This is a genomic window from Halobaculum sp. MBLA0143 (genome assembly GCF_041361465.1).
Lineage (GTDB): Archaea > Halobacteriota > Halobacteria > Halobacteriales > Haloferacaceae > JAHENP01.
Genome location: NZ_JBGKAC010000001.1, coordinates 676,765 through 790,232 on the forward strand (window position 1 = coordinate 676,765; position 113,468 = coordinate 790,232).

Annotated in this window: 115 protein-coding genes and 2 tRNA genes (2 of these 117 only partly in view); 51 read left to right on the forward strand and 66 right to left on the reverse strand. The window is 68.2% G+C overall.

Features of this window, described 5'->3' with window-relative positions:
- Positions 1–565, forward strand: partial view of a CARDB domain-containing protein gene (locus tag RYH79_RS03525; protein WP_370896289.1) — the final stretch only. It extends 1,688 nt beyond the left edge of the window; the window shows 565 of its 2,253 coding nt (coding positions 1,689–2,253); its start codon lies off the left edge, out of view; its stop codon occupies positions 563–565.
- An 11-nt stretch (positions 566–576) separates the two neighbouring features.
- On the opposite strand, the gene RYH79_RS03530 is transcribed toward RYH79_RS03525, so the two are convergent.
- The 8 genes from RYH79_RS03530 to larC form a co-directional block, all read right to left on the reverse strand.
- On the reverse strand, positions 577–942 hold the full coding sequence (locus tag RYH79_RS03530; RefSeq protein WP_370896291.1) for a rhodanese-like domain-containing protein: 366 nt from the start codon (positions 940–942) through the stop codon (positions 577–579).
- Between the two features lie 77 nt (positions 943–1,019).
- Positions 1,020–1,625 (reverse strand): NUDIX hydrolase, encoded by a 606-nt coding sequence (locus tag RYH79_RS03535; RefSeq protein WP_370896293.1) that lies wholly within the window; start codon positions 1,623–1,625, stop codon positions 1,020–1,022.
- A gap of 40 nt (positions 1,626–1,665) precedes the next feature.
- Positions 1,666–2,946, reverse strand: coding sequence for an MFS transporter (locus tag RYH79_RS03540; protein WP_370896295.1), 1,281 nt, complete (start codon positions 2,944–2,946; stop codon positions 1,666–1,668).
- Positions 2,947–3,150: 204 nt separating this feature from the next.
- Complete coding sequence (locus RYH79_RS03545) at positions 3,151–3,564, reverse strand: hypothetical protein (RefSeq protein WP_370896298.1); 414 nt, start codon at positions 3,562–3,564, stop codon at positions 3,151–3,153.
- A 31-nt stretch (positions 3,565–3,595) separates the two neighbouring features.
- Positions 3,596–4,156: a DUF5809 family protein gene (locus RYH79_RS03550; RefSeq protein WP_370896300.1), complete on the reverse strand. Its 561-nt coding sequence runs from the start codon at positions 4,154–4,156 to the stop codon at positions 3,596–3,598.
- A gap of 41 nt (positions 4,157–4,197) precedes the next feature.
- Positions 4,198–4,650 (reverse strand): hypothetical protein, encoded by a 453-nt coding sequence (locus tag RYH79_RS03555; protein WP_370900754.1) that lies wholly within the window; start codon positions 4,648–4,650, stop codon positions 4,198–4,200.
- 57 nt (positions 4,651–4,707) lie between these two features.
- Positions 4,708–4,878, reverse strand: a complete 171-nt coding sequence (locus RYH79_RS03560; protein ID WP_370896302.1) for a hypothetical protein — start codon at positions 4,876–4,878, stop codon at positions 4,708–4,710.
- A gap of 25 nt (positions 4,879–4,903) precedes the next feature.
- Positions 4,904–6,316: a nickel pincer cofactor biosynthesis protein LarC gene (gene larC, locus RYH79_RS03565; protein ID WP_370896305.1), complete on the reverse strand. Its 1,413-nt coding sequence runs from the start codon at positions 6,314–6,316 to the stop codon at positions 4,904–4,906.
- A gap of 145 nt (positions 6,317–6,461) precedes the next feature.
- Between larC and gfo6 the strand changes: the two genes are divergently transcribed.
- Positions 6,462–7,550: a D-xylose 1-dehydrogenase Gfo6 gene (gene gfo6, locus RYH79_RS03570; protein WP_370896307.1), complete on the forward strand. Its 1,089-nt coding sequence runs from the start codon at positions 6,462–6,464 to the stop codon at positions 7,548–7,550.
- A 69-nt stretch (positions 7,551–7,619) separates the two neighbouring features.
- Here the strand turns inward: gfo6 and RYH79_RS03575 are convergent, their stop codons facing one another.
- Positions 7,620–8,861 carry an ABC transporter permease gene (locus RYH79_RS03575; RefSeq protein WP_370896309.1) on the reverse strand — a complete coding sequence of 414 codons (1,242 nt, stop codon included), beginning with the start codon at positions 8,859–8,861 and terminating at the stop codon, positions 7,620–7,622.
- Positions 8,861–9,640, reverse strand: a complete 780-nt coding sequence (locus RYH79_RS03580) for an ABC transporter ATP-binding protein (protein ID WP_370896311.1) — start codon at positions 9,638–9,640, stop codon at positions 8,861–8,863. Before RYH79_RS03580 ends, RYH79_RS03575 begins: the two co-directional genes overlap by 1 nt.
- A gap of 159 nt (positions 9,641–9,799) precedes the next feature.
- Between RYH79_RS03580 and RYH79_RS03585 the strand changes: the two genes are divergently transcribed.
- The 4 genes from RYH79_RS03585 (at position 9,800) to RYH79_RS03600 (ending at position 13,325) form a co-directional block, all read left to right on the forward strand.
- On the forward strand, positions 9,800–10,591 hold the full coding sequence (locus RYH79_RS03585; RefSeq protein ID WP_370896313.1) for a hypothetical protein: 792 nt from the start codon (positions 9,800–9,802) through the stop codon (positions 10,589–10,591).
- Positions 10,592–10,638: 47 nt separating this feature from the next.
- On the forward strand, positions 10,639–11,541 hold the full coding sequence (gene rocF / locus RYH79_RS03590) for an arginase (RefSeq protein ID WP_370896315.1): 903 nt from the start codon (positions 10,639–10,641) through the stop codon (positions 11,539–11,541).
- Positions 11,542–11,586: 45 nt separating this feature from the next.
- Positions 11,587–12,087 carry a YbaK/EbsC family protein gene (locus RYH79_RS03595; RefSeq protein WP_370896317.1) on the forward strand — a complete coding sequence of 167 codons (501 nt, stop codon included), beginning with the start codon at positions 11,587–11,589 and terminating at the stop codon, positions 12,085–12,087.
- A gap of 158 nt (positions 12,088–12,245) precedes the next feature.
- On the forward strand, positions 12,246–13,325 hold the full coding sequence (locus RYH79_RS03600) for a DNA-methyltransferase (protein WP_370896319.1): 1,080 nt from the start codon (positions 12,246–12,248) through the stop codon (positions 13,323–13,325).
- Positions 13,326–13,403: 78 nt separating this feature from the next.
- Here RYH79_RS03600 and RYH79_RS03605 read toward each other — a convergent pair whose 3' ends face one another.
- The 3 genes from RYH79_RS03605 to RYH79_RS03615 all read right to left on the reverse strand — a co-directional run bounded on the left by RYH79_RS03605 (position 13,404) and on the right by RYH79_RS03615 (position 16,529).
- Entirely contained in the window at positions 13,404–14,021 is a 618-nt protein-coding gene (locus RYH79_RS03605; RefSeq protein ID WP_370896321.1) for a YqaA family protein, read from the reverse strand.
- Positions 14,022–14,236: 215 nt separating this feature from the next.
- Complete coding sequence (gene mfnA, locus RYH79_RS03610) at positions 14,237–15,388, reverse strand: tyrosine decarboxylase MfnA (RefSeq protein WP_370896323.1); 1,152 nt, start codon at positions 15,386–15,388, stop codon at positions 14,237–14,239.
- Positions 15,389–15,761: 373 nt separating this feature from the next.
- Positions 15,762–16,529 (reverse strand): YkgJ family cysteine cluster protein, encoded by a 768-nt coding sequence (locus RYH79_RS03615; RefSeq protein ID WP_370896325.1) that lies wholly within the window; start codon positions 16,527–16,529, stop codon positions 15,762–15,764.
- Positions 16,530–16,612: 83 nt separating this feature from the next.
- Here RYH79_RS03615 and thyA point away from each other — a divergent pair, with 83 nt between their 5' ends.
- From thyA to mce, 5 genes are all read left to right on the forward strand, one after another.
- Positions 16,613–17,641 (forward strand): thymidylate synthase, encoded by a 1,029-nt coding sequence (gene thyA / locus RYH79_RS03620; RefSeq protein ID WP_370896327.1) that lies wholly within the window; start codon positions 16,613–16,615, stop codon positions 17,639–17,641.
- A gap of 7 nt (positions 17,642–17,648) precedes the next feature.
- Positions 17,649–18,197, forward strand: coding sequence for a dihydrofolate reductase (locus RYH79_RS03625; protein WP_370896329.1), 549 nt, complete (start codon positions 17,649–17,651; stop codon positions 18,195–18,197).
- Between the two features lie 117 nt (positions 18,198–18,314).
- Entirely contained in the window at positions 18,315–19,994 is a 1,680-nt protein-coding gene (locus tag RYH79_RS03630) for an acyl-CoA mutase large subunit family protein (protein ID WP_370896331.1), read from the forward strand.
- A 168-nt stretch (positions 19,995–20,162) separates the two neighbouring features.
- Positions 20,163–21,308 carry a DUF6498-containing protein gene (locus tag RYH79_RS03635; protein WP_370896333.1) on the forward strand — a complete coding sequence of 382 codons (1,146 nt, stop codon included), beginning with the start codon at positions 20,163–20,165 and terminating at the stop codon, positions 21,306–21,308.
- Positions 21,309–21,646: 338 nt separating this feature from the next.
- A complete protein-coding gene (mce, locus tag RYH79_RS03640; RefSeq protein ID WP_370896335.1) occupies positions 21,647–22,087 on the forward strand; it encodes a methylmalonyl-CoA epimerase in 441 nt (146 codons plus the stop codon).
- Here the strand turns inward: mce and RYH79_RS03645 are convergent.
- Both RYH79_RS03645 and RYH79_RS03650 read right to left on the reverse strand, forming a co-directional pair.
- Positions 22,084–22,518 carry a type II toxin-antitoxin system VapC family toxin gene (locus RYH79_RS03645; RefSeq protein ID WP_370896337.1) on the reverse strand — a complete coding sequence of 145 codons (435 nt, stop codon included), beginning with the start codon at positions 22,516–22,518 and terminating at the stop codon, positions 22,084–22,086. The genes mce and RYH79_RS03645 overlap by 4 nt on opposite strands.
- Positions 22,515–22,757, reverse strand: coding sequence for an AbrB/MazE/SpoVT family DNA-binding domain-containing protein (locus RYH79_RS03650; RefSeq protein WP_370896339.1), 243 nt, complete (start codon positions 22,755–22,757; stop codon positions 22,515–22,517). The genes RYH79_RS03645 and RYH79_RS03650 overlap by 4 nt, the downstream gene beginning before the upstream one ends.
- An 85-nt stretch (positions 22,758–22,842) precedes the next feature.
- Between RYH79_RS03650 and RYH79_RS03655 the strand changes: the two genes are divergently transcribed.
- Positions 22,843–24,846, forward strand: coding sequence for a class I adenylate-forming enzyme family protein (locus RYH79_RS03655; RefSeq protein WP_370896341.1), 2,004 nt, complete (start codon positions 22,843–22,845; stop codon positions 24,844–24,846).
- Between the two features lie 30 nt (positions 24,847–24,876).
- On the opposite strand, the gene RYH79_RS03660 is transcribed toward RYH79_RS03655, so the two are convergent.
- From RYH79_RS03660 to RYH79_RS03695, 8 genes are all read right to left on the reverse strand, one after another.
- Positions 24,877–25,521 carry an adenylate kinase gene (locus RYH79_RS03660; RefSeq protein ID WP_370896343.1) on the reverse strand — a complete coding sequence of 215 codons (645 nt, stop codon included), beginning with the start codon at positions 25,519–25,521 and terminating at the stop codon, positions 24,877–24,879.
- A 51-nt stretch (positions 25,522–25,572) separates the two neighbouring features.
- Positions 25,573–26,436: a CheF family chemotaxis protein gene (locus RYH79_RS03665; RefSeq protein WP_370896345.1), complete on the reverse strand. Its 864-nt coding sequence runs from the start codon at positions 26,434–26,436 to the stop codon at positions 25,573–25,575.
- Between the two features lie 62 nt (positions 26,437–26,498).
- Positions 26,499–27,083, reverse strand: a complete 585-nt coding sequence (locus RYH79_RS03670) for a dolichol kinase (protein WP_370896347.1) — start codon at positions 27,081–27,083, stop codon at positions 26,499–26,501.
- Entirely contained in the window at positions 27,080–28,888 is a 1,809-nt protein-coding gene (gene glyS, locus RYH79_RS03675) for a glycine--tRNA ligase (protein ID WP_370896349.1), read from the reverse strand. The genes RYH79_RS03670 and glyS overlap by 4 nt, the downstream gene beginning before the upstream one ends.
- Positions 28,889–29,746 (reverse strand): CBS domain-containing protein, encoded by an 858-nt coding sequence (locus tag RYH79_RS03680; protein ID WP_370896351.1) that lies wholly within the window; start codon positions 29,744–29,746, stop codon positions 28,889–28,891.
- A gap of 63 nt (positions 29,747–29,809) precedes the next feature.
- Positions 29,810–30,238 (reverse strand): hypothetical protein, encoded by a 429-nt coding sequence (locus RYH79_RS03685; RefSeq protein WP_370896353.1) that lies wholly within the window; start codon positions 30,236–30,238, stop codon positions 29,810–29,812.
- A complete protein-coding gene (locus RYH79_RS03690) occupies positions 30,235–30,585 on the reverse strand; it encodes a hypothetical protein (protein WP_370896355.1) in 351 nt (116 codons plus the stop codon). The genes RYH79_RS03685 and RYH79_RS03690 overlap by 4 nt, the downstream gene beginning before the upstream one ends.
- Complete coding sequence (locus RYH79_RS03695; protein ID WP_370896357.1) at positions 30,582–30,932, reverse strand: helix-turn-helix domain-containing protein; 351 nt, start codon at positions 30,930–30,932, stop codon at positions 30,582–30,584. Before RYH79_RS03695 ends, RYH79_RS03690 begins: the two co-directional genes overlap by 4 nt.
- Before the next feature lie 127 nt (positions 30,933–31,059).
- Between RYH79_RS03695 and RYH79_RS03700 the strand changes: the two genes are divergently transcribed.
- From RYH79_RS03700 to RYH79_RS03710, 3 genes are all read left to right on the forward strand, one after another.
- Positions 31,060–31,299 carry a hypothetical protein gene (locus RYH79_RS03700; protein ID WP_370896359.1) on the forward strand — a complete coding sequence of 80 codons (240 nt, stop codon included), beginning with the start codon at positions 31,060–31,062 and terminating at the stop codon, positions 31,297–31,299.
- A gap of 233 nt (positions 31,300–31,532) precedes the next feature.
- Positions 31,533–32,222: a hypothetical protein gene (locus RYH79_RS03705; RefSeq protein WP_370896361.1), complete on the forward strand. Its 690-nt coding sequence runs from the start codon at positions 31,533–31,535 to the stop codon at positions 32,220–32,222.
- Between the two features lie 111 nt (positions 32,223–32,333).
- Entirely contained in the window at positions 32,334–33,950 is a 1,617-nt protein-coding gene (locus tag RYH79_RS03710; RefSeq protein WP_489753360.1) for an RtcB family protein, read from the forward strand.
- Between the two features lies 1 nt (position 33,951).
- Here RYH79_RS03710 and RYH79_RS03715 read toward each other — a convergent pair whose 3' ends face one another.
- The 4 genes from RYH79_RS03715 to RYH79_RS03730 all read right to left on the reverse strand — a co-directional run bounded on the left by RYH79_RS03715 (position 33,952) and on the right by RYH79_RS03730 (position 38,669).
- Complete coding sequence (locus RYH79_RS03715; RefSeq protein WP_370896365.1) at positions 33,952–35,502, reverse strand: TrkH family potassium uptake protein; 1,551 nt, start codon at positions 35,500–35,502, stop codon at positions 33,952–33,954.
- 120 nt (positions 35,503–35,622) lie between these two features.
- Entirely contained in the window at positions 35,623–36,966 is a 1,344-nt protein-coding gene (trkA, locus tag RYH79_RS03720; protein ID WP_370896367.1) for a Trk system potassium transporter TrkA, read from the reverse strand.
- A gap of 48 nt (positions 36,967–37,014) precedes the next feature.
- A complete protein-coding gene (paaK, locus tag RYH79_RS03725; RefSeq protein ID WP_370896369.1) occupies positions 37,015–38,301 on the reverse strand; it encodes a phenylacetate--CoA ligase PaaK in 1,287 nt (428 codons plus the stop codon).
- Positions 38,302–38,489: 188 nt separating this feature from the next.
- Complete coding sequence (locus RYH79_RS03730) at positions 38,490–38,669, reverse strand: hypothetical protein (RefSeq protein WP_370896371.1); 180 nt, start codon at positions 38,667–38,669, stop codon at positions 38,490–38,492.
- 83 nt (positions 38,670–38,752) lie between these two features.
- Here RYH79_RS03730 and RYH79_RS03735 point away from each other — a divergent pair, with 83 nt between their 5' ends.
- Positions 38,753–39,139 (forward strand): universal stress protein, encoded by a 387-nt coding sequence (locus RYH79_RS03735; RefSeq protein WP_370896373.1) that lies wholly within the window; start codon positions 38,753–38,755, stop codon positions 39,137–39,139.
- On the opposite strand, the gene RYH79_RS03740 is transcribed toward RYH79_RS03735, so the two are convergent.
- From RYH79_RS03740 to RYH79_RS03755, 4 genes are all read right to left on the reverse strand, one after another.
- Positions 39,136–40,089: a phytoene/squalene synthase family protein gene (locus RYH79_RS03740; protein ID WP_370896375.1), complete on the reverse strand. Its 954-nt coding sequence runs from the start codon at positions 40,087–40,089 to the stop codon at positions 39,136–39,138. The two genes, RYH79_RS03735 and RYH79_RS03740, sit on opposite strands and share 4 nt — an antisense overlap.
- 166 nt (positions 40,090–40,255) lie before the next feature.
- The gene (locus tag RYH79_RS03745; protein WP_370896377.1) at positions 40,256–40,405 is read right to left on the reverse strand and encodes an HVO_2523 family zinc finger protein; all 150 of its coding nucleotides are present in this window, start codon (positions 40,403–40,405) and stop codon (positions 40,256–40,258) included.
- Positions 40,406–40,448: 43 nt separating this feature from the next.
- A complete protein-coding gene (locus tag RYH79_RS03750; RefSeq protein WP_370896379.1) occupies positions 40,449–41,114 on the reverse strand; it encodes a DUF2238 domain-containing protein in 666 nt (221 codons plus the stop codon).
- Positions 41,111–41,749, reverse strand: coding sequence for a hypothetical protein (locus tag RYH79_RS03755; RefSeq protein ID WP_370896381.1), 639 nt, complete (start codon positions 41,747–41,749; stop codon positions 41,111–41,113). Before RYH79_RS03755 ends, RYH79_RS03750 begins: the two co-directional genes overlap by 4 nt.
- A 139-nt stretch (positions 41,750–41,888) precedes the next feature.
- Here RYH79_RS03755 and RYH79_RS03760 point away from each other — a divergent pair, with 139 nt between their 5' ends.
- On the forward strand, positions 41,889–42,770 hold the full coding sequence (locus RYH79_RS03760) for a hypothetical protein (RefSeq protein ID WP_370896383.1): 882 nt from the start codon (positions 41,889–41,891) through the stop codon (positions 42,768–42,770).
- A 31-nt stretch (positions 42,771–42,801) separates the two neighbouring features.
- Here the strand turns inward: RYH79_RS03760 and RYH79_RS03765 are convergent, their stop codons facing one another.
- Positions 42,802–44,100, reverse strand: coding sequence for an amidohydrolase (locus RYH79_RS03765; protein ID WP_370896385.1), 1,299 nt, complete (start codon positions 44,098–44,100; stop codon positions 42,802–42,804).
- Positions 44,101–44,288: 188 nt separating this feature from the next.
- Between RYH79_RS03765 and RYH79_RS03770 the strand changes: the two genes are divergently transcribed.
- A complete protein-coding gene (locus RYH79_RS03770) occupies positions 44,289–45,035 on the forward strand; it encodes a DUF120 domain-containing protein (protein ID WP_370896387.1) in 747 nt (248 codons plus the stop codon).
- A complete protein-coding gene (gene ribB, locus RYH79_RS03775) occupies positions 45,032–45,706 on the forward strand; it encodes a 3,4-dihydroxy-2-butanone-4-phosphate synthase (RefSeq protein WP_370896389.1) in 675 nt (224 codons plus the stop codon). Before RYH79_RS03770 ends, ribB begins: the two co-directional genes overlap by 4 nt.
- Positions 45,707–45,712: 6 nt before the next feature.
- On the opposite strand, the gene RYH79_RS03780 is transcribed toward ribB, so the two are convergent.
- Positions 45,713–47,809, reverse strand: a complete 2,097-nt coding sequence (locus tag RYH79_RS03780; RefSeq protein WP_370896391.1) for a hypothetical protein — start codon at positions 47,807–47,809, stop codon at positions 45,713–45,715.
- A gap of 161 nt (positions 47,810–47,970) precedes the next feature.
- On the opposite strand from RYH79_RS03780, the gene RYH79_RS03785 reads away from it, so the two are divergent.
- Positions 47,971–49,050 (forward strand): phytoene/squalene synthase family protein, encoded by a 1,080-nt coding sequence (locus tag RYH79_RS03785; protein WP_370896393.1) that lies wholly within the window; start codon positions 47,971–47,973, stop codon positions 49,048–49,050.
- A gap of 5 nt (positions 49,051–49,055) precedes the next feature.
- On the opposite strand, the gene RYH79_RS03790 is transcribed toward RYH79_RS03785, so the two are convergent.
- Positions 49,056–49,904 (reverse strand): hypothetical protein, encoded by an 849-nt coding sequence (locus tag RYH79_RS03790; RefSeq protein WP_370896395.1) that lies wholly within the window; start codon positions 49,902–49,904, stop codon positions 49,056–49,058.
- Positions 49,905–50,002: 98 nt separating this feature from the next.
- Between RYH79_RS03790 and RYH79_RS03795 the strand changes: the two genes are divergently transcribed.
- A complete protein-coding gene (locus tag RYH79_RS03795) occupies positions 50,003–50,887 on the forward strand; it encodes an AMP-binding protein (RefSeq protein ID WP_370896397.1) in 885 nt (294 codons plus the stop codon).
- A 19-nt stretch (positions 50,888–50,906) separates the two neighbouring features.
- Here RYH79_RS03795 and RYH79_RS03800 read toward each other — a convergent pair whose 3' ends face one another.
- Complete coding sequence (locus RYH79_RS03800; protein WP_370896399.1) at positions 50,907–51,701, reverse strand: hypothetical protein; 795 nt, start codon at positions 51,699–51,701, stop codon at positions 50,907–50,909.
- 95 nt (positions 51,702–51,796) lie between these two features.
- On the opposite strand from RYH79_RS03800, the gene RYH79_RS03805 reads away from it, so the two are divergent.
- A complete protein-coding gene (locus RYH79_RS03805) occupies positions 51,797–52,021 on the forward strand; it encodes a hypothetical protein (RefSeq protein WP_370896401.1) in 225 nt (74 codons plus the stop codon).
- Here the strand turns inward: RYH79_RS03805 and RYH79_RS03810 are convergent, their stop codons facing one another.
- The 4 genes from RYH79_RS03810 to glnA all read right to left on the reverse strand — a co-directional run bounded on the left by RYH79_RS03810 (position 52,022) and on the right by glnA (position 55,263).
- On the reverse strand, positions 52,022–52,657 hold the full coding sequence (locus tag RYH79_RS03810) for a uracil-DNA glycosylase (RefSeq protein WP_370896403.1): 636 nt from the start codon (positions 52,655–52,657) through the stop codon (positions 52,022–52,024).
- Between the two features lie 23 nt (positions 52,658–52,680).
- Positions 52,681–53,115 (reverse strand): DUF4440 domain-containing protein, encoded by a 435-nt coding sequence (locus tag RYH79_RS03815; protein WP_370896405.1) that lies wholly within the window; start codon positions 53,113–53,115, stop codon positions 52,681–52,683.
- 343 nt (positions 53,116–53,458) lie between these two features.
- Positions 53,459–53,827, reverse strand: coding sequence for a 2Fe-2S iron-sulfur cluster-binding protein (locus RYH79_RS03820; RefSeq protein WP_370896407.1), 369 nt, complete (start codon positions 53,825–53,827; stop codon positions 53,459–53,461).
- Between the two features lie 65 nt (positions 53,828–53,892).
- Positions 53,893–55,263, reverse strand: coding sequence for a type I glutamate--ammonia ligase (gene glnA, locus RYH79_RS03825; RefSeq protein WP_370896409.1), 1,371 nt, complete (start codon positions 55,261–55,263; stop codon positions 53,893–53,895).
- A 127-nt stretch (positions 55,264–55,390) separates the two neighbouring features.
- On the opposite strand from glnA, the gene lrp reads away from it, so the two are divergent.
- Positions 55,391–55,849 (forward strand): HTH-type transcriptional regulator Lrp, encoded by a 459-nt coding sequence (gene lrp / locus RYH79_RS03830; RefSeq protein WP_370896411.1) that lies wholly within the window; start codon positions 55,391–55,393, stop codon positions 55,847–55,849.
- Between the two features lie 282 nt (positions 55,850–56,131).
- Here the strand turns inward: lrp and RYH79_RS03835 are convergent, their stop codons facing one another.
- Positions 56,132–56,467, reverse strand: a complete 336-nt coding sequence (locus RYH79_RS03835) for a hypothetical protein (RefSeq protein WP_370896413.1) — start codon at positions 56,465–56,467, stop codon at positions 56,132–56,134.
- A 98-nt stretch (positions 56,468–56,565) separates the two neighbouring features.
- On the opposite strand from RYH79_RS03835, the gene RYH79_RS03840 reads away from it, so the two are divergent.
- The 3 genes from RYH79_RS03840 (at position 56,566) to RYH79_RS03850 (ending at position 59,642) form a co-directional block, all read left to right on the forward strand.
- Positions 56,566–57,045 (forward strand): hypothetical protein, encoded by a 480-nt coding sequence (locus RYH79_RS03840; protein WP_370896415.1) that lies wholly within the window; start codon positions 56,566–56,568, stop codon positions 57,043–57,045.
- The gene (locus RYH79_RS03845; protein ID WP_370896417.1) at positions 57,046–57,693 is read left to right on the forward strand and encodes a hypothetical protein; all 648 of its coding nucleotides are present in this window, start codon (positions 57,046–57,048) and stop codon (positions 57,691–57,693) included.
- 104 nt (positions 57,694–57,797) lie between these two features.
- A complete protein-coding gene (locus RYH79_RS03850; protein ID WP_370896419.1) occupies positions 57,798–59,642 on the forward strand; it encodes an FAD-binding protein in 1,845 nt (614 codons plus the stop codon).
- A gap of 258 nt (positions 59,643–59,900) precedes the next feature.
- Here RYH79_RS03850 and RYH79_RS03855 read toward each other — a convergent pair whose 3' ends face one another.
- Both RYH79_RS03855 and RYH79_RS03860 read right to left on the reverse strand, forming a co-directional pair.
- On the reverse strand, positions 59,901–60,626 hold the full coding sequence (locus tag RYH79_RS03855) for an archaeal proteasome endopeptidase complex subunit alpha (protein WP_370896421.1): 726 nt from the start codon (positions 60,624–60,626) through the stop codon (positions 59,901–59,903).
- Between the two features lie 189 nt (positions 60,627–60,815).
- Positions 60,816–62,831 carry an AMP-binding protein gene (locus RYH79_RS03860; protein ID WP_370896423.1) on the reverse strand — a complete coding sequence of 672 codons (2,016 nt, stop codon included), beginning with the start codon at positions 62,829–62,831 and terminating at the stop codon, positions 60,816–60,818.
- A gap of 151 nt (positions 62,832–62,982) precedes the next feature.
- On the opposite strand from RYH79_RS03860, the gene RYH79_RS03865 reads away from it, so the two are divergent.
- Positions 62,983–63,576, forward strand: coding sequence for a GNAT family N-acetyltransferase (locus tag RYH79_RS03865; RefSeq protein ID WP_370896425.1), 594 nt, complete (start codon positions 62,983–62,985; stop codon positions 63,574–63,576).
- A gap of 92 nt (positions 63,577–63,668) precedes the next feature.
- Here RYH79_RS03865 and RYH79_RS03870 read toward each other — a convergent pair whose 3' ends face one another.
- The 5 genes from RYH79_RS03870 to RYH79_RS03890 form a co-directional block, all read right to left on the reverse strand.
- A complete protein-coding gene (locus RYH79_RS03870) occupies positions 63,669–64,460 on the reverse strand; it encodes a YihY/virulence factor BrkB family protein (protein ID WP_370896427.1) in 792 nt (263 codons plus the stop codon).
- Between the two features lie 7 nt (positions 64,461–64,467).
- Entirely contained in the window at positions 64,468–65,649 is a 1,182-nt protein-coding gene (locus tag RYH79_RS03875; RefSeq protein ID WP_370896429.1) for an NAD(P)/FAD-dependent oxidoreductase, read from the reverse strand.
- A gap of 343 nt (positions 65,650–65,992) precedes the next feature.
- Positions 65,993–66,505: a hypothetical protein gene (locus RYH79_RS03880; protein ID WP_370896431.1), complete on the reverse strand. Its 513-nt coding sequence runs from the start codon at positions 66,503–66,505 to the stop codon at positions 65,993–65,995.
- Positions 66,506–66,680: 175 nt separating this feature from the next.
- Positions 66,681–67,619, reverse strand: coding sequence for a thiamine pyrophosphate-dependent enzyme (locus RYH79_RS03885; protein ID WP_370896433.1), 939 nt, complete (start codon positions 67,617–67,619; stop codon positions 66,681–66,683).
- A gap of 6 nt (positions 67,620–67,625) precedes the next feature.
- Entirely contained in the window at positions 67,626–69,518 is a 1,893-nt protein-coding gene (locus RYH79_RS03890) for a 2-oxoacid:acceptor oxidoreductase subunit alpha (RefSeq protein ID WP_370896435.1), read from the reverse strand.
- 224 nt (positions 69,519–69,742) lie between these two features.
- Here RYH79_RS03890 and RYH79_RS03895 point away from each other — a divergent pair, with 224 nt between their 5' ends.
- The 7 genes from RYH79_RS03895 (at position 69,743) to RYH79_RS03925 (ending at position 76,623) form a co-directional block, all read left to right on the forward strand.
- Positions 69,743–70,870 carry a hypothetical protein gene (locus RYH79_RS03895; protein ID WP_370896437.1) on the forward strand — a complete coding sequence of 376 codons (1,128 nt, stop codon included), beginning with the start codon at positions 69,743–69,745 and terminating at the stop codon, positions 70,868–70,870.
- 146 nt (positions 70,871–71,016) lie between these two features.
- A complete protein-coding gene (locus tag RYH79_RS03900; RefSeq protein ID WP_370896439.1) occupies positions 71,017–71,694 on the forward strand; it encodes a hypothetical protein in 678 nt (225 codons plus the stop codon).
- 313 nt (positions 71,695–72,007) lie between these two features.
- Entirely contained in the window at positions 72,008–72,712 is a 705-nt protein-coding gene (locus RYH79_RS03905) for a hypothetical protein (RefSeq protein WP_370896441.1), read from the forward strand.
- 560 nt (positions 72,713–73,272) lie between these two features.
- Positions 73,273–73,650: a hypothetical protein gene (locus RYH79_RS03910; RefSeq protein ID WP_370896443.1), complete on the forward strand. Its 378-nt coding sequence runs from the start codon at positions 73,273–73,275 to the stop codon at positions 73,648–73,650.
- A 210-nt stretch (positions 73,651–73,860) separates the two neighbouring features.
- Positions 73,861–74,691 carry a hypothetical protein gene (locus RYH79_RS03915; RefSeq protein WP_370896445.1) on the forward strand — a complete coding sequence of 277 codons (831 nt, stop codon included), beginning with the start codon at positions 73,861–73,863 and terminating at the stop codon, positions 74,689–74,691.
- Between the two features lie 53 nt (positions 74,692–74,744).
- Complete coding sequence (locus RYH79_RS03920) at positions 74,745–75,464, forward strand: PKD domain-containing protein (protein WP_370896447.1); 720 nt, start codon at positions 74,745–74,747, stop codon at positions 75,462–75,464.
- On the forward strand, positions 75,403–76,623 hold the full coding sequence (locus RYH79_RS03925; protein ID WP_370896449.1) for a threonine synthase: 1,221 nt from the start codon (positions 75,403–75,405) through the stop codon (positions 76,621–76,623). The genes RYH79_RS03920 and RYH79_RS03925 overlap by 62 nt, the downstream gene beginning before the upstream one ends.
- A 3-nt stretch (positions 76,624–76,626) precedes the next feature.
- Here the strand turns inward: RYH79_RS03925 and RYH79_RS03930 are convergent, their stop codons facing one another.
- Together RYH79_RS03930 and RYH79_RS03935 are read right to left on the reverse strand one after the other, a co-directional pair.
- Positions 76,627–77,424 (reverse strand): SDR family oxidoreductase, encoded by a 798-nt coding sequence (locus tag RYH79_RS03930; RefSeq protein WP_370896451.1) that lies wholly within the window; start codon positions 77,422–77,424, stop codon positions 76,627–76,629.
- Positions 77,425–77,719: 295 nt separating this feature from the next.
- Complete coding sequence (locus RYH79_RS03935; protein ID WP_370896453.1) at positions 77,720–77,914, reverse strand: cold-shock protein; 195 nt, start codon at positions 77,912–77,914, stop codon at positions 77,720–77,722.
- 451 nt (positions 77,915–78,365) lie between these two features.
- Between RYH79_RS03935 and RYH79_RS03940 the strand changes: the two genes are divergently transcribed.
- Positions 78,366–78,569, forward strand: a complete 204-nt coding sequence (locus RYH79_RS03940; RefSeq protein WP_370896455.1) for a hypothetical protein — start codon at positions 78,366–78,368, stop codon at positions 78,567–78,569.
- A gap of 5 nt (positions 78,570–78,574) precedes the next feature.
- On the opposite strand, the gene RYH79_RS03945 is transcribed toward RYH79_RS03940, so the two are convergent.
- The 4 genes from RYH79_RS03945 to RYH79_RS03960 all read right to left on the reverse strand — a co-directional run bounded on the left by RYH79_RS03945 (position 78,575) and on the right by RYH79_RS03960 (position 85,221).
- The gene (locus RYH79_RS03945; protein WP_370896457.1) at positions 78,575–79,033 is read right to left on the reverse strand and encodes a DUF371 domain-containing protein; all 459 of its coding nucleotides are present in this window, start codon (positions 79,031–79,033) and stop codon (positions 78,575–78,577) included.
- A 50-nt stretch (positions 79,034–79,083) separates the two neighbouring features.
- Positions 79,084–80,097 carry a DUF368 domain-containing protein gene (locus RYH79_RS03950; protein WP_370896459.1) on the reverse strand — a complete coding sequence of 338 codons (1,014 nt, stop codon included), beginning with the start codon at positions 80,095–80,097 and terminating at the stop codon, positions 79,084–79,086.
- Positions 80,097–83,498, reverse strand: coding sequence for an oligosaccharyl transferase, archaeosortase A system-associated (locus RYH79_RS03955; RefSeq protein WP_370896461.1), 3,402 nt, complete (start codon positions 83,496–83,498; stop codon positions 80,097–80,099). Before RYH79_RS03955 ends, RYH79_RS03950 begins: the two co-directional genes overlap by 1 nt.
- Positions 83,499–84,261: 763 nt before the next feature.
- Positions 84,262–85,221 carry a succinylglutamate desuccinylase/aspartoacylase family protein gene (locus RYH79_RS03960; RefSeq protein ID WP_370896463.1) on the reverse strand — a complete coding sequence of 320 codons (960 nt, stop codon included), beginning with the start codon at positions 85,219–85,221 and terminating at the stop codon, positions 84,262–84,264.
- 100 nt (positions 85,222–85,321) lie between these two features.
- On the opposite strand from RYH79_RS03960, the gene RYH79_RS03965 reads away from it, so the two are divergent.
- Positions 85,322–86,704, forward strand: coding sequence for a DUF92 domain-containing protein (locus RYH79_RS03965; protein WP_370896465.1), 1,383 nt, complete (start codon positions 85,322–85,324; stop codon positions 86,702–86,704).
- Positions 86,705–86,725: 21 nt separating this feature from the next.
- Complete coding sequence (locus RYH79_RS03970; RefSeq protein ID WP_370896467.1) at positions 86,726–87,151, forward strand: GNAT family N-acetyltransferase; 426 nt, start codon at positions 86,726–86,728, stop codon at positions 87,149–87,151.
- On the opposite strand, the gene RYH79_RS03975 is transcribed toward RYH79_RS03970, so the two are convergent.
- Together RYH79_RS03975 and RYH79_RS03980 are read right to left on the reverse strand one after the other, a co-directional pair.
- Positions 87,130–87,798, reverse strand: a complete 669-nt coding sequence (locus RYH79_RS03975; RefSeq protein ID WP_370896469.1) for a TVP38/TMEM64 family protein — start codon at positions 87,796–87,798, stop codon at positions 87,130–87,132. The two genes, RYH79_RS03970 and RYH79_RS03975, sit on opposite strands and share 22 nt — an antisense overlap.
- 42 nt (positions 87,799–87,840) lie before the next feature.
- On the reverse strand, positions 87,841–88,710 hold the full coding sequence (locus tag RYH79_RS03980; protein ID WP_370896471.1) for a hypothetical protein: 870 nt from the start codon (positions 88,708–88,710) through the stop codon (positions 87,841–87,843).
- Positions 88,711–88,823: 113 nt separating this feature from the next.
- Here RYH79_RS03980 and RYH79_RS03985 point away from each other — a divergent pair.
- Together RYH79_RS03985 and RYH79_RS03990 are read left to right on the forward strand one after the other, a co-directional pair.
- Positions 88,824–88,897: transfer RNA gene (locus RYH79_RS03985), tRNA-Tyr, on the forward strand.
- Positions 88,898–89,709: 812 nt separating this feature from the next.
- A complete protein-coding gene (locus RYH79_RS03990) occupies positions 89,710–90,153 on the forward strand; it encodes a hypothetical protein (RefSeq protein ID WP_370896473.1) in 444 nt (147 codons plus the stop codon).
- A 610-nt stretch (positions 90,154–90,763) separates the two neighbouring features.
- Here RYH79_RS03990 and RYH79_RS03995 read toward each other — a convergent pair.
- Together RYH79_RS03995 and RYH79_RS04000 are read right to left on the reverse strand one after the other, a co-directional pair.
- Positions 90,764–91,270, reverse strand: coding sequence for a hypothetical protein (locus tag RYH79_RS03995; protein ID WP_370896475.1), 507 nt, complete (start codon positions 91,268–91,270; stop codon positions 90,764–90,766).
- 608 nt (positions 91,271–91,878) lie between these two features.
- Positions 91,879–92,346: a GNAT family N-acetyltransferase gene (locus RYH79_RS04000; RefSeq protein ID WP_370896477.1), complete on the reverse strand. Its 468-nt coding sequence runs from the start codon at positions 92,344–92,346 to the stop codon at positions 91,879–91,881.
- A 403-nt stretch (positions 92,347–92,749) separates the two neighbouring features.
- Between RYH79_RS04000 and RYH79_RS04005 the strand changes: the two genes are divergently transcribed.
- From RYH79_RS04005 to RYH79_RS04025, 5 genes are all read left to right on the forward strand, one after another.
- Positions 92,750–93,178 carry a type IV pilin domain-containing protein gene (locus tag RYH79_RS04005; RefSeq protein WP_370896479.1) on the forward strand — a complete coding sequence of 143 codons (429 nt, stop codon included), beginning with the start codon at positions 92,750–92,752 and terminating at the stop codon, positions 93,176–93,178.
- Positions 93,179–93,223: 45 nt separating this feature from the next.
- Positions 93,224–94,573 (forward strand): sulfatase, encoded by a 1,350-nt coding sequence (locus RYH79_RS04010; protein ID WP_370896481.1) that lies wholly within the window; start codon positions 93,224–93,226, stop codon positions 94,571–94,573.
- A 99-nt stretch (positions 94,574–94,672) separates the two neighbouring features.
- Positions 94,673–95,770: a pyridoxal-phosphate dependent enzyme gene (locus RYH79_RS04015; protein ID WP_370896483.1), complete on the forward strand. Its 1,098-nt coding sequence runs from the start codon at positions 94,673–94,675 to the stop codon at positions 95,768–95,770.
- Between the two features lie 214 nt (positions 95,771–95,984).
- A complete protein-coding gene (locus RYH79_RS04020) occupies positions 95,985–96,251 on the forward strand; it encodes a TrmB family transcriptional regulator (RefSeq protein ID WP_370896484.1) in 267 nt (88 codons plus the stop codon).
- Between the two features lie 194 nt (positions 96,252–96,445).
- Complete coding sequence (locus RYH79_RS04025; RefSeq protein WP_370896485.1) at positions 96,446–97,021, forward strand: NUDIX hydrolase; 576 nt, start codon at positions 96,446–96,448, stop codon at positions 97,019–97,021.
- Positions 97,022–97,031: 10 nt separating this feature from the next.
- On the opposite strand, the gene RYH79_RS04030 is transcribed toward RYH79_RS04025, so the two are convergent.
- Positions 97,032–99,770 carry a glycoside hydrolase family 97 N-terminal domain-containing protein gene (locus RYH79_RS04030; protein WP_370896487.1) on the reverse strand — a complete coding sequence of 913 codons (2,739 nt, stop codon included), beginning with the start codon at positions 99,768–99,770 and terminating at the stop codon, positions 97,032–97,034.
- 186 nt (positions 99,771–99,956) lie between these two features.
- Between RYH79_RS04030 and RYH79_RS04035 the strand changes: the two genes are divergently transcribed.
- On the forward strand, positions 99,957–100,598 hold the full coding sequence (locus RYH79_RS04035; protein ID WP_370896489.1) for a hypothetical protein: 642 nt from the start codon (positions 99,957–99,959) through the stop codon (positions 100,596–100,598).
- 231 nt (positions 100,599–100,829) lie between these two features.
- On the opposite strand, the gene RYH79_RS04040 is transcribed toward RYH79_RS04035, so the two are convergent.
- The 5 genes from RYH79_RS04040 to RYH79_RS04060 all read right to left on the reverse strand — a co-directional run bounded on the left by RYH79_RS04040 (position 100,830) and on the right by RYH79_RS04060 (position 105,774).
- A tRNA-Val gene (locus tag RYH79_RS04040) sits at positions 100,830–100,904 on the reverse strand.
- A gap of 78 nt (positions 100,905–100,982) precedes the next feature.
- A complete protein-coding gene (locus tag RYH79_RS04045; RefSeq protein ID WP_370896491.1) occupies positions 100,983–102,173 on the reverse strand; it encodes a hybrid sensor histidine kinase/response regulator in 1,191 nt (396 codons plus the stop codon).
- Positions 102,174–102,175: 2 nt separating this feature from the next.
- Entirely contained in the window at positions 102,176–102,613 is a 438-nt protein-coding gene (locus RYH79_RS04050) for a response regulator (protein ID WP_370896493.1), read from the reverse strand.
- Complete coding sequence (locus RYH79_RS04055; protein WP_370896495.1) at positions 102,610–104,091, reverse strand: sensor histidine kinase; 1,482 nt, start codon at positions 104,089–104,091, stop codon at positions 102,610–102,612. The genes RYH79_RS04050 and RYH79_RS04055 overlap by 4 nt, the downstream gene beginning before the upstream one ends.
- Positions 104,092–104,184: 93 nt before the next feature.
- Entirely contained in the window at positions 104,185–105,774 is a 1,590-nt protein-coding gene (locus tag RYH79_RS04060) for a methyl-accepting chemotaxis protein (RefSeq protein WP_370896497.1), read from the reverse strand.
- A 129-nt stretch (positions 105,775–105,903) separates the two neighbouring features.
- Between RYH79_RS04060 and RYH79_RS04065 the strand changes: the two genes are divergently transcribed.
- Complete coding sequence (locus RYH79_RS04065; RefSeq protein WP_370896499.1) at positions 105,904–106,194, forward strand: DUF7508 domain-containing protein; 291 nt, start codon at positions 105,904–105,906, stop codon at positions 106,192–106,194.
- A 43-nt stretch (positions 106,195–106,237) separates the two neighbouring features.
- On the opposite strand, the gene RYH79_RS04070 is transcribed toward RYH79_RS04065, so the two are convergent.
- Complete coding sequence (locus RYH79_RS04070; RefSeq protein WP_370896501.1) at positions 106,238–107,374, reverse strand: sensor histidine kinase; 1,137 nt, start codon at positions 107,372–107,374, stop codon at positions 106,238–106,240.
- Positions 107,375–107,505: 131 nt separating this feature from the next.
- Positions 107,506–107,700 (reverse strand): DUF8595 family protein, encoded by a 195-nt coding sequence (locus tag RYH79_RS04075; RefSeq protein ID WP_370896503.1) that lies wholly within the window; start codon positions 107,698–107,700, stop codon positions 107,506–107,508.
- 302 nt (positions 107,701–108,002) lie between these two features.
- Here RYH79_RS04075 and RYH79_RS04080 point away from each other — a divergent pair, with 302 nt between their 5' ends.
- The 5 genes from RYH79_RS04080 (at position 108,003) to RYH79_RS04100 (ending at position 113,241) form a co-directional block, all read left to right on the forward strand.
- Positions 108,003–108,389 carry a DUF8134 family protein gene (locus RYH79_RS04080; protein WP_370896505.1) on the forward strand — a complete coding sequence of 129 codons (387 nt, stop codon included), beginning with the start codon at positions 108,003–108,005 and terminating at the stop codon, positions 108,387–108,389.
- 50 nt (positions 108,390–108,439) lie between these two features.
- Positions 108,440–110,266, forward strand: a complete 1,827-nt coding sequence (locus RYH79_RS04085) for a nitrite/sulfite reductase (protein ID WP_370896507.1) — start codon at positions 108,440–108,442, stop codon at positions 110,264–110,266.
- Position 110,267: 1 nt separating this feature from the next.
- Positions 110,268–110,678: a DUF6360 family protein gene (locus tag RYH79_RS04090; protein ID WP_370896509.1), complete on the forward strand. Its 411-nt coding sequence runs from the start codon at positions 110,268–110,270 to the stop codon at positions 110,676–110,678.
- Positions 110,679–110,930: 252 nt separating this feature from the next.
- Positions 110,931–111,404, forward strand: a complete 474-nt coding sequence (locus tag RYH79_RS04095) for a PH domain-containing protein (RefSeq protein WP_370900756.1) — start codon at positions 110,931–110,933, stop codon at positions 111,402–111,404.
- A 4-nt stretch (positions 111,405–111,408) separates the two neighbouring features.
- Positions 111,409–113,241: a PH domain-containing protein gene (locus tag RYH79_RS04100; protein WP_370896511.1), complete on the forward strand. Its 1,833-nt coding sequence runs from the start codon at positions 111,409–111,411 to the stop codon at positions 113,239–113,241.
- 11 nt (positions 113,242–113,252) lie between these two features.
- Here RYH79_RS04100 and RYH79_RS04105 read toward each other — a convergent pair whose 3' ends face one another.
- On the reverse strand, positions 113,253–113,468 hold the 3' end of the coding sequence (locus RYH79_RS04105; protein ID WP_370896513.1) for a lactate racemase domain-containing protein. The gene runs 1,005 nt beyond the window's last position; only the last 216 of its 1,221 coding nucleotides appear in the window; its start codon lies beyond the right edge, outside the window; it ends in the stop codon at positions 113,253–113,255.

The window sequence follows — 113,468 nt, forward strand, 5'->3', positions numbered from 1 at the left end:
GAACCGGACGTTCGAGACCGCCGGTGACCACACCGTCGTCGTCGGCGACGAACGCGTGACAGTCTCGGTCCGGACGCCGGCGAGCCCCCGCGTCGACGAGCTCACTGTCCCGTCGCAGGTCGCCGTGGGCGACGAGATTCCGGTCCGTGTCGGCGTGTCGAACCCGATGTCGTACCCTGCCGTCGGCAACGTCACCGTCGCCGTCGACGGCCGGGCGACGGCGACCCGCCGGGTGACGCTCCCGCCGAACGGGACGGCGACGCTCTCGGTAGCCGTCGCGGCGCCGGACGGCGGCGACCCGACGATCACCGCCGGCAACCGGACGGCGACCGTGACGGTGACGACACCGACACCGACGAGCTCTCCGACGGCGACGAGGGGAACGCCACGGGCGACCAGAACGCCACAGAGGACACCGACGGCGGAGACGACCGTGCCGGCCGGGACGGCGACCTCGTCGCCGTCGGCCGGCACGACACGCTCTGCGGCGCCCGTGCTCGGTGTGGCCGGGACACTCCTCGCTGTGGCACTGGCGGTCGTGGCGGTGTGGCGCCGCCGAGCGTGAGGTAGCGTCGGCTAGAACGGAGCGTCCTCGGTGCCGTCGGGCGAGGCGGCCGTGTCGGCCTCGGCCAGCGGGCCGTCCCAGGCCTCCAGCCCGCCCGCGAGGCTCTCGACGGTCGCGTCGGCCGACCCCTCGAACGAGCCGATCAGTCGTGCGGCCCGGACGCTCGCCTTCCCGTGTGGACACACCGTGACGACGTGGTCGGCGCCCGCGAGGTCGGCGACGCGATCCGGCAGCGCCTCCAACGGGACGTTCTCTGCGCCGGGGATGTGTCCACGCCGGAACGACCGCGGGTTCCTGATGTCGACGATCCGGCGATCGGTGTCGTCGCCGTCGTCGAGACACTCGGCCAGCTCGCTCGGCTCGATTTCGCCGTCCATACCGGTTGCTGGGACGCCCCCGACAAGAGCCCGTCGTCACGAGGAGGCGGTGCCGTCACCGTCCTCCACTCTCGGAGTCACAACAGTCCCTCGTCGGCCGCGAGCAACACCCCTTCGACGGTGGCGTCGTTCGCCGGCTGCTCGCGGGCCACCGCGACCGCCTCCGACACGGGGACGCTCCGCGGCGTCAGGAACTCGTTGTCGTCGAGTTCCTGGCCGACCGGCTCCAGCCCCTCCGCGAACACGAACCCCCGCTTGTGTCGGAGCAGTCCGGTCGTGCAGTCGACCGCCTGGAGCAGCGAGAGGCCGTCGGCGGCGAAGCCGGTCTCCTCGCGCAGTTCTCGTTCGGCCGCGGCGGTGAACGACTCGCCGGCTTCGACGATTCCCGCCGGCAGTTCCGTCTGTGTCGACCGGATCGTCGGACGGTACTGCTCCACGAACAACAGTTGGTCGTCCGTCCGCGCCAGGACGACGACCGCCGTCGCCAGCTCCGCCCAGTAGTAGCGCTTGCGCGTCCCGTCCGGCTGCTCGACGAGGTCGTAGCCCGCCTGGACCCAGCCCGTCTCGTACTCCGTCTCACTCTCGATCACGGGCCAGTCCGGGTGCGGCTCCCCTCGGGGGTCGTGTCGCCGGCCGTCGTCGAACGCGGGTGTCGTCGCCGGGTCGTCGGTGTCGTCTGTCACGCTCCGTCGGTAGGTCGGGACGGGGCGTCGGGCTTTCGGTTCAGTCGGCCGACTCTGTCGCGGTCCCGAGGCCGATGTTGTCGTGGTCGAGATCCGCGACGCGGGGAAGTGTTCTGATTCGGCCGTTGGCCGCGAAGTACACCGCGAGCACCATGGTGGTGGCCGCTAACAGGTACAGTCCCGCGCCGGGACTGAACACGTCGCCGACGATCCCTCCAATCAGACTCCCGACTGGCAGCGTGACCATCGTGAGACTGGAGAACGCCGAACTGACACGGCCGAGGTACTCCTGTTCGACCGCCGACTGGAGGAGCGACCCGAGGAGTACGTTGAACGCGCCGATGGGGAGGAACGCGACGGCGAGCGCGAGAGGGGTGACGATTGGCCCCTTGAACACGACTGCCACAAGTACTCCGACGGCGGCCAGCCCGTACCCGAAGACGGCGAACAGCCCGTACGGCACGTCTTCGACGAGCCACGAGCCGGCGGAGCCGCCTAGGTTTCCGGCGACGAGCGACGCCATGAGGATCCCGTACATCCCTGCCCCACCGATTGTGTCTGCGAACGCTGGGAAGATCGCAGTGACGACACCCGCCCCGAAGTTGGCGACCATCCCACCGATGCCGATTGGGACGAACAGAGAGCCACGGAGGTAGCTCACGCCACCCTTCAGGTCCGACAGGTACTCGTCGGTGATGTCGCCCGGCTCCGGATCACTGTCCTCGCCGTCGTCCGTCTCTCCATCCGCGTGCGGGAGTTTCAGGCCGAGGAACATCAGGGTCGCAAAGGCGAACGTGATGGCGTCGAACACGAACAGTGCAGTCGTTCCGATTGCGACGATGAGGAACCCCGACGCGGCGTTGAACGCGATGTCGGCGGACCGCCCCGCGAGTTTGAACAGTGAGTTTGCTCGGACGAGCTGCTCGTCCGAGACGATCTGTGGGAGCAGAGCGCTCTGTGCGGGGTACTGGAACCGCGAGACGGTCGCCAGTGTCGGGATCACGGCCAGGAGAACCCAGACACTGAGCCTGTCGAGGAAGCTAGCGACCGGGATCGTCAGGACGAACACGCCCTGTATCACCTGTGTGAGGACCAGCGTCCGCCGTCGGTTCCACCGGTCGACGAGCGGGCCGACGAGAAATTCGATCATCTGTGGGCCGCGCATCAGGAACCCGGCGACACCGGTGAACAACGTCGAACCGGTGAGATCGTGGACCAACCACAGTGCTCCGATGAGATAGAGACTGTCTCCGAGGTTCGTTGCGACTCTCCCGAGGAAGAACCTCACGAAGGGGATGTTTTTGTACAGTTTCTCAGTCACTATTGGCCCGATAGAGAGAACACAGATATGTCTTTTGAACAAGAACAGCATTTAAAAATGAGATGTAGTCGAACACCAACGAGCGTCTACATACCCTCCCCGTCGCCGGCGTCGAGCCACGCGCACCGGTGGGAGAACTACCAGAAGCTGTTCGTCTGTCGAGCACGGACGACGAGGACGACTGAGACGCGCGGTCGAGACGCTCTAGTCGCCCTCGCCCGCCTGCACCACCTGCACTCGGTACCGCTGGCCGTCGAACTCCACGAACACGCTGTCGTCGACGGTGGCGTTCTGCGGGGCGAACGACCGGAACGACTCCATCTCGTCGAACGGGGAGTGGGTGAACGACTCCTTGATCCCGATCGATCCCTCGCGGTACGGCTTCGAGCGGCCGTCCGGAGCGTCGACGGCCGAGAAGAAGAACTGGAACCGTCTGCGCGTGAGATCGTCCGTCCCCTCGGCAGTGAGATTGTACGCCGGTCCCTCTGCCGCCGTCGGCTCGGCGGTCAGGTGGTACGGGTCGCCGCTGCCCAACAGCGACGGGAGAGCGCCCAGCGCCAACAACACGACCACGAGCGCGAGGAGGCCGTAGGCGAACTTCCGCGTGATCGGTCGCACGGTCGCCGTTCGAGCGGCGACGGTTAACCGATTACGACCCGTCGCCGGCCCCGCCGTCGTCTGGGTCCACCTCGTTGCCGTCGCCGTCCGCCGCGTCGCCGACGTCGCCCGTCTCCACGCCGTCGTCTGCTCCGTCATCCTCGTCGACGACCCCCCGGTAGAGCCGTCCGAACGCCTGTCGCCGGAGGGTGCCGACGGCGGCCTCCCGTTCGTCGGCGAACGTCGCCGCGACGACACTGTCGGCGAACCCCGGGGCGTGCCAGACGACCCGCGGGGCGTCGTCGTGCCCGACGAGGACGGTCTCGCGGCCGTCGTCGTCGGCCCACGCCTCGAACGTCTCCCGGTCGGCGACCTGCACCCGCAGCGACGAGGCGAAGACGGCGTCTCTGACCGTGCCGACCACGTCACTCGTCACGCGGCGCTCGTACTCCTCGCGGTCGAACGACATCGCCTTGGTCGCCTCGCGGGTCGCGGTCTTCGCCGTCGGCACGGCCTCGGCGTAGCGTTCGCGGGCCGCGGCGACGGTCGCCGGCGCGAGGTAGCCTTCCGTCTCGATATCGCCGTCTGCGTTCGTACCCGTGTCAGTCTCCATACCGTCGTATCGGGCCGCCGGGGTGTCGTGTGTTGCGGTCCTCAGACCAGTCCGGAGCCGACGGCGACGACCGGGACCAAGACGGCGACGTAGACGGCCGCGGAGACGGCCCAGTCGCGGCCGACCCGGCTGCGTCGGTCCGGACTCAGCCCGTCGGGGCGGGGTAACACGACGACCACGAAGAAGGCGACCATCACGACGAACAGGACGGCCCCCGCGGCCGCGGTCGCGGCCACGCCGTCGAGCACGGACTCGGCGACGTACAGCGTGTAGACGAACAGGGGGCCGGTGAGCAGCCCGGCGAGGTAGTGGACGACGGACGCCAGCCGCGCCGGCGCCCGGTCCGGGTGGCTCCGGGTCAACACCCCGGCCGCGACCGTCGGCGGGGTCTCACCCTCTGGCAGTCTGGCCATCACGCGATCCATCACGAGCGTGGCGAGGACGGCGGCGGCCAGCCCCAACGGGAACCGGACCGCCGGCGAGACGATCTCCATCGGTGTCACACCGAGGGGTAGAGCCGAGCGCCCGTCAACCGTTCGAAGCGCCGGCGATCACGTGGCCCGTCGGTAGCCGTCCGCGACGAAGGCGACGACGACGGCAGCCGCCGCGGTGAAGAACAGGTCGAGACCGAACGCCCGGTGGCCGACGCTCGCAACCACGACACCGAGCAACACCGCCGCCAACACTTCGAGGAAGCCGGGGCCGGGGGCCGTGTCGAACACGGTGGTCCGTCTCCTGCCGTCTCTCTCACTCTTCGGGTGTGTCTCGCCGGCTGCGAACGGCAGTCTCTGCCCGGCGACACACCTCCCGCACCGGGAGCCCGGTCGCGTCCGCGACCGCGAGCGCCTCGTCGTACTCCGCGCTCTCGTCGTACGGCACTCCGTCCCCGGTCGTCGCCACCTTCACCGCGACGGTGTGTTCCTCGCCGTCGACGGACAGCGTCGCCTCCTCGAACCGGCGGTCGGCGATCCAGCGGTGGGTCGCGCCGGCCTGTCGGACGCCGAGCGTGCCGGTCTCGTGCGCGAGCAGTTCGGCGAGCCGGCCGGCGTCGTCCGGGTCACACAACACCTTCACGAGGTGGCCGGGGCGGGACTTCTTGGCGGCCGTCGGCACCACCGTCACGTCGTACGCCCCGGCGGCCGGCAGCGTCTCCTGGAGGCTACCCAACACCTCCGGGGTGGCGTCGTCCAGGTTCGTCTCCAAGACGGCCACATCGTCGTAGTGGAGGCCGTGCGAGTGACCGTCGTCGTGGTCGTGTCTACGGTCGTCGTCGTGGTCGTGTCCACGGCCGTCGTCGTGGTCGTGTTCGTGACCGCTGGCCGCCTCGCCGTCGTCGGCCGTCGTCTCGCCGACCGTCGCCCGCAGAACGTTCGGTCGCTCGTCCAGGTCGTACGCGCCGGCGCCGTAGCCGCTCGTGTCGACGGCCATCGACGGGAGTGTGTCGACGCCGTCCGCGACGGCAGCGAGAATCGCGGCGCCGGTCGGCGTCAACAGCTCCCGCGCGACCGGTCCACCCTCCAGCCGCCAGTCGGCAACGGCGGCGATCTCCGTCACCGCCGGGGTCGGCACCGGGTAGGTGCCGTGGCTGAACGTCGCCTCCCCGCCGCCGGCCGCGACGGGTGTCGTCACGACCCGGTCGGGCGCCAGGTCTGCCAACAGGAGACACGCGCCGACCACGTCCGCGATCGCGTCGTCCGTCCCCACCTCGTGGAACGTCGTCTCCCCCAGATCCGTGCCGTGGACGGCCGCCTCTGCCTCGCCCAACAGCCGGAAGGCCCGCTCCGCGTCTGCTCGCGCCCGCTCCGGGAGCGTCATCCCGGCGAGCACGTCTAACACGTCGTCGTACGTCCGTTCCGGGCCGGCACCTTCCGCGTCGACGTGGCCGTCGTCGCCGTGGTCGTGGGTGTGCGCGTGATCGTCGTGGTCACCGTCGTGGGTGTCGTCGTGACCCGGTCCGTCGCTCCTCTCGTCCCGCGTCGACACCACCCGGGCGCGCGTCGCGGCGACGCCGCGTTCTTCGACGGACTCGAAGGCGTACTCGACGGGCAGTGCCTCGGTGACGGGAGCGAGCACGGCCGGATCCGCGCCGGCGGCGACGAGTGTGCCCAGGATCACGTCGCCGGCGGCGCCGGTCCGGCCGTCGAAGGCGAGTGTTCGCACGTCTCTCTGGAGACGGCGGGGGTACAAGTGTGACGCGACCGCCCGGTGTCCGGTCGCCGGTGGCTCACAGCCGGACGAGGCGAGAGCCGACCCCTTTGGCGTGGATAGTTGACGTTTCAAGTTCCCCCACCGACACTGTTCACTCGTGAGTGAGTACGATCTGACACAGGTGACGGCGGGGCTCTCGCGGCGAGACTGGGACGACAGTCACGACGGGACACTGCGATTCGCGCTCGTCGGACTGGGGTGGTGGACCCAGGAGTACGTCCAACCGGTGCTGTCGGAGTTGGACGCAGTGACGGTGACGGTGGCCGTCAGTGGGACGCCGGAGAAGCTGGCGACCGCCCGCGAGGAGTGGCCGGCCATCGAGGCGGCGGTCTCCTACGAGGCGTTCCAGGCGGGCGAGGCGACCGACCACTACGACGCGGTGTACGTCTGCACGCCGAACGCGACCCACTTGGAGCACGCCGAGGCGGCCGCCGACCACGGGAAGGCGGTCCTGTGTGAGAAGCCGATGGAGGCGACGACGGAACGGGCGGCCGCGATGGTGGACGCCTGCGAGACGGCGGGCGTCCCGTTGCTCGTCGGCTACCGGATGCAGACGGACCCGGCCGTCCGAACCGTTCGAGACGCGATCGCCGACGGGTTCCTCGGCGAACCCGTCCACGTCCAGGGCCACATGTCACAACGGATCGGCGACCTGTTCCCGGAGGGGAACTGGCGACTCGACCCGGAACTGGCCGGTGACGGCGCGTCCGTGACGGACCTGGGGATCTACCCACTCAACACGACACGGTTCCTGTTGGACGCGGAGCCGGTGTCTGTCCGTGCGACCGCGACGAGCGAGACGGAGCGGTTCGACGACGTGCCGGACGAGCACGCGACCTTCGAGGTGACGTTCGACGACGGGACGGTCGCCCACTGTGCGGCCTCACAGAACGCCGCCTTCACCGCCGGGTTGGAGATCGTCGGCACCCGCGGCTCCGTCCGGCTGGCCCCCGGCTTCTTCGACAACGAGACTCAGCGGCTCAGCCTCGTCCGCGACGGGGAACACCACGAGGTGACGTACGATCCGGTCGACCAGATGCGCGAGGAGTTCGCGTACGTCGCCCACCACCTCCTAGACGACGGCGACCCGGAGCCGACGGGCGAGCACGGGCTCGTCGACGTGGCGACCATCGAGGCGGTGTACGAGGCCGCCGAGACCGACGAGCGCGTCGACGTGGAGTGGTAGACGAACGGGGGGCGTCGACGTGGTGCGGTAGACGGACAGACAGACGGGGCGTGTCGCCGCCGCAGTCGATTACTCGTAGCGCAGTGCCTCGATGGGGTCCACCTTCGAGGCGCGCCAGGCGGGGTACAGTCCGGCGACGACGCCGGTCGTCACTCCCATCACCACGGAGAAGCCGATCCAGTTCCACGGCAGCGTGAACGCCACGTCGGCGTACTCGGCGGCGCCGAACCCCACGAGCAGCCCCAGTGGGACGCCGACGGCGGCGCCCAGGCCACCCAGTAACACTGCCTCCGTCAGGAACAACTGCATCGTGTCGCGGTTGGTCGCCCCGACGGCTTTCATGATACCGATCTCTTTGGTGCGTTCCGTGACGGACACGAGCGTGATGTTGGCGATCCCGATGGCGCCGACGACGAGCGCGATCACGGCGATCCCGGTGACGAACCGGGTGATCCGGTCGATCACGTCTTGGATCTCCTCGATCACGTCCCCGCTGGTCTGGACCGACACCTCGAACCCGGTCGGCAGCAGCCGGACGGCGTCGGAGGTCGGGACGTACGCGGCCACCCGGTCGCGGGCCGTCGTCGCCGCCGCCGGCTCCGTCACGACCGTCACCTGCGGGTAGGCCCTCTGGTCGACGCCCAGCGTCGGGCTCTCCGTCGTCGTCCGGTAGTACGGCTCCGTCGGGACGTAGTACCGGGACTGTGCGCTCCCGAAGGAGGTGAGGAAGCCGCCGCGGGTGCCGGAGACGATCCCGACGACGGTGAGGTTCGCCGGCTCGCCGGAGGTGAATCGGACCGTCACCTCGTCGCCGACGGTGAGGTTGCCCGGGAACGACGCGGCCGCCCGTTCGTTCAACACCACTTCCGCAGCCCCCCGTTGGAACCCACGCCCGGCGACGACCGACTCAGCCCGGAAGGTGTTGGGCGTCGTCGCCGTCACCTGGCGCTGGGCGACCGTTCGCCCGTCGTGTTCGACCGACGATACCTGGACGATCCCGCGGGGGATCACCGTCCGGACGCCCTCCAGTTCGGACAGTTCCCGCACGTCGCGCTCGGTGAACACGGGCTGTGCGAATCCGGCGCCGCCAGGGGGCCCCTCGTCGTCCGTCTCCGCCGGCAGGAGGTAGACGTTGTTGGCGTTCGTCCCCCCGATCTGACCGACGACGGACGCCTCGACGCTCGCGCCGAAGCTGGCGAACACGACGACGGAGGCGATCCCGATGACGATGCCGATCACCGTCAGTGTCGACCGGAGTCGGTGCGCTCGGATCGACCGGCCGGCGATTCGGAGCGTCTCTCTGGGGTCCATCAGGCGTCGCCTCCGGTGGCGTCGGCCTCCTCGGCTCCTCCCGTCACTTCGGTCGCTTCGAGTCGTTCGAGTTCCTCGATCTCGCCGTCGCGGAGGTGGACGATCTGTTCGGCGTGTTCGGCGATCCGGCGCGAGTGGCTCACGAGCAGGATGGAGTTGCCGCGGTCGTTGATCTCCGCCAGCAGCCGCATGATCCCGGCGCCGGTCTCCGTGTCGACGTTGCCGGTCGGCTCGTCCGCGAGGAGGATCGACGGGTCCGGCGCGAGCGCCCGGGCGATGGCGACCCGTTGGCGCTGGCCGCCGCTCAGCTGGGCCGGCTCGTGGTCGTACCGGTCGGACAGCCCGACCTGGTCCAACACCTCTCGGGCACGCGTCAGCCGTTCCTCGCGGTCCCAGCCGTCGAACACGAGCGGCAAGGCGACGTTCTCGACGGCCGTCAGCCGCGGCATCAGGTTGAACGTCTGGAACACGAACCCGATCTCCGTCCCGCGGACGCCCGCCCGTTCCTGCTCGGTGGCCGCCCCCAGGTTCCGGCCGCCGACTCGGACGTCACCCGCGTCCGGCGTGTCGAGCCCGCCGATCAGGTTGAGCAGCGTGCTCTTCCCGGAGCCGCTGGGCCCCATCACCGCCGTGTACGAGCCGTCCGGAAACGCGAGTGAGACGTGATCCAGCGCCGTCACCGTCCCGCCGAGTTCGTACGTCTTCACCACGTCGTCCAAGGCGACGACAGGCTCCGTGTCGCTCTGGTCTGCGGACGCTCTCGTCGTGGACTCTGTCACTGACCGCACTAAGCGGTGCGGCTGTATCAACGTAGTGGGAGGCGTCTGGCTGCGATATCCCCAGTTCGCCTCCGTCTGGCACGCTCACGGCAAGCGACAGCGTCGTCGTACACGACGGGCAGAGCTAGCGATTTTTGTATCGGTACCCGAACTGTTTCAGTGGAGACAACGCCGAACATGGACGTAGTTATCGCAGCGTATCTCGGTTTCGGCCTGTTTCTCGTCCAGGCGTCACACACAGTTCACGCCGCACAGACGTACTTCCAGAAACAGGTCCGGCTGTTGGAGGGTGTGTTCGGGTGGTTCGAGCGGACCGACCCACGGAGTCTCGACCGCGTCTGGCTCTCGTGGCTACCGACGCTGTCGTCGGACAGTCCCCAGCGACGGCTCGACGAGTTCCACGGCGACGCCCAGGGGGAAGCGCGGTTCCCGTGGGAACTCGACCCGGTCCAGCAGAACCCTGATGCGCTCCCGGGGCCACTTGCCGAGCTGTTCGCGCTGCTGGGACTCCACGCGACGAACCTCTACTACTGTCTCGCCATGTCCGTCGTGTACGGGGCGCTGGGGTACGCAGCCGTCCGGTGGTTCCCGCCGCTGGGGCCGGTGACGCTGTCGGCGGTGGTCGTCATCCTGTCGGGGTTCACAGTCCTCCACCTGTTTTCGTGGTACGCGGTCGGATCGAGCATCGTCTTGACCCTGCTCGAAGGGAATCTTCTGTTCAACGTGCTCGTGTTGTCGGCGATCAATCGGGGCACAGTCGAGTTGGGTGACGCCGTCGGACTGCTCCAGTTCGGTGCCGCGCTCGTCGTCGCACCGCTCGTGTTCTGGCTCCAGTTCCAACGCCAGGAGGGCAACATCAACTACGGCCAGTTCGTCTCCTTCTACAACGTTATGGTTCCGATCCTGTACGCGGAGTTCTTCGTCCTCGTGTTGAGCCTCCACTTCAAGTGAGCCACCGAACCAGGTGGATTGAAATCCTCGGGTCGGCCCCTTTCGGTATGGACGCCCGCATCATCGGTGCGCCGAGCGACTACGGCCAGGACAGACGTGGTGTCGACATGGGGCCGTCGGCGATCCGGTACGCCGGTCTCGCCGCCCAACTGGAGGCGGCCGGCGTCGACACGGAGGACGCCGGCGACCTCCCGGTCCCGCGCGCGGAGGAGCGCGACCCGGACTACCGGGAGCCGAGTGAGGGACGCGCGAAGTTCCTCCGCGAGACGGAAGACGTGGCCGACGGGCTCGCCGACGAGGTGGCGGCGGCGCTGGAGGCGGACCAGACCCCGCTGACGCTGGGCGGCGACCACTCCGTCGCCATCGGCACGCTGCGGGGTGCCGCCCGGGACGCGGAGATCGGCGCCGTCTGGTTCGACGCCCACGGGGACTTCAACACTCCGAGCACCTCACCCTCCGGCAACGTCCACGGGATGCCGTTGGCGGCGACGCTGGGGATCGGAGAGTTCGAGGGTGTCGAGTGGGCCAACGCCCCCAAGCTCCGAGAGGAGAACGTCGTGATCGTCGGCCTGCGGTCCGTCGACGACGCCGAACGCGACCTGATCGCCGACTCCGACGTGACCGCGTTCACGATGTCCGACGTGGACGAACGCGGGATCAGAGCGGTCGTGGACGACGCACTCCAGATCGCCGGCCACGGCGTCGACGGCGTCCACGCGAGTCTCGACTTGGACTGGCTCGACCCCAACGAGGCGCCGGGGGTCGGGACCCCCGTCCGCGGGGGTGTCACCTACCGCGAGGCCCACCTGGCGATGGAGCTGTTGGCCGACACCGAGCTGCTCCGGTCGATGGAGTTGGTCGAGGTGAACCCAACGCTGGACGACTCCAACGAGACTGCGGGGCTGGCGACGGAGTTGGCCGCGAGCGCGTTCGGCAAGACCGTGTTGTGAGCCGACGGCCGCACAGTTCTTTGCGACTCGGTCTCACACGACAGTGTGCACGAGACGGCAGCCCAGTTCCAGACGGCGGCGCGCGAGCGGTACGACTTCGACCCCGACGTGCGGGAGTTCCAGGCGGGAACCCGGACGGCGGCGGACGCGGCCGACGCGGTCGGCTGCGAGGTCGCACAGATCGTCAAGAGCCTCGTGTTCGTAGTGGAGGGACGGGAACCCCCGGCGGGCACTCCAGACGTGGTGGTGGTCCTGACCGCGGGCGACCACCGGGTCGACACGGACGCGCTCGCCGACCACCTCGGCGCGACGCGGGTGACCCCGGCGGACCCCGAGGTCGTCCGGGCGACGACTGGCTGGAGTATCGGCGGCGTCCCGCCGTTCTGTCACGACACCGACCTCCCGGTGTACCTGGACGAGCGGCTCCGAGACCGGTCGCTGTGGGCGGCCGCCGGCACGCCCGACGCCGTGTTCTCCGTGACGGCCGACCGACTGATCGAATTCGTCGATCCGGAGTCGGTGGCGACGTTCACGGACACGGCGTGAGCCGCCGTGGTCGCCACGGTCGACCTGGCCGTTGTCTCGTCGTGCCGCTGCCCCGTTCGAAGTGACTAGAGTGTCGTCTCGCAGATTCCTGGCGCCGTCTAGATCATTTCTAGGCCGAAACAGAGGATATATCCCTGCCGGGGCTAGCGCCTAGTCCGATGGGACCCGACCCCGCGTCCCGCGAGACCGCCCACCGGGTGTGCCTCGGCGACGCTCGACAGCTCCCCCTCCCGGACGACAGCGTCGAGCTCGTCGTCACCTCCCCGCCGTACCCGATGATCGAGCAGTGGGACGACCAGTTCGCGGCGATGGACGACGGCGTAGCGGCGGCGCTGTCGAACGGCGACGGCCAGACGGCGTTCGACCGGATGCACGCGGTGTTGCGCGAGGCGTGGGCCGAACTCGCTCGCGTCGTCGTCGACGGCGGTGTCGTCTGTGTCAACGTCGGCGACGCAACCCGGACGGTCGCGGGTGAGTTCCGACTGTACCCCAACCACGCTCGGATCACCGAACAGCTCACGAACCTGGGGTTCCGCCAGCTCCCGGGCGTGTTGTGGCGCAAGCCGACGAACGCGCCGACGAAGTTCATGGGTTCGGGAACGCTTCCGCCGAACGCCTACGTCACCCTAGAACACGAGCACGTCCTCGTGTTCCGTAACGGCTCTCGGCGCTCGTTCGAGGCTCGCGCGGACCGCCGCTACGAGGCGTCGTACTTCCACGAGGAACGCAACCGGTGGTTCTCCGACCTGTGGGACCTGAGCGGTGACTCCCAGGGCACGGCCGACGACACCCCGAGAGACCGCCGGGCGGCGTTTCCCACGGAGCTGCCGTACCGACTGATCTCGATGTACTCCGTCTACGGCGACACCGTGTTGGACCCGTTCTGGGGCACCGGCACGACCACGTTCGCGGCGATGGCGGCCGCCCGTGACTCCGTCGGTGTCGAGTCCGTCCCCGGTCTCCCGGCGCAGTTCGACGACCGTGTCGACTCAGTTCGGTCGTGGTCCCAGGAGCGAGCCCAGCGCCGGCTGGCCGCCCACCGCGAGGCAGTCGCCGACCAAGAGGACACCTACGAGGCGACCAACTACGACTTCGAGGTGGTGTCGAACCAGGAGCGCCGCGTCCAACTGTACGCCGTCACGGCGACCGAGCGCCGTTCGGGCGGTTACTACGCCCACCACGACCCCGTCACCGACGACGGTGAGTCCACCGACGCAGTCACCGGCGACGGTGAGTGAACCGAGCCGGTACCGCCGACGCGCGTGGCGTCTACAGGTAGACGAGGCGAGTGCCCCGGGGCTCGACTCCGAGGTACTTCACACTCCGAGCGTCGCGCTCCCAGCCTGGAAGAACAACAGCGTGACGACCAGCCGGCCGACGCTGCCGGCGAACGTCGCGGCCGCGAACTTCCAGTAGTCTTCCTCCAACACTGCGAACGCGTAGATCGACAGCGTGTCCGGGAAGAAAGGGACCGACAGCGCGGCCGCGAGCCCGGCGTAGCCGTACTTCTGTGCGATGTCGACAGTGCGGCGCTCCGACCAGCTGACCACGTCGAACCGAGAGTTCCGCAGGAATCGTATCACCGGGCCGGCCTGCTTCACCTCCTGACCGATGTGGAACGCGAACACGGAGCCGGCGGCCTTCCCTACCGCCGAGACGAGGACGATGACGGTGAGTCGGCCGAAGTTGCCGAGCCCCAGGTCCAACGGAGCGAACAACACCACCTCGCTCACGCCCGGCAGCGCGAACGCGATCAGGAACGAGTAGACGAACACGATCGCCAGGCCGGCCGGACCGGTCGCCGTCTCTACGAGTCGCTCCAGCCAGCCGAACTCCGTCAGGCTCACGCCGAGGGCCGTCTCCGCCGCCAGCGTCGACCCGTCGAGCGCGGGCGACACCAGCAACGAGAGACTGTCCGCGAGGGGGACGCTCACGGTCGTGTGGGGAGGCTGCGTGAAGTAAACTCCAGCGGTTCCGAGTGCAAACCATCGGGCGACTGTCACTACGGGCGCACTCTGGCTCGGGTCGTCAGCGCGGTTACACTCTGGCTCGGGTCGTCAGCGCGGTTACACTCTGGCTCGGGTCGTCAGCGCGGTTACACTCTGGCTCGGGTCGTCACACGACCGCTCGCGCCGGCGGCCGGGTGACGCTACCGCAGCCGGTCGAGATCCGTCAGGAACGCCTCCAACGCCGACCGATCGACGTGTGGCATACAGACGACTCTGGCCTCGCCGGCCGCGGTCGGCGACAGCTTCCAGCCCGCCTCCCGCAGCGCCGCGAGCAACGACTCCGGGAGCGCGACCGCGACGATCGGCAGATCTCGCGGGCGGACCTCGTACCCCCGCTGCCGGAGTTCCGTGTCGAGCCACGCCGCCAACTCCGTCGCACGCTCGTGTGCCGCCCGGTAGCCGTCCGGGTACAACGCGTCGAACGCCGCCCGCGCCGACGCCACACCCGCCCCGGAGCGCGTCCCCGTCAGCGTCGCCTGGGCGTGTGTCTCCAGGTACGGTGTGTCGACGGCCAGGCTGTCCAGCGTCGCCGGCTCGCGTGCCAGCAGCCCGCCGGCGGGGACGGCTGCCTGCCCCAGCTTGTGTGGGTCGATCGTGATCGTGTCCACCGGCGCGTCCGCGAACGACCAGTCGTGGTCCGTGAACGGGAGCGCGAACCCACCCCAGGCGGCGTCGACGTGGACCGCGGCGTCGACGGTCTGGGCGGCGTCCGCGACCGCCGGTACCGGGTCGACGCGTCCGTACTCCGTCGACCCCGCGACGGCGACGACCGCCGCCGTCTCCTCGTCGACGGCCGCCGTCAGCGCGTCGAGGTCGACGCGCCCCGCCTGCTCCGGGTTGCCGTCGACCGGATGGGTCGGCACCTCGCGGAGCTCCACGTCCAACACCGCTGCCGCCTTCTGGAAGCTGAAGTGTGCCGACGCCGGCACGACCACGTTCGGGTCGTTCGCGTCCGTTTGCTCCCGGGCCGCCCGCACCGCCTGGATGTTCGCCTCCGTCCCGCCGCTCGTGACGTAGCCGTACGCACTCTCGACCGTGTCCGTGTCGTCTGTGACCCTCTCGGTAGGCGCGCCTTCGGCGTCGTCGACGGCCGGGTGCTCGGCCAGCCGGGCGAGGTCCGCCACCACCTCGCGTTCGAGTTCGGCAACCGTCTCGTACGTCGCCGGATCCCCCGGGTTCGTGGCGAGGAACCGCTCTGCCGCCTCGCGGGCGGCCGGGTGCGGCTCCGTGCACATCGACGAGAGCACCCTGTCGAACGACTGTGGTCGACGGTCGGCGACTGGCGACTGCATCGGTGGGCGTTGGCGGTCGAGGTTGTTACTCGGTTCGATTCTGGTCTGGCGTGTCGCTCCGTCTGCTGTGGAGTCGTGGACTGCCCGGGAGCCCTACTCCCGGTCGTCTCCTCGGCCTGGCGCAGGATCACGAACGTCGTTAAATCTCCGCCACCAGTCGTCTCCTCGCACAGACGTGGGGACACCAACGCCCCGAAACTCCGGCGTCCACTTCGCTCTCACCCGGCGCCGCAGCCACAATCCTCCCCAGCCGACTGCGCTGCGTGCGCCCGGGGAGAACGTCGTCGGGAGCGTCGCCGTGTGGAGTTCGTCGGGAGCGTCGTCGTCTGCGAGCACCGACTTCCGGTCTCCACCCGCGAGCACGAGAGCTCACTCACTCGCTCAGTGGCGTCCCGTCCGCCCGCTTCGCTCCCTCGGAGTCGTGGACGACCACGCCGTCGGCGTCGGTCGGTTCGTACTCGTCTCTGACGGCGATGGCCTCCTCGATCTCCCGGACGGTCCGACGCTTGAGCGCCTCGGCCAACTCCCGCGCCTCGGAGTCGGAGATGTCGCGCCCGAGTCCTTCACACTCGTGAGCGCGGACGAGCCCGTCTTCGTCGACGGCTTCCCCCATCGGCTGGCTCGTGCCGCCGAGCGCCACGCTGAACGGGTAGGTCTGACAGACGAGCGGCCGGTCGTCGTGGACAGTACAGGCTCCCGTCCCGTCGGCGGCCTCCTCGTAGAACGTACAGTCCCCGCAGTCGTCCGTCGCCAACGCCCACTCGAACGTCTCGCCGCTTGGCCCGTCTTCTCCCTCGCTGATCCCGTACGGCATCGGCCGCGCCACGTCGCGCCAGTCGTACGACTCTGCGGTGTCGTCTGCGTCGCCCGTGTCGCCTGCGTCGCTCGCGCCATCCGTGTTGCCCGCGTCGTCCGTGCCGTCCGTGTCGCCCGTGCCGTCCGGCGAATCCATCCCCGCAGCGGCGGCCTGGATCTCCCGCACCTCGTCCGGAAACACCGTCGCGGTGTGGGGGTCGTCGGCCTCCGCCTTGCAGCAAGCGCCACAGCGCGTACACTCGAAGCCGATCTCCCGGATCGACGCCGCCAACGCCGCGGTGTCGAGTTCGCGCGCCCGTTCTAACTCCGACTCCAGTGACTCCACGCCGGTTCGTTGCGCGCCGGCAGACAAGAGGGTGGCGTCGTCGTGGCGCGCAATTCAAGTTACACCCCGCCCGCCTGTCGACTGTGCAACAGTATCTCGACACCGTGGGACGTGTCCTCGCCGGCGGCAGTCACGAGCCGAATCGGACGGGCGTGGACACGATTGCGGGCTTCTCCGAGACGTACGAGGTCGACCTCGCGGACGGTTTCCCCCTCCTGACGACGAAGGATCTCTCGGGATTCCGGTGGCACTCCCTGATCCACGAGTTCCTCTGGTACATCTCGGGGGAAGAACACGTCCGGAGTCTGCGCGAGGAGACGAGCATCTGGGACGCCTGGGCCGACGAGGACGGACGGCTCGACACCGCTTACGGTCGGTTCTGGCGACGCTACCCGGTTCCGGACGACACCGACCAGCTCCCGGGAGAGGCGTGGCCCGACGACGGCCACCGCTGGGTGACCGACGAGGAGACGGCCGACGGTGGGACGCGCCGAACGTTCGACCAACTCCAGTACGTCCTCGACACGCTGCGGGAGTCCCCGGAGTCGCGCCGGATCGTGGTGAACGCCTGGCACCCGGCCAACGCCGCCGTCTCCGGGCTCCCCCCGTGTCACTACACGTTCGTGTTCAGCGTCCAGGGCGGTCGCCTCAACCTCCAGCTCACCCAACGCTCCGGCGACCTGGCGCTCGGCGTGCCGTTCAACGTCGCCGCCTACGCGCTCCTCCTGACGGCCGTCGCCCAGCGCACGGGGTTCGAGCCCGGTCGGTTCGCCCACACCGTCGTCGACGCCCACGTCTACTGCGGGACGGGCGAACGCGGGGCGTGGTACGCCGACGCGCTGCCGGACCTCCAGTCCCGACTGGCCGCGGTCGACGACCGGTCCGAGTACACGGCCGTCGCCGACTGGGTGGAGACGACCGCCCCGCCGGAGCCCGAGGGCGACGAGCGCGCCGACCACGTCCCCGGGCTGCTCCGACAGTTGAGCCGCGAGCCACGCGACCGTCCGACGATCCAGGTCGCGGACGCGCCCTTGGACGAACTCACCGCCGACGACGTGACGCTGTCCGACTACGACCCCGCCCCGGGGATCGAGTTCGCCGTCGCGGAGTGACCCACGAATGACGGACACCGAACCCACCGACACCGCAGACGACACGGACCCGACGACGGTCGAGACGGACGCGACGGTGGTCGTCGTCGTCGCGGCGGACCCGGACGGCGTGATCGGCGCGGACGGGGAGATGCCGTGGCACTACCCCGAGGACCTGGCGCACTTCGAGCGGACGACGACCGGCAACCCCGTGATCCTCGGGCGACGGACGTACGACTCCATCGCCGCACAGGTCGACGGGCCCCTGCCGGACCGGACGAACGTCGTGTTGTCGCGCGGTGACCCGGACGTACCCGGGGAAGTGCGGGTCGTCGATTCGCCGGCGACGGCGCTGCGGGTCGCCGACGACGCGCCGACTGCCGACGGCCGGATCTTCGTCGCCGGCGGCGCGACCGTCTACAGACAGCTCCTGCCAGCCGCCGACACCCTCCTCCGGACGGAGATCCACGACCGCTACGAGGGTGACACTTACTTCGAGTGGGAGCCGGACCGCTGGCGAGAGACGGACCGGGAGCCGTACGACGGGTTCGACGTGGTGACGTACACTCGACGGTAACACTCTCGGTACCGAGGGCCAGCGACACGGGACGAGCGTCGACGTGGCTCACTGTCGGCGACCACCACCCACCGGAGACGCGTCACGCTCAAGACCCGAGCGGACCACCGTCGGAGTATGTACGATCCGGACGACCTGGAGGCCATCCGCGAGGGGAAGTCCGAGTGGGAGTCGGAGACGCTCGGCCCCACACTCGACCGATTCGGGGAACGCGAGGAGACGTTCACCACGGACACCGGCGGTCAGGAGGTGAAGCGACTGTACACCCCCGACGACGTGGCGGACCTGGAGTACGACGAGGACGTCGGGTTCCCGGGCGAGGAGCCGTACACGCGCGGAGTGTACTCCACGATGCACCGCGGGCGGCTGTGGACGATGCGGCAGTACGCGGGGATGGGGACGGCCGCGGAGACGAACGAGCGGTTCCAGTACCTGATCGACCAGGGCTCGTCGGGGCTGTCGATGGCGTTCGACCTGCCGACACAGATGGGGTACGACTCCGACGCCGCGATGGCGCAGGGGGAGGTGGGGAAGTCCGGCGTCGCCATCGACTCGCTGGCGGACTTCGAGCGCGTGTTCGACGACATCCCGTTGGACGAGGTGTCCACCTCGATGACGATCAACGCGCCTGCGTCGGTGTTGCTGGCGATGTACGTCGCCGTCGGCGACCGTCAGGGTGTCGACCGCGAGCAGCTCCGCGGGACGATCCAAAACGACATCATGAAAGAGTACATCGCCCGCAACCTCTACATCTACCCGCCGGAGCCGTCGATGCGGCTCATCACGGACATCTTCGAGTTCTGCGCCGAGGAGACGCCCAACTTCAACACCATCTCCATCTCCGGGTACCACATCCGCGAGGCCGGCGCGACCGCCGCCCAGGAGATCGCGTTCACGCTGGGCAACGGGCTGGAGTACGTCCAGGCGGCCGTCGACGCCGGGCTCGACGTCGACAGCTTCGCGCCCCAACTGTCCTTCTTCTTCGCGGCCCACAACAACATCTTCGAGGAGGTGGCGAAGTTCCGCGCGGCCCGTCGGCTGTGGGGTCGGCTGATGGAAGAACGGTTCGACCCGGACGACCCGGCGTCCAAGCAGCTGAAGTTCCACACCCAGACCGCGGGGTCGACGCTGACGGCTCAACAGATCGAGAACAACGTCGTCCGGGTGGGGTACCAGGCGCTGGCGGCCGTGCTCGGCGGTACACAGAGCCTCCACACCAACGGGAAAGACGAGGCGCTGTCGCTGCCGACCGAGGAGTCCGTCCGCACCGCGCTGCGGACCCAACAGATCCTCGCCCACGAGTCCGGTGCGGCAGACACCATCGACCCGTTGGCGGGCAGTTACTACGTGGAGTCGCTCACGGACGACGTGGAACAGGAGGCCCACGACCTGATCGAAGACGTCGACGAGCGCGGGGGGATGCTGGACGCCGTCCAGAGTCAGTACGTCCAACGCGAGATCCAAGACGTGGCGTTCGAACGGCAGGAGGAGATCGAACGCGGCGACCGGGTCATCGTCGGCGTCAACGAGTTCGAGGTCGAAGACGACGAGCCGGAGATGGACCTAGAAGAGGTGAGCGAGGAGGAAGAACAGAACCAGATCGACCGCGTGCAGGAGTTGCGCGAGACGCGCGACCAGGAGGCGACCGACGAAGCACTCGCGGCGCTGCGGGACGCCGCCGCCGGCGACGCCAACGTGATGCCGTACATCGTCGACGCCGTGAAGGCGTACGCGACGGTGGGCGAGATCTGCAACGTGTTCCGCGACGAGTTCGGAGAGTACCAGCCCGGGCGGTGACGACGGCCGCGCCGGAACGGCTCGATTCCAGTCCGAGACCACTCGACCGTGACCCGATCCGACGGCGATGTCGGGGTCGGTCGTTCGCCCCTGTCGAGCCTCGTCGTCGTGTGTCCCGGGAACCGAGCGATCCAAACTGACTTCAGACCAGTCTGTGGACAGAGACCGGTGAGACGGTCCATCGACCGCGGTCGAGCTGTACGCGCTACACTGTCGAACGCCGTCCCTCTCTTCGGTGTCGCCGCGCTCGGCTGGCCCGCCGGCGTCCTCCTCGTCGTCTACTGGATCGAAGGCGGGGTGGCGTTACTCCGCGGGGCCCTCCAGGCGTCGTTCGCACGACAGGAGCCGGAGTACGGGGTCATCCCGGGTGCAGTGCCCGGGAAGGCGTTGGACGACAAACGCGGGGGTGTCTCCGTCGGCCCACTCCCGCCGATCTACCCACGGAACGCCCGAGCGGTGTTCGCTGCGGCCAGTGTCCTCCTGATCTTCTGGCCCGTCGGCGCCGGTGTGGTGGCGGCGGCGACCGTCGACACGACTGTTCCGGTCGGCCCCGTGTCGCTCGCGGTCGTCGGGGTCGTGTTCGGGCACGCGGTCGGGCTCGTGGAGTACCTCCGGAGCGAGCAGTACGCGAGCGTGTCGGTGCGGTCGGCACTGTTCGGTCGGTCCTCCGTGGGCGTGCTCGTGGTCGGTGTCGGCGTCGTCGGGCTCCTGTCGGCCGCCTCCGCGCCGTCGGCGGTGTTGCTCGTCGTCGTGTCGATCAAGTTCGTCGCCGACCTGTCGATCGGGGACCACGAGGAGACGAGCGACGACCCGACCGAGTGGGACGACGACTCCTCCGAGGTCGAGACGCCGGACGGTCCGCCGACCGCGACGTTCCGAGCCGACCGACGGAGTCTGCTCGCCCGCGCCGCCGGGTTCGGGCCGTTGTATCTGCTCGTCCCGCCGTACCTGTTCGGCGCGATCGGTGCCGTCGGTGTCGGGCTGCTCGCCGGTCTCGGGGCCGGACTCCTGGCGCTCGGAGCGGCGGTGGTCGTGACGGCCGTCGCCGTAGCGGTACGGACCGACGTGGAGGTCGGCCACCTGGAGTACCGGGTGTACCGCGACCGGATCGTCGCGTACGACACCTTACTCGACGCGTCACAGTGGGCACTGAAGCGCAGGACGATCGAAGACGCCACGGTCGCGTCGAGCGTGGTCGACTCGATCCGCCCGGGCACACGGACGGTCGTCGTCTCGACGTTCGGCGACGACCGGCGGCTCCGCGCGCTCGAACGACCAGAGGCGTTCGTCGAATCCGTCACTACGGATCGTTGAACTACGGGACTGTGGCGGTGCGAGGAGCCGTGGGTCGTCGAGATCACCCCGTCTGACGGCCCACGCACTCGCTGCGCTCCTCGCCCCGTTCGGTCGCTACGGCGTCGTGCCGGCGACCCGTGAGTCGCCCGCACGGCCGGCGAGACCGAAGTCTTCGCCGTGCTCGCGTCGTCGGACGACTCTGCCGCCCGACTGCAAGCGGAACCTCCGCCCGTTGCTTGCGCCGGCACGAGGCCGGCGCTGCGCGCGCCTCGCGGTGGCCCGGACGACACACCGACCGTTCAGTTCCGCTCTCGACACGACGAGCTATTTGCCCCACGAACGCGAACCGTCGCTCGATGCACCTCGATCACGTCGGCGTCGCAACGGACGACGCCGCCGAGCTCGCGGCACTGTTCGCGGACCTGTTCGACACGGAGATCGCACACGAAGAGCAGTTCGACGGGATGCACGTCGTGTTCTTGGACGTGGGCGGGGGGAGCGACGAGCCGACCGACGACGGAGCGACGGACGCCGAGGAGAGCGACGGTCCGTACCTCGAACTGCTCGAACCGAAGAGCGACGATGGTGCGGTCGCGCGGTTCCTCGACCGCGAGGGGCCGGGACTCCACCACGTCGCGCTCGCGGTCGACGACGTCGCCGACGCGCTGACGACGGCCGAGGGGATGGGCTTGGACACCGTCGACGACGAGCCGCGACCGGGCGCGTGGGGCCACGAAGTGGCGTTTCTCCACCCTGGCTCGACCGGGGGCGTGCTCGTAGAGTTCGTGGCGCACTAACGGCCGAATGGGTTCACCGGAGCGTTCAGACGGCTGACCCCGTCTGGAGCGTCGAAGTCGTCGTCAAACGAGTACAGGTACTCTCTGCCAGTTCGACGAGCGTACGCGACGAGCGTCGCGTCAGCCAACGACAGTCCGGCGTGCCGGCGAAACAGACGGCGTGCGTCAGCGAACTCTTCCCGAGCGGGGTAGTCGATCTCGAACCCTCGACTACGCTGGAGTGCGTCGAGTGTCTCCGTCGCTCTGCCCTGTGAGAATTTCCGGAGGAGAAAATCAAGCGTCTCCTTCAGGACGGGGGCGACAACGATCGCTCGGGGAAGTTCGCCGGTGTCGAGTGCTCGAACGATCTCCCGTCCAGCGGGGAAGTGCTGATCCTCCTCGACCCGACTCCCGACGAGCACGTTCGAGTCGACGAGCGCCTTCTGCGTCACTCTTCTTCGGGTTCGTCGACAGCCTCGACAGAGTCGAACGGCTCGCCGCCCGTCGACAGCGTCTCCAGTCCGGAGAACGATCCAGTCGTCTCGCGGACGATCTCGGCAGACACGGAGCCGTCGTCGCCGACGCGCCAGCGGACGGTGTCGCCCGGCCGCACGTCTGCCGACTCGCGGACAGTCTCGGGCACGGTGACGGTGCCGTCCTCGTCGGCTCGGCTCTCGTCTGTCCGGGTCACGTCCGGTCTTTCGCCGGCCTCGGTCGAGAAGAGTGGCCCGACCGCACCCGGAACCACTACGTCCGTCCGGACCCACCCACGGCGTATGCGCGACTGGCTGGCGCAGCGAGCGGCGTCGACGCCGGACGCAGAGGCGTTGGTCGCGGCCGCCACCGGCACGACCTGGACGTACGCGGAGCTGGACGAGGCCGTCGAGAAGATGGCCGGCAGCCTGGCGGCGTTGGGGCTGTCGACCGGCGACCGGCTCGGCGTGTTCCTCGACACCCGCGTGGAGTACGTCACCCTCGTCCACGCGGCCATGCGGCTGGGGCTCCGGCCGATTCCGGTCTCGGACCGGCTGACGGACGCCGAACTCGCCCCGCGGCTGGAGCGGGCGGACGTGACGGCGGTCCTCTGTGGCGCGGCGACGGAACAGCGCGCCGTCGAGGCGGCGACGACGGACGACGACGGGCTCGCGGTGCCGGTCGTCTCCCTGGACGAGCCGCAGTGGAAGCGTGTCACCCACCTCCGGGCGGTCGAGCAGACCGACTTCGAGCCACACGACTGGGACCGGTCGGAGCCGTTGTTGTCGTTGTTCACCTCCGGCTCCACGGGCGAGCCGAAGCTCGTCGTCCTCCGGGTCGGCAACGTGCTCTCGTCTGCCGTCACCTTGGGGTTCCGGCTGGGCGTCCACCCGGACGACCGCTACCTCCTCACGCTGTCGCCCCACCACACCGGCGGGATCATGCCGCTGTACCGCGCCGTCCTCGCGGGGACGAGCGTCGTGCTCCGGACGGAGTTCGACCCCGGCGCCGCCGCCGACGACCTCCGGACGTACGACGCAACCGGGGTGTCGCTCGTGCCGACGATGCTGGAACGGATGCTGGACGCTCGGGGGACGCTCGCCGACTCGCTGCGGGTGGTGTTGCTCGGCGGCGCGCCCGCCCCGGAGCGACTGATCGAGCGGTGTCGCGACTACTCCGTCCCGGTCCACCCCACCTACGGGATGACGGAGGCGGCCTCCGGCATCACCGTCGCCACGCCCCAGGAGGCGTTCGACCGCCCGAGCACCGTCGGCCGCCCGCTCGTCTGGACGGACGTGAGCGTCCGCGACGACGACGGGGAGGAGCTCCCGCCCGGCGAGGTGGGTGAGCTCGTCGTGGACGGCCCGTCCGTGACGACCGGCTACTACGACGACCCGACGGCGACGGGCGACGCCTTCGGCCCGCACGGCCTCCGCACCGGGGACGTGGGCTACCGCGACGAGGAGGGGTACGTGTACGTCCTCAACCGGAAGGACGACCGGATCGTCACCGGCGGGGAGAACGTCGACCCCGGGGAGGTGTTGGACGTGTTGGGCGACCACCCACACGTCACGGCCGCGTCTGTCGTCGGCGTCCCGGACGACGAGTGGGGCGAACGGGTCGCGGCGTTGGTCGTTCGCTCCGAGCCGTCGATGACCGCGGGCGACCTGGAGACGTTCGCTCGCGAACGGCTCGCCGGGTTCAAGATTCCGAAGACGATCCGGTTCACGGACGCACTCCCGCGGACGGACTCCGGCTCCGTCCGCCGACCGGAGGTCCGGGAGCGGCTCGCGGCCGCCGCCGAGTCGACCATCGGCGACGCAGACACGACGAGCGGCGGGGACGACGACGGTGTGACCACAGACACGACGAGCGACGACGACAGTGCGACTGCCGACAGCGGCGACGACACCCCAGACGGCCGAGCGACCGACGGGGATTCCGGTGGCGACAACCACACCGACGACGCCCCCGCGAACGACACTCCCGACGACGGGTCTGGCACTACCGTCGCCGAGAGCGACGATACGGACGACGACACCACCACCGGCGACACGGACAGCGACACCGTCGGCGACACGGACGACGACACTACCACCGGCGCGGACGACACCACCGCCGGCGCGGACGACACCACCACCGGCGCGGACGACACCACCACCGGCGCGGACGACACCACCACCGGCGCGGACGACACCACCGCCGGCGACACGGACGACCCGGCGGCGTTGGTCGACGGGGACAACGACGACGATCCGACGGATCTCGGGATCGGGGAGAGCGCCGACGCCGACGACGGGGCGTGAGGCGTCGCCGAGAACTGGACCGCGGCGAGTCTACGACTCGATCAGGTCGGTGAGCCGGTCGAACACGTCGTCCGGCGACCCCTCGCCGGACACCTCGGCGAGCGCGCCCGTCTCGCGGTAGTGGTCGACGACCGGCGCGGTCTCCTCCTCGTACACGCGGAGCCGTTCGCGGACGGTCTCTTCGGTGTCGTCCTCGCGCTGGACGATCTCGCCGCCACACTCGTCACACACGCCCGCCTCCGCCGGCGGGTCGAAGTCGACGTGGTACGTCGCCCCGCAGTCGTCACACACCCGACGACCGGTGAGCCGGTCGACGAGGACGGACTCCGGTACGTCTAAGAACACGACGTGGTCCAACGCCGTCTGCTCGGAGAGGTACTCCGCCTGGTCGAGGTTGCGGGGGTAGCCGTCGAGCACGAACCCCTCGGCGCCAGAGAGCGCCGTCACGACGATCTCGTTGACGACCGTGTCCGGCACGAGTTCGCCGGCGTCCATGAACCCACCGGGGGTGTCGTACGCCACGTCCAGCTCGGAGATGTCCATCTCCTTGTTGTTCCGGAGGGCGTCGCCGGTCGTGATCACGTCGAGTCCGTACTCGGCAGCGAGTCGCTTCCCTTGGGTGCCCTTGCCCGCGCCGGGCGGGCCGAGCAACAACACGCGGTGGTCGTCTGTCACGTCTGTCCGGACTGCGGCCAGCGTAAAGTGTCTGCGGAAATCGGCGCGACGCTACGTGTTGACCTGTTCCAGCCGATTGCCGGCGACCACCTTCCCCTTCATCGTCAGGGTGGTCTCCTCCTGGGTGTCGGCGATGAGCCCCTTCTCGCGGAGCCCGCGCAACACCATGGTGAGCCGCTGGGGGTTGAACTCCACCACCTTCGACAGCGACACGCCGGGAGCGGTGTACAGCGCGACCAGGATCTCCTCTTCTTCGTCCGTGATCGTCGTCTCCTCCAGCTCCTCGGCCACGTCGGAGTACCGCATCCGGACGTACCGTCCGAGGAGGTTCGTCTTCCGGGAGGACTCGATTCCGGCTTCCGTCGTCACCGCCTCGCCGTCCGCCAGGTGCCGGAAGTTGACCACCGGGTGTCGACCGTAGCCGAGGTCTCGCTCCGAGCGATCCACCCCGATCACGTCGTCCAGGTCGATCTGGATCACGCCGTCGCTCCGCTTGAACCCGATCTTCTCCCACTTCAGGGCGAGCTTGGACTTCACCGCGTCCACGTCCGTCACGCGGCCGCCCTTCCGGGCGGGGTGGCGAACGAGCGTCGGCGTCCCGTTGAGCAACACCTTGAACAACACCGTAGAGAACCGCTCGATGTGTTTGTCCTCCCCCTCGATGGCGACGACGCGCCGCGCGTCCCCGTCGCGGTAGGCGACGGTGACGGTGTCGTTGAAGTACGTCCGAAGCTCGTCCGGCACGTCACCGACCTTCACGTCGAAGATCTCCGAGAGAGGGATGTTCTCGCGCACGTCGTCGGAGGCGACGACCAACTGTGACTTCCCCAGGATGATACGCCCCTTGGGCGGCTCCCCAGCCACCTGGTGGCTGTAGAACCAGCCGGGAAAATCAGCGACGACCGACTCGCTCATACCACACAGTTCGTGTCCCGCGACTTACCGGTTTCGGGTGTCCTCACCACGCGCCGGGGGTGTCAGGCGGCCTGCGCCAACAGCCACATCGCACCCCCGGCGCTCGGCGGGATGGAGAAGTTGTCGTCGACGACGTAGCCGGCGACGACCGGCTTCACCCCGTCCGCGAACGTCGCGCCCGCGGCGCCGGCGGCGGCGACGGCGGCCCCCGGCAGTTGGCCGAGTGCCCCGACCGCGAACGGCAGCGCCAGGGCGAAACACACCAGGAACATGACCGCCAGCACACCCGCCTCCTTGGCGGCCGTCGCGTCGGCCGACCCGAGCACGCCGGAGATGGGATCACCGACGGACAGCATCAACACCGCCGGCACGCCGATCCACGCCGGGAACAACGTCGCCGCCAGCGTCCCCCCGACGAAGAACAACGCGTACCCCGCGACGTTGTCCGTCTCGTACTCCCGGGTGAGCTCGTCGTAGATCCGGTGTTGGTAGCCGACGACCAACCGGACGAACTCCAGGACCGCCACGACGGCGAGGGCCCCCGCCAGCGCCAGCCGGAACTGAGCGTACGTCACCAGCCCGACGACGTACGCGCCGGGGAACGCCGTCCCGGCGAGGTGGACGGCCCGGCGACGCAGCTCGCTCACGGCTCCGTCGTCCCGGCCGCGACCACCTCGTAGCGGTCCCGCAGCGCTGCGAACGTCGTCTCCCCGTCGACTAACGCCTCGATCTCGTCTGGCACGTCCGTCGTCGGCACCCGCACCTGTGCGGCGGTGTCCCGTTCCCGCACCGTCACCGTGTCCGGCCCGTCGGACTCGATCCCGTCGCGGTCGACGGTGACACAGAACGGCGTCCCCACCTCGTCTTGCCGGCGGTAGCGCCGACCGATAGAGCCGGAGTCGTCTTCCGTCACGGCCAGCCCTCGCTCGCGCAGCCGCCGGGCCAGCGCCGTCGACCCCTCGACGAGCTGGTCGTCGTTCGACACCAACGGGAACACCGCGGCGGTCGTCGGCGCCACCGCCGGGTCCAGCGCCAGGAACGTCCGGGTCTCCCCGTCGACGACGTCCTCGCGGTAGGCGTGGTCGACGAGCGTCAACACCGTCCGGTCGACGCCGAAGGAGGGCTCGATCACGTGCGGGGTGACGTGCTCGCCCGACTCCGTCACGGTCTCCGTGCCGAAGTTGGCCGTCTCCGTGTCGACGGTGTGTGCCGTCCCGTCGACCGTGACGGTGACCGTCTCAGCGTCGAACGCGTCCGGATCGCGCTCGGCCAGGGTCTCCAGCGCGTCGGCCACGCTCCCGGCGTCGGCGCCGAACTTCGGCCCGAGCACGGACATGTCCGGGTCGACGGTCGTCCGCTCGACCGTCTGCGGCTCGTCGTACTCCCGGAACACCGTGTAGCGGTCGTCGGAGTGGTCGGCGTGTTTCGAGAGGTCGTAGTCGCCGCGGTCGGCGAACCCGGCGATCTCCACCCAGTCGCCGCCCTCGCCGTCCGGCCCTACGCCCAGCAGCGCCTCCGCGTCCCAGCAGTCGGAGGCGTAGTGTGCGAGCTCCCCGCTGTTGTGCTGACGGAAGCGGAGCCGGTCGGGGTCGACGCCGACCTGGTCGTACCACCGTCGGGCGACCCCGAGGTAGTAGGCGACCCACTCGGAGGCGACGACCCCCTCCGCGACCGCCTCCGGCGGCGTCAGCTCCCGGATGCCCTCGCCGGCCTCCTGTGCGGCCGCCGAGTACAGCGGGAGCGACACGTCCGCGACCGGCTCCAACGACGGGCCGTCGTCGTCCGGGTGGACGAACTGCTCCAGCTCGGCCATCGTGAACTCCCGGAGCCGGCGGAGCCCACCCCGGGGGCTGATCTCGTTGCGGTAGCCCGGGCCGATCTGTGTCACGCCGAACGGGAGGCTGTTGCGGGCGTACTGCTTCAGCCGGGGGAACTCCACGAAGATCCCCTGAGCCGTCTCCGGCCGGAGGAAGCCGGCGTCGCCCGACCCCGGACCGATCTCCGTCTCGAACATGAGGTTGAACTCCTCGACGGACTGGCCCGCGAGCGGCGTCGCACACGCCGGACAGCCGATCTCGTGGTCGGCGATCAGTGTCTCGACCTCGTCGGTCGGCAGCGACTCCGCCTCCTCGATCGCTGTCGCGTCCTCGATCAGGTGGTCCGCGCGGTGGGCCCCGTCACACTCCGGACACCGGACGAGCATGTCGTCGAAGCCGTCGAGGTGGCCGGAGGCCTCGAACACCGACTCCGGCATCACCGTCGGCGCCTCGATCTCCTGGTTCCCCTCCCGGACGGTGAACCGGTCGCGCCAGGCCGTCTCGACGTTGTCCTTCAGACTCGCCCCGCGTGGGCCGTACGTCTGGAGGCCGGCGACGCCGCCGTAGGCGTCGACGGACCCGAAGAAGAACCCGCGGCGCTTCGCCAGCTCCGCGAGGGTGTCGCCGTCGGCCATCTACACCGCCTCCAGGACGTGAACGTCTCTGAGGATCCCGGCCAGGTCGCCGCCGTCCACGAGCGGGAACTGTTCGACGTCGTTGCGGACCATCGTCTGTGCGGCCTCCGTCACCGTCTGGCCCCCGTAGACGGTCAACACGTCCTCCGTCATCACCCGCGACACCGGGTCCGAGGGGAGTTCCACGTCCCGGGTCGGGAGGTAACGGCTCCCGACCGCCTTCACGCTCTCCCACTTCCAGTCGTCGTCCTGATCGGCGATGGACTCGCCGGTCTCTTCTTCGCCTTCGACGATCCGAGCGACCTCCAACAGGTCCACCTCGGTCAGCATCCCGGCGATCTCGCAGTCGTCGTCGAGACAGACGCCGTACGGCACGTCGGCGTAGGTGAGCTGGCGCTCGGCGACCGTCAGCGGCGTCTCCGTGTGTACTGTGACGACCGTGTCGCCGGCCACCTCGCCACACGTCGCGTCGGCCGCCACGTCGCCGTGGGCGATGGCGTGGATCACGTCCGTCACGGTGACGATTCCGACCAGATCCGTCTCGTCGTCGTCGGCGACGACCGGCACCCGGCGGGCCCCCTCCTCGACGGCGAGCCGGGCGACCGCCCGCACGTTCGCGTCCGGCGTGACCGTCGGCACCTCCCGCATCAGGAGCGCGAGTTGGTCTTCCGTCGGATTTGCGATCAGGTCCTCTCTGGAGACGAGTCCGCGGAACTCCTCGCCGTCGTCCGTCGGCTTGACGACGGGCACAGACGAGAACCGGTTGTCCTGGAGGTACTCCAGCGCGTCCTTTCGACCGCCGGGCAACGGGACCGTCACCAGGTCCGCCCGCGGCGTCATCGCGTCGGCTACGTCCATACCCCTCCGTACCGACCGGTACCCCTTGTATACTGCGAAGCCACGGGCGGCCGTGCCGGGTGACTACTCCAACAACGCGTAGAAGACGGCGACCAGGCCGACGATGTCTAACAGCTCCGCGACCCCGGCGATCACCACACCCAGCGGCACCCCCAGCCCCAGGTCCAGCCCGCCCAGCAACGGCGACACGAGCCCGAAGATGGACTGGAGCGTCAACACGGTCAGTGACAACACCGCCCGCCCGGTCGTCAGGAGGAACAGCCCGCCGCCGAACAGGAGTGTCGACCGCTCCCCGTCCCTGCCGTACGCTTGGAGCGTGTGGTAGGCGACGACCAAGCCGACGACCGCCAACACGACGTTGGCGAGCGCGACCGGCGCCCGTGCGTTCGGCCCCAGTCCGGCGCCGGCCTGGAGCGCGACCGCGCCGGCGGCGAGCCCACCCCGGGCCGCGTAGCTGTGCCCGTCGTCCCTGTCGACCGTGTCGTCTGTCATGGTCCCGAGCCTCCGCGGTCGTAGATCGCCCGCAACACGAGCAACGCTCCGACGATCCGCCAGCCGGTGCTCGCAATCGACGTGACGCCGACACCGACCCCCAACCCCGTGGCCAGGATGATCCGCGTCACCTTCGAGAGGAAGACGATACACAACACTCCGAGTCCGAACAAGAGCAGCGTCCGTTGGCCCCCGCGGCGGTAGCCCCGCAGGACGCGAAAGCCGACGAACAACGACAGCGCCAGCGAGACGAGAAACGCCGCCGCCAGCGCGTACAGGAACGCCCGCTGGGCGATCGTCCCGCCGGACTGGAGCAGTGCTGTCGTGGTGTAGAGTGTGTCTGTCATTTGAGCTGATCCAGCAGGTCGCTGAGGCGGTCGGCCGGGTCCGTCCTGCGTTCGACCTGGACCTCGAACTGGCCCTCCTCCAGCCGCACGGTCAACCCCTCGAACGAGGCGGCGAACGTCTCGTAGTGGTGGCCGTCCGGGTCCAGCTCCTGGTACGACTCCAGGAGGTCCTGTTCGCGCAGACTGTCGATCCGTCTGTAGGCGGTCGCCTTCGAGGTGCCGCACCGCTCGGCGAGGGTCGCTGCCGACAGTCGCTCCAGACTCGTCTCCCGGAGAATCTCCCGGGCGTACTCGTCTTCCAAGAGCCCGGCGACGGTCTCCAGTTCCTCGTCCGCCTCCTCCGCCATCGTCACGCTTCTTCGACTCCCGATATATAAAACGGGGGAGGATCACTCTGTGAGAGAGTGTGCCCCGCCGACGAACAACTTCCGTATCTCCAGTAGTTACTTCAGTTAGATCCGAAACGAGACGACAGTGAGTGAAGCGACACTGACCCCAGACGACCTCGGGACGCTCGTCCCGTCGTTGCTCGTCGTCGTCGGACGGTTCACCAACACCGTCCGCGACGAGACGGGCAATCCGGCGGACGTGGTCGGCAGCCGACCGTTGCTCACGCCGTCGTCGCTGCTGTCCGGCGGAGCGGTGACGCCGGCGACGAGACAGACGGGGACGAAACGGAGGACTCCTGACCGCTCTCTCGTCTCGGCCGACTGAACGTCGTCCACGCGACGAACGTCCCGATGCTCGGGGTGCCCGGGACCGACGACGACGGGGACGGCGACGACAGCGACACGGACCTGCCGGACCCGTCTCTGTCGTACGCCGAGCCGTGAGACGACGCTCGTGCCCCCCTCGCGCCCTCCTCGCGCCCTCCTCGCGCCCTCCTCGCGTGATCCGAGTCACAGACAGACGACAGAGATATACCCAACCCCGCAGACGGGCGGAGTGTGTCACAGTCCGGACTCGACTCGTCTGGGGGTGCGGTCGTGGCGCTGTTGTTGCTGGTGATCGTAGTGTTGCTGTCGCGGACCGCGAGTGCAGACGGCGACGACCCACTGTCGTTCACGGACCCAGAGACGTTGTTCGAGAGTGACGGCCCGGACTGGTGGCCCAGCCTGACGGGGTTCGCGTCGCTCCACTTCGGCAACCTGTGGCTGCTCACCGCCGCGTTCGCGCTCCTGGCAGTCACGGAGGGTCGGGTGGTGCGGCTCACCCTCTCGACGGTCGTCGGGCTCGTCGGGCTCGCCGTCCCGGCGCTGGAGCTCGGCCTGTACGGGACGATCAGACGGACGAACGTCCCGCCGTTGTCGCTCGCGGCCAACGCCGTCACCGTCGTCTCGCTGTCCGTGTCGGTCTGGCACCCCACGTACGGGTTCGTCGAGCCGCTGTGGCTCGTCGCGGGCGGCGCGTCCTGGGAGGCCGTCGTGTCGCTCGGTGCCGTTCGGTGGCTTCCGCGGCTGGGTACACTCGCCGGTGTCGTCGGGTCCGCGGTCGTCACCCTCACCCTGATCGAGTGGGAGCTGGCGGCGACCGTCGGCCGTCTCCACGGGACGCTCGCCGCGCACTCCGAGACGGGGCACGACGGGGAAGGCTGGCTCCACAGACAGTGGCGACGACACGTTCTCTCGAACGAGTGACCACGCCACTCGCTCACACGGCTCGCGGCGACCGTAGCTTGAATACGCCCGGAGCGCCGAGTCTCGGGTGTGCCAATCGAGATCGAGGGGGACGCGACCACCGCCCGCGTGATGGTCGACGACGAGTCGCTGGTCGAGGACAACGCCCTCGAACAGGTGCGGACGCTCGCGGACCACCCGGCGTTCACGGAGCCGATCCGGGTGATGCCGGACACCCACTGGGGGGCCGGTGCGCCCGTCGGGTTCACGATGCCGTTGCCGGACGCGGTCGTGCCGAACGTCGTCGGCGTCGACGTCGGCTGCGGGATGGCGGCGACGAACCTCGGGAGCGAACTGCCGCTGGACGACGCGACCCGCGAGCGACGCGTCCGCGAGGCGGTGCCGATGGGGCGGGCGGTCCACGACTACGACGACGCCGTCCACCTCGTCGACGAGTTCCCGTTCGAGCGAGCCAACGAGGCGTTCGAGCAGTTCGCGGCCCGTTACCGCGACCGATTCGACCGCGAGATCGACCCGGTCGGGTTCGACTTCGACGGCTACGACGGTGAGTACTTCCAGTCGTTGTGTGACCGGGTGCTCGCCGGGCGGTCGAGCGGCACGAGCCACGTGATCCAGTCTGCCGGGACGCTCGGCGGCGGCAACCACTTCCTGGAGTTCGCCCGCGGGCGGGAGTCGGGCGACCACTGGCTCGTCGTCCACAGCGGCTCGCGGTACCTCGGCCTGGCCGTCGCGGAGTACTGGCAGGAACGCGCCACTCGGTACCGCCGGGCCGACGAGATCCGGGAGTCGGTCCCGGAGGAGTACGAACGGTTCCTGAAGTTCGACCTAGAGACCGTCTCCGACGGCGACCTCTTCGAGTGGGTCACCGGCGGCAAAGGCGAGTCGCACATCCGGAAGGAACGCCTGCGGACGGAGTTGGACGGGAGAGCCATCGAACGCGCCTTCGAGACGCTGGGCTCGCTCGCGCCGACGGGTGACGACGCGGACGACACGGACGGCGACGACGCAGACGACACGGACGGCGACGACGCAGACGACACGGACGGTGACGACGCAGACGACACGGACGGCAACGACGCAGACGGCACGGACGGTGACGACGCAGACGACACGGACGGCAACGACGCAGACGGCACGGACGGTGACGACGCAGACGACACGGACGGCGACGACGCAGACGACACGGACGCGTTCGGCGACGACCTCGCGGCGTTGTACGGCCGCGAGGCGCACGGCTACTACGTCGACATGCTGTTCGCCCAACAGTACGCCCGGTGGAACCGGTCGCTGATCTCCGAGGCCGTCTGTACGGTGCTGGGGGTCGAGCCGGTCGAGAGCTTCCAGAGCGTCCACAACTACGTCGACTTCGCGGATCTGACGATCCGGAAGGGCGCGACGCCCGCCCGGGAGGGCCAGCGGCTCGTGATCCCGTTCGACATGTCCGAGGGGTCGGTGATCGCCCGCGGCCGGGGCAACGAGGCGTACAACGAGACGGCGCCCCACGGCGCCGGCCGGCGGATGGGCCGGCGGGAGGCACACGAGACGCTGTCCGTCGACGAGTTCGAGACGGCGATGGAGGGGGTGTACTCCGAGTCCGTCGGCGACGAGACGTTAGACGAGGCACCGATGGCGTACAAGCCCGCGGCGGCGATTCGGGCGGCGTTGACGCCGACCGCCGAGGTGGTCGAACGGCTCGACCCGGTTCACAACCTCAAAGCGACGGAGTGAGCTACGACCGCCAGTAGGCGTCCGTCAGGAGGACGAGCACCGGGATGATCTCCAGCCGGCCGATCCACATGAGAAACACCATCAGCAGCTTCGACGTGGCCGGGAGGGCGAGGTAGCTCCCGAACGGCCCGAGGCTGCCCAGCGCCGGCCCGACGTTTCCCAGCGTCGCCGCGACGCCGGCGGCCCCCTCCGCGACGGTGAGCGCGACGCCGATTCGGTTGGCGTCCACGATCACGACGACGGTCGCAGCCAGGAAGATCACGAAGTACGTCAGTGTGAACCCGGTGATCCCCCGGATCGCCCGTTCGTCGATGACCGTGCCGCCCAGCCGAACCGGCTGGACGGCGTCCGGGTGGATGGTCGTGAACAGCTCCCGACGGACGAGCTTGGCGACGACGAGCCACCGGACGATCTTCACGGCGCCGCCGGTGGAGCCGCCGGAGCCGCCGACGAACATCGCCGCCAGCAGGAGGAACTGACCGCCGGTGTCCCACTCGACGAAGTCGCTGGTCGCGTACCCGGTCGTCGTGACGATCGAGGCGATCTGGAACGCCGCCTGCCGGAGGGAGTTCTCCACGACGCCGGTGGTGGCACCGCCCAACTCCAGCGCCGGCGCCGTCCCGGTGAACAGGAGTCCCGCCAACACCGCCGTCAGGACGGCGACGATTCCGAGGTAGCCCCGGAACTCCGCGTCCTCGAACAGGGTCCGTGGGTCGCCGCTGACGACGTGCCAGAACAACGCGAAGTTCGTCCCGGCGACGACCATGAACGGGATCACGACCCACTGGACGACCGCCGAGAACGCGGCGATACTGTCTGCCTCCGGGGAGAACCCGCCCGTCGGCAGCGTCGTCAGCCCGTGGGCGACGGCGTTGTACAGCCCCATGTTCGGCGCGAGCCCGACCTGGTGGAGTCCGTACAGCAGTCCGATCTCCAGGAGCGTGAACCCCAGGTAGAACAGCCACAGCGCACGGGCGGTCTCGGCGATCCGCGGCGTGAGCTTCTCGATCCCGACGCCCGGCGCCTCCGCGTCGACGAGTTGGGCACCGCCGACGGACAGCTCCGGCAGGATGGCGACCGCCAACACGACGATTCCCATCCCGCCGAGCCACTGGGTGAGCTGACGCCACAGCATGATCGCGTGGGAGTGACGCTCCAACGAGATGGCACCCAACACCGTCGCCCCGGTCGTCGTGAAGCCGCTCATCGACTCGAACAGGGCGTTGACGGGGTTCGCAAGCGTCGACGCCGGCGACGTGGGGGCGACCAGCCCGGGAATCCCGTGGGCGGCCAGGAGATACGGGAGCGTCCCGACCACGGACACCGCCAGCCAGGTCGTGGCGACGATCAGGAACCCCTCTCGGTTGCCGATCTCCGGCTCGTCGTCCGCCAGCGACAGCACCGTCCCGAGGGTCACGGTGGCGAGCGCGGCGACGACGAACGTGACTCTGTCCTCGCCGTAGACGGCCGCGACGGCCAACGGGACGAGCAGGGTCCCGGAGAGGTACTGGAGCACGGTCCCGACGACCGCGATCGAGGCCCGCCAATCCACCCTGAGCCGAGACCCCGACCCACTGCCTCCGCCGATTCGGTTCACGCTTCGGCCCCCAGTGCCATCGTCTATCCGGTGACACTGCCAGCCGTGGCGTAAATGCGTCGTTGTCGACCGACGCTACAGCGTCGCCGCGACGGCGTCCACGTCGCTGGCCTCCACGAACACGACGAGGTGGTCGCCCGCCTCCACGTGACTGTCACCCCGGGGGATGATGAGTTCGCGGCCGCGGGTGATCGAGCCGATGACGACACTCGCGGGCAGTTCCTGCGCGAGATCACGGACGGACTGGCCGACCACGTCGCTGTCGGCGTCCACCTCCAGTTCCAGGATCTCCGCGCGGTCGTCCTCGATGATGGAGACGGTCTCGGCGTAGTTCGTCCGGGTGAACCGGGTGATCTCCTCTGCCGTCACCCGCCGGGGGCTGATCGCAACGTCGACGCCGACCGCCTCGAACAGGTCGGTGAACTCGCCGTTGTCGACGACGGCCGCCGCCCGGTCGGCGCCCAGCCGCTTGGCCAGGAGCGTCGCCAGGAGGTTGCCCTGGTCCGTCTCCAGGGCGGCGATCACGGCGTCCGCGCCGCCGACGTTCTCCCGTTCGAGGAACTCCTGGTCGGTGGCGTCGTGTTGCATGACCGTCACCTCCGGGAGCTGTTCGGCCAACCACCGCGCCCGGTCGGGGTCCTGCTCCACGAGCCGGGGTGAGGTGCCCTGTTCGGCCAACAGCTTCGCGGCCTGGTAGCCGATTTCGCTGCCGCCGAACACGACGACCTCCTCCGGGTTGGTCTGGTCCGGGGCGAGCGCGGCGCCGAACGCCTCCACCTCCTCCGGCTGGCCGATGACGACGAGGTCGTCTTCCGGCCGGAGCCGGGTCTCGCCACGGGGGACGATCACCTCCTCCCCGCGGATGATCGCCGCGAACGTGAGCCCGGGGAACCGGTCGGCCTCGCTGACGGTCTCGCCGGCGACACTGGAGTTGGCGGGAATCTTGAACTCCGCCATCCGGCAGGCGCCGTCGCTGAACGACTTCACGTCCTCTGCGGTGGGGACGCCGATCACCTCCACGATGGTGCGGGCGGCCAACAGGTCCGAACACACCATGAAGTCGACGCCGAACGCCTCGTTGCCTGCGTCGACGGCGTGCTCCCAGGTGGCGAGATACTGCGGTCGTTTCACGCGAGCGATGGTGAACGCCTCCGACTCCACCTTCGCCGTCCCGCAGACGACGACGTTCGTCTCGTCGTCGTCCGTGCTGGCGATCAGGAGATCCGCCCGCCCCACGTCCGCCTCCCGCAGCGTCTCCAGGTCGGCGCCGTCACCCTCGATTGCCAACACGTCGATGTCGTACGTCAACGCGTCGACGCGTTCCCCGTCTGTGTCGATCACGACCACGTCGTGTGTGTCCGCCAGGCTCTCGGCGATGTTGGAGCCGACCTGTCCGGCACCCACCACGATGACGTGCATACCTCTCGTCTCCGCCGGCGGAGGAAAACCTCTTTCCCATCCGTCGAGTCAGCGGTGATCGTACACCCGTTTCACCTTCCCGACCTCCGTGCGGTCGATCTCCCCGTGTTCGACGACCGCGAGTTCGTCCACGGAGACGTTCAGCGCCTCGCTCACCCGGTCGTGGAGCCGGTCGCGCAGCGCCGACAGGTCGCCCGCGAACCCCGGCTGCGTCTCCACAGTCAGCTCGATCCGGTCGAGCCCGTCGTCGCCGCGCCGGAGGTCGATCCGGTAGTGTGGCGCGACGGCGTCGACGGCGACGACCGCCTCCTCGATCCGGCTGGGGTAGACGTTCACCCCGCGGACGATCAGGAGGTCGTCCGTCCGACCGGTGACGTTGTCCATCCGGACGGAGGTCCGCCCACACGCACACTCCTCGTACCGGAGGCTCGTCACGTCGCCGGTGCGGTAACGGACGACCGGCAACGCCTCCTTCGTCAGGGTCGTCAGGACCAGCTCACCCTCCTCGCCCGGCGGCAGTCGCTCGCCCGTCTCCGGGTCGATCACCTCCGGCAGGAAGTGATCCTCCCAGACGTGGAGTCCGTCCTGTGCTTCGGCACACTCGATGGAGACACCCGGACCGATCACCTCCGACAGCCCGTAGATGTCGACGGCAGTCACGTCCAGTCGATCCTCGATCGCCGCCCGCATCGGGTCCGTGAACGGCTCCGCCCCGATCACGACCCGTTCGATCGGGAGGTCCCGCGGGTCGTGGCCGCGTTCCTCGGCCGCCTCCGCGAGGTACAGACAGTACGACGGCGTACAGCAGAGCACGTCCGAGCCCAGATCCCGCATCGTCTCGATCTGGCGGGCGGTGTCGCCGCCGCCGGTCGGGACGACCGCGGCCCCGAGTTCTTCTAACCCGGCGTGGAGCCCGAGCCCGCCGGTGAACAGCCCGTAGCCGTAGGCGTTCTGGACCACGTCCGTCTCGGAGACGCCGGCGGCGACGAGCGACCGTGCGACCACCTCGCCCCACAGGTCTAAGTCCGCGTCCGTGTACGACACCACCTTCGGCTTGCCGCTCGTCCCGGAGGAGGCGTGGACCCTAGCCACGTCGTCCCAGTCGACCGCGAACAGGCCGTCCGGGTACTCCGCCCGGAAGTCCGCTTTCGTCGTGAACGGGAACGCCGTCAGGTCCGACAGCGTCTCTAGGTCGTCGACGCCGACGCCAGCCTCCTCGAACGCCCTGGCGTAGAAGGGCACCTCGCCCGCCCGTTCGAGGGTGTCGCGGAGTCGGTCCAGTTGTCGCTCCGACAGTTCGTCTCGGTCGGCCCGCTCGATTTCACTGTAGGCCATACCAACCGGGCAGGCGGACGGCGTGTAAACTTTCGGGCGTCAGTGGGGGGAAGGTTCTCGGATGTGGTGGCGGGGGTGGGGTGTGAGGATACTGCGTCGGGAGCGAGAGGCCACGTCGGTGGTCGGGGGGCGAGAGACGCGCGAGGCTTCCGAGCGTCGGTCCCGCCGACTCGTCCGAGAGAAGCCACTCACGAGATACTGTCACCGGGCGCGCCGACGACGAACGTGTCCCGGCTGAACGTCTTGATCTCCCGGCCCTTCGAGTCGTACAGCGTGATGAACCCGCCTTCCACCTTCTTCTCGACGGCGTCGGGGAACGTCTGGTTCGTCACCCGGCGACCGTTGTCGTACCGGACAGTGTAGGCCATGCGTCCTCCTACTGGGTCGGTCGACAAAACGATCCGGGTCGCCCTCGGCGGGTTTGAAGTAGTCCGGCGTGGAGGCTGGAGGTATGCGATTCGTCGCAGCCACGGACGGCGACCGGACGAGCGAACTGATCGCAGAGTACCTCCGCGGTCGAGTGACCGACGACGACGAGATCCACGCCGTCAACTCTCAGTTGGGCGGCGACGACACGACGAGCGAGGAGATTCGGCAGGGGGACGAAGCCGTCGAGACGCTGGCAGAGGCGTTGGAGGTGCCGGTCGAGACACACCAGTTCGTCCGCGGCAACCGACCGGAGGAGGACGTGTTGTCGTTCGCGGCGGCGGTCGACGCCGACGAACTGGTGTTCACCGTTCGGGACCGGTCGCCGGCCGGCAAGGCTATCTTCGGGAGCGTCGGCCAGCGGCTCCTCCTGGAGTCGGAGCTGCCGATGCGGGTCGTCCCACGGGACTAGCGGACCGGCATCCGCTCGCCGTGGCCGGTGCCGCTGTGTGCGGTGTCGCCGTACGGGACGGTACTGACGCGCCGAAAGACGGCCTCGGGGTCCTTCGTCCGGAACCACGCCCACCGGGTGCGGGCGAGCAACGACACCTTCCGGGCCGTCGACAGCTCCGGTGTCGCGGTGAGAGTGTCGTAGCCCCGTTCGCGGACGAGCCGGTGGTGGTCGGCGTACAACACGGCCGCCAACAGGACGGCGAACTGGCAGTCCTCCGGCAGGAGCTTGATGCCGGCGACCCCCTCCTTGTACAGCTGTTCCGTCCGACGGAGCTCGTGGCGGACGGCGGCGGCGACGTCGTCGTCGAACTCGAAGTCCATCAGCTGTTGTTCGGTGACGCCGTACGTCGACAGCGTCTCTCGGGGGAGGTAGATCCGATCCCGCTCCACGATGTCCTCGCCAACGTCCCGGATGAAGTTGGTCATCTGGAACGCCTCGCCCAGTTTCGTCGCGTGCGGCAGGGCCGCCTCGGCGTCGTCCGGCTCCATCACGGCCGTCATCATCCGGCCGACCGCCGACGCCGACCCGTCCATGTACGCCTCTAGCTCCTCGTAGCTGTCGTAGCGGTCGCGGTCGATGTCCGTCTCCATCGCGTCGACGAACGTCACCACGTCCTCGTCGGCGATACCGTGGCGGTCACACATCTCCGCGAAGGCAACGAGCACGTCGTCGTCGGTGTCGCGTTCGCCCAGCGCGGCCTCGCGGAGCCGCTCCAGTTCGGCGCGTTGCTCGGCCGGCGGGGCGGTGTCCGCGGCGTCGACGACCTCGTCGGCGACACGGAAGAAGGCGTACAGGACGTACGTGGGGTAGCGGACGCGCTCGGGCAGCAGCCGAGTGGCGAAGTGAAACGTCTTCCCCGTCTGCTGTTGGATACGCTTACTCCGCTCGATCTGGTCGTCCGCTACCATGGGTCGCCGGTCACACCCCACTCGGCTGTGACTCGACTCCCTCCACTCGGTGTCCCACACATATCTAATCTCTGTAGTATCGCCACCCCCATAACAGTTGGCCCACGCTTCCACGAGACGGCGACGACCCGGGCGGCAGAGAGGGGTACTTGAACCCGTCCCGGCGTCAGCCGTAGAACGTGTCCGAACAGTCCATCACGACTCCGTGGTTCGGACAGACGTACTCACAGTGTCGGTGGACCATCGCCGCCCCACAGGCCGGACACGGCCGACCGCGTGTCTCGGTATCGTCCGTGTCGTCGGTCGTGTCGCTCACACGCTCACTCCGGCCGGCTGGGTGAAGTCGTTGTCGCCGTCGGTCACGTCTGGCTGCGCCGGCGGTCCAGCCGCTCGGCGACGTGGCCCGTCAGGTCGGTGAGGTGGGCGGTGCCGTACAGCCCGACGAGGAACCCGCCGACGAGATTGAACGCCATGTCGAGCATCGTGTCGTGGAGACCGAACTGGGTGAGAACCGCCGCACCCCCCAGCGTCGCCGCGGCCCCGCCGAGTGCGAACTCGACCACCTCCCAGAAGACGCCGAAGGCGGCGACGAACACCAGGACGAACAGGAGGGTGAGTCGTGGCGGGAGAGAGATCGCCGCCGAGTGCTCGTCCAGCCCGCGAACGAGCGTGTAGCCCACGGCCGCGACGACGGACGACGACAGCGCGTGAGTCAGGTGGTCCCACCACCACAGCGAGCGGTAGAAGTTCACCCCGGCGCCGGGGAGTCCGACCACGCCGAACGCGTGGAGGAAGACGGCGCCGGTGATCCACAGCGTCAGTCCGGCGTCCATCGGCACCTCGTAGTCACGCTGTAGGATTGCCGGGAGGTAGGTGACGGCCAACGCCACCCCCGCGTTCACGATCACGCCGACACTCCGACGCTCGAGGCCGACGAACACCATCCCGACGAGCGCCAACTGCATCGCCCGCGACAGCTGTCGTTGCCGGGTCCGAGAGACGCCGAGGTACTCGCGCAGTCTCACGACTCGGTCACCTCCGGGGGGAGCCGTTGTCGGCCGGCGGCGCGTCGTCTGAAGTACAGTTCGAACAGGACGCCCGCCAACAACCCGACGAGGGTGGCGGCGACGAAGTCCCACATCAGCGCCGTCTCCACCTCGCGGAGCGGACGGCCGTCGAGCAGGAGCCGGGTACCCAGCAGGCTGTCCGTCGCGTACCGCGCCAGCGCCCAGACGCCGGCAGCGGCGGTCGTCGTGAGCGAGACGAACGCCACCGCGAACGACTCCGTCATGCGGACGGGGGTGAACACGTCCAACTCGACGGCGACGACGAGCGCGACCGCGGCGACGGCGAAGAACGTCACGACCCGCCCGGACAGCGTGACGCCGAACAGCTCTGCGCCGGTCAACAGCGTCCGACCGACGGCCGGCAGCGCCGCCAGCCCCAACACCTCCCACGGCAGCATCGCGGTCGCCCGTCGGGTCACCGCCGGCGGCACGCACGCTACGGCGGCGACGAGCAACACGAACACTCCCCACACCGGGTCGCCGGACAGCGCCGTCCCGACGGCCGCGGCAACGAGGAAGCCGACGACACCCCACGCCAGCCCGGCGTTGACCCGTTGCCGCTCGACCACGTCACGTAGTGTCGACCGAGCCATACCCGGCGTACCGCGCCGGACGTCAAAAACGGTTGCCCACGGGGCCGTCACCCACCGGGGAGAACCCCCGTGACGAGAGGATTCAGACAGTTCACAATAGGTTTTATTTGCTACTGTTCTCAACTAGCTCTCGTCTCCCATGACAGAAGAGACACACACGACGCGACGCGGACTGTTGCGACTGACGGGGGCAGCGGCGGCGACGACGGCACTCTCCGGTGTCGTCGGCGCCTCGCCGGGCGGCGGTGTCGGCCCGGGCTTCCGGGTCCAGGGACGAGAGAGGAAGCAGGTGAAGATCCGACCGGACGCGGTGACGGTCCGGACGCGCAAGACCAGCCCGGCGCTGAAGGAGCGCTACGGCTACGAGAAGGGGACAGTCTCGAAGACGGAGACGTACGAGCGGCCGAAGCCCCAGACGGACGACCTCCCGCAGCGCGACACGCGCACGATCGGCCGGAAGTGGGACACGGAGATCGCCACCGCAGACGAGTGGAAGGCGGCCTTCTCCGGCGGTGCCGGCGCGGCGACGGAAGCGACCGCCTACTCCACCGGCGCCTCCTACCGCGAGAGTGACTACGCCCACGGCGTGTTCGAGTACGAGGAGACGGACGGGCTGTACGAGAAGACGGCGCCGATGAACGTCGTCTCGCCGGAGTCGATGTCCGGTGTCGTCTCCACGCTCACGTCCAACGGTTACACGAACATCGTCGTCCAGTACGACCGCCACGGGTTCAACACGGACACCTGGCAGTTCGAGACCCAGCACGACTCGGCCGCGACCGGCACGTTCGGGTTCCTCGGCCGCCAGCACGCCAAGTTCTGGGAGTTCGGCGGCTACACCTCCTGTTCTGCCCACACGGACAGCTCCGTCCCGCACGAGGCAATCTCCCACGAGGAGGCGGAACAACACATCGAGGGCGTGTTCGACGACGCCTCCGGCTGGTACGGCTGGGACGACTACTACGACCTGAACAACGGGTCGTACCTCGACCACGACGGCTCCGCCACCGGACTGTTCTGAGCCGCCACGGCACGCTCACTCCACGGGGCGCTCAGTCCTCGGCACGCTCCACGGCCGCGGCGGCGCGTTCGGCGGCTCGTTCCTCGACGGCCGCCGTGTCGAACGGGAGCACCTCCCGGTCGCGCATCAACACCTCGCCGTCAGCGATCGTGTGGATCACGTCGCTGCCGCGGGCGGCGTACACCAGCAACGAGACTGGGTCGTGTTCCGGCGTGAGATGTGGCGCGTCCGTGTCGACGACCGCTAAGTCCGCGTTCGCCCCCGGCTCGATCCGTCCGGAGTCGTCGAACCCCAGGAGCCGCGCGCCGCCGGCCGTCGCCATCTCGATCACGGACTCGGCGGACACGGCCGTCGCGTCGCCGTCGGCGAGCTTCCCCACCATCGCGGCGTCGCGCATCTCGTCGAACAGGTCTAGGTCGTCGTTCGAGGCCGGGCCGTCGGTGCCGAGTCCGACCGTCACGCCGGCGTCGAGCAGCCGTTGGACGGGGGCGATCCCGGACGCCAGCTTCGCGTTCGCGGCCGGACAGTGAGCGACCCCGACCTCGCGGTCGGCCAACAGTTCGATCTCCGTCTCGTCGACGTGGACGGCGTGCGCGACGTAGCTGTCCCGCAGGAGCCCCAGGTCGTCGGCGTACGCCAGGGGTCGTCGTCCGTGTTCCTCGACCACCGGCTCCACCTCGCCGGCGGTCTCGTTGGCGTGGAAGTGGAGCGAGTGGCCCGCCTCGCGGGCACGCTCGGCGGCGTCTTCGAGGTACGACGCTCCGACGGAGGTGAGCGAGTGTGGCATCACGGCCGTCCGGATCCGGCCGTCCGCGGCGCCGTCGAACTCGCGGGCGACCCGCAGCGACTCCTCGACGTCCGCCTGTGCGCCCGACTCGTCTTTGGTGACTGTGACGACCCCGAACCCGAGTCTCGCGCGGAGCCCAGCCTGTGCGACCGCGTCCGCGACCGCCCCCGTCTCGAAGTACATGTCCCCGACGGCGGTGACGCCCGACCGGATCAGCTCTACGAGCGCCAACTCCGTCCCGGCGCGCACGTCCTCGGCGTCGAACACCGCCTCGACCGGCCCGACCTCCTCGGTGAGCCACGCCTGGAGCGGCTTCTCGGCGGCGTACCCCCGCAGCAGACTCATCGCCATGTGACAGTGTGCGTTGACGAGCCCCGGGATCACGAGCCCCCCGTCGGCGTCCAGCCGTTCGTCCGCGTCCGCCGCGGCCTCACCCTCGACCGTCAGAATCTCGCCGGCCTCGCGGTCCACGAGCACGTCCGCCCGCCGCACCGCTCCGTCCGGGTTCAGCACGCGACCGCCGACGACTCCGAGTGTGTCCATAGCGCCGTCCAACGCCGGGCGACTACTCAATCCGTCGGATCGCCGTCCCTCGTCTGCCCGAAGCGGTGGCTTTTCACCGTGTCCCCGCTTGAGTACGGTACGGACACGGCCGGCGAAGATCCGTAACGATTCTGGGACGCGTAACGGGAACGGTACGCTTTAGTCCGGCGCGGACGAACGTTCGGGCGATGGCAACGAGCGCATCGACCGTCGGCCACGCGGAGGTCGCCGCGTTGAAGACGGTCGCGCTGAAGGGCGGATTCGCCGAGCCGGTGAAGATCTCCTGTTCCGCGCTGGGCGAGCGCCTGGAGGCGTCGAGTCAGACGGCCTCGCGACGGCTCCAACGGCTGGAGTCCGCGGGGCTCGTCGACCGAGAGGTAGTGAGCGACGGGCAGTGGGTGTCGATCACGACGGACGGCGAACGACGGCTCCGCGGGGAGTACGCGGACTACCGCCGGATCTTCGAGGGCGGAGCCGGTGTCGCCTTGGAGGGGACCGTCACCAGCGGCATGGGCGAGGGGCGCCACTACATCGCGCTCCCGGGGTACATGGAACAGTTCCGCGAACGGCTGAACTACGAGCCGTTCCACGGGACGCTCAACGTCGACCTCACCGAAGAGAGCGTGCGGGCCCGCGCCGGTCTCGACTCCGTCGGGGGGGTCTGGATCGACGGCTGGGAGGGTGACGAACGGACGTACGGCCCGGCGACGTGTTACCGGGCGAGCGTCGAGACGGCCGACGGCGACAGCTTCGACCCGTGTCACGTGATCGTTCCCGAGCGCACCCACCACGACGAACAACAGTTGGAGGTGATCGCGCCCGTGAAGCTCCGCACGGAGTTGGACCTCGCGGACGACGACCACGTCACGGTTCGGATCGTCGAAGCGGGCGGCGGGAGTGACGAACCGGACGACGACAGAGGTGCGTCGGCGTGAGCCACCAGCGTGCCGGGCTGGACGCGGCCGTCGGGGCGTTCCGCGCCGGCGAGCCCGTCCTGATCCACGACTTCGACGACCGAGAGGGGGAGACCGACCTCGTCTACCCCGCCGGCGCGGTGACGGCGGCGGACGTGACGCGGCTCCGCAACGACGCCGGCGGCCTGATCTGTGTCGCGGTGCCGGACGACGCCGCGACGGCGTTCGGGCTCCCGTTCCTGGCCGACCAGCTCGACCACCCCGCAGCGGCCGATCACGACCTCTCGTACGACGACCGGTCGTCGTTCTCGCTGCCGGTGAACCACCGCGAGACGTTCACCGGGATCACGGACGAGGACCGCGCGCTGACGATCGCCGAACTGGCGGCGGCGACCGACATCGCTCGCAGCGACCGAGCGTACGACCCCGAGACGTTCGCCGAGTCGTTCCGCGCGCCGGGTCACGTCCACGTCCTGCGTGGCGCACCGGACGGACTCGCCGACCGAACTGGCCACACGGAACTGGGGCTCGCGCTTGCTGATGCCGCCGGCGTCTCGCCGGCCGTCGTCGTCTGTGAGATGCTGGACGACGAGACCGGTCACGCGCTCTCGCCCGAGGCCGGCCGGGCGTACGCCGACCGCCACGGCTTCCCGTACGTCGAGGGGAGTGAACTCGTCGACCGACTCGTCTGACCGGAGTCAGCCCCCGCGGCCGTCGCCGTTCTCCGATCCGTCTCCGTTCCCGTTCTCTCTCTCCGATCCGTCTCCGTTCCCGTTCTCTCTCTCCGATCCGTCTCCGTTCCCGTCCTCACCACGCTCCCCGTCGTCGCCGTTGTCTCCTCTGTCACCTCCTTCGCCACGGTCGTTCCCCTCGCCGCGGTCGTCTCCGTCGTCGTTCCCGTTGTCGTCGTTCGCGCCGTCGCTGCCCTCACCACGGTCGTTCTCGTCTCTGTCGTCGTCCCGGGCACCGTCGCCTTCGCCGCGGTCGTCTCCGTCGTCGTCTTCCTCACCGTCGTCACGCTCGTCTTCCTCGTCGTCGCCCTCACCGTCGTTGTCTTCGCCACGCTCGTCTTCCTCGTCGTCGACGGCCACCCCATCGACGTCGACAGAGTCGTTCCCGACGGCCAGCGACAGCGTCGCGCGGAACCGCCCCTTCTCCAGCCGGACGGTCACGGATCCGGGGTCGGCGTCGAACGACACCTCGCCGGCGGGGCCGGTGACGCCGACGCGGTCGCCGCCGACGCTGGCCCGCACCCCGGCCGTCGGCGACCCCTCGTAGGTCACTCGAACGGTGACGGTGCCGTCGTCGACGCGCCCGGTCGCGTCGATCCCGTCCGCGACCCGGCCGCGCTCACCCAGCGAGACGGTCAGACTCCCGGCGCTGCCGTTCGCCTCGGCCCGGATCGTCGTCTCCCCGGCGGCGGGGAGCGGCACCGTCGCGGTCCCGGTCGCGTCCGTCGTCGCAACCGCCGCGCCGTCGACGCTGACGGTCGCGTTCGCCACTGGACCACGGTCCAACACCGTCACGCGGACCGTCTCGCCGGCCGTGGGCTGTCCGGCGAGCACTACCGCGAGCCCGGCCGCGGCGCCGGCCTCGCTGCGGTCGTCGTCTGTGTCGTCTGTGTCCTCGTCGTCCCCTTCGTCGCTGCCACCCTGGTCACCCTCGTCCTCCTCGTCACTGTTCTCGTCACCTTCGTCTTCGCCGGTGTCACCCTCGTCACCGTCTTCGTCGTCACCGCCGTCGCCGCGGCCCGGAACGTCGTCGGGGGGGCCACGCTCGGTCTCGATCTCCTCTTCCAACGCGACGACTGCCCCCGTCGAACCGTCCACGGTCACGGACGCCTCTCCGGTCTCGTCGTCTGCGGCGAGTCGGAACTCGAACTCGTAGGTGCCGTCGGCGGCGTCGACGGCGGTCTCGCGGAGCGTCCAGCTGCCGGCCGTCGACAGCGCCCCACGGGCGGTCGCCAGCGCGGTCGCGCCGTCGACGGTCAGCGAACTGTTGCCGTCCGGCGGGCGCTCGAACTCCCGGCTCGCACCGCCGTCGCCGGCGACGGACAGCCCTCGCCCGGCGCCGGCGACGGCGACGCGGGAGTCGCCGCCGCGGGTGAACTGCCGGCGCAGCGCCGTCGCCGCCGGCCCGCTCGCGGACTCGGCAGTCGCCAGTGCCGCCCGCACACGGTCACCGTCGTAGCCGGCAGCGGCCAACTCCAGCCCGGAGACGTTCGTGGCCAGGCTCCGGAGCCGCCGGAGCTCCGCCGCGACCGACTCCGCTCGGACGGTCACGAGCGCGGTCTGGAAGGCGAACTCCGTCGCCGAGAGGTTCCCGGCGCGGTAGGCGGCCGTCAGATTCGCTGCGTCCGCGTCGACGGCCGCTACACGCGCCGTCAACACCGCCGCCCGGTCGGCCAGCAGCCCCGCTCGTACCGTCTCGTTGGCCCGGCGGAACCGTTCGCGGAACGTCGCCCGTGAGACGTTTCCGCGGACGGACTCGCCGGCCGCCGTCAGCGTCGTCGCCAACTGTCGCCCGACGCCGGCGGTAACGTTCTCCCGGTTCGTCTCGTTCGTCTCACTTCCAGCCGTCTCGTTGCCTCCGCCGTCCGTCGTGGTCGTGTCGTCTGTCGTCTCGTTCGCGGTCCCGTTCGTCGGGGCGTCGGTGGCGTCCACCGACGCGACGACGACGCTGTCGAGACCGACGCCCCCGTCGGTCGTGCCGGGCCGCGCGGCGACGACACCGCCCCCAGCTGCCGCCGTCACGAGCAGGACGACCAGTGTCACGACCGTTCGATCCCGGCTCACACTCCGGACGAACACCCCCACGGACCTAAACCCGGTCGACGCTCCCGCTCGCTCGCGTCCGTTCGTGCCCGTTTGCGCCGAGTTGCAGGCCCGAAGCGGGGACGAGGGCCGACCGACCCCGCACGACTTTTGAACCACCCTATCGTAGCGTTCGACAGGAGATGTCTGAGGACGCTGCCCGCCCCGTCGTCGACGACGACGCCGCCGATCTCGACTGGTGTCACGACGCCGTCAGGGGTGTCTCGCGGACGTTCGCCCTGACTGTGGACGTACTAGATGAACCGATGTCGTCGTACGTCTGTCTCGGCTACCTAGTCTGTCGAGTCGCAGACACCGTCGAGGACGCGGAACACGTCCCGCCGGCGGAGCAGGCGGCGTTGCTGGAGACGTACGACGCCGTGTTGGACCCGGAGGACCCGACGACCGCCGCGGAGTTCCGGCGGACCGTCGACGAGTGGCTCCCGCCGGAGTCCGAGCGGTCGGACGACTGGGCGGTGGTGGCCCAGACGGAGCGTGTCGTCGCCACCTTCGACGCGCTGCCGGCGGACGTGCGCGCCGCCGTCGTCCCGCCGGCCCGGGAGCTCGTCTCCGGGATGGCGGAGTTCGTCCGCCGGTACGCCGACGAGGGCGGGCTCCGGATCGACGACCGGGCGGAGCTGGACGAGTACTGCTACTACGCCGCCGGCACGGTCGGCAACCTCGTCACGAACCTCCTCACCCGCGGGAACCTCTCGGAGGAGCGCGTCGAGACGCTGTACGACACCGCAGAGGAGTTCGGCCTCCTGCTCCAGCTCGTCAACGTCGCCAAGGACGTCCACGACGACTTCACCGAGGAGAACAACGTCTACCTCCCGGCCACCTGGCTGGCCGACGAGGGGGTCCCACAGGACGAGGTGATCGCCTCACAGAATCGCACCGCCGTCGGCCGGGTCGTCGACCGGACGGCGTCGTACGCCCAGACGTTCCTGGACGACGCCCAGACGTACCTGGAACACGTCCCGATCGTGGACGGCAACACGCTGGAGGCGTGGGCCGTCCCGTTTCTGCTCGCCGTCGGCACCCTCCGCGAGCTGTCCACGACGCCGGAGCGAGCCGTCGACGGCCGTGGCGTGAAGGTGAGCCGCGAGGAGGTGTTCGCCGTCGTCGCCGCCGCCAGCGAGCGCGACCGCGACTCGCTCCCGGCGCTCCGGGAGGCCATCGCCGCCGAACCACTCCACGGAGCCGGTCTCTCTGCGGACTGAGGGCCTCAGCCCCGCGCTCGCTCCCGTTCTCGCCGTTCGTCGGCCCCGTCGTCCGTGTCGGCGACCCCGTCGCCCGTGTCGGCGATTCGTTCGACCGCTGCCAGGAGTCTGTCGACCGCGTCGTCGTCGAACTGGTCGCGCTCGATCGTCAGGTCCGGCCGGAACCGTGTCCGGGAGACGACGAGCTCGTCGTCCGTGGTCTCGACGTCCGTGATCGTCTCCGGCGCGTACAGACTCCCGTCGGCAACGACGCCGGCGTCCGTCACCGCCACTCGGTCGGGATCGCCGTCGAAGGCCGTGAGGAGCGTCGACAGGCTGCCGAGCGCCGTCACCACGCCGAAGGAGCTGTCGCCGCCGACGAAGGTGAGCAACGCGACGACGATCGCGATCCCGGCGGCGGCGAGGCTGGCGGCGGCGACGCCCTGGCCGACGCCCGAGAACGGACCGTCGCTCGTGTCGTCCGCCTCGGCGGCGGCGTACTCCGTCGCGGCCGCGATCCGGTCGCGGTTCCGACAGTACGTCGCAGTCGCGGCCGCAAACAGTCCGAGTCCGCTCGCGCCGACCCCGACCGCCGACGCGGCGAGCAGGCCGTCCGAGAGAGACTGTGTGAGCGGGAACCACACGAGCGACAACGGCGCCAGCGTCGCGGCGGCGGCGACCCCCGGCGACGCCAGCAGCCGGACGAGCGACGACTGGCGCGCGAGCCCGGCGCCGACGGCGCCGACGACGACCGTCGCGACCGCGATCGTCCCGACGAACGGGACCGTGCCGGCCACGAGCGCCGCGGCCGACACCAGGAACGCGGCCAGGTAGCCCCCGACTGTCACCTCGAACAGTCGTCGTGCGTTCGACATGTTCGAGCGGTCAGTCGTCGATCCAGGTAAATCGCCCGGCGGTGTCCCACGAGAGGAGACCCCGAACGACTCTTGCCCGCGGGCGGCAGAGTGAGGGTGTGACCGACAGCAGACGCCGCGACGGCGACACGGAGCCGTGTCCGAACGCCACCGTCGTCGGCGACCTCGTGGGGCGAGGACGACGCAGCCCGGCACCGGCAGTCCACGCCGCCGCCAGGGACCGCACGTACAGCTACTTCGACCTGTGTAACACGGCCGCGAAGGCCGGCAACGTCCTCAGACACGTCGGCGTCCGGCCGGGCGACACGGTCGCGGTCGAGCCCCGACGCGCGCCGGAGGTCGCTTTCACCGCGCTCGGAGCGTGGCTGATCGGCGCGACCGTCGCGCCGACCGTCGCCCCGGGCGAGGCCGGCGACGCCCGCGCGCTCGTCGTCGCCGCCGCGGCGGAGTCGGCCGTGACCGCCCCGCCGGGGACGAGTCTGGTCGTGTTCGGCGACGCACCGACGACGGACGGCGCCACCCACTGGGAGGCGGAGGTGTGGAGCGAGAACCCCGCCGCCCCGCCGGCGCCGACGACGGCCGACGACACGGCCGTCAGTCTCGTCGACGCGGCCGACACCCCGGACGCGACCCCCGTCTCACACGACCGACTGCTCGGTCTCGCCGGCGCGGCCGTCGACGCCGCCGAGATCGACGCCCGGACGGCGGTCGTCGCCGCCGGCGACCCCGCGAGCCCGCGGGCGATCGCCACCGGGCTCCTCGCGCCGCTCGCGGCCGCCGGGACCACAGTGTCGGTGGACGGCCCGACGCCGTCGGCGTCGGACGCGCCCGCGGCACCCGACAACCGTCCGACGGCAGACGAGACTGCGGTCGGGGAGGCCGTCGCCGCCGCTCGCGAACTGGACGGCGTCGAACGGGTCGTGACCGTCGGTGGAGACGGCGGCGCAGACGCGACGCTGTCTCCGTCGGAACTGTCGCCGTAGCGACGACTCGGCCGCCGTCTCACTCCGTCGCGTCACCGTCTCCGTCGATGGCCACCCTGTCGCCGTCCGTCTCGTCGCGGACGAGCGTCCCGTCGCGGACGCGGAGCCCGTGTTCGTGGACGAACGTCGCCGTCTCGACGGGGACGGCCCGTTCGGCCCGCACCTGTGACCGGACCAACGGAACCACCGACCTGAGGCCGGCGGCACTGTCGACGGCCGGCTGGGAGGGGAGGAAGTCGACGTCGTGGTCGGCGTCGCGGGCGCGGTCGGTCAGCGTCTCGACGGCCGGCGACGACAACGCCTCGTCGAACGCAGGCGGGTCGGTGAAGCCGGCGTACCAGACGCCGCCGCCCGTCGCCGGCCCGAGGACGGTCGCGCTGGATCGGAGCTTCATCGCGGCGCTGTCGACGTTCGACCGTCGGACCAACGGTGCGGTCGGCCAGAGGACGGACACGGAGTCGGCCTCCTCCTCGCGCAGGAGGTGGGTGACGGTGTTGCCGACGCGCGCGGACGGGGACGACCCCACCTGCGGCTCGAACCGGGCGGCGGTCACGTCCGACAACGCCTCGCTGGCCAACGCCCGCACCTCGGCGGCCGGCTCCGTCTCCGTGTGGAACGCCTCCGGAATCGTCTCCGGGCCGCGGTAGTTGACGAGCAGGTCACCGCCGGCCTGCTCTGCGGTCACGAGCGTGTCGGCCAGTGCGGCGGCGTACAGATCGGCCGCCTCGGCCGCCGACAGCGGCGACTCCGACTCCAGCTCCGGACAGACGAGTCCGGAACGCGGCGGCGTGGCGAGGACGACGACGACTGTCATGTCGGGCCGTGGGGTCGCGGTGGGTTTGAACCTTCTACTTCGGGGCGACCGACCGCCGACGGTGGATTGAAGCCCGCCGAGCCTCACTCGCGGCTGTGGACGCAGACCGAACACTCGCCGTCGTCTCCGTCGGCGGCGTCGTGGTGCTCGCCGTCGGCGCGGTGACCGCTGCACTGCTCGGCTGGCCGACGCCGGCCGCCGGGGACGACCCGTCGGTGGCGGGCGTCGCCGCCGTCGCCGGCTTGGTCGTCGTCGCCGTCCTCGCGGCCGTCGTCTGGGGCCGGCGGGGGACGGACAGCCCGGCGCGCAACTACTGGTAGCTACCGTTCCCGCCGCCCCTTCGTCTGGCGGTAGTCCCGCGCCATGACGTTCTCCAGGAGGTGGTCCCGCAGCGCGTCCGTCTCCGCGTCCGTCTGTTCGTCGAACGGCTTCGCCGGCACGAGTTCGAACCCACGACCCCGCACGGTCGTCGCGTGCTCGGCGGCGGCGTCGAAGCTGTCCGGCGACCGTGTGGTGTACTCCACCGCCAGCGCCTCCAACACGCGTTGGCCGACCGGGAGGATGATCTCGGGGTTGATCATCCGCACCTCGGCGTTGAGGAACGGCTCACAGTTGCGGACCTCCTCGTCGGTCGCCGACCGCTCCGGGTGCCGACACCGCGTCAGGTACGTGCAGAAGACGTTCTGGAGGTCCGGCCGGTCGGCGTCCGGCGACGACCGCGACAGCCCGAGATCACCCAGGAGGCCCTGGAGCCGCCGGCCGGCCGCGTCCCCGGTGAACGGCACCCCGTTCGCCTCTGCGCCCGCCGACGGCGCCTCTCCGAGGACGAGAAACTCTCCACCCACGTCGCCGTAGCCGTGGACCACCTGCTCCCGGCAGTCTGCGAGCGCAGGGCAGTTTCGACAGTCCGTGTCCATCCCGTACGGGTTCTCGAAGTCGCGCTGGTCGGCGTCCACGCCCCGTCTGAGGCCGTCCCGGCCTAAACTCCTCCGTCGTCGTCCGGCGGCTCGTCCCCGTCTGTCCGAGTCTCTTGGAGGTCGAGCCAGACGACACCGGTGGGCGCGGACGACTCGCGGGCCAACAACGCGGTCGACCGCCGGCCGTCCCACGCTCCGTCGCGGTGCTGCCACTCCTCGTAGGTGACGAGACAGTGATCGTCGAGTCGCCGGCGCACCCGGAGGTCACGCACGTCGATCCGGAACGACGGCGCCTCCGTCCCGCGGGCCGCCCGGACGCCCTCCAACACCGCCTCGCGGTCCGTCTCCGTCCCGTCCGGGCGAACGAGTCGGAAAGTCGGCGCCAGCGCCCCGGCGACCCGGTCGAAGCGCTCTTGTTCGCGGTCCCCCCGGAACCAGGCCGCGAAGAACTCGTGTAGCTCCCGTACCTCCCGGCGAGTGTCGTCGGCGACTGTCACGGTCGGCGTGGGGGGCGCGAACGGCTTCAGTCCTCGGGGGTGCGGCGTCGCCGTGACCGCCGTTGCGGTCGTCGTCGTCGTGACCGTCGTCACCACCTAGCTCACAAGCGACTCGAACAGGTAGGTTCCCGTGTGTTGGAACTGCTCGACGAACTGACCGTAGACAGCGGGCCGACGACCGAGGACACCACCGACGTCGCCGACCGAGTCGACCCAGCCTCGGAGCCGAGTTCGACCGGAATCGGGAGGCGTGAGACTCGCCGTCGACGCGAACGTGTTCTGCTCGGTCCTCCACGACACCACCGAGAGGCCGCCGGGCAGTTCGACAGGCAGACTCGACGGCTCACTCTCGTCCACCCCACACCCGCTTGTCGTCGACGAGCACCACCTCCAGCCCGTCGGCAACGGGGATCTGACAGGAGAGCCGGGGGTAGCCGAAGCGGTCGGCCAGCCGGTCGTGCCAGTGGCCGGGCGACTCCTCGGAGCGGAGACGGACGCCACAGGTGGCACACAGCCCGCGGCCGCCGCAGTTGGCGCGCTCGGTCAGTCGGGTGTACGGCGACAGGTCGGCGCGCAGGAGGGCGTCTCGGAGCGGCTCGCCCGACGTGGCGGACACTTCCGTCGTCTCGCCGTCCTGGTGGACGGTGACGGTCGTAGGGTCGTCGGTCGCGTCGTCGTCGGTCGTAGGGTCGTCGGTCGCGTCGTCGGTCACGACGGAACGTCGCGCCGGGAACGAAAAGCGGTGTCGCCGGGAGGCGACGACGGCGTCGCTTCAGTTCAGTACTTCGCCAGGTAACGGTCGATCTCCCACTCGGAGACGCTGGCGCGGTACTCGTCGTACTCGGCGGTCTTGGCCTCGACGAACTTCTCGGCGATGTGGTCGCCCAGCGCGTCCGTGACGACCTCGTCGTCTTCCAGCGCCTCGACGGCGGCGCCGAGGTTCGGCGGCAGCGTGTCGATGCCGTACTCCTCGCGGGTGGCCTCGTCGAACTCGTAGATGTTCTCCCGAACGGGGTCGGGGGCCTCCAGGTCGTTCTCGACGCCGTCGAGCCCGGCGTGGATCATCGCCGCCAGCGCCAGGTACGGGTTACACGACGGGTCGGGCGACCGGAGCTCGATCCGGGAGGCCGCGGGGACGCGCGCGGCCGGCTTCCGGATCAGCGCCGAACGGTTCACGTCCGACCAGGCGACGTACACCGGGGCCTCGTAGCCCGGAACGAGCCGCTTGTAGGAGTTCACCGTCGGGTTGCAGACGGCCGTCAGCGCCGGCGCGTGCTCCAGGATCCCGGCGAGGAACGACTTCGCCGTCCCCGAGAGGTTGAACTCGTCGTCCCCGTCGTGGAAGGCGTTCTCACCGTCCTCGAACAGGGAGAGGTGGGTGTGCATGCCGGAGCCGTTGATGCCGGCGATCGGCTTCGGCATGAACGTCGCGTGGGCGTCCGACTGAGCCGTCGTCGCGCGGACGACCGACCGGAAGGTGGCGATGTTGTCGGCCGTGGTGAGGGCGTCGGCGTACTTGAAGTCGATCTCGTGTTGCCCCTCCGCGACCTCGTGGTGGCTCGCCTCCACCTCGAACCCCATCGACTCCAGGTTGTAGATGATCTCCCGCCGGAGGTCGCTGGCGAGGTCCTTCGGCGCGAGGTCGAAGTACCCGCCGGCGTCGTGAGTGTCCGTCGTGGGCGCGCCGTCCGCATCCGTCTCGAACACGAAGAACTCCGGCTCCGGCCCGGCGTTGACCTCGTACCCCAGCTCGGAGGCGCGGTCGATGGCGTCTTTCAGTACGGTCCGCGGGTCGCCGGAGAACGGCTCCCCGGTGGACGTGTCGATCACGTCACACACGAGCCGCGCGGCGCTCCCGTCGCTGTCGGCACGCCACGGTAACACTGCGAACGTCTCCGGATCCGGGTCCAGCCGCATGTCCGACTCCTGGATCCGGACGAACCCTTCGATAGAGGAGCCGTCGAAGTAGATTCCCTCGGTGAACGCCTTCTCGGCCTGTGAGGCCGGGACGGAGACGTTCTTCACCGTCCCCAGAATGTCCGTGAACTGGAGCCGGAGGAAGTCGACCCCCTCCTGCTCGATCTTGTCGATCACGTCCTGCTCTGCTGCGTCGAGCCCGCCGTCGGGCGACGTGTGTTCGCTCGTCATTTTCTGTAGGCGTTCGGTTCGACAACGGCAGAGGAAAAACCTCTTTCGGTCGATGTAAGCTCCCCCGACACCTCGGCAGACTGGACGTTCGTAAAGTTTGTCTGTCCGAGACACGTAGGGGACACCGATGACGTACGAAAACCTCGACGCCAAGTTGATAAACGCCCTTCTGGGCGACGGGCGCGCCAGCCTCCGGAGTCTGGGGGAAGATCTGGACGTCTCCGTCACGACCGTCTCGAACCACCTCCAAGACTTGGAAGAAGACGGCGTGATCCGTGGCTACAGTCCCAGCGTCAACTACGACCGCCTCGGCTACGACGTGACGGCCGTGGTCCAGCTGAAGGTCGAGGGGGAGGCGCTCCCGGAGATCACCGACCGACTCCGCGAGGTCACCGGAATGACCTCCGTCTACGAGGTGACCGGTGACTACGACGTGATCGCGGTCGGGAAGTTCCGCGACACGGACGGCATGAACGACCGGATCAAGGACCTCCTGGCCGACGAGGAGGTACGAGAGACGAACACCTCCGTCGTGTTGAACACGGTCGTCGAGAACGAACAGTTCCGACTGGACGTGTCGGAGTGATCCCTCACCTCTGGACGACGCTGTGACAAGGGGGGTCGGGGAACTAACCCCAGTCTTCGGTCACGTCTTCGAGGTCCGTCTCGCAGAACGGACACCGGTACCGCGTCGAGAAGCCGCCAGACTGTGCCGTCGTCTTCGCTTCGAGCTCGTGCATTCCAATCTGACGACCACAGTCAGTACAGGTTATGTCCGGCACGTACGTCACTTCGATTACACGATCATAAATGCTACGAGATCCGTGTGGAGTGTTGGCACGGATCAGTTGGGTTCAGACACCGTTCGTTACCGCCCCGTCGAGATGATGTCGTATTCGCTACGCAGCTCCGGAGGGGTCAGGTGGTGGAGCATCCCTCCGACGTTGTCGAGAGTGATCTCGGATTCCTCCGTGATGTAGACGAGAAGCGGTTCGGTCTGGTCGTACCAGACGTGATCCGCCCGTGTGTGAACGAAGGTCAGTTCGTCGTCCATCTCTTCGAGCAGTTCGCCCGCCTGATCGAAGTCGAGGCCGTTCGTCAGCAGCCTCTGGACTGCCGCCTTCCGTTCTTTCGCGTCCTCGTGGGCGTGGTTGTAGATCAGCTTCTTGAGCGCGCCGTCGTAGTACGACTCCCACTGAGTCAATTTACGGTAACTGCATTTGGGTTGGTGAAAATCCGATCGGAAATCGGTTTCGCAGCTTCAGAAACTGTTTTCCGGGGGCAGCCAGAACTCTACGCTGAATGGCGCCAGATACCCCGACTTCCGAGGAGATCCGGGAGATGAGTAAGAAAGAGATTAGAAAACAGTTTCCCTCGGGCTGGATGGAGCTGGCGCGGTACGAGACGTTGGTCCTCGCACTCGACGCGCTGCTGGAGGCGCCCGTAGTCAGGGAGTTCACGCTCGAAGAGTTGGCGGAGCAGGCGGGGACGACACCGAAGAGCCTGGGTAACAGGATCGACTCGTTGGTCGACCTGTCGGTAATCGAGCCGGTTGAGCACGACGACGAGGTCCGGTACACACTGAACGGAGACAGTTCGATCGTCGATCAGTTGTACGAATTGAACGTGAGTGTTCAGCGAGTCCGCGACGGGAACGAGAAGCCGGCGACCGGCAGTGACGGCGCCAACAAGAGACTGTCGGCCGCATCGACCGATATCCAGCAGAATAGCCAGATAAACACCGGGGGTAGTCGGTACAGCGTCCCCGAGGGGACTCAGTAGATGCCGCAGTACAGACTTGACGACGCTCTTGACCGGATCGCTACGTACGTCACCGATGTCGGTGACGCCGTAACCGAGACAAACGTTGACGAACTGCTGGGGTTCACCAATGACCACGGCGAGGAGTACATGATGCGTGGCCATCGGTGCACTGCCGAGGAGCATATCTACTTGATAGCTGGGCACCCAGAACTCCGGTTTGTCGTGGTCGCGTATCAGTACGACATCCGTGCCAGTCTCGCGGATGAACTCAACGATACGGCCGTCGAAGCGCTAATCGAGGACTCTGAAAATGACTTCGAAGACGAGCCCGACGCGAATAGACAGATGGCGGCCGTTGAACAGCTGTTCGAGCGTGCCCAGCGTCGGGAACTGTCGGACTTCCACTACCGCCTCGCACGATTGTCCTCCGGGTCGGAGACGACGGTAGATTTCATCGGGCAATCCCTAACAGAGACACGGTACATTGTTATTACTGAAAGGCTGTTTCCGTACGAGCAGCGTTTCTCTATCGAACAATTCGCAGCGTGTCGGTCTAGGGTGGTTTCACTGGGCGACACAGTGCAGTCTGCGGTTGGACGGGCCGTGTCTATTGAACGGGGCGAGGCGGAGGTCCCAAGTCTGAGAATCGACACGGAACGAATCTGATCGGTGGCGTCGCCTCTACCGTCAGGAATCAACCCACTCCCACAACCCACGAAGAGAGTGACCCTCAAGTACCAGCAGTCCATAGCCCCGACAGAGCCAACCACATGTATGAACACGACGTGATCGTTGTCGGTGCGGGCGGCGCGGGACTGCGTGCCGCAATCGCCGCCCAAGAGGAGGGCGCCGACGTGGCGATCGTCTCGAAGCTCCACCCGGTTCGATCGCACACGGGCGCCGCAGAGGGGGGTATCAACGCGGCCCTCCGGGACGCGGACTCCTGGCAGGACCACGCCTACGACACGATGAAGGGGTCGGACTACCTCGGTGACGCCCCGGCCATCGAGACCCTGACCCAGGAGAGTCCCGAGGAGGTCATCCAGTTGGAGCACTGGGGAATGGCCTTCTCTCGGGACGACGACGGCCGAGTGTCTCAGCGTCCGTTCGGCGGACTGTCGTTCCCGCGGACCACCTACGCCGGCGCCGAGACCGGTCACCAGCTGCTCCACACGATGTACGAGCAGCTCGTCAAGCGCGGGATCGAGGTGTACGACGAGTGGTACGTGATGGACATGGCCGTGACGGAGGAGGAACGGCCGGCGGACCGTTCGTGTCACGGCGTCGTCGGCTACGACATCCAGACCGGAGAGATCTCCGGGTTCCGAGCGCGCGACGGCGTGATTCTCGCTACCGGCGGGCTCGGCCAGGTGTACGACCACACCACCAACGCCGTCGCCAACACCGGCGACGGGGTGGCGATGGCGTACCGCGCCGGCGTCCCCATCGAGGACATGGAGTTCATCCAGTTCCACCCGACGACGCTCCCGTCGACGGGTGTGCTCATCACGGAGGGGGTCCGTGGCGAGGGTGGTATCCTCTACAACGCCGACGGGGAGCGGTTCATGTTCGAACACGGCTACGCGAACAACGACGGGGAGCTCGCCTCCCGCGACGTGGTCTCCCGGGCGGAGCTGACGGAGGTCAACGAGGGCCGCGGAATCGAGGACGAGTACGTCCACCTCGACATGCGACACCTCGGGGAAGACCGGATCGTCGACCGGCTGGAGAACATCGTCCACCTCTCGAAGGACTTCGAGGGGGTCGACCCGTTGGACGAGCCGATGCCGGTCAAGCCCGGCCAGCACTACGCGATGGGCGGCATCGAGACGAACGAACACGGGGAGACGTGTGTCGACGGCCTGTACGCCGCCGGCGAGTGTGCGTGTGCGTCCGTCCACGGCTCCAACCGACTCGGCGGCAACGCCCTGCCGGAGCTGATCGTGTTCGGTAAGATGGCGGGCTACCACGCCGCCGGCAAGGACATGGGTGAAGCAGAGATCGACACCGGCCAGCGCGGCGACTACGAACTCGGCGAGGTCGACCCCGGCGTCGACGTCGGCGCCGTGCACCCGGCCGGCGACGCCGTCGCCGACGGTGGTGTCGCGGCCGAACCGGGCACGGGGAGCCCGACGGACGTCGTCGCCCGCGAGGTGGAGCGCCAGGAGGCCCGTGTCGAACGACTGATGACCCGCGAAGACGGGATCAGTCACTCTGCGGTCCGCGACGAGATCCAGGAGACGATGACGGAGTACGTCAACGTCTTCCGGGAGGAGGATGGCCTCCAGCAGGCGCTCGCGGAGATCCGCGAGGCCCGCGAGGCCTACCAGGACGTTGCCGTCTCCGACCCCTCGCGGACGTTCAACACCGACCTGATCCACACCATCGAGACTCGCAACGTGATCGACCTCGCGGAGGCGATCACGCTCGGTGCGCTCGCCCGCGACGAGTTCCGTGGCGCCCACTGGCGCGCAGAACACACGGAACGGAAGGACGACGAGTGGCTCAAGCACACGTTGTTGTCCTGGAACGACGGCGAGCCGGAGCTGTGGTACCGGCCGGTCGTCCTCGAAGGCGAGGACAAGGCGTACGAGCCGAAGGTCCGTTCGTACTGAGCCGCCGGTCCCGTTCTCTCGTCGTCTCCGCGTCGTTCTCGACGCTCTCTCTGTGTCACTCACGACACTCTCTCGACTACTCACGGTATCTCCCTCGGCTACCCACGCACTCTCTCCTCCTCGACCACTGACGACGCTCTCTCGATCGCTCGCGGGCGTCCCCGTTCGATGTCACTGTCTGACGGTGACGCGTCCGGAGACGGGGTGTGAGAAAGTTCCTCCGTCCGGCGGTCCGCTCTCTGCGAGGGGTGGCGCCGGCTACTCCTCGTCGAGGGCGAGCCCGTCGACGCGGGTTGCGACCTCGTCGTCGGTCAGCGTCCGGTAGCCCTCCTCGGTGGAGATGGTGGCGACGGTGAACGCGTCGGACTCCACCTCGTCGCCGACCTCTGCCAGCGCCTCCAAGGCGACGCTGACTCCGTCCTCTAACCCGAGGTCGGCCGTCCAGTTGTCTTCGAGGAACTGCTGGAGGTCACCGCGGGAGCCGCCGATGGCGGTCGCCTTCCACTCTCGCGGGGTGCCGGAGGGGTCGGCACCGAACAGGCGCGGTTCACCGTCCTCCACGCCGCCGATCAGGAGCGCGGCACCGTACGGTCGCGTCCCGCCTCGCTGGGTGTTCTCCTGAATGTGGTCGGTGACGTACTTCGCCACCGTCTCCACGCCGACCGGCTCGCCGTAGCGTAGCCGGTCACCCTGGGCCATCCGCCGAGCGTAGTCGATCAGCTGTCGCGCGTCGGCGACGTGGCCGGCGTTGGTCGTGCCGAGGTGGTCGTCCAGCTTGTGGAGCTTCTCGATGCTCTCGTCGACCATCAGCGGCGAGGACGACTGGGTCTCGGCGGCGAACACGATCCCCTCCTGGGTCCGGACGCCGACGGACGGCGCGCCACGCGACACCGCCTCGCGGGCGTACTCGACCTGGTAGATCCGGCCGTCCGGGGAGAACAACGAGGTTCCACGGTCGTACGCCTGCTGGTCGTTACCTCTCATCGGTCGCCTCCGGTCCGTGTCGTCGTGTGGGCACTCATCGACACACCGTACGTGGCCTGGCCGGAAAAAGGCTCTCGTACGCGGGTTCTCGGCGCGTCCCCGTCTCCCCGGCGCTCGCGGCCTGTCGTCGCCGTTTCTCGGTACTGGCGGTCTCTCCCGCCCGTCGCGTCTGTCGTCGTGGCGTCCGGGTCAGGAGGCGTCGCGGACAGCCTCCAGCGCGGCGGGGTTCTCCATCGACGAGAGGTCGCCGGGGTCCTCGTCGGCGTAGACGGACGCGATCGCCCGACGGATGATCTTCCCGGACTGCGTCTTCGGGAAGGCGTCGACGAACAACACCTCTCGGGGCCGGAACGGCTTGCCGTGTTCCTCCCCGACGAGTGCCGCGAGCTCGTCGCGCAGGTCGTCGTCGCCCGTCACGCCCGGCTCCGTGACGACGTAGGCGACGACGGCGGTGCCGGTGGTGTCGTCCGGGACACCGACGGCCGCAGCGCGGTTCACGTCTGGGTGGTCGATGAGGACGGACTCGATCTCGGCGGGACCGACCTTCCGACCGGCGACGTTGAGTGCGTCGTCGGCACGACCGTGGAGGAACCAGAAGCCGTCGTCGTCTCTCTGGGCCCAGTCCCCGTGGTCCCACAGGTCCGGCCAGGTGGACCAGTACTCCTCCAGATACCGGTCGTCGCCGGCCCACAGCGACTTGGTCGTCGCCGGACAGGAGTCTCGGGCGACGAGGTACCCCCGTTCACCCGTGTCGGCGACCGACTCCCCGTCGGCGTCGACGACGTCGATGTCCATCCCGAGTCCGGGCGTGCCGAGGCTACACGGCTTCAACGGCTGGTCCGGCATCGGCATGAGGAAACAACCGCAGATCTCCGTCCCGCCGGAGATGTTGACGATCGGCAGTTCGCCGCCGCCGACGTTGTCGTAGAACCACCGCCAGGACTCCGGGTCCCACGGCTCTCCGGTGGAGCCGAGGATCCGGAGCGACGAGAGGTCGTGGCCCACCAGTTGGTCGTCCCCGTGTTCTCGCAGCGCCCGGATCGCGGTCGGAGAGATACCGAACTGCGTCAGGTCGTGGCGGTCGATCATCTCCCAGAAGCGATCCGGACCGGGGTAGTCGGGTGCGCCCTCGTACATGAACACCGTGCCGGCGAAGGTGTGGTTGCCGATCAACGTCCACGGCCCCATCATCCAGCCGATGTCCGACACCCAGAAGAAACGGTCGCCCGGCTTCTGGTCGAACCCGAAGTGAATCTCCTTCGCACACTGCACTTGGACGCCGGCGTGGGTGTGGACGATCCCCTTCGGCTCGCCGGTCGTCCCCGAGGAGTACAACAACAGACACTCCTGGTCGGAGGGGAGTGACTTCGGCTCGTAGTCGTCGTCGGCCGTCGCCACCGTCTCGGACCACCAGGCGTCGCGGTCCTCGACCCAGGGAATCTCCGAGTCGTCCGGGTCGTCGGTCGTCGCCTCGCGGCCGAGTCGGTCGTACACGACCGTGTGCTCGACGTGACCGGCCTCCTCGATCGCCTCGTCTGCGGTGCCCTTCAGCGTCACCTCGCTCCCGCGCCGGTAGAAGCCGTCCGCGGTGAACAGGACGGACGCCTCCGAGTCGGCGATGCGCGCGGCCGTCGCCTCTCGGCCGAAGCCGGAGAAGATCGGCACGGCGATCGCTCCGACGGCGAAACAGCCGTACAGGATCGGCAGCACCGCCGGCACCATCGGCATGTACAGCGCCACCGTGTCCCCGGTGTCGACGCCGACAGACTCCAGATAGTTCGCCACCTGGGCAGTGCGGTTCGACAACTCTCGGAACGTCACCTTCCGCTCGTCGCCCGGCTCACCCTCCCAGATACAGGCAACCTGGTTGGCGGTCGCCCCCTCGGCGTGTCGCTCCACGACGTTGTGTGCGACGTTCAGTCGTCCGCCGGGGTACCACCGGGAGAACTGCGGGCCGTCCGTGTCGTCGCGCACCTCGTCGTACGGCTCGTCGAACTCGATGTCGAGGTAGTCGACGATCTCGTCCCAGAACCACTCGACGCCCGACGCCGGCTCTCCCTCGATCGACGTGGTCGTCCGTTCGATCAACGCCTCGTGGCTCTCGATTCCGTACGTCCGCCTGAACTCCCGGACGTTCGTGGCCGCCGCGAACGCCTCGTCCGGCTCGTGGACCACCTCGTCCGTGTCGGTGTCTGTCGATGCCATCTCTGTCGAGCGTTTCGGCCGCCGCTCCAAGTAGCTTTCCGGATCCGCCCGCCCTCCTGCGGTCGTCCGTGAAAATTCACTCGGAGCCGAGTCGTCATCCCGAGCGCCACACCGCCCCAAACGCTATTCCGCTCGTCCACGTACGCTGCGTATGTACGTCCGCGACGCTCGCAACCGAGACGAGGTGTGGTTGCTCGACCGGATGGAGGAACTCGGCCTGGAAGAGGCGTCCTTCCGGTCGCGGGACTACGTTATCGCGGTCGACGAGGAGACAAACGAGCGGGCGGGGTTCGGACGGGTGCGGGCCCACAAGCGGGCGGACGCCCCGGACGTGTGTGAACTGACGAGCATCGGCGTGCTCCCGACCTGGCGCCGCCAGGGTGTCGGCGCACACGTCGTCGAGCGGCTGGTCGACGAGGCCGGCGACGAGTCGTTCGACCGGGTGTACGCCCTGACCGACGAGGCGGCCTACCTCGGACAGTTCGGCTTCGCGGCCGTCGACGACCTGCCGACGCCGTTGGCCGACCGGTTGACGACGCTCCGGGAGGCGACCGACGACCCCGAGGCGATCACGCCGGTCGCCGTCCCCGTCGACGGCTTCGAGATGCCGACTGAACTGCGCGAGCGGTTCAAGGCCGCGACGCCGCGCGAGGGGGACCCCGGCGGCCCGGACCCCGAGGAGATGGCCGAGGAGTTCGGGATCGACACGGACGAGGCGACGTACAAGTACGACACCGGGAACTGACGCCGGTTGCGTCGGCCGACAGTCGTCGGCCGCTTCCAGTTGCGTCGGCCGACAGTCGTCGGATACTCACGACGGCGTGCCGTGGCGACCGCTCACGACGGCGTCACGCGGTCGGCCAGCACGGCGTTCACGACGGCACCGAGCAACACGAGCGCCGCGGCCGCGTAGAACCACGTCACCAGTAAGACGACGCCGCCGAGTGCGCCCGCCAGGCTCCCGCCGACAGTCCTGGCGTAGACGGCGAACCCCACTTGGAGCAGCGTCCACCCCGTGGCGACGACGACGGCACCCGGTAGCGCCTCCCGAGGACGCACCTGCGCGTCCGGGAACACGACGTACGCCGGCAGGAACACGAGCGTGAGTGCCGCCACCGACGCCGGCGGACCGACGAGTCGTGCGGCGAGCCCGCCGAGCCCCGCCGTCACGGCGCCGACGGCCACCGTCGTCGAGAAGCCGACGACGGTGGAGGTCGACACGACAGTTGCGTCCCGCAGCGACGCTGCAAACGACTCCGAGCCGGCCGTGCCGTACAGCCGCGAGAACGCCGCGTCGAGCCCTCGAAACAGCTTCAGCGTCCCCCACAACAGCGCCACGAGTCCGGCGACACCCGCGCCGCCGCGGCCCGCAGGGTCGCCGACCGTCTCCGCGACGACGTCCCGGCCGGCCGGCGAGAGGAACGAGCCGAGCGCCGTCGTCAGCCGTGCCGCGGCCGCCTCGCCGGCGAGCGTCGCCGCGGCCACGGACACCAACAGGAGCGCCGGGACGAGCGAGACGAGCCCGTAGTACGCCAGCGCGGCGGCGAGAAAGGTCAACTCGCGCTCGCGGGCGACGGCGACGACCGTCCGGAGGCGGGCGACCGCCGCCGACCGCGACCACTCGGTCACGCCCGACTCACATGTCCGTCCAGGCGCCGACCGCCCGACCGACGGACGACACCTGTGCGATCCAACGGACGGCGACGAACTTCTTCAGGAACACTGCGGGCAGCCCGCCGAACGTGGAGATGGGCATCCCCACGACGTCGTGTGCGACCGCCCGCTCGCCGACGGAGATCAGCGTCCCCTTGTCGTCGTGGGTCCAGGACTTCAGCGGCGCCCCCCGGACCTGACGCGCGAGGTTCTCGCCGGCCACCTCCGCGGCCTGCCAGGCGGCCTGTGCCGTCGGCGGCGCCACATTGTCCTCACCCTGCTCCACGAGCGCGGTGTCGCCGATAGCGAACACGCGCTCGTCGCTCGTCTGGAAGGTGGCGTCGGCGTGGACACGGTTCGACCGCTCGTCTTTCTCCACGTCCGCGCCGGCGAACTCGTCGCGACCGGTGATCCCGCCGGTCCAGATCAACACGTCGTACTCCATCTCCGTGGGCGGTTCGTCCTCGCCACCGCCGACGTACACCGTCTCGGCGTCCACCTCGGAGATGAACTCCCCGGTCTCGATCTCGACGTCCGCGTTCTCCAGGTACTTCCGGAGCTTCCCTTGGATCTCCGGGTCGTTGCCGGGGAAGATCTCGTCTAACCCCTCGACCAAGGTGACGTTCAGGTTCGCCCCGCGTTCGTCCCGCAGCTCGGCGATCTCGCCGGCCGTCTGGATCCCCGACAGCCCGGCGCCACCGACGACCACCTCCGCGGCGTCGTCGGCCGTCGCGGCGTCGGCCGCCTCCGACACCGTGCGGTTGATCTCGCGGGCGTCTTCGAGGCTCTTGAGCGTGAGCGAGTGTTCCTGGAGCCCGTCGATCCCGTAGAACGCCGTTCGCGTCCCGACGGCGAGCAGGCAGTAGTCGTACGGCACGGTCTCGCCGTCGTCCAACTCCAGCTCCCGAGCGTCGGCGTCCAGCCCGGTGACACGCGCCTCCCGGAACTCCGTCCGGGAGTCTTTGATCTCCTCGACCGGGATCGTGATCTTCGACTCCACCGTCGGGTCCCGGACACACCGGTGTGCCTCGTGGAGCACGAGGTGGTAGTCCGTGTCCGAGATCCAGGTCAACTCCGCTTCTCCCGGCTGTACTGCCTCTTCGAACGCCTTCACCGCACCGGCACCGGCGTACCCCGAGCCGACGACGACGACGTTGTCTGTCATGGGTGTGTCTACCGGTAGCCCCCGTAAATCGGTGTTGGAACGTCGCGCGGTGGGAACCGTGTTGGACGGTGACGCGTCACTGCTGTGGAGTGTCGAACGGTCGGTGTGAGCGACCCGAGTGACGAGACCGCGCGCGTCGAACGTCGCGCCTGACGGATCCAACTACCACGTCTGACACCACCGACGATCCTACTCGCCCGGGGTCCCCGTCGGCGAGATCGCCACGGAAGACGCAACTGGGACACCGGAAGCCAGAACTCCGGTCGGACTGGTTCGACACCGACGAGAAGAGAAACAGCTCAGAGTTAACGCGGGAAGCGAGCCGGCTCGACGCCGACGCCGGTCACGGGACGATCTCCGATACGTCGGTGTGGCGGTACCGCTCTCTCTCTGATGGGTCGATCCCGAGTAGCTCCAGCGACTCGCCGGCGAGTGTCGATCCCGTCTCGTCTCCGAACTGTTCGACGACTTCCTCGAAGTCGTCCGTCTCGAACTGTGACCCAGTGTCCATGTCGCCGTTCTGTTCGATCACCTTGCCACGTCGACCGTTGATATACTCGTCAGACTCCGACACGACGCCGTCTGATTTCAGTTCGTCGAAGGCGTCCATCACGTCCCCGCTGAACGGACCGTAATCGTAGATGTGGAAGTCGTCGAACACACCGAACCGTGGCTCGGAGACCAAGCTCCCCGTCGCCGGATCGAAGTGTTCGAGCACGAACACCAACTTCATGAACTTCGTTCGCCCAGACACCTCGCCGTCGCACGCCGCCAGCAGTGTGTCGAGGAACGACTGCTGCCGCTCGGTGGAGCGTGGGCCGAGGTCGAAGTCGTAGTGGTCGGTGTCCATCGTCACAGTAGGCTATCGGCTCTCGTGGAGTGTGAAGTTTGTTATCGTTGCGAAGTGAAATCATCGACGAACTTCGAACGTCCGATCAGATCGGCCACGAGACTGTTCTGTCCCCAGTTGCTACTGTCTACCCCGGCTTGGAGAAGACGAGGTGTCGTCCGACCTCTCGGTCAGACGCCCGTCACTTGTGCTTGTCGAGGAACAGGTCGGCCGAGCGCTCCCACTCGTAGTCGTCGTCGAAGTAGCGTTCCGCCAACGGCTCGTCCGGGAGTTCGCCGATGTTCTGCTTCTCCTGCTGGTAGGAGGGACGGTCGTCGTCGCGGTAGTAGACGCCCGTCAGCACCTCCCCGTCGTACAGCTTCTCCTCGGTCTCGCGCATCATCTCCTGGGCCTCCGCCCGGTCCGTCGGGTCGAAGTCGAACTCGTCGTCCTCGTTCACGTCCTTGTACGGGACGTACTGCTTGGCGTCCTTGTTCCAAGTCGGACACTGGGTGAGGAAGTCGATGTGGGCGAACCCGTCGTGTTCCATCGCCTCCACCAGGATGTCGCGCGCCTGGTTGGGGTTGACCGCCGCCGTCCGGGCGACGAAGGAGGCGCCGGAGGTGAGCGCCAGCGACAACGGCCGGATCGGGTCCTTCGCGGACCCGGACGGCTGGGTCTTGGACTTGTGACCCTTCGGACTCGTCGGGGAGGTCTGCCCCTTCGTCAGCCCGAAGATCTCGTTGTTGAACACGATGTACGTCATGTCGTGGTTCTCCCGGGCGGTGTGCATGAAGTGGTTGCCACCGATCCCGTAGCCGTCGCCGTCACCGCCGGCGGCCACCACCTCTAGCTCCGGGTTCGTCACCGCCGCCGCCCGAGCGACGGGCAGCGACCGACCGTGGATGGTGTGGAACCCGTAGCTGTCGAAGTAGCTGTTGAGCTTCCCGGAACACCCGATCCCGGTCACGAGGAGTGCCTCCTCGGGTGTGCGGCCGACCTCCGGCATCGCACCCTTGAGGGCCTTCAGCACGCCGAAGTCACCACAGCCCGGACACCACGTCGGCTGAGGCTCGACCCCTGGCGTGTACTCTTCCTGCTCGATCTCGCGGTCGTCGTCGAATGCACTGAACGCGCTCATTGTAGATCAGTCCCCTGCAGCGGGAACGAACTTCGTCTCGTGGCCGGGGAGCTCCCCGTCCTCGACGATGCTTGTCTCGAACCCTTCGACGATCTCTGCCGGCTCGAACGGGTTGCCGTTGTACTTCAACAGCGAGTGGAGCTTCTCTCCGAACCGCCCCAGCTCCTTCTGGGTGAGCCCCCGGAACTGTGCGGAGGCGTTCATCTCGACGACCATCGCGTCCTCGACGGACGCGAGGAACTCGCTGACCTGGTCGACCGGGTACGGAGCGAGCTCGTTGACCGCCAGCGCCTTGACGCTGTGGCCCTGCTCGTTCAACCGATCGACCGCCTCCTCGACGGTCCCTTGCTGGCTCCCGAACGTGAGGATGCCGTACTCCGCCTCCTCCGGACCGTACGGCGCCAACAGCGAGTCGTCGTCGAGATCGGCGCGGATCGCCGTCTCCTTCTCCAACCGCCGGTCCACCTGCGCGACCCGGTTGTCCGGGTCCTCGCTGATGTGGCCGGACGGGTTGTGTTCGTTACCGGTGACGAGGTAGCGACCACCCTTCTGCCCCGGGATCGACCGCGGGCTCACGCCGTCGTCGACGTCGTGTTGGAAGCGGTGGAACTTCCCGTCCGGCGTGTGCGGCTCGTCTTCCAGCTCCGCCTCCGTGAGCGTCTTCCCGAGCGACGGGTTGGGCTCGCGGTCGAAGTGGCTCGCCGGGACGTTCGTCGACTCGCCCGACAGCTTCTGGTCGTACACCAGGATCGTCGGGATCTGGTACTCGTAGGCGAGCTTGAACGCCCTACGGGCGTGGTCGTACGACTCTTGGACGGTGCCGGGCGCGAGCACGACTCGGTGGCTGTCGCCTTGGCTCGTGTACAGGACGTGCTCCAGGTCCCCCTGCTCCGGCTTCGTCGGCATCCCGGTGGAGGGGCCGGCGCGCATCGCCTCGACGAGCACGATCGGTGTCTCGGACATCTCCGCGAGCCCGAGCGGCTCCGACATCAGGGCGAAGCCACCGCCCGAGGAGCCGGACATCGCCTTCGCGCCGGCGTGGCTCGCACCGATGGCGAGTGCGGCCGCCGCAATCTCGTCTTCCACCTGCTCGGAGATCCCGCCCAACTGGGGCAGGTTCTGACTCATGATGGTGAACACCTCCGTCCACGGCGTCATCGGGTAGCCGGCGATGAACCGACAGCCCTCGTCGATAGCGCCGTAGGCGATGGCGTCCGACCCGGACATGAGCACCTGTTCTTCCTCGTGTTCTCCCTCCGGAGCGGACACGTCGGGCGCGTCGGCGTCGTACTCCTCCTGGACGTGCTCGTAGCCGAGCTCCAACAGTTCGAGGTTCGGCTCCAGGATCTTCTCCGGCATCGCGTCCCGCATGAGCGCCTCGATGTACGAGAGATCCATCCCGGTGATGGCGGCCGTCACGCCGACGCCGGCCGTGTTGCGCATGACCTCCCGTCCGTGTTCGCGGGCCATCGACCGCAGGTCCACGTCGTACACGTGCCAGTCGTTCTCCTCGACCCGTTGCTCGAAGTCCGGCACCTCGTCGGTGTCGACCAGTCCGGAGTCGTAGACGATCACGCCACCCTCGCGCAGATCGTCGAGGTTCTCCGACAGCGGTTTCACCTCCTCGTTGCCGTAGTACGCCTCCTCCTGGGGGTTCCGTGCGAAGGAGTCACCCAGCGCGAGGAGGAAGTTGTAGCCGTCTCCCCGGGACTTCACCGGGTCTGCGGACGCCCGTACCTCCACGTACGTGTGGCCACCGCGGATCCGCGAGGGATAGTGTCGGTGCGTGAACACGTTCAGCCCCGCGCGCATCAGCGACTTGGCGAAGTTCTGGCTGGTCGAGGCGATCCCGTCGCCGGAGCCGCCAGCGACTCGCCAGATGAGTTCGTCGTCGGTCATAGTTGTTCCTGGCCTCAGTGAGGCCGTCAGCGATACTTGCCACCGACCGGTGAAATGACTTGCTATGGCTTCACAAGGAACGTTCGTGAGGGTTTCGGGGGTTTCGCCGAGTGCCCTGCGACAGTTACTTCTGCTCGTCTGTGCAACAGCATAGTAGTCAATACCGCTGTGTAATACGGCTAGAGCTAGAAAATAATAAGACGGGTGCGGCACCCCCGACAGGTATGCAGGAGTCCAACGACAGCGGTGTCAGTCGACGCGACGTGCTCGAACAGACCGGCGCGGCAGCGACCGCGCTCGCGGGCGTCGGGACCGTCCCAGCCGTCGCTGCGATAGGAGAACGGGAGACGACGATCACCACCCTCGCACAACGGGACGAAGCGCGCGGCACCGAGCGGGTGAGCAAGCGGTGGCTCCAACAGACGAAGCGCGCGACCCGGGTGAAAGAACAGCTGATGAACGCCCACGAGGACAACGATGGTGTCCGGAGTATCGGGATCGTGTCGGCCGACCGGACCATCGGTGATCTCCGTGCGGAGGCTGTGAGTGTGGAGGTAACAGACCCGGTTCACGCGCAGTCGATTCCGAGTTCGGTGGACGGGGTGCCTGTCGTTACCAATATGGCCGGCCGGTCAGAACAGACCGGCGACGACTGTGCGAGTGACGACTACTGTCGAATCAACCCAGAGAGTATCTATGGTGGGCTGAGTGTGACGACGATACATCAAGCGGGGACAATCGGATGCCGAGTGGTGTACAATGGAGCGTACCACATGCTATCTGCGAGACATACTTTTATTGACAAAAACAAAGATGGCTACTGTGAAGATAGTATCGATGTCTCAACCTGGCAACGCAATGGCACGACACTCGGATCAGCCGCAGCGGACTTCCGAAAACACGACGCAGCCCTCCTCCGGCTGAACGACGGAAACGAAGATACAGGCTACTCTAACGAGATGGTCAACGAGTCCGGCAAAGTTGTTGGTCGGGTGACTGAGAGCGGACTGAAGTACCTCAACGGTAACGACAGCGAAACTGTTCATAAACGGGCCCGGACTAGTGGTGCGCAGTCAGGGCAAGTCAAAGCAATTCAACTCACTAATCGCGACTGCCTAAGTGACCTCCCACTCATTGAGGGAGTCGTTCGATCCTCCACAGCACAACAGGACAAAGACTCCGGGAGTGTAGTGTACTACAGAGAGCCGCAGTCGTCATCGACAGATCACCTGTACGTAGTCCACCTTGCAACGATAAGACGGTCTGACACCGGTTGGGCGGCCGGTTCGTCAGCGAACGATATGTACAACGATCAAGGTATCTGGTTCGGGGGTGAGCCGTATAGTGGATAATGTCTGATAATTTGAACACACCAGACTGGCGGGCCGTCCCAGGCTTTGTTGTCTCTGCTATTATAATCTTAATAGTCTTTATTGGCGCATACAATTCAATCAGTGGAGAAAACAGTGCGGTTGACTATCTACTTGGTGTGTACAGTATGGGAGACCAGTTCTGGACACTGTTCATGATGTCAGTTATGAGTATACTCACTACTTACTCAGTAAAAATTGAACGTCAAATCCCGCGCTACGCATTAGCCACTGCTGGTGGGATACTCGTCGTCACAGAGCTACGATTCGATATTAACGCATTTACAAAGATTATCATTTTTTTACTTTCAATATTTCTTTTATCATTACTGCTATTTGAAATCTACGAAAGCAAGAGAGATGAGACGAGCACAGACGTGGTTGAACTGACACCCCAGCGTTTGTTCGAGCTAGTAGCTCTTGTTTCTTGCATACTTCTTTCTGTAGGTGTAGTTACATCAGCTTTGTCAGTGCTGTTTGGGGCAAGTCCACTCCTCGGTGACCTGGCGGGATCTCGGATTGGAATCGTGTATTTTGTCGGTCCTGAGGAGGTCCACGATGAGGCGCGGAGTGTGTTCCGTGCTGTAATAGTTTCACTTGTGTTTGTTACTGTCGTTGCTGATGCAGTCCGAAACCGTGAGTTACAGTGGCTCTCAGTCGTGGCGCTCGTCGTCAGCATCGGTGGAACGAGCTTCTTCTGGTATTACACTTTCTGGACCGCGGCAGTCGCAGCAGCGGGCGCACTGCTCACCGTAATCGTCGTCGCGCTCGCGCTCGACGAGCGATCGGAAACCCATTCAGAGTGACTCTTCCCCGCCTGATTATAAATACACAATTAGAACTAAGTTATCCGGTATAACTATATCAGTAAGAACGTTACTACTCCCGCACAACAGGACGGAGCGCACCACTCGCTAGCGAGAAGGGCCAGCAGGACCCAATCGGAATCATGTACAACGAACACGGCATCTGGTACGGAGGCGAACCATTCAGTGGATGACGGGCGGCTCCCGTTGGTGGTCAGACCGACGAGCTGTCCCCGGCTTAGCCGTCGCTGTACTCATCGTGATGTTTGCTCTGCTCTCTCTGTTCTCTTTCCCCTCTTTCGGGAGAATGCCTGTGACTTACTTATTAGGCAACCCTTCAAGAAGCAATGCTTTCTGGATGATACTATTCTTACTGCTATTTGGAATATTTATTTCTTACTCACTAAGTGCTAGACGAAGATTCACCCGGTACACGCTGGCTGCCACAGGGACTGTTCTCACAGCCGCAGAACTTCGATACTTCGACGACGCGAGTGTCCAGATACTCGCTGTTCTAGTTTCTCTCTACCTCGTCTCTGTGCTCTCTTTCGAGGTCTTCGACGGCGAGGTGAGCCCAAGCGAGGAGCCCCTCGGACTTCCGCCGAGTAGTTTGTTCGAAGCTCTAGCAATTGTCGCTTGTGTCCTTCTCTTCGCGGGAGTCGCAGGGTCACTCCTGTCCGTGTTGTTGCTCGGAGAGAGCCCACTGCTCGGAAAGTTGGCGGGATCACCAGTCGCTGTCGTGTACCTCACTGGCTCTGACGCAGCCGCCTACGAAGCCCGAGTGCCGGTCCAGGCTGCTACTGTAGCGGTAATGTTCGTCGCCGTCGTCGCCGACGCGGTCAGACACTGCGAAGTGCGGTGGCTAACAGCTATTACTCTCGCCGTCGACATCGCTGGGATGATGTTCTTTTGGTACTATACATTTTGGACCGCGACCGTCGCAGCAGTGGGCGCACTGCTCACCGTGATCGTGCTTGCGCTCGTGCTCGACGAACGAACCGAGGCGACTCTGGACTGAGTTTACTCTGTGCGGTTGCTAATGTGCAACAAATCTAAGTTGGCCGGCACAGACAGGTCTGCACAACCCGGGTGAAAACCAGGTGATGGACGCTCACGGGAACAGTGAGGGTGAATAACAACCTCGGCTGGAGATCACTTCCTGCAATCCTTGTAGCAACGGTTCCGATCTACTACTCCGTCTACACGTTGTCAAAACCCGTGAGAACAGTCACAAAGTTCTGGTATTTTTTTGAACCTGAGTCCCTGCCGGAGCATTTCTGGTCTCCTCTATTTCTACTCTTTTCAGGAGTTGCAGTTATATTCACTCAACAGGTCAGACATAGTCTCTCTCGACGCACGTTGGCCGTATCTGGTAGTGTAATTATTTCCGCTGAACTGCGGTATGCTCTTAGTGCAAGCGAACAAGCAACGTTTTTCACTTTATTTGCCTTATTTATACCACTGTTTTTATCTACGGTTCTATACGAAGTCTCCAACAGTAGAGGTGTAGATACCGGTGGAGATCGACTTCACTTTCGTGGCAACACGACGCTTGGCCGAGTTGCGGTAGCTGCGTGTGTGCTCCTCGTCGGTGTGACTGTGTGCATTGCCATTTTAGTGCTCATAATTGAAACGCCCACACTTTCGCCAGGGACAAGCGCATCTACCCCAGGGATTGCGTTTCTCGTTGGTGGACAGGAGGCGCAGGCTGAAACACGGATACAGTTCTGGGCCGTTGCTGTAGCCGTAGTATTCGTTGTCGTCGTCATTGACGCCACGCGATACCGCGAGATTCGGTGGCTCACGGTACTCGCACTCGTCGTCAACACGGGTGCCGTGACCTTCCTCTGGTACCCGAGCCTCTGGACCGCGACAGTCGCCACGGTCGGCGCGTTACTCACCGTGATCGTCGTCGCGCTCGTACTCGACGGGCGATCCGAAACTACTCTGGATTGAGTTCCACACCACCTGGATATAAGTACGTAGCCAAGATCAATCACGCTCTACACAGCTAGACCACGGGGGCGGCTCCACTCTCGCAACGCGAGACGAACTCCGGCACTCGTCGGCGGGGACGGCCAGCAGGACGCAATCGGCACCTCCGGAACAACACGTACGAAGATCAGGTGATCTCGTTTGATCAAAAGCAGTACAGCGGCCGACAAGGTGGCTAGTGTCCGAAAGTACAGTCGACTACCGGCCATCGTCGTCGGCGGGGGTCTGATCGCTATCGCTCTCGTGAGCTGGTTTACACCCCTCAGATACCTCGGAGCGGGCACGTTCGCAACTGTCGAGTACCTTCTCGGAGTCAATGAGGCGGAGCCGTACTACTACCAATCGCTGGGGTACTTCCTGACCGGTGCCTCTGTGTGCTACGCTAGCTATCGAACTCGGACACTCCTACTCGGTGTACTGTCGGGAACAGGTGTCGTCTTCCTGCTCGGTGAACTACGATTCGGGGTTCAGTTGCTCTCCCTCGCAGGGCTCGGTGCTGTTCTAACGGGGACGGTGGGGCTGTTAGCACTCCTGTCTCGTTCCGACGGGCACAGTTCATCTCTCCCGAGCAGACTGGCTCGGCTCATCGATACTGATGTCCGTGAACCTGAACGCCTCGCCGGCTATTCGGCGTGTGTGGTGGTGTGCGTGGTCCTCGGTGCGTATACTGCCGTCGGAGACCCGTTCGCAGGTACAGCAGAGCCAGTACCGGCATTCCTCTATCTCACCGGCAAAGAGAGTGTCTACGCTGAAGCCCAGGGCTCGTTTCGGACGGCAATCGCTCTCGGGTCGTTCGCGGCCTTCGTGGCGGACACGACGCGGCAGGGCGCAACTCGGTGGCTGGCGCTAACGGCAGTTGTGCTCAACCTCTCTGCTATCAGTGTCCTGTGGTTCTGGAACGCTCGGGGTCTCGCAGCTGCAATCGTCGGGGTGCTCGTCACCGTCGCCGCGGTCGGCGCAGCAACTAGAGGAGAGACGGAGCGCGAAGCTGCATCCCCCTGAGCCGCCCCCGAGCCTCCCCAGCTTCAAGTACCATCCCGGGACCACACGCCCCGATGGAGACACGACGGACGCTGAACGCGACGGTCGTCACCCTGCTCTTGCTGGCGGTGCCGGTCGGCGCCGCACAGTTCGGCACCGACACACGCACGACGGCCAACGAGCCGCCGCGGCCGGAGGCCGGGTTAGACCGGACCGTCACCGTCGGGACGACGGTGTACCTCGACGCCGGTGGGTCGACGGACCCGGACGGGACGATCGTCGACTACGAGTGGACGGTCACGCCGCCGGACGGCCAAGAGCGACAGCTGTCGACGACCGGCCCGTTGGCGCAGTTTACCCCGCAGACGACCGGCCGGCACGCGGTTCGGGTCGTCGTGACGGACGACGACGGGGCAACCAGGACGGACACGGCGTTCCTCCAGGCGGTCGCCCCGCCGGAGACGGCGACACCGACGGCGACTGCGACGCCACAGTCCACCCAGCCTCCGACCCCGACCGCGACGACACCCCCGAACACGGAGCAGCCGGGCGAGCAGCCACCAACGGGAGCGACGCCGACGGCGACCCCGACCCCGGCACCGTCGTTGCTCCCCGGCGGTGGCGGCGGCGGACTGTTACCCTCTGGCCCGGCGCTCCCAGCCCCCGGGTGGAACGCGAGTGGGCCGCCGTCGGACAGAAAGAGGTTACTGCCGGCCGACCGAGCGGACCCGCATGGGCTCTCAGTCGTTCGAGACGACGACGGCGTTCGAGACGCTGCGGTGTGTCGACTGTGACGAACACCACGACCCGGCGGTCGTCACACACCAGTGTCCCGACTGCGGCGGGATCCTCGACCCGAGCTACGACCTGTCGGGGGTAGAACTCACGGCCGAAGAACTGGCGACGCGGCCGTTCGACTCGATGTGGCGCTACGAGGAACTGCTCCCGTTCCCGCGGGAGACGGCGGTGTCACTGGGCGAGGGGGCGACCCCGTTGTTGGCGTGTCCGTCGCTCGCCGAGGAGATGGGGGTGGAGGCAGTGTACCTGAAAGACGAGGGACGCAACCCGACGGGGACGTTCAAGGACCGCGGCCAGAGCGCGGCCGTGACGGCCGCGGCGGGCCACGGCGCCGACAGCGTCGCGCTCAACTCCGCCGGCAACGCCGGTCAGGCGGCTGCCGCGTACGCCGCCCGAGCGGACCTGGCGGCACACGTGTTCCTCCCGGACCGCGCCGGCTTCACCCAGAAGGCGATGACGGAGATCCACGGCGCCGACCTCCGGGTGGCCGACGGGGAGATCACGGACGCAGGCGACGCCTACTGGGAGACGACGGCGGCGGCGGACGAGGAGTGGTACTCCACGAAGACGTTCGTGACACCGTACCGGCACGACGGCAAGAAGACGATGGGCCACGAGATCGCCGAACAGCTCGGCTTCGAGAGCCCGGACGCCGTCGTCTACCCTACCGGGGGCGGCGTCGGACTACTCGGCGTCCACAAGGGCGTCGGAGAGTTCCGCGACCTCGGGCTCGTGGACGATCGACCGGCGCTGTACGCCGCGCAGGCAGAGGGGTGTGCGCCGGTGGTCGACGCCTGGGAGTCGGGGGCGACGCGCCACGAGGCGGTGCCAGCCACAGAGATCGACACCGCCTGCAACGGTATCGCAGTCCCGGACCCCGGTGCTTCGCCGCTCCTGTTGGACGCCATCGACGAGAGCGGGGGCGGCGCCGTCGCGACGCCGGACCGGGCGATCCTAGACGCCGCCGTCACCGTCGCACGGAGCGAGGGGATCGAGGTCGGAGCGACGTGTGCGGCCGCCGTCTCCGGTGCGTTCGAACTCGCCGAGCGGGGGGTGTTCGGGGACGACGATACGGTGGTACTGCTCAACACCGGGGCCGGGAACAAGGACGTGGACACGCTGCGGGCTCACGTGGGTGAACGGGAGACCGCCTGACGCTCACTCGCGCCGATTCGGTACCCAGCCGGTGTTGGTCAGTCCGCCGTCGACGAGCAACGACTCGCCGGAGACGAAACTCGCCATATCGCTGGCCAGGAAGACGGCCGCGTCACCGATCTCTCCTGGCCGGCTGGTCCGGTCGAGCGGCGTGTGCGCCCAGAACTGTTCTTCGACCGAACTGTCGATCATTCCGGCGTCGGTCTCTGCCATCGCCGTCTCCGTCAGCCCCGGCAGCACCGCGTTCACACGGATCTCCGGCCCGAGGTCCGCGGCCATACTGTAGGTGAACTGCTCGACTCCACCCTTCATGCCAGCGTACGGAACCTGATTGGCGTACCCTTCGACGCTCAGCGCACTCCCGACGTTGACGATCACGCCTTCTGTCCCGTCGGCCAACATCTTCGTCGCGGCGACCTTCGAGCCGTAGAACACGCCGTCGAGGAGGATCGACCGCGCCCGTTCGTACGCCTCGACGCTGGCCTCGTGGAACGGCCCGATGGGACCAGTGACGCCCGCGTTGTTCACCATCGTGTCGACGCCGCCGAACTCGTCTGCCGCCTCGACGGCGGCGCGGAGATCGTCGATCTCGCGCACGTCACACTCGCAGTAGACCGCCCCGGCGTCCGTCTCCGCCCGGACGAGTTCGGCCGTCGGCGTCTCCCCAGACCGTGGCTGCTCGCGCACGTCCGCCACCACCACGTCGGCTCCCTCCTCCGCGAACCGACGGGCCGTTGCCCTGCCGATGCCGCTCGCCGCACCGGTCACGACTGCCGTCCGATCTTCTAGTAGCTGTGACATAGGTTGAGGTTGTTACTCGAGAATATAAAACCCCGAATCCAGCTATCCGAACTGATATCTGGTGAACCTCGATCGAACGGTGGCTCGGGTGGTGGCCTCGTCAGAAGGGGCTCGGCGGGGGTAACTGCTCGTCATCGCCACCGTACCCACAGTCGACGACACCGACGCATAAACTCCCCGTGTCGTCGCGGTGTTAGTCCGTACACACCTGTGGCTCGTCGGTGTCAAGAAAGGAGCCGGTTCCGTCGTGAGACGGAGAACGTCGTTGTGTCCCGATGCCGCGAATCGAGCGACCTTACAGGCGAGTGAGGTCCTTCGCGCGCGGACCCTTCTCTGCCTGTTCGATCTCGAACTCGACTTCCTGGCCTTCCTCGAGGTCCGGACCACCGACGTCCTCCATGTGGAAGAACACGTCCTCGTCCGAGTCCTCAGTCGAAATGAATCCGTAGCCGCCAGTGTCGTTGAAGAAGTCAACGGTTCCAGTCGCCATTGCAACAGTACCGACAGCGCTCACATTGATAAACCTTGCGAAAGGCGCTGCTCACACGGCCAGACGCGTCGCCGCCAGCTCCCGTGTGCCGCCCAGAGACACCTCACGCGTGTCCGGCGAGGGGGGTGACGGGAGCACCTCTCTCCGCGTTCGCACGCGTACGAGAACGCCGCCGGGTCCCGGACAGGGTACACCAGCACCCCGCTCGTTTTCACTACTCGACGGGAGAGGTCCCCACCGACGACCCCGTCGTAGCCCCGGCTCCGGTGGCGCCCCGGCAGGCGTGACGGGGACGGCTGTCTCTCTCACTCCGCCTCTGACAGTGGCGACGGCGAACCGCAGGGCTCGGTCACCTCCAGGCACGCCGGCCGTGTGGCCCCGGACACGACCCGAACCCGGTGGCGGCAGACGGAGCGTGCGGGTTATGTCCCCAGCCCACCCACGGCCGACAGTGAGCGACACCGACGGCGACGCGAGGACCGACCGTACCGACGTGCCGACCGGCCCACGGATCAGGGACCGACTCGTCTCCGGCGCCGCCGACAAGCCCGTGCTCGCCGTGTTCGTGATCGTCCTCGTCGTTCTCGCCGTCGGCTTCTTCCTCGCCGGCGTGGCCTTCGTCGTGACGTTCTTCGACCTCTCGCTCCCGGTCTAACCCGACTACGGCGTCGACACTCGGAGCCGGAGCGTGAGCGCCGCCCCCTCGGACAGCGCCTCGACCGCCTCGCGGTCCAGATCCGCCGCCGCCCCGGACGCCTCCAGCATCACCGTCCGGTCGTCGACGTAGTCACTCGTCCGACACACCAGACTCCGGTCGCTGTCGAACGTTAGTCGCGGGTCCCCCCGGCCGACGGCCTGCCACGTCCGCTCGCCGACCGTGACAGTCGCCTCGATGCGGGCGTCCGTGGTCTGGCACGCCTCGACGAACGCCGGGTCGAACGCCGCCGGACTGGCGTCCGCCTCGACCGCGAGGATACAGTCACCCGCGGGCGTCAGCCAGTCGTCCGTCGTCACCTCGAACGTACTCTCGTGTGCCGCAGTGACGTTCTCGTGACCGCTCGCCCGCACTACCTCCTCGTGGACCGTCTCCCCGTCCGGATCGTCGCGCTGACTGCTCACACCGGTCGTGATACGCACGGAGACAAGTGTCCGACGGTCCCCCGCCGCGACTACGCCAGTTCGACCTCGCCGGCGGCCCGGTCCAAGACGAGCACGAGCGCCGCTCCGACGACGGCTCCGCCGACGAAGACGGCGGCGACCTCCGGGCTCCAGGCCCGCCCAGCCTCTCGTAGCGCGTCCGTCGTCCCGGCGATCGGTGCCCGCAGCGCCCCGACGACGAGCCCGATCAGGAACGTCATCGTCGTCGTCTCGTCTCGGGCCAGCGCCCGCCTGACGACGTTCGCGACGGTGAACAGCCCGACGAACGCGCCGGCGACGAACACGACGACGGTCGTCCCCGGGGCGACGAGCGCCGCCGGATCCCCACCCTGGAGCACGGACAGGGCCGTCGCCCGGAACGTCTTCAGCGCGCCCGACAGCCGTTCGTACTGTCCGAGGATCACGAGAATCAGGCTCCCGGAGATTCCCGGCAGCAGCATCGCGCTCACGGCGAGTGTCCCCGCGAGCGCCGTCGCCGGCAGCGACGTACCGAGCGTCGCCCGGGCGCTGCCGGAGACGAGCGCCGCGACCGCGGCCCCGCCGACGAACGCGGCGACGTGACGCCGCCGCGCGAACGACACCGCGCTCCGCAACACCACGACGCTGGCCGCGATCAGCCCGAAGAAGCCGCCGAACGTGAGCGCCGGCGCCGTCGTCAGCGCCGTGTTCAACGACGGTACGACGATCAACACCGCCGTCACGACACCCAATCCCAGGGTGACGAGGAACGGCAGGTCGGCCTCCCGGAGCGTCTCGGCGAGGGCTCGCGGATCGCGCAGCTCTCCCAACAGCTCCCGTGCCAGTCCCGGGTCGACGGCGGAGACGGCGGCGACGAGCCGGTCGTAGATCCCCGTGATGAGGGCGATCGTCCCGCCGGAGACGCCCGGCACGCCGTCTGCCGCTCCCATCGCGAGCCCGCGGAGGTACGTCCCCGGGAGCGACTCCGAGCGGTCGGCGACCGTCTCTTCGGCCGTCGCGCCCTCCGTCCGCACGCTCCCCGCCGCTTCGCCGCTGTCACCCGACATCACGGTGTGGCGGCAGTCTGTTCGCGGACGGCGGCTGCCGTCTCGGGCGCAACCACCGCGACAGTCTCGACCGCCGTCGGTGCGTCTCCGGCCGTCGTCGGACCGACGCGTCCGCCAGTCTCGTCGACGGTCACCTCGGTGCCGACGCTCCCGTTGGCAGTCGTCTCGTTACCGTTCGTCCCGTTGGCAGTCGTCTCGTTACTGCTCGTCCCATTACGAGCGCCTTCCGGCCGTTGGAGCACGGTCTCGGACAGCGTGACGGACACCTCGCCGTCGCCGGCGCCGTTCACGTCGGCCTCGGAGACGTTCACCCGCGCCTGGTTGCGGAGGACGTACGTGGACTCGTTGGTCCGCACGTCGCCGGCGATCTGGTAGGGACCGGTCGCGCGGACGCTGACGTTCGTGTAGCCGTTCTCGGGGCCGAACTCCGCGTAGCCGGTCGTGGAGTACGGCAGCGTGAACGAGAACTGGCCGTCGGCGTCGGCGGTCGTCTGCTGGCGGTAGACGAACGTCGAGGCGTTCCCGCGGGACGCCTCCGGGATACGCATCTGGACGCTGGCGGTCAGCGTCTCGTTGGGCGCCGCGCCGGTGCCGGTGACAGTCGCCCCGGGCACCCGCTCGAACGTCTTCACCCACGACGGCGTGGTCTTGAACAGCCGCGAGGGGGACAGCCCGAGCGCCCGTGCCTCTCTGATTGCCCCGGTCTGGTAGCTCCGGGCGGAGAAGGCGGTCGTCTCGGAGGTGTCGACGAGACGGTAGTGTTCGAGCGCCGGCACCGGCTCGCGTGGGTACGCGCCGAAGCCGCCGATCTGTGCGGAGCCGTCGCGTTCCACGAACCGCTCGGCGGCGGTCACGTTGGGGAACGTCCGCAGCGCCGAGCTGTTCTCCGTGTTCCGGAGGAGCTTGATGTCGAACCCAGTCGACTGAATCTCCTCGTAGTCCATCACCAGGACCCGGTCACCGAACGGCGTCCGGACGACCGGCTCCGCCCGGCTCCCGTGGTAGGCGTACAGCCGAGTCACCTGGCTCTCGTAGAAGCGTTGCTTCTTCTCGAAGAAGGCACGTCTGGCACCCTGGTCCTGCCCGGAACTGACGTACACCGGGAACGTCTGGGTGACGCCGCTCTCGTTCGTCTGGCGGTAGAGGATGTCGTCTCGAGACAGGTTCCCCCGGTCGTAGAACAGGATCGGAGCGCCGAACTTCGCAGTGTTGCCCGCCCGCGTGATCGACGACATCTTGTAGTCGACCATCACGTACCGGGTCTGGTCGCCCTCCTCGCCGCGTTCCAGCAGCGCCGACTCGGCGGCCGACTCGTTGGGCGCGAGCAGGAAGTTCGCAGCCGCGGTGGCGCCCTGCTGGAACGGGTTGGCGTTCGGAATCCGCTCGCCACGGGTCGTGATCCAGTGACCGTAGTCCCACCACGACTGGACGCCGTAGGCGCCGTCGGAGTAGTCGAAGTCGGCGTCTCCCGGCCGTTCGTACTGGCCGTACAGCGCCATCTCCTCGCCGTCACCGCCGAAGGTGCCCTCCTCCGGAGTGTTGTCGGACAGCCAGTTCAGGCTCTCTTCCCACACGAGCGAGCCGGTCTTCGGTCTCGTCTCGCTGCTCTGGACGGCGTTCGGCGTCCGGACGTTCTGCGGGCCCAGCGTGAGCGGCACTGTCAACACCGGGACGAGAACGACCATGACGACGAGCGCGGCCGTGAGGACCTGGTACGTCTCTACGTCCGGCGCCTCCACCCCGCTGTCCAAGTCGATGTCCACGAGCCCGAGAGCGAACCGGACGAAGTAGGCGTTGAACGCCGCCACTGCCACCGCGAGGTAGTAGTTGAACCGCACCTGCGTGAACGCCGCCATCGTCAGGAAGGCCGCCCAGACGAACAGGAACAACACCTCGGCGTCGTAGCGGATCCGGGCGGCGGCCGCGAACACGACTCCCGCGAGCACCAACACGCCCACGACCTGCGGCTGGAGGCCGAACAGTCCGACGATCCCGCCGAACACGTCCGGCACGCCGGGGACGTTGCCGGCGAACACGAAGGCGACGACGGCCGCGGCGACGCCGAGGAACTGGCGGTCGCCGTCGTCGTTCCGGCGGTACAACGGGAGCGCGAGCGCCACGACGGCACCGATCACGGCCGTCAGGAGGGCGAACCCGTACTGTGACAGCACGGCGTATGCTTCGCCTACCTGCTGGGCAGACCCGGAGTTGAGCCACGGTTGTGCCTCGCCGATGGTCCGGGTGGCGGCGTTGGCGTTGAAGCCGACGAACCGGAGGAGGTTCTGTTGGAGCAGCCCGAACGGAGTCACGTCGACGAACGCGACGAGCCCGACGGCGACGGCGGAGGCACCGGCGACGACCGCCTGGAACCCGTTGTCGTCCACCCAGTCGTTGTCGAACGTCTTCGCCTCGAAGTACCGGGCCAGCCCGGCGAGCCCGACGGCCGAGACGGCGACTGACAGCGCGAACGCCGGGTGGAGGAGGCCGAGCTTCGTCGGAGTGAACGTCGGGCCGTCGAACTTCACCAGCGCGACGAGTGCCGTGACGACCATCGACACGACGGCGACGAACGCGACGTGGTCCGGGGAGCGACGGCCGTAGTCCGACAGTACCTGGAGCACGAGGTACACCGCGAAGATACCGAGCAGGAGGATACCCGGAGGCCACGCCCAGAGGTACAGCCCCATGGCGACGCCGGCGATGGCGCTCCAGACGGCCGAACGACGGAGGCTGTCCCAGTCGCCGGCGGTGACGAGTTCCCAGATGGGGCGGTCCTCTTGCGCGACGGACAGGGCGACGACGATCCCGACGACCGCGAACGCCTGGAACAACGGCTCGACACCGTTGTGGTCGGCGAACCCGACGAGCGTCCGACGGAGGAACGTCCCGGGCAGCAGGAGGAGGACGACGGCGCCGAACAGCCCCGCGACACGACCGGCGAGCCGCTTTCCGATCAGGTACGTGGGGATCGCAGTCAGAGCCCCCGCGACCGCCGGGGCGACGAGCAGGGTCTTGGCGACTAACTCCGCGGAGGGATCACCGAGTCCGACGATCAGCGCGACCGTCGCCACGATCTGGTCGTACAGCGTGCCGAACTGGCCGACGTTGGTCCCCTTGGGGAAGTTCGTCCAGGGGTCGAAGGGCATGGTGAACGGCCAGTGCTCGACGACGTACTGGGTCGACCGGAGGTGGTACCAGGCGTCGTTGCCCGAGAAGTACACTTCGCCGTCACGGACGAACCTGGAGTACGACCGGAGGCGTATCCACAACATCGTGGCGACGACGACCAGGAGCGCCGGGACCTCGAATCGGTCCCTGACGGCACCCAGGAGCGAGGCAACACCGCCTGCGCCGACAGAGTCGGCCGGGGACTCCTCCTCACTCTCACTACCGTGACTCATTGTCACCACGAACCCCGAAAACGGCAATAAGCCTTTTGACCTCTCCGTGTCGCCGGAGTCGAAGCGACTGTGCCACCCCCTCGCGGGCGGGCACAGACGGGCCGGACTGACGACGACAGGGTTGAGGAGCCGCCGACAGCAGGTCAGACCACTACGAGAGGAGCACCAGAGGACCCGAGAGCAGGGTGAGAGAAAGTCACAGGCAGACGCGCACGCGGAGAGAGACGTGTCCCGAGGCACTCTCGAAAACCCGGCCGTGCGGAGGTGGAGCGATGTGGAGTGGAGCAGAGACGGAGACAAAGTGGAGACGAACGGGAAGCAGAGCGGAGACGCAGGGGAGCAGAGATGGGAGCGGAGGCGAAGCGATGCGGAGAAGAGCAGAGGTGGAGGCAGAGACAGAGCGGAGACGCAGGGGAGCAGAGATGGGGGCGGAGGCGAAGCGATGCAGAAAAGAGCAGAGGTGGAGGCAGAGACAGAGCGATGCAGAAAAGAGCAGAGGTGGAGGCAGAGACAGAGCGATGCAGAAAAGAGCAGAGGTGGAGGTGGAGGCGGAGGCGAAGCGGTGCGGAGACGGAGCAATGTGGAGGAGAGCAGAAGCGGAGCGGGGGCGGAGGGGAGACGGAGTGGTGCGGAGGCGGAGCGGCCGCGGTTGGCACTATCCCACAGTACGCGAGCGAGCGAAGCGAGCGAGCGCTTTTTAATCGACATTTTTTCCTTGGCTGGGCGCGCGCAGCGCGCCCAGCTAAGGAGTGAAAAATGTCGGTTAGTAGCCGTCCACGTCGGTCCCGACCGAACAGACGTACTCGCCGGTGGCGACCTGCGGGAGTCGGCGGCTGCGCCAGAAGATACCGTCGTCGTCGGCGGTGATTCGCCGCCGGACGCGGCCGAACGGGTCGGTGACGACGAACAGGTCGTCACCCCGGGAGACGCGGTCCCCGAGGTCACGCTCGAAGCGAACGAGCCCGCCGACGGGGGAGCCGTACTGGTCGAAGCCGGACACGCGGGTCTGGCGTTCGAGGTCGACAGTGCCGGGGAGGAAGTCGTAGTACCGGAGTACACGCTCCATGCCGACGACGCCGCGGTCGATGCTGTCGTGGTCCCAGCCGACGGCCCCGCCGAGCTCGGGGTCGATGGTGGGGACACCCTCGTCGGGGCCGGCGCGGGCCAGTTGGCCGTCCGGGCCCTTCTGGTCCAAGACGTAGCCGGCGCCGAACGCCTTCGCCAACTCCAGACACTCGCGGTGGAGTCGGTGGCGAGGACCACAACGGACGCGCACCTCGTCGATCATCCGGCTGGTGGAGCCCTGGTGGAGGTCGACGACGAGGTCGGCGTCGGCGGCGGCCTCGAAGGTGGCGGCGGCGATCCGCTCTGACGAGGTCCCGGTCTCGTCGCCGGGGTACGCACGATTCATCTTCGTGTCGTCGATGGGGTTCCGGTGTTCGGCCACCTGGAAGGCGTGGTAGTTGACGACCGCGACGACGAGAATTGTCCCGGAGATCTCCGTCGGGTCGAGCGTCGGCAGCAGCTGCGAGAGAACGCCGAGTCCGTTGAGTTCGTCACCGTCACTGACGGCCTGGACGTACAGTGTGTCACCGCCGTCGGCACCGTTGAGAACCGCGACCGGGAGCTCGACGGGGGAGCCGTCGCGGGTCTCACCGACCTCCAGCCGACCGGTGTCGAACGCCCCGGGAGCCGCGCTCGCGGTTCCGAGCGTGGTTGGCATTAGTGGACGGTCGGCTGCGTCCGTCTTTAGGGGTTCGGTACGCCACGCCCGCCAGGGGCGTGTCGGGAAGTTCAAGTGTGCGTCGGAGGTACGACGGTGCGTGAGACAGCAGCTCCGGCGGGCCGGGGGGTTCGCAGTCGTGGCGACGCTGGCGCTCGCGGCGCCGGCGCTGGGCCCGGCGGCGGCGGCACCGTTCGCCGCAGTGGCTCTGCTGGCGGCGTTCGTCGTCGACGACGGCTGGCTGTTCGAGCTGTTCGCTCGACCGGCCGACCGGAAACAGCGTCGCCTGAACGGGCTCGCGGGGTTCGCGCTCGCGGCCACCGGGCTGGCGGTGTTGACGGCGCTGCCGGAGGCGCCGATGCCGGTGCCGGTGTTCGCCGCTGCGGTGTGTACGCTCGCGTACGGTCGACTGGGTCGTCAGTTCGTCAGAGCGTCGACGAGCGACGAGTTCCTCACGACGGCGGCGTTCGTCGCCACCGGCTTCCTCGGCGGGACGGCCGTCCAGGCGGCCGTCGCGTTCGTGAGCCCGACCGCCAGCGACGCCGGACTGCCGACGTTCGCGTTCCTCGCAGTCGTCGGGGCGTTGGTCGCGGCGTTGCTCCGCTCCGTGTTGTTCGTCGACGACGACCCGCTCGTCGTCGTCGGCGTCGGGTTCCTGTTGTGGCTGTTCCAGGCGATCACGCCGTCAGTGACGCCCTCGGTCGTCGCCGCCGGACTGGGCGTGACCGTGTTCCTCGGCTGGGTGTCGTACGCGCTCCAGACCGCGGACGTGCCGGGGATGCTGACTGGCGTGTTGCTCGGGCTCGTGACGGTCGTTCTCGGCGGAGTCGGGTGGTTCGCGGCGCTGATCTCCTTCTTCGGAATCGGCGGACTGGCGAGCAAGTTCCGGTACGACGACAAGCGGGAGCGCGGGGTCGCACAGGAGAACGAGGGCGCCCGTGGGACGAGCAACGTTCTCGGCAACGCCGCGGTCGCGCTGGTCTCAGTCGTCGCGTACGCCGCGGTGATCGAGGTGGAACTGGGCGCCTCGACCGTCGTCGGGTCGGTCGACCTCTCGACCGTGACCGTCTTCGGCGTCGGGCTGCCGACGCTGTGGGCGCTGGCGTTCGCGGGGTCGCTGGCGGCGGCGATGGCAGACACGCTGGCCTCGGAGGTGGGTGGACTGTTCGACGGCCCGCGGCTCGTCACGACGCTCCAACGGGTGGAGCCGGGGACGGACGGGGCAGTGACGTGGCAGGGTGAACTGGCGGGTACCGTGGGTGCGGCGCTCGTGGCCGGATTGGCTGCGGGGACGATGCCAGTCGGCGGACCGACGACACTCGTGGCCGTGATCGTCCTGGCGGCCGGTGTCGTCGGCATGACGGTCGACAGTCTCTGTGGCGCCGTGATCGAGGGCGACCTCGTCGGCAACGAGACGGTGAACTTCCTCGCCACCGTCGCGGGCGCCATCACCGCCGTCGCCGCCTCCCTGGTGTTGATGTGACTCCGGCCCCTCCAGACGGGTGTGATCCGACCCGGGCGGCCGGCGGACGAGTCGGCACTGTCGTGCCTCCAGGGTTACCTCCGCGAACCGTCGCCGAAGCTGTTGTGTCACGGGCTCGCGACCGGAGACGTGTTCGTCTCTGTCGCCGAGGAGACGGTGGCCGGCTACGTGCTGCCGGTCGGGCGGGGTGACGGCGACCAGCACGTCGCGGAGTTGGTCGTCGCTCCCGCGCACCGGCGCGAGGGGCGCGCGCGTCGGCTGTTGGAGCGAGTCCTGGCGACCAGCGAGCGGGTGACGCTGCTGGTCCACCCGGGCAACGACCCGGCACGGTCGCTGTACGAGTCACTCGGGTTCGAGTACGTCGCCCGCCGACCGGGGTTCTACGACGACGCGGACGCGTTGTTGGCGGCCCGGGAGCCGACGGATCAGGCGGTGTCACCGCGGTAGTGGCGGTACGCCGGGGCGGCCGCCAGGAGGAGGCCGGCGACCGCCGCGGCGGCGACGAGCCGCGGGTCGAACGCGGCCGCGACGCCGGAGACGGCGAGTCGGTGGAGCGAGGCACCGGCGACGACCGCCCCGACGGCCCACGGCAGTTCACCCACGGCCGTTCCGGCGAGGTACGGCCAGAACGGGACGCCGGCGACGCCCGCCGCACCGGAGATCACGTCGGAGGGGAGCGGCGCGAGCCGAGCGACGACGGTCGACCGGAACGGGCCGGCGACGGACAACGCCCGGTCGCCGGCGGCGTCGACGCGGGCGACGGCCGTCGAGATCCGCCCGTCGCCGGCCAGTAACTCCGCACGCCCGCTCGCACCCAGGAGGTACGGCGGGAGACTCGTCAGCGTGAGGAGCCCGACGGCGGGAACGACCCCGGGGAGTCCGAGCCCGTAGCCGGCGACTGCAGACAGCAGTGTCGTCGGCCAGGCGAGGAACGGTCGCACGACCGCCAGGAGTGTCAGTGCGACTACGAGCGCCGCCGGATCGTCCGCCAGTGCGTCGAGCCGGCTCAGCGCCGTCCCCGGGGCGACCGCCACGGCTGCGACGGCGACGGCTCCGACGACGACCCCGAAGGCCAGGAGACGACGGCGCGACACGGACCGAGACTCCGACTGGCAGCAGAATAAGTCCGGTGTTCGTCAAGCGTCGTCGTCGTCGGCCGTGTCGTTGCCCTCTACCGCCTCGTCGGTGTCGGCCGCGTCGTCGGGCCGAGAACCACGGTCCGTCGCGTCGTCGACGTCGGTACCGCCGACGGACGGCTCCCCCCAGGGGTCGTCGGCGTCGACCGGCGCGAGCGCGCGTCGCACGTCGTCCTCGTCGAAGTCGGCGTCGTGGAACGCCATGTTGAGTCGCTGCCAGCGGGCGCTGTGGTCCGGCTCCCCCTCCGGGCCGACGCGGGCGCCGCGGGTCTTGAAGAAGGCGGCGCCGCGGTCTCGCTCGCTCCCGGCGGCGGTGTGACCGTCGAAGACGGCGTCGAAGCGGCCGTCGGGCTCGAACTCGCCGACCGGGAAGTCGTGGGCGGGTTCCTCGTCGTCGGCGGCCGCGTCGGCGCGGATCTCGGCGACGTTCCGGAAGTACTCGTCGGCGTTGGACGCTTCCCGGGACGAGCGAGCCCGGGCACACGCCAGCGCGGCGTGGATCGCACACAGCCGCCCGCGCCACTCGCCCGGCTCCCACCGTTCGGTCGCCAGTTCCTCGTAGCGCTGGACGGTGAGCGCGACGCGTTGCCCGGCTCCGAGGTCTTCGACGACGAAGAGGTTGAGCCGGTCCCAGACGTTCCAGGCGAAGCCAGAACGGGCCAGCTCCCAGGCGGCCCACGCGGCCGTCTCCTCGTCGGAGCGCCGGACTGCCTTCTGGAGCAGGCTGGCGACGGTGTACCGGGAGAACCCGCCGTCCGTGTCGTCGGCGTCTTTCGGGTCGCCGAAGTCGTCCGTGTCGTCGGCGTCGGGCGAGCGATCGGAGAGTTCGCCGTCGGCGCCGATGGTGGCCTGTCTGTGGTCGTCGGTCACGGCGTCGGCTCCGACGTGGGTGGGGGAAAAGACTGTGATCGGGGTGTGTCGGGCTCCCGTACCCCGGTCGAATGAGAACGCTTAAGTTCGACTCGGCGGTTAGCTGTTCGTGTCCGCCCTTAGCTCAGACTGGTAGAGCAGCCGACTGTAGATCGGCTTGCCCCCCGTTCAAATCGGGGAGGGCGGATCTTCTCGACGAGCGAACGAAGTGAGCGAGGAGAGAGATCCAACCGACCCGATTTGAACAGGGAGCGAAGCGAGCGAAGCGAGCGGAGTGACCGAGTTCAAATCGGGGAGGGCAGAGCGGTGCGGACGAACAGACGAGCGGAGCGAGCGAAGCGAGCGGAGTGACCGAGTTCGAATCGGGGAGGGCGGATCTCCTCGACGGCCGGCTCGGAGCCGAGTGAACTCGCACCCTCGTACGATCTCGTCTCGACTGGTCCGTGTCGAACAGAGTGTGAGCCGTGTGTGACCACCGTTGTGCGTCTCCGTACACATTAACACATTTGGAGATCAGATACCCCCAACACACGTTCACTCGACTTCTGTTCTGGCAGTGTAAACGAGATTACCGGAGTCCGAGAACTGGTCGAACGGTCGCCTGTCGACACGTCGAGCCGATTAGGTCGAGCAATACGGTTCGAACCACTCTCTTGAACAGGACGAGAGCAGAGCAATTAGCCAGAGAGGACTCTCAATCACCCCACAACAAGTTGGGTGTAACCGAACAGACAGACGCGTCTGACCCAGCAACCGGTTGTAGGGCGGACGCGACGAGAGATCAACAATGCAACGACGAGAGTTCATCGTAGGTTTGGGATCGCTTGCGGCCGGCACGGCCGCTGCGACTGGTACAGGTGCGTTCACTAGTGTCAGCGCGGAGCGTTCCATCGCGGTCGACGTGGCGCACGACACGAACGCCCTCCTCGGGCTCGCGGCCGCCGATCCCCCAACGCCGACGCGTTCGTCACCGACACTGGCGGCACCGTCGGTATCGACGTGGCGAACACCGACGCCGGCGGTCAAGGTGTCAACAGGGACGCCGCTACCGCCATCGACAACCTGTTCGTCGTCACAAATCGAGGCACCAGCGACGTGTTCGCCATCATCAGGGACGACACGTCCACGACCGCTAACGGCGCCTTCTACGCGCAGGTCGCCGGCGAGCGGATCCTGTTCCAAGACGGCAACCGGTCGAGTGGCACGTTCCTCGACTCGGAGCTGTCGACCGTCCTGAAGATTCCGGTCGGCGAGTCCGTCACCGTCGGCCTCGAACAGGACGAACCGAACACCGGGAGCGGTTACGGGGGGAGCTTCGCCGTCGTCGCGGCCGACAACCTGGCCGACGTCGGAGACGAGACGGCAATCGACGCGGACGGCAGGTTCGGCCCGGGCAGGGGACAGGACCTCAGGGCGTTGGACGGCACCCGGCTCGACCCGTAACCGTCGTCGGGTCGGTCGTCCGTCGCCCGATCACTCACCCGGCGTCGGGGGGTGATCCGTGGTCGGTCTGTGTTCTGCAGTTCGGTGGCGTGACTACACTCTCGAACCTCAGTATCTCTCGGTCGACACCCCACTCGTCGTCCCCGACGGTGGCTCGAACCGTCCGACGCACTCACTCGGGACTCGCGTCCGTCTGCCGTCCGCCGGACTCCTGTTCGATCACAGGCCTCTGCTAGCCCGTGAAGGAGAACGCCTGCGCCCTGTGGAGACCGTCCTGCACCGCTCGGACGACAGTGAGCCTGCTCTCGACCGGCGTGGAGCCGTCGTCGTCGTCTCGCCAGAGCCGATTCTCGTACGGTGCGACCAGTGAGGTCGTGAGATTAGTGCGGTCTCCTCTCCACACTAGCGAACGAGGTGCTCGGGGGTACCTGTGAGTTCGTACGGCCCTCTCAGAAGCGTCGTCTCACGTCCTGGGGGGGAGGGTGCCACCCCGGAGACGTGAGTAGCGTGATCGGTCGGTCGACCGACGCCGTCTCGTTCGACCGCGGCGCACGCGGCGGGACCGCGGTCGATCGGTACGCTCGTGTCTGACTCCGGACGGGTCGCCGCGTCAGGCCCGTCCGTTGAGCGGACAGAGGAAGAAGTTCGGGGGGCCGAAGCCGGGGCGGCCGAGTGTCACCTCGACGAAGTCGGCCGACACGACACGTTCACTGGAGGCGAACGGGCCGTCCTCCGCGACCGCGGCGCGGAACGCCTCGACGTCAGTCACCTCGGCCGAGAAGTGCGTCCACTGTCCGCCGTTCCAGCTCCGTTCGCCCGGCGAGGACTTCGAGACGAACGGGGACCCCTGCGCACCGACCGACCCCACGATCGGTGCCGAGCCGTCGTGGAGGAAGTAGATCGGGTCGTCCGGATCCGGCTGCTCGTCCAGTGTCTTCACTACGTTCGTCCGGAACAACGTGCCGTCCGCCCAGACGCGGCCGAACTGCTTGCCGTTGTTCCCGTTGTCGCCTTCGTTGCCGCCACGGTTTCCGGCCGCTGCGGTGCCGGCGACACCGACTGTCGCCGCCAGCGTTGCTCCCGTCTTCAGGACTCGTCGTCGTGTTCGTCTCTCCATGGTATCCGAGGCGTCTGCCTCGTCTCACGGGCGTGGATCCAACAGTAAACTCGTTTTTCGAACTCCCACCCAATTTCGGGTCGAGTTCACGCGGGATTCGTCCGGGTCCGTGACGACTCTCCCGCTCGTTTCGGGTGAGTCGACACGTACACAACCGCCGAACGACCGCCGCGCGCCGAGGGGTACAGTTGCACAAAATAGTAGCTGTCGTCCGGAGGGAGACGAGACACACCCGAGGTCGTCGGGGCTGGTGTGGCCTCTCCGTCCACGTCGGTGCACGAACTGCTCGAGACAGTATCCGTGGGCCTACCCAAGTCTCTCGAAGGCGTCGTCTCCGCGTCGTGCGAGAGCCCTACTGTTTCCCGTGTGCGACGAGCCCTCGACTGTCGTCTCCACGAACCCACGCCGGCGGTGAGACACCCGAGCGCCTGGCCCGGTATCGGCCTGTCTCCCCACCGCAGTCCTCGTTCGAATCGGGTAGGGTGGACCTCTTCGACGAACGAGCGAAGCGAGTGAGGAGAGACGTTCGACCGACCCGACTCGAACGGGGGGCCGAGCGGGCGGAGGAACCGAGTCCGGGCCGGGGGACAGCGGGAGAGAGGGCTCGGTCACTCCACCGACTGCACGAAGTCCACCTGCTTCGGCCGGAACCCCGAGTCCCGGTAGAACCGCCGCGCACCGTCGTTGTCCCACTCGCAGGAGACCTCCAGCAGATCACAGCCGCGCTCTCGGGCTATCTCGCGGACCCGCTCCACCACGGCCGTGCCGTGACCCTGGCCGCGAACCCCTTCCTCGACGTAGAGATTCACGATTCGGAGCCGCCCAGCGTCGCTCCAGGCGGCGTGATCGTTCTCGGCGAGGCTACAGAACCCGATCGTCTCGCCGTCGTGGACGACGAGGTAGTCGGTGTTGGTCTCGCTGTCGAGGTTGTCGCGGAACCAGTCGTCGGGCACCTCGTCGGGCTCCGTGTAGACGAGGTCGTTCAGCTCGTCGTACGCCTCCATCTCGACGGCGAGGTCGTACCACAGTTCGACGAGCGTGTCGAGGTCCGCCGCGGTCGCTTCGACGAGTCTCACACACGAGTGTCCGAGTCGTCGGTGTTCAAGATGTGTGTGGGACGTGACCACACGTCGACCCGCGTGGTCGCGGCGACGACCGCGACGGCCGTCGTCGCGACGCACGGGGGCGTCGGCTCGTCGCTCACAACCCGACGAGGAGACGGCTCGAATGCGTGCCCTGCGAGCCAGTCGCTCCGAAACGTCCCGCACCGCGGAGCGACGTGAGAGGTCGACGGGTGCGACCGGATCGACGCGGTCGAAGCCGCTACTTCCCCGCGTGGGTGTCGGTGTCACAAAAACCATTTAAGTCGGGGCGATCCAACTATTATCGACAAGTGACCGGAGGGGGGTCGTCGCGCTGGGGGGACACCGGATTGACCGGACACGCGACGACCGTCACTTCCGTGTCGGTTGGAAACCAATGATACAGCAACTCAGAAACTGGACGGACGACTCGGACCGCGCGGTCAGCCCGGTAATCGGCGTGATCCTGATGGTGGCGATCACGGTGATCCTGGCTGCCGTCATCGGCAGCTTCGTGCTCGGAATCGGCGGCGACTTAGAACAGCCGCCACAGTCGCAGTTGAGCGTGTCGGCAACGGAGAACGCATCTGGCAACCTGAACGTCACCATCGCACACGACGGTGGTGACACGCTCACCGGAGACAATCTCCGGGTGATCGTCGAGAACTCGTCGTACTTCAGCCAAGACGGCACAGCGGACCTCGAGGTCGGTGATCAACAGACGATCGGCACAAATAAGAGCGCGATTCCGAGTGAGGTGAACGTCCGGATCGTCCACCTTCCCTCCGACAGTCTGCTCGTGGACACGAGCGTCAGAGTCGAGTGACGCCCGAACGAGGGGCCTAAATCCACGCCGGCCTTCGGGGCCGATGTGACAGACTACAACGTTCTCTTGGTGATCGCGGACAGTCTCAGAGCCGCGAACACCTCCGCCCTGGGCTACCGACGAGAGACGACGCCGTTCCTCTCGGCGTTCGCGTCGGAGGCGACGGTGTACACGCAGGCCCGGGCGCCGAGCAACTGGACGGTGCCGAGTCACGTCTCGATGTTCACTGGCCACGACGCGGCGGCCCACGAGTTCGAGATCACGGACCGGTTCCGACTCGGCCACACGATCTGGGAGGAGCTGGCCGAGCGGGGGTACGACACCGGACTGTTCTCGGACAACCCGTTCTTGACGGCCCACGAGAGCGGGCTGGATCGCCCGTTCCAGACGGCCGAGGGGACCCCGGAGTCGTGGGACGAGACGTACGACACGGGCGGCAGCCTGGGCGACTGGCCGAACGGGTTCTACTACGCGGATCGGCTGCTGGAGTGGGCAGACGGGCGCGACCGGTGGGCGGCGTGTCTGAACCTGATGGACACCCACCGACCGTACGAGCCCCGGGCGGCGTACGACGAGTGGAGCGACGACCGGGTGCGGGCGCTCCAAGAGGAGATGGGGTACAAGTGGCACTGGGAGTTCCTCGCCGGCGAGGTGTCGCTGGGGTTCGCGTCGTTGTTGGAGGCGATCTACGACGGTGGGGTGCGGCAGGCGGACGCGATCTTCGAGCAGTTGCTCGCCGGGCTGGACGACGCCGGGACGCTGGAGGACACCCTCGTCGTGTTCACGTCGGACCACGGCGAGGGACTGGGAGAGGCGACGGCTCTGGAGTCGGAGCCGCCGGCGGTGAGCCACCGGCTCGGTACCCACGACAATCTGTTTCACGTTCCGTTGGTAGTGCGGGCGCCGGGCCAGCGGCGCGGGCGTCGAGTAGACGACCTGGCGACGCTGACGGCGTTCCCCGACGCCGTGCGAGCGTTGGCGCTGGGGGAGGCTCCGGTCGACGGCGGGGCGTTCGTCGCCGACGACGGGGTCGCGCTGGCGTCACAGCGACCGATCACGGCCGCGATGCGCGAGGAGGCGGAACGGATCTGTGGGTCGGCGACCCCGTACGCCCGACGAGCGGACGTGGTGTACGAGGATCGCCCGGGCGACGCGGTGGTCAAACGGGCCCGGTGGGGGCCGGACGGCTACGAGACGCTCCGTCGGGGGCGACGGGAGGCGACGGACCGGGGAGAGATCGACGGCGACCGGGTCGTCGCGGCACGCGACGACCACCGCGGGTCGTCGGTGACGCTGGGGGAGCCGTTAGACGAGATCACCGAGTTCGCCGACGCCTCCGACAACGAGTTCGCCGAGGGGTTAGACGAGCGGTTGGACGCACTGGGCTACCGCTGACGTCGACCGGCCGACGGGGCGCCCGCCGACGTCGACTGACCGGTGGAGACTCGCCGACCGGACCGACACCTACTGGTCGCTGCGGGGACGAGCGGGCGTGTGACCGACGACACGCTCGCGCGACTCGTCTGCCCGGAGTGTGAGCGGGAGTACCGCGACAGGTGGCGGTGTCGCTGTGGTGCGCCGCTGTCGTACGCCGAGCCGCCGACGGCGCTTGCCCGCGAGGCCGGCGACCCGCCCGACACGGCCGGCCACCCCGGGCTGTGGCGCTACGAGTCGCTGCTCCCGGAGTCCCCGCTGGTGACGCTCGGCGAGGGCGGGACCCCGCTCGTCGCGGCACCGGCGTGGGACGCACAGTTCAAGCTGGAGTACGTGTTCCCGACGGCCAGCTTCAAGGACCGTGGAGCGACGGCGACGCTGTCGCGCGCGGCGGCGCTGGGTGTCGATCACGTGGTGGAAGACTCCTCGGGCAACGCCGGCGCGGCAGTGGCGACGTACGCCGCCCGGGCTGGAATCGACGCCGAGGTGTACGTCCCGGCGGACGTGAAGCCGTCGAAGCTGACGGCGATCCGACGAGCCGGCGCAGCGCCCGTCCGGGTGGAGGGGAGCCGCGGCGACGTGACGGACGCCTGTGTCGAGGCGGTGGAGACCGGCGACGCCTGGTACGCCAGCCACGCCTGGCGACCGTCGTTCCTGGCCGGGACCGCGACGGTCGCGTACGAGATCGCGGCCCAGCGCGACTGGACGGCGCCCGACGCCGTCGTCGTCCCGTTGGGTCACGGCACCCTGTTTCTGGGGGCGTACTACGGCTTCCAGGCGCTCCTGGCCGCCGGGTGGATCGAGGAGCTCCCGCGTCTCTTTGCGGCGCAGGCGGCCGGTACGGCGCCGGTCGTCGCCGACAGAGCCGGGGCGACGGCCGCGGCCGGCGACAACGACCTCGCGGATGGGATCCAGATCGCCGACCCGGTGCGGCGGGCGGAGATCCACACTGCGCTCCGAGAGACGGACGGTGACGCCGTCGCCGTGTCCGGCGAGACCGTCGAGACGGAGCTGGACCGGCTCGGCCAGGCGGGGTTCTACACGGAGCCGACGTGTGCGACCGCACCGGCCGCGCTCCGACAGTTCCGCCAGCGGGGCGTCCTCGCGCCCGACGCCGACGTGGTCGTCCCGCTCACCGGGTCCGGACTGAAAACGTGACCCACCCAGGCCCGCCGCTGTCGTCCGGCAGCCGTCACCCCCCGGTGCGTCGGTAGTCGAAGATCCCAGCCTCCAGAGTCGGTTTCGTACCGGAGTTGTTCTCACTGATCTGCCGTGAAACGGGCTGTAGAGCCTCCGAGACTCACTATCACGATAGTTCGACTATCGTCGTGAGGTAGTTTTACGTGTGTCGAAGCCATGGTGGCGTGTACGAATGCACACGGCACACGCGAGTCACACGGGGGAGTCGGGCGAGGAGTCGGTGAACGCTGTCGCACCCGAGAGCGTCACCGTCCCGGACACGGTCTCGTCGCCGCGCGCGAAGCTCGTCTACCTGTACCTGGCGACACACGGGCCCGTGACGGAGTCGGAGCTGTGTGAGGGGCTCGACATGAAACTGATCTCGTTGTACAGCGTCCTCGGGACACTCCGAGACGCCGACCTGGTGGTCCGTGACGACGGACGGTACGCTCTGGTGTGACGCGACTACAGGAGGCTGATGGCGACGCCGATCAGTAACAACAGGAAGAACACCACGACCACTCCGAGGAAGAACCTGTCTGCGCCCTCCATACGCTAGACGTGTCCGGGACGAGCCAAAAGCGTTCACCGTCGTGCCACGGCCCGGTGACGGCACCACGGAATCCTCTTGTCGGTGGCACCGGAGACTCCGGCGTGACACAACTGGAACTCGACTGGGTGCGCGAACGACGCGCGGCCTACGAGCGTGCCTACCCGGACGTACCGTCCGAGACCCGCGAGATCGAGGTGTCTGCCGAGGAGTTCGCCGACTACGAGCGGGTGGAGCCGTACCGCGGCAGCGCCCACGTCTGGGTCGTCCGCGACCCCGAGGACGCACCGCCCACCTCCCCCTCGACGGACGAGGAGCCGGACGACCGCCCGCGGGTGCTCCTGTTGTTCCCGCGTGGTGAGCGAGAGTACTGGGGTATCCCCGGCGGCGGAATCGAGCCCGGCGAGGATCACGAGACCGCAGCCGTCCGCGAGGTGCGCGAGGAGACCGGCGTCGACTGTGACCCGAGTGACCCCTGGCTCGTCCTCCACCGCATCTGGTCGGTCCCCGACACGGACGACGCCAGCCACTCGCTGCACCTGTTCTACCGCGGGACGTACGCCGGCGGCGAGATCTCGGTCCAGCCGGGCGAGGCGAACGGCGCCGCGTGGTTCGCAACGCTGCCGGCGCGCCGCGGCGAGTTCGTCGACCGGCGCGCCACAGAGTGGCCGCCGGAGTGAGCCGTCCCAGTCAGGACGGCCGGATCCGCATCGCCGTCCCGCCGCCGGCGGCCATCGAGATTGTCACCGTGTCGCCGGCCCCGACGCCGTACTCCGAGACGGACACCTCGTCCGGCGCTGTCTCCACGTCCGTCCCCGGCGCGTCGGCGTACTCCGTCACCGTCCAGCCGCCGACGGGCGACAGGAAGTCCAACGACACCGTCACGTCGCGGGCGTTCCCGTCCGTCATCGCCCCGAGGTACCACTCGTCGCCCGACCGCCTGGCCGTGACGACGTAGTCGCCGATTCCGGCGTCGACGACCCGGGTCTCGTCCCAGTCTGTCGGCACCGCCTCCACGAAGTCGAACGCCGGCACCGTGTCGTAGTTCTCTCGACTCGGGTCCACGTCGCCGAAGTTCGCCGCGACCGGCGACTCCCCGCCGGGGGCGCTCACGCCGACCGCGTCTAGATTGAACCCGCCGACGTCGTACGCGTTCAGCTTCACCGCGACCGTGTTGTCGCCCGCTTGGAGGTCGACCGACACCGTGTGGATCTGCCAGTCGTCCCAGTAGCTCGTGAACGGCGGCCGCAGTGGTTGCTCCGCCCCGTCGACGACGAGCGTCGCCTCCGGTCCGTCGTCCGTGACGACCTGCCTGTTCTGCTCGGCGTCGGCCGCGTACCGGAGGTGGAGGTCGTACGTCCCCGCGCTCGGCACGCTGACGGCGAACGACACCGTCGCCCCGTCCGGCTCGCGGCTCGGGTCGATCGGGACGTAGTTCCCGCCGTAGCAGTTCCGCCACTGGTCTGCCGTGATCATCCCGTCCAGTTCCCCGGCGGGCGCCTGGACGAACTCGCCGACGGACAGCGTCGGCGACACGTACGCCTCGATCCGGTCGGCCGCCATCTGGAGCCCGGCGAGGTACGTCGGGTACATCGCCAACTGCTTGGCGAGCGTGCTCTGGACTCGACTGGGGTCGTTGTCCTCGAACGTCAGATCGAAGATCCCGGGCTGGTAGCTCGTCGGCCCCGCGAGCATCCGCGTGAACGGCAGCGTGACGTGGTGCTCCCGCCCCACGTCCGCGCCCAGTTCGCCGAAGCCGTCGTACTCCTGCGCCTTCACCACCTCCCGTGCCGCCACGTTCGGGTACGTCCGGATCTCACCCGTCGGCGGCAGCCCCTCGTGGATCTCCAGCATCTGCCGGTTGGCGGCCGCCTCCCGCATCACCAGCCTGTGGTGGTTGACGGACCGCTGACAGTGCTGGGTGTGGCTCGCGGTCGCGCCGCTCCCCTCGAACCCCAAGCCGGGATCTTTCACGTAGCCGTTCTTGATCGACCTGATCCCCGCCGCCTCGTACTCGGGGAAGATCCCCCGGTCGATCTCGTCTTCGTAGGTGACGACGTTGCCCGCCGTCTCGTTGTGGATCGTCAGTTCCACGGACTCCGAGAGGCCGGCGCCGTAGTCCGTCACCGTCGACACGTCGAAGTCCGGGTAGGAGTCGTCGACGCCCATCTGGAACCCCGTGCCGTCGCCGGGGTACGTCGACCACCCTTCGTTCCACCCCTCCACGAGGACGCTGTCGATCCCGTGCTCGCTCGCGAACTTCATGTACCGCTTCGTCCGCTCCGTCCGGGCGCCGTGGATGTACTTCGCCGGGTTCTGGCCCGCGCTCGACAGCGCCGTGTCCGACCGGTACTCCCAGTTGGCGCTGCCGGCGATCATCATCCACCAGACGCCGACGTACTTCCGGGCGTCCAGCCACGAGGTGTCGACACTCCCGTCCGCGGCCGTCGGGAACGCCGACTCGTCCAACGGCGACGCCAACAACGGAATCAGCTGTGACTCCACCAACTCCCCCGGCGTGTCGCCGATCTGGATCGTCCGCCAGGGCGTCCGGTGGGGCGCCGTCGCCTTCACCGACGACCCGTCCGGCAACGGCGCCAGCTCCACCGCCATCCGCTCGCTGCCGGAGCCGGACTTCGACGCCAGCGACATCTTCGCGTAGTCGTCCAGATCCGACTCGTGGACGCTCAGGTACGTCCCGTCGTTCGTCCGCATCGTCAACGGCGTGTGTGCGCCCCGTTGGACGTAGTTGTCGTTCGGCCGCGTCGACGACCCGCCCGCGGGGATCTCACTCAGCCGCGACTCCGTGTACTCCTGCTCGTACCGGGGGTTCACCCACTCGTTCTCGATCCACCAGGACGTGTAGTCGCCCGCGAAGTTGAACTCCGTCGTCTCGCTGTCGATCGTGAACGACCCGAACTCCTCGTCGAACACGACCCTGAACCCCAGTCCGTCGTCGAACACCCGCGCCTCGAAGTTCACCGAACGCCCCGGGCCGTTCGTCTCCGCCAGCCCGACACGGAGGTAGCTGTACTCCTCAGACACCGTGTCGTAGGCCCCCCACTCCGGCTCCCACGTCTCCGTGACCGTCCCGCGTTCTGTCCCGGTCACCGTCACGTCTGGACCCGTGGAGAAGATCCCCGTCCCGAACGTCGACTGCCCCGCGAAGGTGAACCCCACCGGCGACGGGTCGACGTGCGTCGCCCCCTCGTACGCCACCTCGTACTCCGGCACTCCCGAGGTCGCGTCGAGGGTCAGTTCGATCGACCCGTCCGGCGACGTGACCTGCTGTACGTCCCCGTCGTCACCGTTCGTCACCTGCGCCGCGACGGACTCCGGCACCGTCAGCGAGTACGCCGACGCCGCCAGTAGCCCCGAGAGCCCCCCCAAGAACCCTCGTCTGTCCAGCCGCCTGTCGTTGTCTGACATCCGTGTTCGCCACTCTAGCTCGTAACCGTGTAAATCTTATGCGAAAAGGTTGGGATTACGTTCGGGTTCGGGTGTAGTTGTTTGCGACGGACGTTCGTTGATCTGTGCGTGTCGCCGGCGAGGGGTGATCTGCAGAGATTACAGGGCTGCCGAAAGGTATTTAAATTGCCCCCCGCGCCTAGAGGCATGGTTATTCCAGACCCAGTGATCGCAACGAAAGAGGAAGTAGACGCTGCTGCCCTCGGAGGAGGGGAATCTGACGTAGGAGGATTCACCGTAGTGACAACTACGGCTGGTCTCCTCCTCTCAGGCCCTGCCGGTGCAGTGGTCGGGAGCATTGCGGGAGCCGTCCTCGAGAATCTCGGTGACGGTGAAGACAGCGAGGAACACGACAAGATCCTCGCCCGCGCCCTGACTGCCCTCAACGAGAGTGCAAGCGAATCAGCGAGGCTCCGGGTTCAGCATCTCGACGACGAGGACACGACCGATCTCGACTCTGTCGAAGAGAGCGAGACGACGTACAACGTCTTCGAGGGTGTGGATGGATACCCGGATATTACTTACACAGATCCAGGTGGTCCGACCGGAAATCTCGCCGTCGAAGTGGAACACAGCAGGAAACTCACCGCCGATCCTAAACACGTAGTCGATCAGCTACAGAAGTATCGGGGCGATGGCTGCTCGACGGTGCTTGTCGTGGAGGCTGGCGCGGCGAGTGATGCCCACGATTGGCTTGTTGAGCGTGACGAGGTCCCGTCGCGGACGTACGTCGCCGAAGGCCCTGCTCTCGGTCGATTCGTGCGAACGCCTGTCGAGGAATTTCGGTAACTGCCGACGACCCGACAGGAGCAGATCTCGAACTCACCCACTCCACTTGGTCGCTCCCCGCTCAAATTTCGCTGTCGGGGTGGATTCGAACCTCGGTCGTTCCGCTCACTCCGTTCGCTCCACTCCCTGGTTCGAATCTGCCCACCCACTTCGATACCACGGACGCCTCGCTCCACTCGCGGGTCGCTTCGCTTCCCGCTCGCGTCGCTCACCGTTGCGAGGTATCAGAAGTGGGTTGGGGCGGATTCGAACCGCCGGCCTCCTCCATGTCAAGGAGGTGTCATAACCGGACTAGACTACCAACCCGGGCCGTCTCTGACGCACCCAGACGTACCGCCGATACCCATTTCAATCCGTCGATTGCAGACGACACCCCGCCGCCCGCTACGACTCCGCGGCCAGCGACAGCTCCACGACGAACGCCGCGCCGCCGAGGTCGCTGTCCTCCACCCACACCTCGCCGCCGTACTCCGCGGTCAACACGTCGACGAGGTACAGCCCGACCCCGGTGTCGCTGCTGGACGACCCCGGCGGCGCCCGGTCGAACAGCCCGACACGCTGCTCCTCGGACACCCCGGGCCCGTCGTCGGCGACGGTCACGCGGACGAGTCCCTCCGACTCGTCTACCGTCGTCCGGACGGACACGGTCGGGTCGTCGTCGTTGTGCTGGACGGCGTTGTTGAGGAGGTTGCCGAACACCGACGACAGCATGTGGTTGGCCGACACCGTCGCGTCCGAGGGCGACGGCGCGTCGACGGACACGTCCGGGTACGACGACACCAGTTTTCGGAGCTCTTCGTCCAGAACTCCGTCGAGGTCCACCGGCTCCGTCTCCAGGCTCCCGTCGCCGGTGATGCTCTCCAACAACGGCTCTACCGTCTCCGTGATCTCGATGGCGTGTTCCACGTTCGACAACGCCGTCTCGAACGACTCCGTCGCCTCCGGGCTGGCGTCGTCCATCCCCATCCGGATCGTCCCGCGAGCGATGTTCATGTCGTTGCGGATGTCGTGGTGGAGGATACGGGTGAGGATCTCCAGCTCCTCCGTCCGGGCGGCCAGCCGTCGCTCGTTCTTCTTGCGCTCGATGGCGTACCGGATCGTCCGCGCCAGGAGCTCCCCGTCGAACTCACCTTTGACCAGGAAGTCCTGGGCACCACGCCGAACCGCCTCCACGCCGAAGTCGCGGTCGTTCAGCCCCGTCATCACGATGATCGGGAGGTCGCTCCGCAGTTCGAGCACGGCGTCCAACGTCTCCTCGCCGCGACTGTCCGGCAACATCAGATCGAGCAGGACGATGTCGACTTCGTCGCCGTCCAGCCGCGACTCCGCGTCGGCCAGTCGGCTGACGTGGTCGATCTCGAAGTTGCGCGACACCGCTCCGCCGGCGCTGACGATCCCGCCTTTCATCTGGAGCAGTTCGCGGATCAGCCGGGCGTCGCCGTCGTTGTCCTCGATCAACAGGATCGTCACCGGCGCCTCACCGGGTGGCTCCCCCGTCACCTCCGTGTTCGTCTCTGTACGGTCGCCGTCTCGCCGTCTCGTGCCCCCTCCGGGGGTCTGATCGTTCGAGCGCATCGTTACGGTGGGAGTCTCACCGTCGAGAGCCAGAACCGCTCGATCTGCCGTGCGACTTCGACGAAGTCGTCCACGTCCGCCGGCTTCTCGACGTAAGCGTTCGCGTGTCTGTCGTAGCTCGCCCGCACGTCGGCGTCGGCCGTCGAACTCGTCAACACGATCACCGGGAGTCGCCGCAGCTCCGGGTCCGACTTCAGCTCCTCCAGCACCTCCGTGCCGTGGAGCCGCGGGAGATCTAGGTCCAACAACACCAGATCCGGCCCCGGATCCGACTCCGACCCCCGGAGCCGCTCGACGGCCGCCTTGCCGTCTTTCACCACTTGGAGATCGTGTGAGATCCCCACCTCCTCCAGGGCCAGCTCCGTCAGCCGCACGTCGCCGGGGTTGTCCTCCACGAGGAGGATGTCGATGTGACCCGTGACGTGCTCGGCGTCCGTCACGGCTCTGCCCCCTCGGCGGTCACGGTCGGATCTTCGACCGGCTCGCCCGGCTCCCGCTTCGGGAACGACGCGAAGAACGTCGACCCCTCGCCGACGGTCGACTCCACCCAGATCTCCCCGCCGTGACGCTCCACGATCTTCCGACAGACCGCCAACCCGATGCCGGTGCCGGACTCGTCGCTCCGGTCGTCCAACCGATTGAACACCTCGAAGACGGCGTCTCGTTGGGACTCCGGGATACCGACCCCGTCGTCTTCCACCGCGAGCGTCCACTCGTCGCCCCGGTCGGCCGCCGAGACGTGGATCTGTGGCGTCGACTCGCTGTACTTGATCGCGTTGGCGACCAGGTTCTGCAACAGCATCCGCACCTGGTTCCGGTCGGCCACGAGCGTCGGCAACGGGTCCGCCGTCACCGTCGCACCCGTGTCGTCGATCCTGACGGCCAGGTCGTCACGCACCTCGTCGACCACCGTCTCCAGGTCCGTCTCGACCATCGGGTCGCCGTCCGTGTCGACCCGAGAGTACTCCAGGAGTCCGTCGATCATCGCGCCCATCCGCTTTGCCCCGTCGACCGCGAAGTCCATGAACTCTCGGGCGTCCTCGTCCAGTTCGTCGCCGTAGCGGCTCTCCAACAGCTGGACGTAGCTCGTCACCATCCGTAGCGGCTCCTTCAGGTCGTGTGAGGCGACGTACGCGAACTGTTCGAGCCGTTCGTTCGACTCCTCCAGCTTCTCGACGGTCGCCTCCAGCTTCTGTTGGGCCCGCACTCGGTCCGTCACGTCTCGAGCGGTGAACTGGAACATCGGCGGCTCCCCCGGAATCTCCGCGGGGACGAAGATCGCGGAGAAGTGCTCGCCGTCGACGGTGTCCTCCAGCCGTGTCGGCTCGCCCGTCTCCAACGCCTCCCGGCCGGCCTCCACGCGCCGGCGAGCGACGGCCTCGTCGTACAGGTCGAACAGGCTCGTGCCGACCAGCGCCGACTGCGCCGCGTCGTGAGCCGCCGCCATCGCCGGGTTCGCCGTCTGGATCACCCCGTCGCGGTCGACGTACGCCAACAGCTCCGGCGTGTTGTCGAACAACAGTTCGTACTTCTGTTCCGTCTGCCGTTGCTGGACGGCGTTGACGATGCGGTTCTGTAGCTCCTGGAAGCGTTCGTCCTCGCCGCCCTTCCGGACGTAGCCGGTCACGCCCGAGGCGATGGCCTCGCTGGCGATAGCCTCGCTCCCCTCTCCCGTCACGAGGAAGAACGGCTGATCGTGACCGTCCTCGCGGATCGACCGCAGCAGCTCCACCCCGTCCATCTCCGGCATCTGGTAGTCGCTCACGACACAGTGGATCGCCCCCCTGGCGACGATCCGCCGCGCAACCGACGGGTCCGTCGTCACCCGCGTCCGGATTTCCTCGTGGCTCGACAGCGCCTCCGCGACGTGATTGGCGAAGAACTCGCTGTCGTCTACCACCAACACCTGCAAGTCCATTCGATAGCCTACGGTGTCGGACGCGCGGGTATAAGTGCTTCCGATTCTCCAACGCCGATCCTGTCGGAACCCAACGACGACGGCGACGGCGGCTCAGCGACCGCCGGCCGCCGTCACCTCCCCGGTGTCGAACGCCGCCGCCAGGTCGTCCAGTTCCTGGGCCCGCTCGGCCAGTCGCTCCACCTCGGTCCCGACGCTCGACAGCGACGACGACTGCTGGTCTGCGGCCGTAGACACCGTCTCCGCCTCTGCGGCGGTCTCCTCGACGACTGCCGACACGTCCTCTACCGTCCCGACGACGGCCTGCGCCCTGTCGGCCTGTTCGTCCGTCGCCGTCGCGATAGACTGGAGCCCCTCGTCCACCTCCGCCACGGAGTCGACGACCGCCTCGAACGCCTCGAACGCCTCTGTCACCGTCTCCCGGCCGGTCTCCACTCGTTCCCGGGTCTCGGCCACGTCCGCGACGGCCGCGTCCGTCGACGCCTCCACGTCCGCGACCAGGTCCGCCGCCCGGGTCGTCGCCTCCCGAGTCTCCGTCGCCAACTCCTTCACCTCGTCTGCGATGACGGCGAACCCGTCGCTGCCGTCGCCCGTCGCGCGTGCCGCCTCTACCGAGGCGTTCAACGCGAGCGTGTTCGTCTGCTCTGCCACGTCGTCGATCAGCTCGACGATCTCGCCGATTCGGGCGACGTTCTCGGCCAACTCCCGGTTCGCCGTCTCCGTCGCCTCCGTGTGGTCGACGACCGCGGACATCTCCGTCGCGGCCGTCTCCGCCAGTTCCACGCCGCGTTCACCCTGGCGGGCGACCGTCTCCGACTGGTCGGCGATCTCGTCTGTGGTCGCCGTCACCTCCTCGACAGTCGCCGACAGTGCCGACAGCTCGTTCGTCGCGTCCGCCAGGTCCGTCGACTGGCTCGCCGCGCCGTCGGAGATCTCGCTCACGGAGGCCGCCACCTCCGCGGCCGCCGTCTCCACCTCGCCGATGCCGTCGTCGGCGTCGGCGCTGGCGTCCGCGACCGCCTCCGCGACCGCCTCCACCCGACCGACCGTCTCCGACAGCCGCGCGAGAGCGTCGTTGACCGCCGTCGCAACCTCCCGCATCGCCTCGTCGTCCGCGTCCGTGTCCAGCCGCACCGTCAGGTCGCCGTCGGCGACGGCCGACAGCCGCTCGGCGTACGCCGCCGCCCGTTCCTCCAGCCGCCGGGACCGTCGGCGTGACTCCTCGCGGGCCTCCGTCGCGCGCTCCCGTGCCGCCTCGGCCTCCTGGATGCTCTCCCCCAGCGAGTCGGCCATCCGTTCGAAGGCGTCGAACAACACCCCGATCTCGTCCGGACGCGTCACGGCGAACCCGGCGTCGTACTGTCCCTCGTCGACCGCCCGGACCTCTCGTGTCGTCCGAACGACCACCCAGTACAGCTCACAGTACGCCATGAACCCCGTGAAGATCGTCACCGTCGAGAAGACGAGAGCGGCGGTCAACACGTCGTCGACGAACAACACTGCCGCCCCCGGCCCGATCACGACCACGGCCGACGCGAGGACGAACAGCCGCACGGCGAAGTTCCGCCTGATCACCTCCGGGTAGTACGGCTCCACGTCGACGGCGAACTGTCCGACCGCGAGGAGAATCCGCGCTGTGAGCCCCGCCTCCCCCGGCGTGGCTCCGTCTTGTGTCTCTGACACGGTGGTAGCTCCGATATCGATCAACTGAATCGGTCTGATAAAGGACTGACGGTAGTCGGGTTCGTCCCCACACTCTCACCCGACCCCGGAACCATAGACTTAGGTAGCGGGCGCTCCCCGTGTTTCCGGATGCCGATTCAAAAGCGCTGGAGCAAGGCGACGGTCGAAAAGGTCCGCGAGCGTGTCCCCGAAGGGAAGGGGGTGTACGAACTGAAGTCGTTCGGCGAACTCGTGTTCGTCGGCTACAGCCGCTTCCTCCGTGACAGCCTCGCCGCAGTCGTCGAACGGCAGACGCCCAACTACTTTCGGTTCCAGACGGTGTCGTTCCCGGCAGAGGCCCGTCGGGTCGCCCGCCGGCACTACGACCGGTACGCCGAGACGAACGGAGAGCCACCACGGTGGAACCCGAGTCGCCCGTAGACGACCGGCGTCGACTCGACTCCGTCGACCTCGACGGACGGACTCACTCCGCCTCCGGGAGCGTCAGCTCTACGACCGTCCCTCTGGGTTCGTTGTCCGACAGGCTCACCGAGCCGCCGTAGCCGGACACGAGCGTGTCGACGAGGTACAGCCCCATTCCGGAGCCGTCGCCCACCTCTGGCTCCAACGCGTTGCCGTCGAATCGGTCGGGAACCCCCGGGCCGTCGTCGGCGACCCGCAGGTGGATCCAGTCGTCGTCCGTCTCCGCCGTGACGGTCACGTTCACGACCTCGCGGTCGTGGTGCTCGACCGCGTTCGACAACACGTTCTCCACGACCGCCGGCAGCAGGTCGTCCGCCAACGCCGACAGCTCCGGGTCCACGTCCGTGGTCACGGACAGCCCGTCGTGACTCCCCTCCATGATGGACGCCTGCTCGACCACGACGGCCCGCAGCGGGACGGCCTCGCGGCTCCGGTCGTCGCTGACGGCGTCGACCGCGACGGACACGTCCGACAACAGCTCCAAGACGGCGTCCAACTGCGTCTCGATCGTCGCGCGCTGGTGCTCGTCCACGTCCGTCGCCCCCTCCAGCAGGAGATCCAGCCGGCCGTCGATCACGTTCACGCGGTTGCGGACGTTGTGACGGACGAGCGAGTGGAGAGTGACGAGCCGCTCGCAGTCGGCCGGCGCGGGCCCGTCGGTCACTACCCGGCCGCCGTCGCCGATCACCCCACCGCCGAGCACGCCGTCGCCGTGGCGTCCGACCGGGACGGACGGCAGCCACAGCGCCGTCAGGACGACCCCGACGAGCCCGGCGTCCGTCCCGGTCGCCACGAGCAGGAACACCGCCGTCTCGAAGTCCGGCAGCGTCCCCAGCGTCGTCGGCACCGCGACCACGACTGTCGTCGTCGCCACGACCGCCGCGGCCGCCGCCCCGACACCGACCCGCCAGACCGCCTCGGGACCGAACGCGTCCGTCGACAGCCAGTACGCGGTGTACAGGTGACCGACGGCCGCGACGGCCAGGAGAGACGCCTCGGGCGGGAGCGCCGCCGTCGGCCGGGCGACGACTGCACCCGCGACTTCGAACAGACAGTAGACCGCGGTGACGACGCCCACGACGGCGAACAGCCTGGGCGTCACTACCTCACGGTCGAACGTACGTTCCGGAACCGACATCTCGGTATGAGAACTAGTGCTGTTATTAATTATACCTTCCGGTCACGCGAACCGCGAGACTGTTGGTTTTGCGAGCGAACGACTAAAACGCGCAAATCGCCGTCGAGAGAGCCGCTCGGCGACGGCTCGGTTCACTCCTCGCGTTGCTCCGACAGGGTCTCCCACACTTCGGCGCAGCCACAGCCCGCGTCGACCCCGTCGAGGTGGTCGTCGACTCGTTCCTCCGTCTCCGATTCCCCGTCCGTCTCGTCAGTCTCGGTGGTCTCCGGCTCTGGCTCCGGGTCCGGGTCTGTCGCGTCCGCCTCCTCGGCACGCGTCTCGCTCACTGTCGTGCCTCTCTCTCGTCGAGTGCGAACAGTTCTGGAGCGACGTCCGCGGAGACGTGTTCGGTCGGGTTCTGTGTCTGTCTCACGAGACTCCCCACGGCCGGGGCCGGTATCAAGCCACGGACGGCCCCGAATCTGGCCGTGACAATCTGGAACCAGCAGCAGTTGCTGGTTCCTGCGACCCGGCTGACGGCGACGATCCGGGGACGGCATCCCAGTCGGGTGCCTGTGACGTGTCACTGCTGACGCCCGGGCTTGCAGGCACCGGACGAGTGAAACCCCGGCAGGACAGTCGTTGGAACGTGACAGCCGCACTGCGCGTGCTCGACGACGGCGCCTGGCTCTCCGTGGCCGACAGCCGTGCGGTCGGTGTCGGTGAACTGTGGCGTGTCTCCGGGTTCTGCGGGTGCCGTCCGGCCGACCTCGTCGTCGAAGGGTTCACCGAGGTCGGCGTCGACGGTCGGACGATCGAGGTGCGCGCGTACGGCACCTGCATCCAGTGTGACACCGAGGGAGCGACCGACTGGCTCCCGGTCGGCCGGCTCGTCGACAGGGACACGCCACGGCGGGAAGCGGGCGAACGCGGCGTCTTCCAGGAGCTCGCGCGGTCTGCGCCCGCTGCCGGCGCCGGCTCCCGGGGTGCCCGCGAGTTACCGGCAAACCGTGCATTTTCGTCGGAGAACCCGTAACGATTAGTGGAGTCTGTCACCTTTAGGAAGAGGCGGTCTTCACAGTTCGTATGCCAACTGACGTAGAGAACTGGAAGTCGGAAGTGTACGGTCAGGAGATCCGCGACCACCTGATGGAGTTCGCCGAGGAGGGGTGGGAGTCGATCCCGGACGACGAACACGACGCCTGGTTCGAGCGGTTCAAGTGGTGGGGGCTGTACCACCAGCGATCCGGTCAGGAGAGCTACTTCATGATGCGGATCGGCACGCCGAACGGCGTGCTGGAGCCGGGACAACTGGAGGTCGTCGGCGAGATCGCCGACGAGTACGCCCGCGGCCCGGCCGACAACCCGGAGTTCGGCGCCGCGTACGCCGACTTCACGACCCGACAGTCGATCCAGCTCCACTGGATCCGGCTGTCGGACGTGCCGGAGATCTTCGAGAAGCTGGAGGCCAACGGGCTCACGACACAGCAGGCGTGTGGCGACTCCTGGCGCAACATCGTCGGCTGCCCGGTCGCCGGCAAGGACGCACAGGAGGTCGTCGACGCCCTGCCGGTCGCAGAGCAGCTCAACGAGCAGTTCAAGGGCAACGAAGATCACGCCAACCTCCCGCGGAAGTGGAAGGTGTCCGTGACGGGCTGCCGCGAGGGCTGTGGCCAGGGTGACATCAACGACCTCGCGCTGGAGCCGGCCGAGAAGAACGGCGAGATGGGGTTCAACGTCCGGGTCGGCGGCGGTCTCTCGCGCAACGAGCCGCGACTGGCCCGCGACCTAGACGTGTTCGTCACGCCCGACGAGGCCGAGGAGGTGTCTGGCGCGCTGTCCGCGTTGTTCCGCGAGTACGGCGACCGCGAAGACCGCTACAACGCTCGGATGAAGTTCCTCGTCGACGAGTGGGGCGTCGAGGAGATCCGCGACACGCTGGAGTCGGAGTTCCTGGACCGCGAGCTGCCGTCGGCGGGCGAGGACCTGCGCGACCAGTACACGTACAACGCCGGGCGGGCGCCGGACGCCGACGCGAACGGCACTGGTGCCGTCGCCGACGGCGGCGTCGCGGCACAGTACCCGGGCGGCGACCACGACCACGTCGGCGTCCACCCGCAGGGCGACGACAACTTCTACGTCGGGCTGAACGTGCTCGTCGGCCGGATGGGGTCCGACGACGTGTTGGAGCTGGCCGACCTCGCAGACGAGTACGGCAGCGGGGAGGTGCGGCTCACCCAGCGCCAGAACGTGATCGTGACGGACGTGTCCGAGTCCGACCTCGACGAGTTCCTCGCGGAGCCGTTGCTCGACGACTACGCGCCGGACCCGCACCCGTTCATGCGCGGCTCCATCGCGTGCACCGGGACGGAGTTCTGTTCGCTGTCCATCGTGGAGACGAAGAACCGCCAGGTTCGGTACGCGCGGTGGCTCAAGGAGAACGTCGACCTGCCCGAGGGGGTCGAGGAGTTCCACATCCACCTCTCCGGCTGTACGGCGTCGTGTGCCCAGCCGCAGATCGCGGACGTGAGTCTCCGCGGAATGAAGACCCGGAAGAACGGCGAGGCGGTGGAGGCACTGGACGTCGGGCTCGGCGGCGGGCTCGGCGAGGACCCCCGCTTTGCCGACTGGGTGGCCCAGCGCATCCCGGCCGACGAGGTGCCGGGCGCCATCTCGAACCTCCTCGCGGCGTTCGACGACGCCCGCGAGGACGGGGAGAGCTTCCGCGACTTCGTCGAGCAGACCGACGAGGAGACGCTCGGGGAGATGATCCAGCCGGAGGAGACGGACTACGACGACCCGTACATGCACAACACGAAGCTGACGTGGTACCCGTACGCCGACGAAGACGAGATGGACGACGGACCGGCGCCGGTCGGCTCCGACGAGTACCCGGTCGAGGCGGACGACTGACGTGCCCGACCGACTGCTCCGGGTGAACGCCTACACGACGCTGGACATGGCGTCCGTCACGACGCTCCAGCGCCGCGCCGACGGCACGGACGGCGACCACTCGGCGGCCGACACGGAGTCGCTGGGCGTCGTCAACGCGACCGCCGACCGTCGAGCCCCCGACGAGATCCGGCTGGAGGTGGAGGCGGACCACACGGAGACCGGACTGCCCGCCCACGCCGAACGCGTCCACCTCGCGCCCGACGAGGCCGAGGAACTGGCGGCCGCGCTGGAACGACACGCGGGGCGTGTGCGAGACGCGAACGAGGAGGCAGACGCGGACGACGACTCGGAGACGGACGCGGACGACGACTCGGAGACGGACACGGACGACGACTCGGAGACGGACACGGACGACGCGTCGACGGCGTAGTCCCGCGTTCCGGGAGCCGTCCCGACGGCGTCGGAAGCCGGCGACGACTCTTGTGTCCCCGTCCCCACAGTGGGTACGTGGCCGGCGGCGAGGCGGCTGGTGACTCCGGCGGGGTGGCCCACCCTACCTCGTCCGTTCGCCGCGGCCACGGTTCACCGTGTGTGCGTGCTAGCTGCGGACCCGGAGACGCCCGCGCGAGCCGGTCGCATCGAACTTCCTATCACCCCGGCGTGCGTACTCGAACACGTGAAACTGGAGACACTCCACCCACGGGTCAGGCTGGTGTGGGTGGCCAGCACCCTGGTGTCGGCCGGGCTCCTCGCGGGGTTCGGGTTCGTCGGCGACAGACTCGGCGTCGAACTCCCCGTCGGACCGTCGCCGCTCGTCCTGTTCGGCGCGGTGGCGACCCTGGTCGGACTGCTCGGGATCGTGTTCGCCGTCCTGCGCTACCGGGTGTGGGGGTACGAGATCAGAGACGACTCGCTGTACCTGGTGCGAGGGGTGCTCACTCGCCGGGTGTCGTCCGTCCCGTTCGTCCGGGTCCAACACGTCGACACGCGCCGCGGGCCGGTCGAGCGGGCCGTCGGCCTCGCCAGCGTGGTCGTGTACACCGCCGGCTCCCGCGGCGCCGACATCACGGTGCCGGGGCTGACGCCGGACCGCGCCACGCAGCTCCGCGAGCGTCTGCGCGAACTGGCCGCCGAGAGCGAGTACGACGCCGTCTGACCCCATGCGACGACTCCACTCCCGGTCGGCCGCGATCGACGCGCTCCAGGGCGGCGTCCAGCTCGGGTCGGCGGCGTTGTTCGGCGCCTTCTTCCTCGCCAACCAGGCGGACCTGTTGCCGTTCAGTGTCGCCCTCCTGTTGGCGCCGCTCGGGTTCCTCCTGGGGGCCGGCTACCAGGTGGCGTACTACTACCGGTTCGGCTACGAGCTGACGGCCGACGAGCTGATCGTGGAGAGCGGCGTGATCGGCCGCCAGCGCCGCGAGATCCCGCTCGAACGGATTCAGAACGTGGACGTGAGCCGGCCGGCGCTCAAGCGCGCGCTCGGGCTGGCGGTCGTGGCGTTCGAGACCGCCGGCGGCTCCGGTACGGAGGCGAGTTTAGACGCCGTCTCCCCGGAGGAGGCCGACCGACTCCAACGCGAGGTCGGACCCCGCGCCCGTCGCCGCCGGGAGCGCGCCGAGGGGGGCGAGCAGACGGCCGAAGACGAGCCCCCGGTCGAAGAGCAGGTCGTGTACGAGATCTCCGACCACGAGCTGCGGGTGTTGAGCGCCGTCTCCTTCCGGCCGGGAGCGTTCGCGGTGCCGTTCGTCGGCATCCCGTTCGGGGGTGACGAGGCGACGACCCGGGCGCTGCGGTTCGTCGGAATCGACCTCCGCGCGGGGGTCCGCGAGCTGGCGACGCTGAACCCGGTGACGCTCGCAACCGGCGCGATCGGTGCGGTCCTCGCGTACCTGTTGGCCGTCTGGCTCGTCAGTGTCGTCCTGACGTACCTCCAGTACTACGGCTTCCGGCTGGAGCGGGCCGGCGACGAGCTCCGGTACGAGCGCGGGCTCGTCGGGCGGTACTCCGGAACGATCCCGCTGGGGAAGGTGCAGACGGTGACGGTCGGCGAGAACGTGCTGATGCGGCGGCTGGGCTACGCCGCACTGGCGGTGGAGACGGCCGGCTACGCCCCGGGCTCCAACGGGAGCGGCGGCTCGGAGACGACGGTCCCGCTCGGGACCCGGTCGCACGTGTTGGAGCTCGCACGAGAGGTGTTGGCCGCCAGCGACGACACCGGTCGCTACGAGGCCGGCGAGGGGTTCGACGAGTCGACGGACAGCGGGCCGGTCGTGGATCCGGCGTTCCAACGGCCGGCAGACCGCGCCAAGCGCCGCTACGTTCGGCGGTACCTGATCGGGCTGGGCGTGCTCGCGCTCGCGGCGTTCGGGCTCGCGCAGGTGACGGCGCTGCCGGCGGTCGCGGCCGCGACGCCGTTCGCGCTGGCGCCGGTGACGCCGCTGGCCGCCCGGCTGAAGTGGCGGAACCGCGGCTACCACGAGACGGAGTGGTCGCTCGTCACCCGCGAGGGGTTCTGGCGTCGTCACACCCGGATCGTCCCGGCGTTCCGGCTCCAGACGGTGATCCTCACGCGGACGCTGTTCCAGCGTCGGTGGGACCTGGCGAGCGTCACGGCCGACACGGCCAGCTCCGCGAGTGTGATCGGGAGTGACGCCACCGTCCACGACGTAGACCCGGAGCGGGCGGAGTCGATCCGGGTCGCGTTGTTGGAGCGACTCGACGGCTCGCTGGCGGAGCGACGCCACGCTGCCCGACAGCGTGCCGTCGCCCGCGCGACCGCCGGCGGCAGCGAGACGGGCGACGACGGCGGGACGGAGCAGTCGGCGGAGGCGGCCGACCCGTCCGTCCGGGAGACGGACGCGTCGACCGACCGCGACCCGGTCCGCGAGGGCCCAGTCGCGGACACAGACGAGACGGAGTTCGAGTGGGCCGACGAGCCGTCGCCGGACGGCGACGCCCGCAACGGCCACCACCCGGACGACGGGACGGACTGATCTCCCGGTCGTCAGTCCGTCAACAACGTATTAGTGGCGTCCGGGACGACCAACACGTCGTCGCCGGCGGTGATCGCGTCGGTCGCGGTCGGCGCGGATCCGAGGAGACACGACTCCACCAGATCCGGGCACTCGGCGTCGGTCACCCACACGTCCGTCTCGCGGAGGACTCGCGCGAGGACGAACGCCCGTTGTGCGCCCGGTGGGTAGCCGTCCGCGAGCGACTC

What these genes read in the sequence shown, in the direction of transcription:
- RYH79_RS03955 (WP_370896461.1), bottom strand. Translation starts at nt 83,498, where the DNA reads ATGAGTCACGGTAGTGAGAGTGAGGAGGAGTCCCCGGCCGACTCTGTC.
- RYH79_RS03785 (WP_370896393.1), top strand. Translation starts at nt 47,971, where the DNA reads ATGTCTGAGGACGCTGCCCGCCCCGTCGTCGACGACGACGCCGCCGAT.
- glyS (WP_370896349.1), bottom strand. Translation starts at nt 28,888, where the DNA reads ATGGCCGACGGCGACACCCTCGCGGAGCTGGCGAAGCGCCGCGGGTTC.
- RYH79_RS03950 (WP_370896459.1), bottom strand. Translation starts at nt 80,097, where the DNA reads ATGTCGGGTGACAGCGGCGAAGCGGCGGGGAGCGTGCGGACGGAGGGC.
- RYH79_RS03740 (WP_370896375.1), bottom strand. Translation starts at nt 40,089, where the DNA reads ATGGTAGCGGACGACCAGATCGAGCGGAGTAAGCGTATCCAACAGCAG.
- rocF (WP_370896315.1), top strand. Translation starts at nt 10,639, where the DNA reads ATGGACGCCCGCATCATCGGTGCGCCGAGCGACTACGGCCAGGACAGA.
- RYH79_RS03690 (WP_370896355.1), bottom strand. Translation starts at nt 30,585, where the DNA reads ATGACAGACACACTCTACACCACGACAGCACTGCTCCAGTCCGGCGGG.
- RYH79_RS03850 (WP_370896419.1), top strand. Translation starts at nt 57,798, where the DNA reads ATGTATGAACACGACGTGATCGTTGTCGGTGCGGGCGGCGCGGGACTG.
- RYH79_RS04100 (WP_370896511.1), top strand. Translation starts at nt 111,409, where the DNA reads ATGCGACGACTCCACTCCCGGTCGGCCGCGATCGACGCGCTCCAGGGC.
- RYH79_RS03530 (WP_370896291.1), bottom strand. Translation starts at nt 942, where the DNA reads ATGGACGGCGAAATCGAGCCGAGCGAGCTGGCCGAGTGTCTCGACGAC.
- RYH79_RS03960 (WP_370896463.1), bottom strand. Translation starts at nt 85,221, where the DNA reads ATGCCAACCACGCTCGGAACCGCGAGCGCGGCTCCCGGGGCGTTCGAC.
- RYH79_RS03680 (WP_370896351.1), bottom strand. Translation starts at nt 29,746, where the DNA reads ATGGACGTAGCCGACGCGATGACGCCGCGGGCGGACCTGGTGACGGTC.
- RYH79_RS03875 (WP_370896429.1), bottom strand. Translation starts at nt 65,649, where the DNA reads ATGACAGACAACGTCGTCGTCGTCGGCTCGGGGTACGCCGGTGCCGGT.
- RYH79_RS04055 (WP_370896495.1), bottom strand. Translation starts at nt 104,091, where the DNA reads ATGGACTTGCAGGTGTTGGTGGTAGACGACAGCGAGTTCTTCGCCAAT.
- RYH79_RS03710 (WP_489753360.1), top strand. Translation starts at nt 32,334, where the DNA reads ATGGTCGACGACGAGTCGCTGGTCGAGGACAACGCCCTCGAACAGGTG.
- RYH79_RS03735 (WP_370896373.1), top strand. Translation starts at nt 38,753, where the DNA reads ATGCGATTCGTCGCAGCCACGGACGGCGACCGGACGAGCGAACTGATC.
- RYH79_RS03685 (WP_370896353.1), bottom strand. Translation starts at nt 30,238, where the DNA reads ATGACAGACGACACGGTCGACAGGGACGACGGGCACAGCTACGCGGCC.
- RYH79_RS03755 (WP_370896381.1), bottom strand. Translation starts at nt 41,749, where the DNA reads ATGGCTCGGTCGACACTACGTGACGTGGTCGAGCGGCAACGGGTCAAC.
- glnA (WP_370896409.1), bottom strand. Translation starts at nt 55,263, where the DNA reads ATGACGAGCGAACACACGTCGCCCGACGGCGGGCTCGACGCAGCAGAG.
- RYH79_RS03655 (WP_370896341.1), top strand. Translation starts at nt 22,843, where the DNA reads ATGCGCGACTGGCTGGCGCAGCGAGCGGCGTCGACGCCGGACGCAGAG.
- RYH79_RS03550 (WP_370896300.1), bottom strand. Translation starts at nt 4,156, where the DNA reads ATGGAGACTGACACGGGTACGAACGCAGACGGCGATATCGAGACGGAA.
- RYH79_RS03935 (WP_370896453.1), bottom strand. Translation starts at nt 77,914, where the DNA reads ATGGCGACTGGAACCGTTGACTTCTTCAACGACACTGGCGGCTACGGA.
- mce (WP_370896335.1), top strand. Translation starts at nt 21,647, where the DNA reads ATGCACCTCGATCACGTCGGCGTCGCAACGGACGACGCCGCCGAGCTC.
- RYH79_RS03840 (WP_370896415.1), top strand. Translation starts at nt 56,566, where the DNA reads ATGGCGCCAGATACCCCGACTTCCGAGGAGATCCGGGAGATGAGTAAG.
- RYH79_RS03765 (WP_370896385.1), bottom strand. Translation starts at nt 44,100, where the DNA reads ATGGACACACTCGGAGTCGTCGGCGGTCGCGTGCTGAACCCGGACGGA.
- RYH79_RS03625 (WP_370896329.1), top strand. Translation starts at nt 17,649, where the DNA reads ATGACGGACACCGAACCCACCGACACCGCAGACGACACGGACCCGACG.
- RYH79_RS03730 (WP_370896371.1), bottom strand. Translation starts at nt 38,669, where the DNA reads ATGGCCTACACTGTCCGGTACGACAACGGTCGCCGGGTGACGAACCAG.
- RYH79_RS04030 (WP_370896487.1), bottom strand. Translation starts at nt 99,770, where the DNA reads ATGTCAGACAACGACAGGCGGCTGGACAGACGAGGGTTCTTGGGGGGG.
- RYH79_RS04085 (WP_370896507.1), top strand. Translation starts at nt 108,440, where the DNA reads ATGCCAACTGACGTAGAGAACTGGAAGTCGGAAGTGTACGGTCAGGAG.
- RYH79_RS04065 (WP_370896499.1), top strand. Translation starts at nt 105,904, where the DNA reads ATGCCGATTCAAAAGCGCTGGAGCAAGGCGACGGTCGAAAAGGTCCGC.
- RYH79_RS03630 (WP_370896331.1), top strand. Translation starts at nt 18,315, where the DNA reads ATGTACGATCCGGACGACCTGGAGGCCATCCGCGAGGGGAAGTCCGAG.
- trkA (WP_370896367.1), bottom strand. Translation starts at nt 36,966, where the DNA reads ATGCACGTCATCGTGGTGGGTGCCGGACAGGTCGGCTCCAACATCGCC.
- RYH79_RS03855 (WP_370896421.1), bottom strand. Translation starts at nt 60,626, where the DNA reads ATGAGAGGTAACGACCAGCAGGCGTACGACCGTGGAACCTCGTTGTTC.
- RYH79_RS03575 (WP_370896309.1), bottom strand. Translation starts at nt 8,861, where the DNA reads ATGGACCCCAGAGAGACGCTCCGAATCGCCGGCCGGTCGATCCGAGCG.
- RYH79_RS03760 (WP_370896383.1), top strand. Translation starts at nt 41,889, where the DNA reads ATGACAGAAGAGACACACACGACGCGACGCGGACTGTTGCGACTGACG.
- RYH79_RS03900 (WP_370896439.1), top strand. Translation starts at nt 71,017, where the DNA reads ATGGGAGACCAGTTCTGGACACTGTTCATGATGTCAGTTATGAGTATA.
- RYH79_RS03925 (WP_370896449.1), top strand. Translation starts at nt 75,403, where the DNA reads ATGGGCTCTCAGTCGTTCGAGACGACGACGGCGTTCGAGACGCTGCGG.
- RYH79_RS03885 (WP_370896433.1), bottom strand. Translation starts at nt 67,619, where the DNA reads ATGAGCGCGTTCAGTGCATTCGACGACGACCGCGAGATCGAGCAGGAA.
- RYH79_RS04005 (WP_370896479.1), top strand. Translation starts at nt 92,750, where the DNA reads ATGATACAGCAACTCAGAAACTGGACGGACGACTCGGACCGCGCGGTC.
- RYH79_RS03895 (WP_370896437.1), top strand. Translation starts at nt 69,743, where the DNA reads ATGCAGGAGTCCAACGACAGCGGTGTCAGTCGACGCGACGTGCTCGAA.
- RYH79_RS03695 (WP_370896357.1), bottom strand. Translation starts at nt 30,932, where the DNA reads ATGGCGGAGGAGGCGGACGAGGAACTGGAGACCGTCGCCGGGCTCTTG.
- RYH79_RS03890 (WP_370896435.1), bottom strand. Translation starts at nt 69,518, where the DNA reads ATGACCGACGACGAACTCATCTGGCGAGTCGCTGGCGGCTCCGGCGAC.
- RYH79_RS03665 (WP_370896345.1), bottom strand. Translation starts at nt 26,436, where the DNA reads ATGAGCGAGTCGGTCGTCGCTGATTTTCCCGGCTGGTTCTACAGCCAC.
- RYH79_RS04035 (WP_370896489.1), top strand. Translation starts at nt 99,957, where the DNA reads ATGGTTATTCCAGACCCAGTGATCGCAACGAAAGAGGAAGTAGACGCT.
- paaK (WP_370896369.1), bottom strand. Translation starts at nt 38,301, where the DNA reads ATGGCCTACAGTGAAATCGAGCGGGCCGACCGAGACGAACTGTCGGAG.
- RYH79_RS03860 (WP_370896423.1), bottom strand. Translation starts at nt 62,831, where the DNA reads ATGGCATCGACAGACACCGACACGGACGAGGTGGTCCACGAGCCGGAC.
- RYH79_RS03770 (WP_370896387.1), top strand. Translation starts at nt 44,289, where the DNA reads ATGGCAACGAGCGCATCGACCGTCGGCCACGCGGAGGTCGCCGCGTTG.
- RYH79_RS03995 (WP_370896475.1), bottom strand. Translation starts at nt 91,270, where the DNA reads ATGGAGAGACGAACACGACGACGAGTCCTGAAGACGGGAGCAACGCTG.
- mfnA (WP_370896323.1), bottom strand. Translation starts at nt 15,388, where the DNA reads ATGCAGTCGCCAGTCGCCGACCGTCGACCACAGTCGTTCGACAGGGTG.
- lrp (WP_370896411.1), top strand. Translation starts at nt 55,391, where the DNA reads ATGACGTACGAAAACCTCGACGCCAAGTTGATAAACGCCCTTCTGGGC.
- RYH79_RS03600 (WP_370896319.1), top strand. Translation starts at nt 12,246, where the DNA reads ATGGGACCCGACCCCGCGTCCCGCGAGACCGCCCACCGGGTGTGCCTC.
- RYH79_RS04045 (WP_370896491.1), bottom strand. Translation starts at nt 102,173, where the DNA reads ATGCGCTCGAACGATCAGACCCCCGGAGGGGGCACGAGACGGCGAGAC.
- RYH79_RS04020 (WP_370896484.1), top strand. Translation starts at nt 95,985, where the DNA reads ATGCACACGGCACACGCGAGTCACACGGGGGAGTCGGGCGAGGAGTCG.
- RYH79_RS03800 (WP_370896399.1), bottom strand. Translation starts at nt 51,701, where the DNA reads ATGACAGTCGTCGTCGTCCTCGCCACGCCGCCGCGTTCCGGACTCGTC.
- RYH79_RS03930 (WP_370896451.1), bottom strand. Translation starts at nt 77,424, where the DNA reads ATGTCACAGCTACTAGAAGATCGGACGGCAGTCGTGACCGGTGCGGCG.
- RYH79_RS04070 (WP_370896501.1), bottom strand. Translation starts at nt 107,374, where the DNA reads ATGTCGGTTCCGGAACGTACGTTCGACCGTGAGGTAGTGACGCCCAGG.
- RYH79_RS03555 (WP_370900754.1), bottom strand. Translation starts at nt 4,650, where the DNA reads ATGGAGATCGTCTCGCCGGCGGTCCGGTTCCCGTTGGGGCTGGCCGCC.
- RYH79_RS03920 (WP_370896447.1), top strand. Translation starts at nt 74,745, where the DNA reads ATGGAGACACGACGGACGCTGAACGCGACGGTCGTCACCCTGCTCTTG.
- RYH79_RS03845 (WP_370896417.1), top strand. Translation starts at nt 57,046, where the DNA reads ATGCCGCAGTACAGACTTGACGACGCTCTTGACCGGATCGCTACGTAC.
- RYH79_RS03865 (WP_370896425.1), top strand. Translation starts at nt 62,983, where the DNA reads ATGTACGTCCGCGACGCTCGCAACCGAGACGAGGTGTGGTTGCTCGAC.
- RYH79_RS03790 (WP_370896395.1), bottom strand. Translation starts at nt 49,904, where the DNA reads ATGTCGAACGCACGACGACTGTTCGAGGTGACAGTCGGGGGCTACCTG.